Annotated in this window: 109 protein-coding genes and 2 pseudogenes (2 of these 111 cut by a window edge); 53 read left to right on the plus strand and 58 right to left on the minus strand. The window is 71.8% G+C overall.

What is annotated here, in order from left to right; genetic code table 11:
* The 3 genes from ABZY12_RS00930 to ilvA form a co-directional block, all read right to left on the minus strand.
* Positions 1-535 carry the 5' portion of an ABC transporter permease gene (locus tag ABZY12_RS00930; protein WP_356885724.1) on the minus strand. 323 nt of this gene lie to the left of the window's left edge, so only the first 535 of its 858 coding nucleotides appear in the window; it begins with the start codon at positions 533-535; the stop codon falls past the left edge of the window.
* Positions 532-1,563, minus strand: coding sequence for an ATP-binding cassette domain-containing protein (locus ABZY12_RS00935; protein WP_356885726.1), 1,032 nt, complete (start codon positions 1,561-1,563; stop codon positions 532-534). The genes ABZY12_RS00930 and ABZY12_RS00935 overlap by 4 nt, the downstream gene beginning before the upstream one ends.
* A 429-nt stretch (positions 1,564-1,992) precedes the next feature.
* Entirely contained in the window at positions 1,993-3,222 is a 1,230-nt protein-coding gene (ilvA, locus tag ABZY12_RS00940) for a threonine ammonia-lyase (protein ID WP_356885728.1), read from the minus strand.
* Between the two features lie 147 nt (positions 3,223-3,369).
* On the opposite strand from ilvA, the gene ABZY12_RS00945 reads away from it, so the two are divergent.
* From ABZY12_RS00945 to ABZY12_RS00960, 4 genes are all read left to right on the plus strand, one after another.
* Complete coding sequence (locus ABZY12_RS00945; RefSeq protein WP_356885730.1) at positions 3,370-3,885, plus strand: MarR family transcriptional regulator; 516 nt, start codon at positions 3,370-3,372, stop codon at positions 3,883-3,885.
* Between the two features lie 31 nt (positions 3,886-3,916).
* A complete protein-coding gene (locus tag ABZY12_RS00950) occupies positions 3,917-4,396 on the plus strand; it encodes a sigma factor-like helix-turn-helix DNA-binding protein (RefSeq protein ID WP_356885732.1) in 480 nt (159 codons plus the stop codon).
* Positions 4,393-4,644: a hypothetical protein gene (locus ABZY12_RS00955; RefSeq protein WP_356885734.1), complete on the plus strand. Its 252-nt coding sequence runs from the start codon at positions 4,393-4,395 to the stop codon at positions 4,642-4,644. Before ABZY12_RS00950 ends, ABZY12_RS00955 begins: the two co-directional genes overlap by 4 nt.
* Before the next feature lie 61 nt (positions 4,645-4,705).
* The gene (locus tag ABZY12_RS00960; protein ID WP_356885736.1) at positions 4,706-4,897 is read left to right on the plus strand and encodes a DUF1059 domain-containing protein; all 192 of its coding nucleotides are present in this window, start codon (positions 4,706-4,708) and stop codon (positions 4,895-4,897) included.
* Positions 4,898-4,972: 75 nt separating this feature from the next.
* On the opposite strand, the gene ABZY12_RS00965 is transcribed toward ABZY12_RS00960, so the two are convergent.
* Complete coding sequence (locus ABZY12_RS00965) at positions 4,973-6,127, minus strand: cystathionine gamma-synthase (RefSeq protein ID WP_356885738.1); 1,155 nt, start codon at positions 6,125-6,127, stop codon at positions 4,973-4,975.
* A gap of 84 nt (positions 6,128-6,211) precedes the next feature.
* Between ABZY12_RS00965 and ABZY12_RS00970 the strand changes: the two genes are divergently transcribed.
* The 3 genes from ABZY12_RS00970 to ABZY12_RS00980 all read left to right on the plus strand — a co-directional run bounded on the left by ABZY12_RS00970 (position 6,212) and on the right by ABZY12_RS00980 (position 10,229).
* A complete protein-coding gene (locus ABZY12_RS00970; protein ID WP_356885740.1) occupies positions 6,212-7,321 on the plus strand; it encodes a hypothetical protein in 1,110 nt (369 codons plus the stop codon).
* A 110-nt stretch (positions 7,322-7,431) separates the two neighbouring features.
* Positions 7,432-8,091 carry a peptide-methionine (S)-S-oxide reductase MsrA gene (gene msrA, locus ABZY12_RS00975; RefSeq protein WP_356885742.1) on the plus strand — a complete coding sequence of 220 codons (660 nt, stop codon included), beginning with the start codon at positions 7,432-7,434 and terminating at the stop codon, positions 8,089-8,091.
* Between the two features lie 287 nt (positions 8,092-8,378).
* Positions 8,379-10,229 (plus strand): ABC-F family ATP-binding cassette domain-containing protein, encoded by a 1,851-nt coding sequence (locus tag ABZY12_RS00980; protein ID WP_356885744.1) that lies wholly within the window; start codon positions 8,379-8,381, stop codon positions 10,227-10,229.
* Here ABZY12_RS00980 and ABZY12_RS00985 read toward each other — a convergent pair.
* Both ABZY12_RS00985 and ABZY12_RS00990 read right to left on the minus strand, forming a co-directional pair.
* Positions 10,212-10,580: a DUF1330 domain-containing protein gene (locus ABZY12_RS00985; RefSeq protein WP_356885746.1), complete on the minus strand. Its 369-nt coding sequence runs from the start codon at positions 10,578-10,580 to the stop codon at positions 10,212-10,214. The genes ABZY12_RS00980 and ABZY12_RS00985 overlap by 18 nt on opposite strands.
* A gap of 79 nt (positions 10,581-10,659) precedes the next feature.
* Positions 10,660-11,703: an NAD(P)-dependent alcohol dehydrogenase gene (locus ABZY12_RS00990; RefSeq protein WP_356885748.1), complete on the minus strand. Its 1,044-nt coding sequence runs from the start codon at positions 11,701-11,703 to the stop codon at positions 10,660-10,662.
* 130 nt (positions 11,704-11,833) lie between these two features.
* On the opposite strand from ABZY12_RS00990, the gene ABZY12_RS00995 reads away from it, so the two are divergent.
* Entirely contained in the window at positions 11,834-12,697 is an 864-nt protein-coding gene (locus ABZY12_RS00995) for a helix-turn-helix transcriptional regulator (protein WP_356885750.1), read from the plus strand.
* A 109-nt stretch (positions 12,698-12,806) separates the two neighbouring features.
* On the opposite strand, the gene ABZY12_RS01000 is transcribed toward ABZY12_RS00995, so the two are convergent.
* Positions 12,807-14,075, minus strand: a complete 1,269-nt coding sequence (locus tag ABZY12_RS01000; RefSeq protein WP_356885751.1) for an Ig-like domain-containing protein — start codon at positions 14,073-14,075, stop codon at positions 12,807-12,809.
* 196 nt (positions 14,076-14,271) lie between these two features.
* Entirely contained in the window at positions 14,272-14,640 is a 369-nt protein-coding gene (locus ABZY12_RS01005) for a hypothetical protein (RefSeq protein ID WP_356885753.1), read from the minus strand.
* 108 nt (positions 14,641-14,748) lie between these two features.
* On the opposite strand from ABZY12_RS01005, the gene ABZY12_RS01010 reads away from it, so the two are divergent.
* The gene (locus ABZY12_RS01010) at positions 14,749-15,036 is read left to right on the plus strand and encodes an LAETG motif-containing sortase-dependent surface protein (RefSeq protein WP_356885755.1); all 288 of its coding nucleotides are present in this window, start codon (positions 14,749-14,751) and stop codon (positions 15,034-15,036) included.
* Positions 15,037-15,127: 91 nt separating this feature from the next.
* Here ABZY12_RS01010 and hutH read toward each other — a convergent pair whose 3' ends face one another.
* The 5 genes from hutH to ABZY12_RS01035 form a co-directional block, all read right to left on the minus strand.
* Positions 15,128-16,669, minus strand: a complete 1,542-nt coding sequence (gene hutH, locus ABZY12_RS01015) for a histidine ammonia-lyase (protein WP_356886252.1) — start codon at positions 16,667-16,669, stop codon at positions 15,128-15,130.
* A gap of 98 nt (positions 16,670-16,767) precedes the next feature.
* A complete protein-coding gene (locus ABZY12_RS01020) occupies positions 16,768-17,883 on the minus strand; it encodes a GGDEF domain-containing protein (protein WP_356885757.1) in 1,116 nt (371 codons plus the stop codon).
* A gap of 109 nt (positions 17,884-17,992) precedes the next feature.
* On the minus strand, positions 17,993-18,790 hold the full coding sequence (locus tag ABZY12_RS01025) for an enoyl-CoA hydratase-related protein (RefSeq protein WP_356885759.1): 798 nt from the start codon (positions 18,788-18,790) through the stop codon (positions 17,993-17,995).
* 76 nt (positions 18,791-18,866) lie between these two features.
* On the minus strand, positions 18,867-20,003 hold the full coding sequence (locus tag ABZY12_RS01030) for an adenylate/guanylate cyclase domain-containing protein (protein WP_356885761.1): 1,137 nt from the start codon (positions 20,001-20,003) through the stop codon (positions 18,867-18,869).
* Between the two features lie 201 nt (positions 20,004-20,204).
* The gene (locus tag ABZY12_RS01035) at positions 20,205-21,056 is read right to left on the minus strand and encodes a biotin--[acetyl-CoA-carboxylase] ligase (protein WP_356885763.1); all 852 of its coding nucleotides are present in this window, start codon (positions 21,054-21,056) and stop codon (positions 20,205-20,207) included.
* A 133-nt stretch (positions 21,057-21,189) separates the two neighbouring features.
* Here ABZY12_RS01035 and ABZY12_RS01040 point away from each other — a divergent pair, with 133 nt between their 5' ends.
* Positions 21,190-22,782 (plus strand): acyl-CoA carboxylase subunit beta, encoded by a 1,593-nt coding sequence (locus ABZY12_RS01040; RefSeq protein WP_356885765.1) that lies wholly within the window; start codon positions 21,190-21,192, stop codon positions 22,780-22,782.
* Positions 22,783-22,799: 17 nt separating this feature from the next.
* Positions 22,800-23,012 (plus strand): acyl-CoA carboxylase subunit epsilon, encoded by a 213-nt coding sequence (locus tag ABZY12_RS01045; protein WP_356885767.1) that lies wholly within the window; start codon positions 22,800-22,802, stop codon positions 23,010-23,012.
* Positions 23,013-23,087: 75 nt separating this feature from the next.
* Here ABZY12_RS01045 and ABZY12_RS01050 read toward each other — a convergent pair whose 3' ends face one another.
* Complete coding sequence (locus tag ABZY12_RS01050; protein ID WP_356885769.1) at positions 23,088-24,344, minus strand: SGNH/GDSL hydrolase family protein; 1,257 nt, start codon at positions 24,342-24,344, stop codon at positions 23,088-23,090.
* Between the two features lie 77 nt (positions 24,345-24,421).
* On the opposite strand from ABZY12_RS01050, the gene ABZY12_RS01055 reads away from it, so the two are divergent.
* From ABZY12_RS01055 to ABZY12_RS01065, 3 genes are all read left to right on the plus strand, one after another.
* A complete protein-coding gene (locus ABZY12_RS01055) occupies positions 24,422-25,060 on the plus strand; it encodes a TetR/AcrR family transcriptional regulator (protein ID WP_356885771.1) in 639 nt (212 codons plus the stop codon).
* Between the two features lie 75 nt (positions 25,061-25,135).
* Positions 25,136-25,264 (plus strand): hypothetical protein, encoded by a 129-nt coding sequence (locus ABZY12_RS01060; RefSeq protein ID WP_356885773.1) that lies wholly within the window; start codon positions 25,136-25,138, stop codon positions 25,262-25,264.
* 41 nt (positions 25,265-25,305) lie between these two features.
* A complete protein-coding gene (locus ABZY12_RS01065) occupies positions 25,306-25,911 on the plus strand; it encodes a nucleoside triphosphate pyrophosphatase (protein WP_356885775.1) in 606 nt (201 codons plus the stop codon).
* Between the two features lie 25 nt (positions 25,912-25,936).
* Here ABZY12_RS01065 and ABZY12_RS01070 read toward each other — a convergent pair whose 3' ends face one another.
* The gene (locus tag ABZY12_RS01070) at positions 25,937-26,362 is read right to left on the minus strand and encodes a hypothetical protein (RefSeq protein WP_356885777.1); all 426 of its coding nucleotides are present in this window, start codon (positions 26,360-26,362) and stop codon (positions 25,937-25,939) included.
* Positions 26,363-26,723: 361 nt separating this feature from the next.
* On the opposite strand from ABZY12_RS01070, the gene ABZY12_RS01075 reads away from it, so the two are divergent.
* Positions 26,724-28,478 (plus strand): biotin carboxylase N-terminal domain-containing protein, encoded by a 1,755-nt coding sequence (locus ABZY12_RS01075; RefSeq protein ID WP_356885779.1) that lies wholly within the window; start codon positions 26,724-26,726, stop codon positions 28,476-28,478.
* A gap of 119 nt (positions 28,479-28,597) precedes the next feature.
* Positions 28,598-29,143 (plus strand): helix-turn-helix domain-containing protein, encoded by a 546-nt coding sequence (locus tag ABZY12_RS01080; protein ID WP_356885781.1) that lies wholly within the window; start codon positions 28,598-28,600, stop codon positions 29,141-29,143.
* A 97-nt stretch (positions 29,144-29,240) separates the two neighbouring features.
* Here ABZY12_RS01080 and ABZY12_RS01085 read toward each other — a convergent pair whose 3' ends face one another.
* Together ABZY12_RS01085 and ABZY12_RS01090 are read right to left on the minus strand one after the other, a co-directional pair.
* Positions 29,241-30,209 carry a DeoR/GlpR family DNA-binding transcription regulator gene (locus ABZY12_RS01085; protein WP_356885783.1) on the minus strand — a complete coding sequence of 323 codons (969 nt, stop codon included), beginning with the start codon at positions 30,207-30,209 and terminating at the stop codon, positions 29,241-29,243.
* Between the two features lie 165 nt (positions 30,210-30,374).
* Positions 30,375-31,814, minus strand: coding sequence for an NAD(P)H-quinone dehydrogenase (locus ABZY12_RS01090; protein ID WP_356885785.1), 1,440 nt, complete (start codon positions 31,812-31,814; stop codon positions 30,375-30,377).
* A gap of 263 nt (positions 31,815-32,077) precedes the next feature.
* On the opposite strand from ABZY12_RS01090, the gene ABZY12_RS01095 reads away from it, so the two are divergent.
* The 4 genes from ABZY12_RS01095 to ABZY12_RS01110 all read left to right on the plus strand — a co-directional run bounded on the left by ABZY12_RS01095 (position 32,078) and on the right by ABZY12_RS01110 (position 36,729).
* On the plus strand, positions 32,078-32,515 hold the full coding sequence (locus ABZY12_RS01095; protein ID WP_356885787.1) for a gamma-glutamylcyclotransferase: 438 nt from the start codon (positions 32,078-32,080) through the stop codon (positions 32,513-32,515).
* A gap of 230 nt (positions 32,516-32,745) precedes the next feature.
* The gene (locus tag ABZY12_RS01100) at positions 32,746-33,549 is read left to right on the plus strand and encodes a purine-nucleoside phosphorylase (RefSeq protein WP_356885789.1); all 804 of its coding nucleotides are present in this window, start codon (positions 32,746-32,748) and stop codon (positions 33,547-33,549) included.
* A gap of 153 nt (positions 33,550-33,702) precedes the next feature.
* The gene (locus tag ABZY12_RS01105; RefSeq protein ID WP_356885791.1) at positions 33,703-35,352 is read left to right on the plus strand and encodes a phospho-sugar mutase; all 1,650 of its coding nucleotides are present in this window, start codon (positions 33,703-33,705) and stop codon (positions 35,350-35,352) included.
* A 276-nt stretch (positions 35,353-35,628) separates the two neighbouring features.
* A complete protein-coding gene (locus tag ABZY12_RS01110) occupies positions 35,629-36,729 on the plus strand; it encodes a hypothetical protein (protein ID WP_356886254.1) in 1,101 nt (366 codons plus the stop codon).
* 348 nt (positions 36,730-37,077) lie between these two features.
* Here ABZY12_RS01110 and ABZY12_RS01115 read toward each other — a convergent pair whose 3' ends face one another.
* Positions 37,078-37,707 carry a PH domain-containing protein gene (locus tag ABZY12_RS01115; protein ID WP_356885793.1) on the minus strand — a complete coding sequence of 210 codons (630 nt, stop codon included), beginning with the start codon at positions 37,705-37,707 and terminating at the stop codon, positions 37,078-37,080.
* Positions 37,708-37,879: 172 nt separating this feature from the next.
* Between ABZY12_RS01115 and deoC the strand changes: the two genes are divergently transcribed.
* From deoC to ABZY12_RS01130, 3 genes are read left to right on the plus strand one after another with little or no spacing between them, the layout of a single operon-like run.
* The gene (deoC, locus tag ABZY12_RS01120) at positions 37,880-38,839 is read left to right on the plus strand and encodes a deoxyribose-phosphate aldolase (protein WP_356885795.1); all 960 of its coding nucleotides are present in this window, start codon (positions 37,880-37,882) and stop codon (positions 38,837-38,839) included.
* Positions 38,840-38,845: 6 nt separating this feature from the next.
* A complete protein-coding gene (locus ABZY12_RS01125) occupies positions 38,846-40,282 on the plus strand; it encodes an aldehyde dehydrogenase family protein (protein WP_356885797.1) in 1,437 nt (478 codons plus the stop codon).
* On the plus strand, positions 40,275-41,159 hold the full coding sequence (locus ABZY12_RS01130; RefSeq protein WP_356885799.1) for an aldehyde dehydrogenase family protein: 885 nt from the start codon (positions 40,275-40,277) through the stop codon (positions 41,157-41,159). The genes ABZY12_RS01125 and ABZY12_RS01130 overlap by 8 nt, the downstream gene beginning before the upstream one ends.
* 145 nt (positions 41,160-41,304) lie before the next feature.
* On the opposite strand, the gene ABZY12_RS01135 is transcribed toward ABZY12_RS01130, so the two are convergent.
* Positions 41,305-42,033 (minus strand): TetR/AcrR family transcriptional regulator, encoded by a 729-nt coding sequence (locus ABZY12_RS01135; protein ID WP_356885801.1) that lies wholly within the window; start codon positions 42,031-42,033, stop codon positions 41,305-41,307.
* A gap of 112 nt (positions 42,034-42,145) precedes the next feature.
* Here ABZY12_RS01135 and ABZY12_RS01140 point away from each other — a divergent pair, with 112 nt between their 5' ends.
* Positions 42,146-42,733, plus strand: a complete 588-nt coding sequence (locus ABZY12_RS01140) for an NAD(P)H-dependent oxidoreductase (protein ID WP_356885803.1) — start codon at positions 42,146-42,148, stop codon at positions 42,731-42,733.
* A gap of 3 nt (positions 42,734-42,736) precedes the next feature.
* Entirely contained in the window at positions 42,737-44,266 is a 1,530-nt protein-coding gene (locus ABZY12_RS01145; RefSeq protein ID WP_356885805.1) for an MDR family MFS transporter, read from the plus strand.
* Here ABZY12_RS01145 and ABZY12_RS01150 read toward each other — a convergent pair.
* The gene (locus ABZY12_RS01150; protein WP_356885807.1) at positions 44,193-44,579 is read right to left on the minus strand and encodes a hypothetical protein; all 387 of its coding nucleotides are present in this window, start codon (positions 44,577-44,579) and stop codon (positions 44,193-44,195) included. The genes ABZY12_RS01145 and ABZY12_RS01150 overlap by 74 nt on opposite strands.
* Before the next feature lie 119 nt (positions 44,580-44,698).
* Between ABZY12_RS01150 and ABZY12_RS01155 the strand changes: the two genes are divergently transcribed.
* Entirely contained in the window at positions 44,699-45,328 is a 630-nt protein-coding gene (locus ABZY12_RS01155) for an ATP-binding protein (RefSeq protein WP_356885809.1), read from the plus strand.
* A 104-nt stretch (positions 45,329-45,432) separates the two neighbouring features.
* Here the strand turns inward: ABZY12_RS01155 and ABZY12_RS01160 are convergent, their stop codons facing one another.
* The gene (locus ABZY12_RS01160; RefSeq protein WP_356885811.1) at positions 45,433-46,155 is read right to left on the minus strand and encodes a SigE family RNA polymerase sigma factor; all 723 of its coding nucleotides are present in this window, start codon (positions 46,153-46,155) and stop codon (positions 45,433-45,435) included.
* Between the two features lie 159 nt (positions 46,156-46,314).
* Here ABZY12_RS01160 and afsQ1 point away from each other — a divergent pair, with 159 nt between their 5' ends.
* The 5 genes from afsQ1 to ABZY12_RS01185 all read left to right on the plus strand — a co-directional run bounded on the left by afsQ1 (position 46,315) and on the right by ABZY12_RS01185 (position 50,103).
* Positions 46,315-46,992: a two-component system response regulator AfsQ1 gene (gene afsQ1 / locus ABZY12_RS01165; protein WP_175439295.1), complete on the plus strand. Its 678-nt coding sequence runs from the start codon at positions 46,315-46,317 to the stop codon at positions 46,990-46,992.
* Between the two features lie 8 nt (positions 46,993-47,000).
* Positions 47,001-48,473 (plus strand): HAMP domain-containing sensor histidine kinase, encoded by a 1,473-nt coding sequence (locus tag ABZY12_RS01170; protein WP_356886256.1) that lies wholly within the window; start codon positions 47,001-47,003, stop codon positions 48,471-48,473.
* A 20-nt stretch (positions 48,474-48,493) separates the two neighbouring features.
* A complete protein-coding gene (locus ABZY12_RS01175; protein WP_356885813.1) occupies positions 48,494-49,111 on the plus strand; it encodes a hypothetical protein in 618 nt (205 codons plus the stop codon).
* Positions 49,112-49,305: 194 nt separating this feature from the next.
* Positions 49,306-49,809, plus strand: coding sequence for a VanZ family protein (locus ABZY12_RS01180; RefSeq protein ID WP_356886258.1), 504 nt, complete (start codon positions 49,306-49,308; stop codon positions 49,807-49,809).
* A 93-nt stretch (positions 49,810-49,902) separates the two neighbouring features.
* Positions 49,903-50,103, plus strand: a complete 201-nt coding sequence (locus tag ABZY12_RS01185) for a PspC domain-containing protein (RefSeq protein WP_356885815.1) — start codon at positions 49,903-49,905, stop codon at positions 50,101-50,103.
* A gap of 78 nt (positions 50,104-50,181) precedes the next feature.
* Here the strand turns inward: ABZY12_RS01185 and ABZY12_RS01190 are convergent, their stop codons facing one another.
* Positions 50,182-50,556 carry a hypothetical protein gene (locus ABZY12_RS01190; RefSeq protein ID WP_356885817.1) on the minus strand — a complete coding sequence of 125 codons (375 nt, stop codon included), beginning with the start codon at positions 50,554-50,556 and terminating at the stop codon, positions 50,182-50,184.
* 161 nt (positions 50,557-50,717) lie between these two features.
* Complete coding sequence (locus ABZY12_RS01195; protein WP_356885819.1) at positions 50,718-51,872, minus strand: adenosine deaminase; 1,155 nt, start codon at positions 51,870-51,872, stop codon at positions 50,718-50,720.
* Positions 51,873-51,987: 115 nt separating this feature from the next.
* Between ABZY12_RS01195 and ABZY12_RS01200 the strand changes: the two genes are divergently transcribed.
* Complete coding sequence (locus tag ABZY12_RS01200) at positions 51,988-52,764, plus strand: alpha/beta hydrolase (protein ID WP_356885821.1); 777 nt, start codon at positions 51,988-51,990, stop codon at positions 52,762-52,764.
* Between the two features lie 4 nt (positions 52,765-52,768).
* On the opposite strand, the gene ABZY12_RS01205 is transcribed toward ABZY12_RS01200, so the two are convergent.
* Positions 52,769-53,722 carry a LysR family transcriptional regulator gene (locus tag ABZY12_RS01205; protein WP_356885823.1) on the minus strand — a complete coding sequence of 318 codons (954 nt, stop codon included), beginning with the start codon at positions 53,720-53,722 and terminating at the stop codon, positions 52,769-52,771.
* 62 nt (positions 53,723-53,784) lie between these two features.
* On the opposite strand from ABZY12_RS01205, the gene ABZY12_RS01210 reads away from it, so the two are divergent.
* From ABZY12_RS01210 to ABZY12_RS01220, 3 genes are all read left to right on the plus strand, one after another.
* Positions 53,785-55,059: an MFS transporter gene (locus ABZY12_RS01210; protein WP_356885825.1), complete on the plus strand. Its 1,275-nt coding sequence runs from the start codon at positions 53,785-53,787 to the stop codon at positions 55,057-55,059.
* A 125-nt stretch (positions 55,060-55,184) separates the two neighbouring features.
* Positions 55,185-55,835, plus strand: a complete 651-nt coding sequence (locus ABZY12_RS01215) for a L,D-transpeptidase (RefSeq protein ID WP_356886260.1) — start codon at positions 55,185-55,187, stop codon at positions 55,833-55,835.
* A gap of 81 nt (positions 55,836-55,916) precedes the next feature.
* Positions 55,917-56,894 (plus strand): sigma-70 family RNA polymerase sigma factor, encoded by a 978-nt coding sequence (locus ABZY12_RS01220; protein WP_356885827.1) that lies wholly within the window; start codon positions 55,917-55,919, stop codon positions 56,892-56,894.
* A 28-nt stretch (positions 56,895-56,922) separates the two neighbouring features.
* Here ABZY12_RS01220 and ABZY12_RS01225 read toward each other — a convergent pair whose 3' ends face one another.
* On the minus strand, positions 56,923-57,192 hold the full coding sequence (locus ABZY12_RS01225; protein ID WP_356885829.1) for an STAS domain-containing protein: 270 nt from the start codon (positions 57,190-57,192) through the stop codon (positions 56,923-56,925).
* Between the two features lie 55 nt (positions 57,193-57,247).
* Between ABZY12_RS01225 and ABZY12_RS01230 the strand changes: the two genes are divergently transcribed.
* Positions 57,248-57,907: an HAD family hydrolase gene (locus tag ABZY12_RS01230; protein ID WP_356885831.1), complete on the plus strand. Its 660-nt coding sequence runs from the start codon at positions 57,248-57,250 to the stop codon at positions 57,905-57,907.
* Positions 57,908-57,918: 11 nt separating this feature from the next.
* Here the strand turns inward: ABZY12_RS01230 and ABZY12_RS01235 are convergent, their stop codons facing one another.
* From ABZY12_RS01235 to ABZY12_RS01290, 12 genes are all read right to left on the minus strand, one after another.
* Positions 57,919-58,506 carry a Uma2 family endonuclease gene (locus ABZY12_RS01235; protein ID WP_356885833.1) on the minus strand — a complete coding sequence of 196 codons (588 nt, stop codon included), beginning with the start codon at positions 58,504-58,506 and terminating at the stop codon, positions 57,919-57,921.
* A gap of 115 nt (positions 58,507-58,621) precedes the next feature.
* On the minus strand, positions 58,622-59,899 hold the full coding sequence (locus ABZY12_RS01240; protein WP_356885835.1) for a thymidine phosphorylase: 1,278 nt from the start codon (positions 59,897-59,899) through the stop codon (positions 58,622-58,624).
* 80 nt (positions 59,900-59,979) lie between these two features.
* Complete coding sequence (locus ABZY12_RS01245; RefSeq protein WP_356885837.1) at positions 59,980-60,384, minus strand: cytidine deaminase; 405 nt, start codon at positions 60,382-60,384, stop codon at positions 59,980-59,982.
* Complete coding sequence (locus ABZY12_RS01250; protein WP_356885839.1) at positions 60,381-61,673, minus strand: ABC transporter permease; 1,293 nt, start codon at positions 61,671-61,673, stop codon at positions 60,381-60,383. Before ABZY12_RS01250 ends, ABZY12_RS01245 begins: the two co-directional genes overlap by 4 nt.
* The gene (locus tag ABZY12_RS01255; RefSeq protein WP_356885841.1) at positions 61,670-62,782 is read right to left on the minus strand and encodes an ABC transporter permease; all 1,113 of its coding nucleotides are present in this window, start codon (positions 62,780-62,782) and stop codon (positions 61,670-61,672) included. Before ABZY12_RS01255 ends, ABZY12_RS01250 begins: the two co-directional genes overlap by 4 nt.
* Positions 62,779-64,389: an ABC transporter ATP-binding protein gene (locus ABZY12_RS01260; RefSeq protein ID WP_356886262.1), complete on the minus strand. Its 1,611-nt coding sequence runs from the start codon at positions 64,387-64,389 to the stop codon at positions 62,779-62,781. Before ABZY12_RS01260 ends, ABZY12_RS01255 begins: the two co-directional genes overlap by 4 nt.
* Before the next feature lie 194 nt (positions 64,390-64,583).
* Complete coding sequence (locus tag ABZY12_RS01265) at positions 64,584-65,624, minus strand: BMP family ABC transporter substrate-binding protein (protein ID WP_356885843.1); 1,041 nt, start codon at positions 65,622-65,624, stop codon at positions 64,584-64,586.
* A 309-nt stretch (positions 65,625-65,933) separates the two neighbouring features.
* Entirely contained in the window at positions 65,934-67,154 is a 1,221-nt protein-coding gene (locus ABZY12_RS01270) for an amidohydrolase (RefSeq protein ID WP_356885845.1), read from the minus strand.
* A gap of 116 nt (positions 67,155-67,270) precedes the next feature.
* Positions 67,271-68,212 carry a hypothetical protein gene (locus tag ABZY12_RS01275; RefSeq protein WP_356886264.1) on the minus strand — a complete coding sequence of 314 codons (942 nt, stop codon included), beginning with the start codon at positions 68,210-68,212 and terminating at the stop codon, positions 67,271-67,273.
* Between the two features lie 614 nt (positions 68,213-68,826).
* Positions 68,827-69,726: an N-acetylneuraminate synthase family protein gene (locus ABZY12_RS01280; RefSeq protein WP_356885847.1), complete on the minus strand. Its 900-nt coding sequence runs from the start codon at positions 69,724-69,726 to the stop codon at positions 68,827-68,829.
* A gap of 14 nt (positions 69,727-69,740) precedes the next feature.
* Positions 69,741-71,183 (minus strand): HAD hydrolase family protein, encoded by a 1,443-nt coding sequence (locus ABZY12_RS01285; protein ID WP_356885849.1) that lies wholly within the window; start codon positions 71,181-71,183, stop codon positions 69,741-69,743.
* Positions 71,183-72,472 (minus strand): DUF6716 putative glycosyltransferase, encoded by a 1,290-nt coding sequence (locus ABZY12_RS01290; RefSeq protein WP_356885851.1) that lies wholly within the window; start codon positions 72,470-72,472, stop codon positions 71,183-71,185. Before ABZY12_RS01290 ends, ABZY12_RS01285 begins: the two co-directional genes overlap by 1 nt.
* Before the next feature lie 220 nt (positions 72,473-72,692).
* On the opposite strand from ABZY12_RS01290, the gene ABZY12_RS01295 reads away from it, so the two are divergent.
* Positions 72,693-73,697: a glycosyltransferase family 2 protein gene (locus ABZY12_RS01295; RefSeq protein ID WP_356886266.1), complete on the plus strand. Its 1,005-nt coding sequence runs from the start codon at positions 72,693-72,695 to the stop codon at positions 73,695-73,697.
* Positions 73,694-75,055 (plus strand): alpha-2,8-polysialyltransferase family protein, encoded by a 1,362-nt coding sequence (locus ABZY12_RS01300; protein WP_356885853.1) that lies wholly within the window; start codon positions 73,694-73,696, stop codon positions 75,053-75,055. The genes ABZY12_RS01295 and ABZY12_RS01300 overlap by 4 nt, the downstream gene beginning before the upstream one ends.
* Before the next feature lie 56 nt (positions 75,056-75,111).
* On the opposite strand, the gene ABZY12_RS01305 is transcribed toward ABZY12_RS01300, so the two are convergent.
* From ABZY12_RS01305 to ABZY12_RS01315, 3 genes are all read right to left on the minus strand, one after another.
* Positions 75,112-75,933 carry a MerR family transcriptional regulator gene (locus ABZY12_RS01305; RefSeq protein ID WP_356885855.1) on the minus strand — a complete coding sequence of 274 codons (822 nt, stop codon included), beginning with the start codon at positions 75,931-75,933 and terminating at the stop codon, positions 75,112-75,114.
* 37 nt (positions 75,934-75,970) lie between these two features.
* On the minus strand, positions 75,971-76,624 hold the full coding sequence (leuE, locus tag ABZY12_RS01310) for a leucine efflux protein LeuE (protein ID WP_356885857.1): 654 nt from the start codon (positions 76,622-76,624) through the stop codon (positions 75,971-75,973).
* A gap of 81 nt (positions 76,625-76,705) precedes the next feature.
* The gene (locus ABZY12_RS01315; RefSeq protein ID WP_356885859.1) at positions 76,706-78,286 is read right to left on the minus strand and encodes a methylmalonyl-CoA mutase family protein; all 1,581 of its coding nucleotides are present in this window, start codon (positions 78,284-78,286) and stop codon (positions 76,706-76,708) included.
* 218 nt (positions 78,287-78,504) lie between these two features.
* On the opposite strand from ABZY12_RS01315, the gene ABZY12_RS01320 reads away from it, so the two are divergent.
* Positions 78,505-79,362 (plus strand): L,D-transpeptidase family protein, encoded by an 858-nt coding sequence (locus tag ABZY12_RS01320; RefSeq protein WP_356885861.1) that lies wholly within the window; start codon positions 78,505-78,507, stop codon positions 79,360-79,362.
* 164 nt (positions 79,363-79,526) lie between these two features.
* Here ABZY12_RS01320 and ABZY12_RS01325 read toward each other — a convergent pair whose 3' ends face one another.
* Together ABZY12_RS01325 and ABZY12_RS01330 are read right to left on the minus strand one after the other, a co-directional pair.
* A complete protein-coding gene (locus ABZY12_RS01325) occupies positions 79,527-80,738 on the minus strand; it encodes a hypothetical protein (RefSeq protein WP_356885863.1) in 1,212 nt (403 codons plus the stop codon).
* A complete protein-coding gene (locus tag ABZY12_RS01330; RefSeq protein ID WP_356886268.1) occupies positions 80,738-81,406 on the minus strand; it encodes an RNA polymerase sigma factor in 669 nt (222 codons plus the stop codon). The genes ABZY12_RS01325 and ABZY12_RS01330 overlap by 1 nt, the downstream gene beginning before the upstream one ends.
* A gap of 478 nt (positions 81,407-81,884) precedes the next feature.
* On the opposite strand from ABZY12_RS01330, the gene ABZY12_RS01335 reads away from it, so the two are divergent.
* Positions 81,885-82,466 carry a Uma2 family endonuclease gene (locus ABZY12_RS01335; protein ID WP_356885865.1) on the plus strand — a complete coding sequence of 194 codons (582 nt, stop codon included), beginning with the start codon at positions 81,885-81,887 and terminating at the stop codon, positions 82,464-82,466.
* 158 nt (positions 82,467-82,624) lie between these two features.
* Here ABZY12_RS01335 and ABZY12_RS01340 read toward each other — a convergent pair whose 3' ends face one another.
* A complete protein-coding gene (locus tag ABZY12_RS01340) occupies positions 82,625-83,278 on the minus strand; it encodes a hypothetical protein (RefSeq protein WP_356885867.1) in 654 nt (217 codons plus the stop codon).
* A gap of 75 nt (positions 83,279-83,353) precedes the next feature.
* On the opposite strand from ABZY12_RS01340, the gene ABZY12_RS01345 reads away from it, so the two are divergent.
* Complete coding sequence (locus tag ABZY12_RS01345) at positions 83,354-84,091, plus strand: Clp protease N-terminal domain-containing protein (protein WP_356885869.1); 738 nt, start codon at positions 83,354-83,356, stop codon at positions 84,089-84,091.
* Between the two features lie 184 nt (positions 84,092-84,275).
* Here the strand turns inward: ABZY12_RS01345 and ABZY12_RS01350 are convergent, their stop codons facing one another.
* From ABZY12_RS01350 to ABZY12_RS01360, 3 genes are all read right to left on the minus strand, one after another.
* Positions 84,276-84,824, minus strand: a complete 549-nt coding sequence (locus tag ABZY12_RS01350) for a hypothetical protein (RefSeq protein WP_356885871.1) — start codon at positions 84,822-84,824, stop codon at positions 84,276-84,278.
* 58 nt (positions 84,825-84,882) lie between these two features.
* Positions 84,883-85,533 (minus strand): DUF4328 domain-containing protein, encoded by a 651-nt coding sequence (locus tag ABZY12_RS01355; RefSeq protein ID WP_356885873.1) that lies wholly within the window; start codon positions 85,531-85,533, stop codon positions 84,883-84,885.
* A gap of 94 nt (positions 85,534-85,627) precedes the next feature.
* Positions 85,628-87,271: a glycoside hydrolase family 20 protein gene (locus ABZY12_RS01360; protein ID WP_356885875.1), complete on the minus strand. Its 1,644-nt coding sequence runs from the start codon at positions 87,269-87,271 to the stop codon at positions 85,628-85,630.
* Positions 87,272-87,488: 217 nt separating this feature from the next.
* Between ABZY12_RS01360 and ABZY12_RS01365 the strand changes: the two genes are divergently transcribed.
* The 6 genes from ABZY12_RS01365 to ABZY12_RS01390 all read left to right on the plus strand — a co-directional run bounded on the left by ABZY12_RS01365 (position 87,489) and on the right by ABZY12_RS01390 (position 92,210).
* Complete coding sequence (locus ABZY12_RS01365; protein WP_356886270.1) at positions 87,489-87,998, plus strand: 2-oxo-4-hydroxy-4-carboxy-5-ureidoimidazoline decarboxylase; 510 nt, start codon at positions 87,489-87,491, stop codon at positions 87,996-87,998.
* Between the two features lie 196 nt (positions 87,999-88,194).
* Positions 88,195-88,575, plus strand: a complete 381-nt coding sequence (gene sdhC, locus ABZY12_RS01370; protein ID WP_356885877.1) for a succinate dehydrogenase, cytochrome b556 subunit — start codon at positions 88,195-88,197, stop codon at positions 88,573-88,575.
* Positions 88,576-88,583: 8 nt separating this feature from the next.
* A complete protein-coding gene (locus ABZY12_RS01375) occupies positions 88,584-89,060 on the plus strand; it encodes a succinate dehydrogenase hydrophobic membrane anchor subunit (RefSeq protein ID WP_356885879.1) in 477 nt (158 codons plus the stop codon).
* A gap of 24 nt (positions 89,061-89,084) precedes the next feature.
* Positions 89,085-90,839 carry a succinate dehydrogenase flavoprotein subunit gene (gene sdhA / locus ABZY12_RS01380; RefSeq protein WP_356885881.1) on the plus strand — a complete coding sequence of 585 codons (1,755 nt, stop codon included), beginning with the start codon at positions 89,085-89,087 and terminating at the stop codon, positions 90,837-90,839.
* The gene (locus tag ABZY12_RS01385) at positions 90,839-91,597 is read left to right on the plus strand and encodes a succinate dehydrogenase iron-sulfur subunit (protein WP_356885883.1); all 759 of its coding nucleotides are present in this window, start codon (positions 90,839-90,841) and stop codon (positions 91,595-91,597) included. The genes sdhA and ABZY12_RS01385 overlap by 1 nt, the downstream gene beginning before the upstream one ends.
* Before the next feature lie 103 nt (positions 91,598-91,700).
* Positions 91,701-92,210 (plus strand): hypothetical protein, encoded by a 510-nt coding sequence (locus ABZY12_RS01390; RefSeq protein ID WP_356885885.1) that lies wholly within the window; start codon positions 91,701-91,703, stop codon positions 92,208-92,210.
* A 37-nt stretch (positions 92,211-92,247) separates the two neighbouring features.
* On the opposite strand, the gene ABZY12_RS01395 is transcribed toward ABZY12_RS01390, so the two are convergent.
* Positions 92,248-92,733, minus strand: a complete 486-nt coding sequence (locus tag ABZY12_RS01395; protein ID WP_356886272.1) for a MarR family transcriptional regulator — start codon at positions 92,731-92,733, stop codon at positions 92,248-92,250.
* Positions 92,734-92,983: 250 nt separating this feature from the next.
* On the opposite strand from ABZY12_RS01395, the gene ABZY12_RS01400 reads away from it, so the two are divergent.
* On the plus strand, positions 92,984-94,225 hold the full coding sequence (locus ABZY12_RS01400; RefSeq protein WP_356885887.1) for an MFS transporter: 1,242 nt from the start codon (positions 92,984-92,986) through the stop codon (positions 94,223-94,225).
* A gap of 10 nt (positions 94,226-94,235) precedes the next feature.
* On the opposite strand, the gene ABZY12_RS01405 is transcribed toward ABZY12_RS01400, so the two are convergent.
* Positions 94,236-94,997, minus strand: coding sequence for an alpha/beta hydrolase (locus tag ABZY12_RS01405; RefSeq protein ID WP_356885889.1), 762 nt, complete (start codon positions 94,995-94,997; stop codon positions 94,236-94,238).
* A gap of 96 nt (positions 94,998-95,093) precedes the next feature.
* Between ABZY12_RS01405 and ABZY12_RS01410 the strand changes: the two genes are divergently transcribed.
* Positions 95,094-96,035 (plus strand): TetR family transcriptional regulator, encoded by a 942-nt coding sequence (locus tag ABZY12_RS01410; protein WP_356885891.1) that lies wholly within the window; start codon positions 95,094-95,096, stop codon positions 96,033-96,035.
* 78 nt (positions 96,036-96,113) lie between these two features.
* Here the strand turns inward: ABZY12_RS01410 and ABZY12_RS01415 are convergent, their stop codons facing one another.
* The 3 genes from ABZY12_RS01415 to ABZY12_RS01425 all read right to left on the minus strand — a co-directional run bounded on the left by ABZY12_RS01415 (position 96,114) and on the right by ABZY12_RS01425 (position 99,592).
* The gene (locus ABZY12_RS01415; RefSeq protein WP_356885893.1) at positions 96,114-97,673 is read right to left on the minus strand and encodes an ABC transporter substrate-binding protein; all 1,560 of its coding nucleotides are present in this window, start codon (positions 97,671-97,673) and stop codon (positions 96,114-96,116) included.
* 173 nt (positions 97,674-97,846) lie between these two features.
* Entirely contained in the window at positions 97,847-99,334 is a 1,488-nt protein-coding gene (locus tag ABZY12_RS01420) for a metallophosphoesterase (RefSeq protein WP_356885895.1), read from the minus strand.
* Between the two features lie 12 nt (positions 99,335-99,346).
* Complete coding sequence (locus ABZY12_RS01425; RefSeq protein WP_356885897.1) at positions 99,347-99,592, minus strand: hypothetical protein; 246 nt, start codon at positions 99,590-99,592, stop codon at positions 99,347-99,349.
* Between the two features lie 124 nt (positions 99,593-99,716).
* On the opposite strand from ABZY12_RS01425, the gene ABZY12_RS01430 reads away from it, so the two are divergent.
* Positions 99,717-100,997: a D-alanyl-D-alanine carboxypeptidase gene (locus ABZY12_RS01430; RefSeq protein ID WP_356886274.1), complete on the plus strand. Its 1,281-nt coding sequence runs from the start codon at positions 99,717-99,719 to the stop codon at positions 100,995-100,997.
* Here the strand turns inward: ABZY12_RS01430 and ABZY12_RS01435 are convergent.
* The 4 genes and pseudogenes from ABZY12_RS01435 to ABZY12_RS01450 form a co-directional block, all read right to left on the minus strand.
* Positions 100,927-101,832 (minus strand): YihY/virulence factor BrkB family protein, encoded by a 906-nt coding sequence (locus tag ABZY12_RS01435; RefSeq protein WP_356885899.1) that lies wholly within the window; start codon positions 101,830-101,832, stop codon positions 100,927-100,929. The genes ABZY12_RS01430 and ABZY12_RS01435 overlap by 71 nt on opposite strands.
* Positions 101,820-102,245: a GtrA family protein gene (locus ABZY12_RS01440; protein ID WP_356885901.1), complete on the minus strand. Its 426-nt coding sequence runs from the start codon at positions 102,243-102,245 to the stop codon at positions 101,820-101,822. Before ABZY12_RS01440 ends, ABZY12_RS01435 begins: the two co-directional genes overlap by 13 nt.
* A 79-nt stretch (positions 102,246-102,324) precedes the next feature.
* Complete coding sequence (locus ABZY12_RS01445) at positions 102,325-103,293, minus strand: decaprenyl-phosphate phosphoribosyltransferase (RefSeq protein ID WP_356885903.1); 969 nt, start codon at positions 103,291-103,293, stop codon at positions 102,325-102,327.
* A 482-nt stretch (positions 103,294-103,775) separates the two neighbouring features.
* A pseudogene (locus ABZY12_RS01450) lies at positions 103,776-104,300 on the minus strand (phosphatase PAP2 family protein); the annotation flags it as partial.
* Positions 104,301-104,480: 180 nt separating this feature from the next.
* Here ABZY12_RS01450 and ABZY12_RS01455 point away from each other — a divergent pair.
* Together ABZY12_RS01455 and ABZY12_RS01460 are read left to right on the plus strand one after the other, a co-directional pair.
* Entirely contained in the window at positions 104,481-105,878 is a 1,398-nt protein-coding gene (locus tag ABZY12_RS01455; protein WP_356885905.1) for an FAD-binding oxidoreductase, read from the plus strand.
* A gap of 103 nt (positions 105,879-105,981) precedes the next feature.
* Positions 105,982-106,737, plus strand: a complete 756-nt coding sequence (locus ABZY12_RS01460; RefSeq protein ID WP_356885907.1) for a decaprenylphospho-beta-D-erythro-pentofuranosid-2-ulose 2-reductase — start codon at positions 105,982-105,984, stop codon at positions 106,735-106,737.
* Positions 106,738-107,125: 388 nt separating this feature from the next.
* On the opposite strand, the gene ABZY12_RS01465 is transcribed toward ABZY12_RS01460, so the two are convergent.
* A complete protein-coding gene (locus ABZY12_RS01465) occupies positions 107,126-107,716 on the minus strand; it encodes a 2'-5' RNA ligase family protein (protein WP_356885909.1) in 591 nt (196 codons plus the stop codon).
* Positions 107,717-107,810: 94 nt separating this feature from the next.
* A complete protein-coding gene (trpS, locus tag ABZY12_RS01470; protein WP_356885911.1) occupies positions 107,811-108,824 on the minus strand; it encodes a tryptophan--tRNA ligase in 1,014 nt (337 codons plus the stop codon).
* Between the two features lie 83 nt (positions 108,825-108,907).
* Between trpS and ABZY12_RS01475 the strand changes: the two are divergent.
* Positions 108,908-109,298, plus strand: a pseudogene (locus tag ABZY12_RS01475) (sigma factor); the annotation flags it as partial.
* Between the two features lie 239 nt (positions 109,299-109,537).
* Here ABZY12_RS01475 and glyA read toward each other — a convergent pair.
* A protein-coding gene (gene glyA / locus ABZY12_RS01480) for a serine hydroxymethyltransferase (protein ID WP_356885913.1) crosses the window boundary here: on the minus strand, positions 109,538-110,660 show its 3' portion. The gene runs 146 nt beyond the window's last position; only the last 1,123 of its 1,269 coding nucleotides appear in the window; its start codon lies off the right edge, out of view; the stop codon is at positions 109,538-109,540.

Below are 110,660 nucleotides of genomic sequence, written 5' to 3' on the forward strand. Positions count from 1 at the left end.
CGCCGATCCACGAGAAGGCGTAGCCGAGGAGGAGCAGGAGGGCGAAACCTCCCAGGACCTTGCCGATGTTCTCGTGCGTGCGCCAGCCGACCAGGAGCGCGACGATCGCGAGGACCACGACCGTGAGGGCGGTCTGCACCAGGTCGGCCAGGGTACGGCCGGTCAGGACCGCGCCGCGTGCCATCGGCAGGGACCGGAAGCGGTCGATGAGGCCCTTGTGCATGTCGTCGGCGATGCCCGCGCCCGCGCCGGCCGTGGCGAAGGTGACCGTCTGGGCGAAGATGCCCGCCATCAGGAACTCGCGGTAGGCGGCGGGCGAGGTGCTGCCGCCGACGCTGATCGAGCCGCCGAAGACGTAGCTGAACAGCACCACGAACATGATCGGCTGGATCAGCCCGAAAATGATCATCTCGGGGATCCGGGTCATCCGGATGAGGTTGCGCTGGGCGACGACCAGGGAGTCGCTGATCGACTGGGCGATTCCGCCGCGCGGCCTGGGGCCCTTGAGCTGCGGGGCATCCGTCACTGCGGTCACTTGGCCGCCTCCTTCCGGCTCTTCGCGCGGCCCTTGGCGTCCTGCGCCGCCTCGCCGTTCTCCTCGTCCGCCAGTTCGGCCGCGTGGCCGGTCAACGAGATGAAGACGTCGTCGAGCGTGGGCCGCCGCAGTCCGATGTCGTCGATCTCGACGCCCCGGGTGTCGAGATCGCGGATGACCTCGGCGAGCAGCTTGGCGCCGCCGGTGACGGGGACGGTCAGCTTGCGGGTGTGTTCCTCGACCGCGACCTCGCCGTGGCCGATGCCGGCCAGGCCGTAGCGGGCGAGCACGTCGCGGGCCGGGTCGATCATCTCGCGCTCGTGGACGACGACCTCGACGCGCTCGCCGCCCGTCTGGGCCTTGAGCTGGTCCGAGGTGCCGCGCGCGATGACCTTGCCGTGGTCGACGACGCAGATGTCGTGGGCGAGGTGGTCTGCCTCCTCCAGATACTGGGTCGTCAGGAGCAGGGTCGTACCGCCCGCGACCAGCTCCTGGATGACCTCCCACAGCGCCTGCCGGTTGCGGGGGTCGAGGCCGGTGGTCGGCTCGTCCATGAACATCACGGGCGGTGAGACGACGAGGGCGGCGGCGAGGTCGAGGCGGCGGCGCATACCGCCGGAGTACGTCTTGGCGGGGCGGTCGGCCGCGTCGGCGAGGTTGAACCGCTCCAGGAGTTCGCCCGCCCGGGCCTTCGCCCGCTTGGCGTTCATCTGGTAGAGCCGGCCGACCATCTGGAGGTTCTCACGCCCCGTCAGATATTCGTCCACGGCGGCGAACTGGCCGGAGAGACCTATCGAGCGGCGGACCTCGTTGGGGTGCTTGAGGACGTCGATTCCGGCGACGACCGCCTTGCCGCTGTCCGGCTGGAGCAGTGTCGTCAGGACGCGGACGGTGGTCGTCTTCCCCGCGCCGTTCGGGCCGAGCAGGCCCAGGACCGTGCCCTCGGGTACGTCGAGGTCCACGCCGTCCAGAGCTCGTACGTCGCCGAAGGTCTTCACCAGACCTTCGGCGTAGATCGCGCCTGGCATGTGGTTTCTCCCAGGGATTTGGGCGTTTTCCACGCGAGTTTAAGTTCGAAGGGCGGGCACCGCCCACTGAATTTGTGACCGCCACCACACGCTAACGCGATACATCGCGATACGCAACGCCGGTGCGCACGCAAAGGGCGCGGGGGACCTCTCCGGTCCCCCGCGCCCTGGCCTTCTCCGAGTGGCGGCAGGCCCTTGGGCCTGTCCGGCGGATCAGGCCCCAGGGAGTGTCCGCAAAGCATCGCCGTCCGCCCGAAGGGCGGGGTTCGCGGCGTCCGGTGCGTGCGATCGCAAGGCGCCGGGATGCCCTCGTAGCGGAGCTGCTCGGGCATTTCGGCAACGCGGCATGGGGGCACCTCCCGTGCCCGAAGGGCTACGGGGGAGGGCGTGCCAGGCGTCGCGGGCCGGGCGAGACTTCGCGGACACGACCTAGCCGATCACCGTGTAGCCCGCCTCCCGCAGCGCCGTCGCGACCTCCTCGCAGTGCTCCGGGCCCTTCGTCTCCAGGTGCAGCTCGACCTCCGCCTCCGTAAGTCCCAGCCGCGGATCGGTCCGCACATGGCTCACGTCCAGCACGTTGGCGTCGACCACCGTCAGCACGGCGAGCAGTGTCGCCAGCGCTCCCGGCCGGTCCGTGACCCGCAGCCGCAGGCTCAGATAGCGACCGCCGGCCGCCATGCCGTGCCGCAGGATCCGCTGCATCAGGAGCGGATCCACGTTCCCGCCGGACAGCACGGCCACCACCGGTCCCTGGAACGCCTTCGGGTCGCTCAGCAGCGCCGCCACCGGGCTCGCGCCCGCAGGTTCGACCACCAGCTTCGCCCGCTCCAGACAGAGCAGCAGCGCCGTGGAGAGCGCGTCCTCCGAGACCGTACGGATCTCGTCGACGCACTCCTGGATGATCGCGAACGGTACGTCGCCGGGCCGCCCCACCTTGATCCCGTCCGCCATCGTCACCGGCGACTCGATCGCGACCGGGTGCCCCGCGGCCAGCGAGGGCGGGTAGGCGGCCGCGCCCTCCGCCTGGACGCCGATGACCTTCACATCGGGGCGCACCGACTTCACCGCGAGCCCGATGCCGGCCACCAGGCCCCCACCGCCGACGCCGACCAGGATCGTGCGGACCTCCGGGCACTGCTCCAGGATCTCCAGGCCGACCGTGCCCTGACCGGCGATGATGTCCGGGTGGTCGAAGGGGTGGATGAAGACCGCGCCGGTCTCCGCCGCGTACTGTTCCGCCGCCGCCAGCGACTCGTCCACGACATGGCCGTGCAGCCGCACCTCGGCGCCGTAGTCCCGGGTCGCGGCGACCTTCGGCAGCGGGGCCCCGACCGGCATGAAGACCGTCGCGTGGACACCGAGGAGGGCGGAGGCGAGCGCGACGCCCTGCGCGTGGTTGCCCGCCGAGGCGGCGACCACCCCGGCCGCCCGCTGCTCGGGCCGCAGCCCCGCGATCCGTACGTACGCCCCGCGCAGCTTGAACGAACCCGTTCGTTGAAGGTTCTCGCACTTGAAGTGAACAGGCGCTCCCACCAGGGAGGACAGATAGCGGCTGCCCTCCATCGCGGTCACTCTGGCCACACCGGACAGCATCTTCTGCGCCCCGCGGACATCGTCGAGGATCAGGGGATGCAAGGGGTGCGGCGTACGGAAGCTCATGACAGCAAGTCTCGCAGTTCACCGGCCTCGTGGCCGCCCGGGGAGCGGGGCCGCATCGGGTTTGCGCAGCGCCGGTACGGACTCACGCCGCTCCGCGTACTCTGTCCCCCACCAACCGACCACCGCACGAGAGAGCCCCCCACAGCCATGCCCACATCTCAGGACATGACGACTGAGCTTGACCCCGGTCTCCTCGATGCCCTCCAGCACCAGGTGGCCGTCTTCGCCCGCCGGGCCGAACAGACCCGCCTCGGCGGCACCGGCCAGCTCCGCAACTCCATGGACCGCGCCGCGTACCTGCTCCTCAACCGGCTGGACCAGGAGGGTCCGATGGGCGTCAAGGCGCTCGCGGCGGGCATGGGCATCGACTCGTCCACCGTCACCCGCCAGGTCGCCCCGCTCGTCGACACGGGCCTGGTCAAGCGCACCTCGCACCCGGAGGACGGGCGGGCGGTCGTACTCCAGCTCTCCCCGCGCGGGCTGACCCGCCTGGAGGAGGTCCGCTCCTCGCGCCGGCAGCTGATGGCCGAGGTGACGGAAGGCTGGACCCCGGCCGAGCGCGAGTCGTTCTGCACCCTGCTCACCCGTTTCAACTCGGCCCTGTCCGCGCGCCAGACGGGCCTTCCCGCGAACCCGGAAGCGGAGTCCTCCCCGACCTCTTGACCCGGGCCCCGCCCTGTCCTCATATGAGGACGTGCGAGATCGGCAGGACGGTCCGGGCGGTGAACAGCGCCGCCGCACCCGGCAGTTCGAGGCGTTCGTGGCGGGCGCGGCGGGGCGGCTGCTGCATGCCGCGACGCTGCTCACGGCCGAGACCCGGGCCCGCAACCCGCGCGCCCAGGCGCTGTTGACCGCCTCCCTCGCCCACACCTACGCCCACTGGGACCGGCTGCGCGGGGAGGATCCGTACGACCTCACCCGTGCCGACCTCGCCACCCGCTTCGCGCGCGCCGCCTGGCGGCACCATCGCGTCCGGGGCGGCGGCCTCCTCGCCGCGCTCACTCCGCAGGAGCGTCTCGTCGTGGTGCTGCGGCTGTACGAGGGGGTGGCCGAGGAACAGACCGCGGCACTCCTCGGACTGCCCGAGGAACGGGTCCGGGCGATCTGCGCCCGCGCCGTCTCCGCCCTGAGCGACAGACGGGCCGGCGCGCCGTCGAGGAGGGCGGCCTCATGACCCGGCCCGAACGGCCGGAGGACCAGGTCCGGCGCATGCTCGAATCCCCGCATCCGCAGGTCCCCGGCGACCTGGCGGCGCGGGCGGTCGAGCGCGGCACCCGTCTGCTGCACCGGGGCCGGGTGGTGCGCCGGGTCCTGTGGGTGCTGCTGGCGGCGGCCGTGATCGCGTTCGCGGTGTGGGCGTCCGTGGTGGAGCCGTGGGAGGTCCCGCCGGCTGGGACCACGCCGCCTCTCGAAGGCTGGTGAGGAGGACTAGCGTGGAAGGAGCAGCACACGGTCCGACACCTCCGACCCCGAGGAGACCGTCATGACCAGGAAAGTCGCCGACTGCCGCAAGACGCCCAGCGTCATGAACTGCACGCTCACCATCATCGGTGAGGAAGAGGAAGTCGTACGGGCCGCGGCCGAGCACGCCGTCTCGGTGCACGGTCACACGGACAGCCTCGAGCTGCGCGCGATGGTCCGCGAATCGCTGGAGGACGAGAAGGTCCCCGCCTGAACCGATGACCGGGCGCCCCCCGCGGGAGCGCCCGGCCCGACAACGTACCGAGGTACCGGCGTATCGGCGTATCGGCTAGCCGAGCGCCTGGCGCAGGTCGGCGAGCAGGTCGTCGGCGTTCTCGATGCCCACGGAGAGGCGGACCAGGTCCGCCGGGACCTCCAGGGCCGACCCGGCGACGCTGGCGTGCGTCATCCGGCCCGGGTGCTCGATCAGCGACTCGACGCCGCCCAGGGACTCGCCGAGCGTGAACAGCTTCGCCCGGTTGCAGACCTCGACGGCCGCCTCCTCGCCGCCCACCACCTGGAACGAGATCATTCCGCCGAACGCACGCATCTGCTTCGCGGCGATCTCGTGGCCCGGGTGCTCCGGCAGACCCGGGTAGAGCACCTTGGTGACCTTCGGGTGCTGGGTGAGCATCTCGGCGATCTTGCCGGCGTTCTCGCTGTGCCGGTCCATCCGGACGGCGAGCGTCTTGATGCCGCGCAGCACGATCCACGAGTCGAACGGACCGGCGACCGCGCCCATCGCGTTCTGGTGGTACGCCAGCTCCTCGCCGAGCGCCTCGTCGGCCGTCACCAGCGCACCGCCGACGACGTCCGAGTGGCCGCCCATGTACTTGGTGAGCGAGTGCACCACGATGTCCGCGCCCAGGGCCAGCGGCTGCTGCAGGTACGGGGAGGCGAAGGTGTTGTCGACGACCAGCTTCGCGCCGGCCGTGCGGGCCACGTCGGCGACCGCCGCGATGTCGGTGATGCCGAGCAGCGGGTTCGACGGGGTCTCGACCCAGATCACCTTCGTACGGTCGTTGACCGCGCCCCGCACAGAGGCGAGGTCGGAGGTGTCGGCGACCGAGAAGTCGACGCCCCAGCGCTGGACGACCTTGGCGAAGAGCCGGAAAGTGCCGCCGTAGGCGTCGTTGGGGATGACCACGTGGTCGCCGGGGGCCAGCAGCGTGCGCAGCAGGCAGTCCTCGGCGGCGAGCCCGGAGGCGAAGGCGAGGCCGCGGCGGCCCCCCTCCAGAGCCGCGAGGTTCTCCTCGAGGGCGGTACGGGTGGGGTTGGCGCTGCGGCTGTACTCGTAACCGCCGCGGAGCCCACCCACGCCGTCCTGCTTGTAGGTGGACACCTGGTAGATGGGCGGGACGACCGCGCCGGTCAGCGGGTCGGCGGTGTTGCCCGCGTGGATCGCGCGGGTCTCGAAGCTCTGGTGGGAGTGCTGGTCGCTCATGAGGCAGGAGCGTAGTCCTGACAGCGGTCCACCGCCGCCCACCGTCTCAGCCGGTGTCTCACGGGCGTACGGGACAATGGACGCATGGAGATTCTCTGGTTCCTGCTCGCGATGGGCCTGCTGTTCGCGGTCGTCGCTCCGTACGTCCGCCACCGACGGGGCGGTGTCGGCATCCAGCAGGTGGCGCCCGGTTCGCCCGACGCCGCCGATCCGGAGGCGTACGGCTTCCTGCGTCAGGAGGAGCAGGACGTACGGATGCCGGGACCCGACCGCGACCTGGTCGACGTCCTCGACGTGGTGCAGGCGACCCAGGACTGGCGGGCGGCCTCGCAGCTGCTCGCCGGCACGGAGAAGGAGGGCGAGGTCCGCTGGCAGCGCGTCCAGGCGTTCGCGGGCGCGGCCTCCCTGGAGCTGCAGCAGCGGCCGGGGGTGGGCGGGGCGTGGCTGCGCGCCTGGCGCGCGGAGTCGCCCAAGGACGCGGGCGGCGCGGCGGTGCACGCCGAGTTCCTGGTGCAGCAGGCGTGGCGTTCCTCGGCGGCCGGCACGGACGACTTCCGGATCATCCTCGAAGAGGCCCGCAAGATGACCGAGGAGGCGGCGCTGCTGGCTCCCGGCGACCCCGTTCCGTACATCACGCAGCTCGCCGTCGCGCGTGGACTGGGCTACAGCCACGAGGAGTTCGACCAGGTCTGGGCGAAGATCATCGACCGGGCGCCGCAGCACATGGGCGCGCATCTGGCCGCCCTGCACTACTGGTGCGAGAAGTGGCACGGCTCGCGCGAGGACGCCGACCGCTTCGCGACGGCGGCCGCGGCCCGCGCTCCGCAGGGCTCGCTGCTCGCCGCCCTGCCGCTGTTCGCGGTGTACGAGCATCTGCCCGAGGTCGCGATGGTCCGGGACTTCTACGGCTCCGCCGTGGTGAGCAGGGCGATGGAGGGTGCGCTGTACGCGGTCCACTCGGCCCGCCCCGACGACCCGATGCTCGCCCACGTCCGCCACCTCCTCGTCCTGTTCCTGGTCCGCGCGGAGCGCTGGTCCGAGGCGATGCACCAGCTGGTGCACGTGGACGGTCATGTCGGCGCCCTGCCGTGGACGATGAACGGCGACCCGGCGGCGGAGTACACCGTCTACCGCAACCTGGCGGTGGCGGGCTACGAGGCGAACGGCGGCAGCCCGGCGACGCTGCCCCACTAGAGCCGGTTCCGGCCGTTCAGGGCCGGACAGGACGCGGCGCCGGGGCCCGGGGGGAATCCCTCCCGGGCCCCGGGCGTTGTGGGTAACGCCCACCGTCGAGGAGATGCCGCATGTTCCTGTCACGCACCCCCGTCCTCCCCACCCCCGAGCAGGCGCTCAAGGGGCGCCCGGAGCCCGAGTTCGCCGTGCCGGAGCGCCACACGGTCCTCGGCAACCCGCTGCTCGGGCCGTACCCCGCCGGGCTTGAGGTCGCGGACTTCGGGCTCGGCTGCTTCTGGGGCGCCGAGCGCAAGTTCTGGCAGACCGAGGGCGTCTGGACGACCCTCGTCGGCTACCAGGGCGGTCTGACCCCGAACCCGGTCTACGAAGAGGTCTGCTCGGGCCTCACCGGCCACACCGAGGCCGTCCGGGTCGTCTTCGACCCGAAGACCGTCTCGTACGAGCGGCTGCTCAAGCTCTTCTGGGAGTCCCACGACCCGACCCAGGGCTTCCGCCAGGGCAACGACGTCGGCACCCAGTACCGCTCCGCCGTCTACACCCACTCCCCCGCCCAGGCCGCGGCGGCCGAGTCCTCCCGCGCCGCGTACCAGAGGGTCCTGACCGGCTCCGGCTACGGCACGATCACCACCGAGATCCTCCCCGCCGAAGGCCGCGCCTTCTACCCGGCGGAGGGGTACCACCAGCAGTACCTGGACAAGAACCCGGCCGGCTACTGCGGCATCGGCGGTACGGGCGTCTCCTGCCCGATCGGCGTGGCGCGGGCCGAGTAGCCCGCCGCCCGCCCGAACGGCGTGATCCCGGCCTCGGTGACGTCCACGAGGCCGGGATCCCGGGCCCGTGCACCCGTCCAGGCGGGCGGGCGGCACGGACGTTATCGGCTTGCCTCGTCGCCGGGTCGCCCGTCTACACTCGAGCGCATGGGTTCGTACTACTTCTTTCTCTGATTCCGGCCGCGGACACGGCCTGACCCGCTGATCCCGTCTCACGCGCGGCAGTGGCGGTCGCCGGTGTCCCTTCCCGACCGGCCCGAAGGAACCCAGATCTCAGGGAAAGACCCATGCGCGACCGCGCCCAACTCACGCTCAGTCATGTCTCCAAGTCGTACGGGGACCGCTCCGTCCTCGACCAGGTCTCCTTCACCGTCCGCCCCGGCGAGAAGGCCGCCGTCATCGGTGAGAACGGCTCCGGCAAGTCCACGCTGCTCCGGTTGATCGCCGGGGCGGAGACCCCCGACACCGGGCAGCTCACGGTCCGGTTCCCCGGCGGCACCGCCCGTCTCGCCCAGACGCTCGCCGAGACCTTCGGCGTCGGTCCCGACCAGACCGTGCGGGACACCGTCGACGCGGCGCTCGCCGACCTCCGCGCCATGGAGCGGGAGCTGCGCGCCGCCGAGGAGCTGCTCGGCTCCGCGACCCCCGAGCAACTCGCCGCCTACGGCGAGCTGTCGACCCGGTACGAGGAGCGCGGCGGCTACCAGGCCGACGCCCGCGTCGACGCCGCCCTGCACGGGCTCGGCCTCGGCCACGTGCCGTACGAGCGCCGGATCGGCACCCTCTCCGGAGGAGAGCAGTCGAGGCTCGCCCTCGCCTGTGTCCTCGCCTCGGGCGCCGAGCTGCTGCTGCTCGACGAACCGACGAACCATCTCGACCGGGCCGCCGCCCACTGGTTGGAGGAGCGGCTGCGGTCCCACCGGGGCACGGTGGTGGCGGTCACCCACGACCGGGCGTTCCTGGAGAGGATGGCGACGGCGATCCTGGAGGTCGACCGCGACACCCGCGCGGTGACCCGGTACGGCGACGGCTGGTCCGGCTACCGCGCGGCGAAGGCCGCGGCCCGCCGCCGCCGGGCGCAGGAGTACGAGGAGTGGCGGGAGGAGCTGGCCCGCACGGAGGAGCTGGTGGCCACGGCCGGGCAGCGGCTGGCGGTCGCCGGCAAGGACCCCCGGCAGGGCTTCGGCAAGCACCGCCGCTCGCACGAGAACAAGCTGTCGGGCCAGGTCAGAGCGGCCCGCCGGCGACTGGAGCAGCTGCGCAGGGAGCCGGTGACGCCGCCACCGGAGCCCTTGCGGTTCACGGCGAGGCTCGCCACGGCGCGGCCCGCCCGCGCGGTGACGGCCGGCGCGGGGCCGGGTACGGCCGGACCGGGCGCGACCGGCGCCGGTACGGCGGGGCCCGAGGCGGCCGCCGGAACCGGCACGAGCGACACCGACACCGGCACCGGAACCGGAACCGGAACCGGCACGAGCGACACCGACACCGGCACCGGAACCGGAACCGGAACCGGCACGAGCGGCACCGGAACCGGCACCTCCGACACGGGCACCGCCGCCGCGCACGGGGTTCTCGCCGAGTTGACCGACATCGTCGTCGGCGACCGGCTGCGTCTCGACGGACTGCGGATCGGGGCGACGGACCGGCTTCTGGTCTCCGGGCCCAACGGAGCCGGGAAGACGACCCTGTTGCGCGTCCTCGCCGGCGACCTGGTGCCCGACAGCGGGACGGTCGTCCGGCCGGCCCGCGTCGGCTATCTGCCCCAGGAACTGCCCGCCGTACCGTCCCGCGAGCCGCTGCTCACGGCGTACGCGGCGGGCCGCCCCGGCCGGCCCGAGGAGCACGCGGACGAACTGCTCGCCCTCGGGCTTTTCCGTGAGGAGGATCTGCGCGTACCGGTGGCCGCGCTCTCGGTGGGCCAGCAACGGCGCCTCGAACTGGCCCGGCTGGTGACCCGGCCGGCCGATCTGCTCGTCCTGGACGAGCCGACCAACCATGTGGCGCTCAGCCTGGTGGAGGACCTGGAAGCGGCGCTCGCCGTGTTCGAGGGCGCGGTGGTCGCGGTCTCCCACGACCGCCGCTTCCGCGCCGGCTTCCGCGGCGGGCGGCTCGACCTGCGCTCAGGCCGCGCCTCCTGAAGCGTCCGCCTGCGCGGCCCGCATCAGCGCCGCCGTCGCCGCCGGGTCGTAGTCGGGTCCGACGCCGTCGATCAGGAGGATGTCGCCGTCCATGTGCCGGGTCCGCAGCGGTATCAGCTCCTGGTAGGCGGCGGAGTCGTACCAGTCGCGGGCCCGGTCGAACGACGGGAAGCCGATGATCACGAGCCCGCTCGGCCACGCACCCTCGCGGACCTCGCGCCTCGGCGCGCCGTGTACGAGGAAGCGGCCGCCGAAGGGGTCCAGCGTGGCCTGGATGCGCTCGATGTAGGTGAAGACCTCGTCGTCGAGGACGGGCTTCGGGCGCAGGTTTCCGATGGCGTAAGCGGTCATGACGCAAGAGTGCCGGGGCATGCCGTACGGGGTCGATTACCCCGGAGGTCATGCCCCGGCGCTCAGGCGCTCACCGGGTTCAGATCGTCGACGCGTCGATCACGAAGCGGTAGCGCACGTCGCTGGCGAGCACCCGCTCGTACGCCTCGTTGATCTGGTCGGCGCGGATCACCTCGATCTCCGCGCCGAGGCCGTGCGCCGCGCAGAAGTCGAGCATCTCCTGGGTCTCGGCGATGCCGCCGATCATCGAGCCGGCCAGCGTCTTGCGGCCGCCGATGAGGGAGAAGAGGTTGAGGGCGATCGGCTCCTCGGGGGCGCCGACGTTGACGAGGGCACCGTCCGTCTTGAGCAGGCTCAGATAGGCGCCGAAGTCCAGCGGGGCCGAGACGGTCGAGAGGATCAGGTCGAAGGTGCCGGCCAGCTTCTCGAAGGTCTCCGGGTCGCTGGTGGCGTAGTAGTGGTCGGCGCCCAGCTTCAGGCCGTCCTCCTGCTTCTTCAGCGACTGGCTGAGCACGGTCACCTCGGCGCCGAGCGCGTGGGCGATCTTGACGCCCATGTGGCCGAGGCCGCCGAGGCCGACGATCGCGACGTTCTTGCCGGGGCCGGCGTTCCAATGGGCGAGCGGCGAGTAGAGGGTGATGCCGGCGCACAGCAGCGGGGCGGCGACGTCGAGGGAGAGGCCGTCCGGGATCCGCAGGACGTAGTTCTCGTCGACGACGATGTGGGTGGAGTAGCCGCCGTAGGTCGGCTCGCCGTTCTTGTCGAGGGCGTTGTACGTGCCGGTGCTGCCCTTGACGCAGTACTGCTCCAGGCCCTGACGGCAGTACTCGCACTCCCGGCAGGAGTCGACGAAGCAGCCGACCCCCACCCGGTCGCCGACGGCGTACGTGCTCACCCCGGCGCCGACCTCGGTGACGATTCCGGCGATCTCGTGGCCCGGCACCATCGGGAAGATGCCCTCGCCCCAGCCGTCGCGGGCCTGGTGGATGTCGGAGTGGCAGATACCGGCGTACTTGATCTCGATGAGGACGTCGTGCTCGCCGACCGGGCGGCGCGGCACGGTGGTGCGCTCCAGCGGGGCGTTGGCGGCGGGTGCGGCGTAAGCGGAAACGTTCGTGGTCATGGCGCCCAAGCCTGCCCGAACCGGCGAAACGTACCCAGGGCCCTGTTCTGCCTACGTCCAGCGTGCCTACCACTGGCAGGGACAGGAACGGCTTTTCCCCACCGCCGTACGACCCGGATACTTGGGTCGTATGGATCTCAGTGCCGAACTCAGTGAATTCCTGCGCTCCCGGCGGGCGCGGCTGAAGCCGGCGGACGTGGGTCTGCCCGAGTTCGGGCGCCACCGGCGTGTTCCCGGGCTGCGCCGGGAGGAGCTGGCACAGCTGGCCGGGGTGTCCGTGGCGTACTACACCCGGCTCGAACAGGGCAACGGCCGCAATGTGTCCATGGAGGTCCTGGACTCGATCGCGCGGGCGCTGCGGCTGAGCGACACCGAGCGGGCGCATCTGACGCATCTGGCCAAGCCGACCGTGAAGAAGAAGCAGCGGGCGGCGATCACGAGGCCGCAGCAGGTGCGGCCGGGGCTGCGGCATCTGCTGGAGTCGCTGGACGGGATCCCGGCGTTCGTGCTCGGCCGCCGGCTGGACATCCTGGCCTGGAACCGGATGGCGCGGGCGCTGCTCGGCGACTTCGCGGCGATGGAGCCGGAGGAGCGGAACATGGCGCGGCTGGTGTTCCTCGGGCCCCACGCGCGCGACCTCTATCTCGACTGGGAGTGCAAGGCGACCGAGGTGGTGAGCGTGCTGCGGCTGTACGCGGGCTGCTACCCGGACGATCCGGCGCTGCTCGCCCTGGTCGGCGAGCTGTCGGTGAAGAGCGAGGAGTTCCGCTCGCTGTGGGCGGCGCACACGGTCGCGGACAAGGGGCACGGGACGAAGCGGCTGCGCCATCCGCTGGTGGGCGAGATGACGCTGGGCTACGAGACGTTGAAGGTGTCCGGCGGGGACCCCGACCTGGTGCTCGTGACGTACCAGGCGGAGCCGGGGTCGGCGTCGGCGGACGCGCTGCGGCTGCTCGCCACCTGGGGCGCGGACGAGCCCGTCGACGTACGGTGACGAGAACGGCGGCCCCCTCGGAGCGAGGGAGCCGCCGTTCTCGTGCACGTACGGGCGGGTCGGCTTCGCGTACGTACGGGCCGATCAGCCGCGCGTACGTACGGGCGGGTCAGAGCGCCGAGCCGGCCTTCCACTGCGACCAGCTCATGTTCCAGCCGTTGAGGCCGTTGTCGGGCGCGATCGTCTTGTCCTTGGAGTTCTTGACGATGATGACGTCGCCGACGATCGAGTGGTCGTAGAGCCAGGCGGCCATCTGCTTCGGGTCGCCCGCGCCCTTCACGTCGTTCAGGCCCACGCAGCCGTGGCTGGTGTTGGAGTTGCCGAAGATCGAGTCCGGACCCCAGTAGTTGCCGTGGATGAACGTGCCGGACGTGGAGAGCCGCATGGCGTGCGGGACGTCCTTGATGTCGTACTCGCCCTTGCCGTCGTCGTCGGTGAAGCCGACGGTGGCGCCGTTCATCCGGGTCTCCTTGAACTTCTCGGAGATCACCATCTGACCGTTGTAGGTCGGGTTCTCCGGGGAGCCGGCGGAGATCGGGATGGTCTTGACCGTCTTGCCGTCCTGCTTGACCGTCATGGTCTTGGTCGCGACGTCGACGGTGGAGACCTGGTTACGGCCGATCTTGAAGGTGACCGTCTTCTGCTGGACGCCGTAGACACCCTCGGCGCCCTCGACGCCGTCGAGCTCCAGCTTCATCGTGACGGTCGAGCCCTCGGCCCAGTAGTTCTCCGGGCGGAAGTCCAGGCGCTGGGAGTTGAACCAGTGCCCGACGACCTCCTGGCCGCTGCTGGAGGTGACCTTGATGCCGCTCTGGACGGCCTTCTTGTCGGTGATCGCCTTGTTGAAGTTGATCGAGACCGGCATGCCCACGCCGACGGTCGAGCCGCTGTCGGGGGTGAAGTTGCCGATGAAGCTGTTGGCCTGCGAGACGGTGGTGAAGGAGGAGTTCTCGTGCGCCTCCAGGCCGTCCGCGTCCTTCGCCGTGGCTGCGATCTTGTAGACGGTGGCCCGCTTCAGCTGTTCGGAGGGCTTCCAGCTCTTGCCGTCGGCGGATATCTCGCCCTTGACGCTCGCGCCCTCGGCCGTGGTCATGGTGACCTCGGTGAGCGTGCCGTCGGTCACGGTGACCTTGGCGTCATTGTTGATCGACGCGTTGGCGGCGCCGTTCTCCGGCGCGATGGATATCTGCGCCTTCGACGTCTTCTGCGCCGCGGCTTCGTCGACCTGGGCCTGTGAGTTCGGGGTCGGGGAGCCGGCGCTTCCGCCCTTGTCCCCGTCGCTGCACGCCGAGAGCACCAATACGCCACCGAGCACCGCGGCCGTCGCCGCCAGGCTCTTGCGGCGGCGCTTGCTGTCCGTCATCACACGCTTCTCCATCGTCGCCGATTCCCTGCCACTACCGCTGAGAACTTCCATGACACCCCGTCCGGTTCCGTAACCGGACGGTTTGTGGGGAACACCACTGACCGACACGCAGACGCGGGGCGCCTGGTTCCCGTACACGGAGAAGCCCCGGCGGGCGCCGCGACGAGCGACGCCGCTCCGGGGCTCCGAGCGGGGGCCGATGCCGCCGCTACACCCGTTGCTCGTCGTCGTCCACGTCCACGTCGTCGTCCTCGTCCGTGTCCGGACCATCTTCCTCGTCGAGGTCCCACTCCTGTGCATCGGGGTCGTAGTCGATCTCCTCGCTGCTCCAGGAGGCCTGCACCAGCTCGATCCCGGGCACCGTGCTGACCAGGTCGAAGGGCTCGACGAGATAGGCGAGGGCCTCGGCGCTGTCCTCCTGGACGGCGGAGCGGGCGTGGACGCGCTCGTCGTCGGGCATGAACTCGTCGGTGTCGATCCGGCCGACGGCCGCCTCGGTCAGCTCCTCGGGGCCGTCGATCTCCAGGACGACCTCCACTCGAAGCCGTACATAGCGTGAAGTCTCGGAAGTGCTCATACGAGGGAGCGTAGGCCGCCCGGGCTCCCGGCTTTCCCGCGACCCGCTGTGTTCATTAGCATCGGCGGACACACCAATTCGCGGTTTCCGCAAGGGGGATCGAAATCTGTGTCCGTCGCACGCCGCCCGCTGCTGACCGCCACCGCTGCCGGGACACTGCTGTGCGCGCTGTGGTTCGTTCCGTCCGCGAACGCCACCGATGAGGAACGCCCGCCCGGCGGCGTGCGGACGACGGTGAGGCAGGACGGCGGCGAGGGCGGTGAGGCCGGCGGGGCGCGCCTGGCCGAGACCGGTAGTCCGGACACGACGCCGTATCTGATCGGCGGTACGGGCTTTCTCGCGGTGGGAGCGGGTTTCGTGGCGCTGGCGATGCGACGCGGCGGCCGGGCTTCGTAAGCGGCGCCCAGGACTCCACGGCATGCCGGAAGGGCCGCCTCCACACCTGGGGGCGGCCCTCCGTGATCTTCGCGGTCCTGGTAAGCGGTGGTTACGCGAGCGGCCCGGTGACCGGCTCCACGGCCGCGACGAGCTTCCCTTCCCGTACGAAGACGTCGGCGGCCTCCAGGTCGGGGGCGAGGAAGCGGTCGGGGCCGGGGCCCTGGACGCCGGCGGCGCGCAGGGCGTCGATGGCGGCCCGCGAGGCGGGCGCCGGGGTCAGACCGTGGCGGAGCTCGATCCCGCGGGTGGCGGCGTAGAGCTCGACGGCGATGATCCGGTTGAGGTTGCCGATCGCGGTGCGCAGCTTGCGGGCGGCCGACCAGCCCATGGAGACGTGGTCCTCCTGCATGGCGGAGGACGGGATGGAGTCGGCGGACGCCGGGACGGCCAGCCGCTTCATCTCGCTGACCAGGGCGGCCTGGGTGTACTGGGCGATCATCAGGCCCGAGTCGACGCCGGCGTCGTCGGCCAGGAAGGGCGGCAGCCCGTGGGACCGGTTCTTGTCGAGGAGCCGGTCGGTGCGGCGCTCGGCGATGGAGCCGAGGTCGGCGGCGGCGATGGCGAGGAAGTCGAGGACGTACGCGACGGGGGCGCCGTGGAAGTTGCCGTTGGAGCGGACCTGACCGTCCTGGAGCACGACCGGGTTGTCGACGGCGGAGGCGAGCTCGCGCTCGGCGACCAGGCGGGCGTGCGCCAGGGTGTCGCGGCCGGCGCCCGCGACCTGCGGGGCGCAGCGCACCGAGTACGCGTCCTGGACCCGGGGGGCCTCGTCGGCCTGGAAGTGGCCGGTGAGGCCGGAGCCCTTGAGCACGGCGAGCATGTTGGCGGCGGAGGCGCCCTGGCCCGGGTGCGGGCGGATGGCGTGCAGCTCGGGCTCGAGGACCTTCTCGGTGCCGAGGAGGGCTTCGAGGGAGAGGGCCGCGGTGATGTCGGCGGACTTGTAGAGGGTGTCGAGGTCGGCGAGGGCCATGATCAGCATGCCGAGCATGCCGTCCGTGCCGTTGAGGAGGGCGAGCCCCTCCTTCTCCCGGAGCTCGACGGGCTGGATGCCGGCGGCGGCGAGCAGTTCGCCGGCGGGCCTCACGGTGCCGTCGGGGCCTTCCGCGTCGCCCTCGCCCATCAACGTCAGCGCGCAGTGGGAGAGCGGGGCGAGGTCTCCGGAGCAGCCGAGGGAGCCGTACTCGTGCACGACGGGGGTGATGCCGGCGTTGAGCACGTCGGCCATGGTCCGGGCGACCTCGGGGCGGACGCCGGTGTGGCCGGAGGCGACGGTCTTCAGCCGCAGGAACATCAGCGCGCGCACCACCTCGCGCTCGACGCGCGGACCCATGCCGGCGGCGTGCGAGCGGACGATGTTGCGCTGCAGCTGGGCGCGGAGCTCATGGCTGATGTGCCGGGTGGCCAGCGCGCCGAAACCGGTGGAGACGCCGTACACGGGCTCGGGCTTCGCGGCGAGCGCGTCGACGACGGCCCGGGACGCGGCGAGCGCCTCCACGGCTTCGGCCGACAGCTCGACGCGGGCGTCGTGACGGGCGACGTCGATGACGTCCTGCGCGGTGGTGCCGGAAGGACCGAGGACGACAGAGTGCATATCCATATTCAGCAGCCTACGGACTGAATCCCAACGTGTCACTAGTCATCTCGGTGACGGCCCCTTACCGGCTGCGGCGGCCACCCGGGCGCGGCGCCTCACACCGGTGGGGCGTCGCGGAAGCGGCGGCGGTCGCGGCCGCCGGGCGGGGCGTCGGCGAGGGCGATGACCGTACCGTCCCGACCGGCCACCACCGGCTTCGAGGAGCGCGCGGCCTTCGCCTGGTACTGCGCCGCGTCCGCCAGACGGAAGAGCCGGCGCGCCGACTTCAGCGGGCCGATCGGGTCTCCGGTGGAGGCGACCCCGCACGCCACCCCCTCACCCAGCTCCAGCTCCCCGGCCCGTACGCACAGCTCGTCCGCGACCGCCACCACCTCGTCGGCCGTCGGACCCACCGACAGGAGGCAGAACTCGTCGCCGCCCAGACGCGCCGACAGCGCCCCAGGCAGCATCGCCCCGCACCGCGAGAGCACCGAGCCGAAGCGTTCCAGCAGCCGGTCGCCGACCGCGTGCCCATGGGTGTCGTTCACCCGCTTCAGGCCGTTCAGGTCACACACCACCAGGCTCACCACGGAGCCGTCCGCGCGGTAGCGCTCGACCGCCTCGTCGAGCCGGGTGTCGACCGCGCGCCGGTTCGCCAGGCCGGTCAGCGGGTCGGTGAAGGCCAGCTTCCGCACCTCCTCCAGGCGCTCCGCCTGCGCGATCCCCGCCGCCACCACGGCGGCGAGGACCGCCGCGAAGTCGGCGTCGTCGCGATCGAAGGGCGGCGCCCCGGCCGGCCGCGCCACGTACAGCTCGCCCCAGGCCCGCCCGTGCAGGATCACCGGCGCGACCACGCAGCAGCCGCGGCCGCGCCTGCGCAGCCCGGCGACCCGGCCGGTCACGACGTGGTCGTCCGCCGTCTCCACCCAGGCGTCCGGCTCGCCGCCGCCCGCCCACCGCGCGTGCAGGAACTCGGTGATCTCGGGGAACTGATGGACGGGGTACGTCTCGGCGTCCGGGAACTCCTCCTCGCCGAGCGCCGACTCCCCGGCGTTCACCAGCACCTTCAGCCGGCCGTGGTCACGCTCCCAGACGGACAGCGCGGCGAAACTGCCGCCGAGCGCGTCGCGGGCGCCCAGCGCGGCCGCCCGCCAGAACTCGCGCGGGGTGTGCGCCGCCGCCATCGCCTGCGCCAGCGCCACCACGGCCCGCAGCCGCACGTCCTCTCCCATTTCTACAGCTTAGGGACGTTCGGCCTGTTTTCACTGGTGGAGCGTCACGGAAAGTCACATGACGGACCATCGGCGAGATCTTCTCGCGCCTGCCCGGCGCCGGCGGGTCTCACTCACCGGGCCACTGCGGCTTCCGCTTCTCGTTGAAGGCGGCCACGCCCTCCGCCCGGTCGCCCGAGAACGCCACGGACCGCCACGCCGCGTCCTCGACCTCCAGGCCGGCCCGCAGATCGAGCCCCTGTCCGAGCCGCATCGCCCGCTTGGCGGCCCGCAGCCCGACCGGGGAGTTCTCCGCGATCCGCCCGGCGAGTTCCAGCGCCGCCGTACGGGCGTCGTCCTCCAGGAGATCGACGAGGCCCAGCTCACGAGCCTCGGCCGCCTCCACCCGGCGCGCCGTGAAGACCAGCTCGGCGGCGCGGGCCGCGCCCACCCGGCGCGGGAGCAGCTGCGTACCGCCGCCGCCGGGGATGACGCCCACGGAGACCTCGGGCAGACCGACGACGGCCGTCGCGTCGGCCACGATCACGTCGCAGGCCAGAGCCAGCTCGAACCCGCCGCCGAGGGCGAAGCCGTGCACGGCCGCGACGGTCGGCATCGGCAGTTCGAGGACCCCGGTGTAGGCGCCGCGCGCGGTGGGCCGCTGACGGACGAGCTCGGCGTCCGTGAAGGAGTTGCGCTCCTTCAGGTCGGCGCCGACGCAGAAGGCCCGGTCGTTGGAGGAGGTCAGCACCGTCACCCGCACCGCGGCATCGGCGCCGAGCGCGTCGCAGGCCGCGCCGATGGAGCGGGCCATCTCGGAGGAGACGGCGTTCATCGCCTTGGGCCGGTCGAGGACGAGCTCGGCGACATGCCCCACCTTCCGGACCACGACGAACTCACCAAAGCGCTGCTCGGACTGGACCGACATGACCGCACACCCTCCCGGTTAACGACTGTTCACCGGGATCTTAGGGGCCGGTCCGGCGGATCGGGGCCGGGTGGGCCTAAGTCGGGCGGCGGCTCAGCTGCCAGGGCTCGACGACGCCCAGACCGCGCACCGGGCGCTGCCACATCGGCTGGAGCGCGAAGCGGTACGCCGGGGGCTCCTCGCCCTCCTTCTCCGCGCGAGCCGCCTCCTCCGCCGCCTGGGTCTCCGAGACGGGCGCGTCCCCGGTCCTGGTGAGCTCCTCGGCGAGCGCCCCGTCCACCAGGACGGTGTCCTTGGGCGCTATCGAGGTGAGCCGGCTCGCCAGGTTCACGGTCGTGCCGAAGACATCGCCCATCCGGGTCGTGACCGTGCCGAAGGCGATACCGACGCGCAGGGCGGGCATCGTCTCGTCGTGGCTGAGGGTCTCGATCAGCCGCAGCGCGATCTCGGCGGCGGTGCCGGCGTCGTCCGCCGCGTACAGGACCTCGTCACCGAGGGTCTTGATCAGCCGCCCGCCGTGCGCGGCGACCAGGTCGGCGCAGGTCGTCTCGAAGGCCTCGACCAGCTCGCCGAGCTCCTCCTCCTCCAGGCGCCGGGTGAGCCGGGTGAAGCCGACGAGGTCCGCGAAGCCGACGGCGAGCCGCCGGTCGACCATCTCCTCGTCGTCGCCGGCCTGGACGACCCGGCCGGTGGCGGCGGCGAGCTGGCGGCGCCAGACGTAGATCAGGAACTCCTCCAGCTCGGGCAGGAGCAGCTCGACCAGGGGGTACGTGACCTCGGTGCGGGTCATCCCTGGTTCGGGCGGCTCGGTGAGGCCCTCCAGGAACGAGTCGATCTGCCACTCGGCGAGCCGGGCGGTGGTCTGCCCGGTGGAGCGGGCGACCTGCACGGCCATCGGCTCGCTCAGCAGTCCCGCCTCGACGAGACCGGCCAGGCGCCGCAGCGCGAGCACGTCGGCCTCGGTGAGGGCCTTGGCCTGCCCGATGTCGGCGAAGCCCATGGCGCGCCAGAAGCGCGAGGCGAGCTCCATGGAGACGCCGGCGGTGCGGGCGGCCTGGAAGGGGGTGTAGCGGCGCTCGGCACCGAGGATGAGCTGTTCGAGGCGGATGGCGAGGGGGTTGTCGGTCGGCTCCGCCGTGTGATCGACGACATGGTGGGGGGTGGGATACGTGGCCGGCTCGTCCCCGCCCGCGTTCTCGTCGTCGACGGTCACCGGCCGCCTCCTGCCCGTTCCCTGCCCACTGCCCTGCCGATCTGTCGCCTGGATCGCGCTCCACGATACGACAGGTGTGTGCCAGCTCACGCCGTAACGGTGCCCGCGATCTCCTTCGGGGGTGTGGGCAGCCGCTCCTCCCCCGGGTTCGATCCCGAGGAGAAACGCCTGCCCAGACCCTGACGGACGGGGTGCGGTCCGTCAGTCGTCCGCACGCACGTGGACGATGTCGCCCGCCGAGACCGCCTCCGTGCCGCCGCCCTCCGTCGCCACCACCAGACGGCCGTCGCCGTCCAGTGCCACCGCCTCGCCCTCCAGCATCCGCTCACCGGGAAGCTCGGCCCGCACCCGGCGGCCCAGCGTCGCGCAGCCCGCCGCGTACGCCGCCTGGAGACCCGACACCTCGGGGTCGCCGTCCGCTCGCACCCAGTCGCCGTACCACTGCTCCACGGAGCGCAGGACCGACCTCAGCAGCGTGTCGCGGTCCGTCGAGACGGCGTTCGCGAGGAGCAGGGAGCCGGCCCCGGGGACCGGCAGCTCGTCCTCACGCAGGGTGACATTGATGCCGAGGCCGACGACGACACCGTCCTCGCCCGACCGCTCGGCGAGGATGCCGCCGGTCTTGCGCTCCTCTCCGCCGACCGAAACCAGCAGGTCGTTGGGCCACTTGAGGGACATGTCCACGCCGCCGGCCTTGGCGAGGCCGGTCGCCGCGGCGACGCCGGTCAGCAGCGGCAGCCAACCCCAGCGGTGCACCGGCACGGCGGGCTTGAACAGGACGGACAGGAAGAGCCCGGACCGGGCCGGCGCCACCCAGCTGCGGTCGAGGCGGCCGCGCCCCGCGGTCTGCTCCTCGGCGATCAGGACCGCTCCCTCCGGCAGGTCGCCGGCGCGGGCGGCCAGGTCGGAGTTGGTGGAGCCGGTCGTGGCGACCACGTCGAGCGAGGTCCAGAGGCCGTCGGGGTGCAGGAGCGCGCGGCGCAGCGCGGGTGCGTTGAGCGGGGGCCGGTCCAGGTCGGACCAGGGGCCTCCTGAGTCATGTGAAGACGTCATGCAAGGCAGCGTAGGTGTGGCAAACACCGCAGTGCCGAACCGTATCGGCGTCGATACGCTACGGATCAGTAGCCCAGCAGTAGCCCATTCGTAGTCATCGAACCCCCGTGACCAGGCAGGGAGCCGCATCCCGATGTCCGAGCCGGTAGAGCCGCAAGAGATCGACATTCACACGACCGCAGGCAAGATCGCGGATCTGCAGCGCCGGATTGACGAGGCCACCCATGCCGGCTCCGCGCGCGCCGTGGAGAAGCAGCACGCGAAGGGGAAGCTGACCGCGCGCGAGCGGATCGAGCTGTTGCTCGACGAGGGCTCGTTCGTGGAGCTGGACGAGCTGGCCCGGCACCGCTCGACCAATTTCGGTCTGGAGAAGAACCGCCCGTACGGCGACGGTGTCGTCACCGGTTACGGTACGGTCGACGGCCGTCCCGTCGCCGTCTTCTCGCAGGACTTCACGGTCTTCGGCGGCGCGCTCGGCGAGACCTTCGGCCAGAAGATCATCAAGGTGATGGACTTCGCGCTGAAGACCGGCTGCCCGGTCGTCGGCATCAACGACTCCGGCGGCGCCCGTATCCAGGAGGGCGTCAGCGCGCTCGGCATGTACGGCGAGATCTTCCGCCGCAACACCCACGCCTCGGGTGTGATCCCGCAGATCTCCCTGGTCGTCGGCCCGTGCGCCGGCGGCGCGGTCTACTCCCCCGCGATCACCGACTTCACGGTGATGGTCGACCAGACCTCGCACATGTTCATCACCGGACCCGACGTCATCAAGACCGTGACGGGCGAGGACGTCGGTTTCGAGGAGCTGGGCGGCGCACGCACCCACAACACCACCTCCGGCGTCGCGCACCACATGGCGGGCGACGAGAAGGACGCGATCGAGTACGTCAAGTCCCTGCTGTCGTACCTGCCCTCGAACAATCTCTCGGAGCCGCCGGCCTTCCCCGAGGTCGCCGAGACCGAGGTGAACGACGAGGACCGCGAGCTGGACGTCCTGATCCCGGACTCCGCGAACCAGCCGTACGACATGCACCGGGTCATCGAGCACGTCCTGGACGACGGCGAGTTCCTGGAGACGCAGCCGCTGTTCGCACCGAACATCCTCACCGGCTTCGGCCGGGTGGAGGGCTTCCCGGTCGGCATCGTCGCCAACCAGCCGATGCAGTTCGCCGGTTGCCTGGACATCAACGCGAGCGAGAAGGCCGCGCGGTTCGTCCGTACCTGCGACGCCTTCAACGTCCCGGTCATCACCTTCGTCGACGTGCCGGGCTTCCTGCCGGGCGTCGACCAGGAGTACGGCGGCATCATCCGCCGCGGCGCCAAGCTGATCTACGCCTACGCCGAGGCGACCGTCCCGCTGATCACCGTCATCACGCGCAAGGCGTTCGGCGGCGCGTACGACGTCATGGGCTCCAAGCACCTTGGCGCGGACCTCAACCTGGCCTGGCCGACCGCTCAGATCGCGGTCATGGGCGCGCAGGGCGCGGTGAACATCCTGCACCGGCGCACCATCGCCGCCGCCGAGGATCAGGAGGCGGAGCGGGCGCGGCTGATCCAGGAGTACGAGGACACCCTGCTCAACCCGTACACGGCGGCCGAGCGCGGCTACATCGACGGCGTGATCATGCCGTCGGACACCCGTCCGCAGATCGTGAAGGGCCTGCGTCAGCTGCGCACGAAGCGGGAATCCCTGCCTCCGAAGAAGCACGGCAACATCCCCCTCTAGACCTTCAAGGAGCCGCTGTGATCAAGGTCGTTCGAGGTAATCCGACCCCGGAGGAGCTGGCCGCCGCACTTGCGGTGGTCCAGGCGCGGGCCGCGGCGACGGCGGCGGCGTCCGCCGCCGAGGGCGGCCCGGCGGTTCCGGAGGGCTGGTCGGACCCGTCGCGGATCGCCCGCGGGGTACGGCACCGGCCGGGGCCGCGCTCGTGGGCGCGCTCCTACTGGCCCGTCTGACCTCAGACGTACGCGAAGAAGGCCGGACCTCTTGTGCGGGAGGTCCGGCCTTCGCGCGTCGCTTCGGCGTCGGGTTCAGACGAGGGGCGCGACCGCCTCGGCCATCAGGCGGTAGCCGGCGTCGTTGGGGTGCAGCCGGTCCGCGTACGCGTAGGCGGGGTGCAGTGCCTTCGGGTCCTCGGGGTCGGCGAGGAGCCGCGCGAAGTCGACGACCGCGTCGAACGCGCCGGAGGTACGGATCCAGTGGTTGACCTCGGCGCTGGTCCGCTCGGCGGTCGGGCCCCAGTGGCCGGTTCCCTTGAAGGGCAGCAGCGTCGAGCCGACGATTCGTATCCCGCGGTCGTGCGCGGCGCCGATCAACTCGCGGTAGGCGGCGATGATCTCGGCGGAGGAGACGACGGGCGAGGGCTTGTAGGTGGGCTGCGGGTCGGGCTTGAGAGCCGCCTCGCTGTAGCCGATGTCGTTGAGCCCCTGCAGCAGGACGACGGTCGAGACGCCGGGCTGGTCGAGGGCGTCGCGGCGGAAGCGGGCGGTGGAGCGCTCGCCGTACCAGGCCGAGTCGTTGAGGACCAGGTTGCCGCCGATGCCCGCGTTCACGACGGGCCGGTCGACGCGTTCGGCGAGGGCGTCGGAGTAGCGGCGGTCGGCGTTCGGGGTGGAGCCGAAGCTGTCGGTGATGGAGTCGCCGAACAGCACCACGCCGCCCTTGCGGGCCTGACGCGGCAGTGTCCCGCCGCTCACCTCGACCCCGCTGAGGTAGTACCAGGACTGGGTGCGGGCGGTGAACGCCCGGCCGTCGACGTCGGCGCGGTGGTCGCCCTCGGCCCGGTAGGTGTCGGCCCAGGCCTGGGAGTGGAAGGTGGCGGGTCCGGTCGTTCCGGCGAGATAGAGCGTGACGGTGACCGACTCCAGGCGCCGCAGGCCGAGGGCGGCGGGATCGCTGCGCAGTTCGCCGTGGGCGGGGACGGTCGCGGACCGCTTCCCGCCGAAGGTGAGGTGGCGGACGGAGCCCGGTTCGACCGCCGCGCCGGTGTCCGTACGGGCGAGGGTGGCGCCCGTGACGATCAGCGGCGAGGTCCCGTACGCGTTGGAGAGCCGGATACGGGCGTGGTCACCGTCCTCGGTGAGACGGACGACCTGGCGGACGGTCTGGCGCGAGAAGCCCTCCTGGGACCAGTTGGGCGTGAACCCGGTGGCGGGGAGCTGCGGGGCGGCGCCCCACGCGGCATGCCACGACGGGGCGTGGGGGCCGGGGCCGGCGCCGGACGGGGTGGCGGAGAGGAGGGTGAGGCCGAGCGCGGTGGCCAGCAGCGGTGCGACGAGCTTCTTCATGACACGACCCTTCCAAGGGTTAACGGGAACGTCGTTCCGTTAAGATGCTCAGGACCGTAGCAGACTCGGAGGCGCTAATGGAACAACAGACCCGTTTGGGCGGGGGCGAAGGGGACGGTACGCCGGGTTCAGTCCGCCCGGGGGGCCGTACGGCCAAGGTCCGCGCGGCCGTCCTCGAAGCGACCGAGGACGCGCTCGCGAGCACCGGCTTCCACACCCTGAACATGGACCGGATCGCCGCGAGCGCGGGCGTCGGCAAGACGACCGTCTACCGCCGCTGGGGCTCCCCCGTCGGCCTCGTCGCCGACCTCCTGCGCGACATGGCCGACCGGTCCCTGCCCGCCGCCGACACCGGCACCCTCGCCGGCGACCTGCGCGCCAACGCCGAACTCGTACGCGGGACCCTCACCGATCCCCGGATGGGCGCCGTCTTCCGCGCGGTCATCGCCGCCGCGGCCTGTGACGAGGAGTGCGCCGCCGCCCTGAACGGCTTCTACCGGGCCCGCCTGGAGGAGTGGGCCCCGGTGGTGGACCGGGCCGCGGCGCGCGGAGAGGTCCCGGCCGCCACGGACGGCCTCGAACTGCTCCGCGCGGTCTCGGCCCCGCTCTACTACCGCTTCGTGGTCACGCGCGAGCCGCTGAGGCCGCAGGACGCGGAGCGCGCGGTGGAGGCGGCCCTGACGGCGGCCGGTGGCGGAGTGTTCATCCCCCGGTAAGTAGTCCGTTGGCACCGGGGCGCTTGAGTACGCGTACTCAGGCGCCCCGGCCGCCCCGCCCGCAGGATCGGAGGCATGCTCTGGTCCGACCCGAAGAACGAGCCGCCGAAGGAGATGCGCGACATGCAGGCCATGCTGCGTCGCGCGTCCATCCTGCTGGCCCTGGCGATGCTGGTGGCGATGTTCGCGGCCGGCCTGCACTGAGACGCGCGGCCTGACGGCCCGGTACTGGCTACGCTGCCCCCATGACTGCTGATCGCCGCCGTGTCGTGCTCGCCTCCGCCTCGCCCGCCCGTCTCGGACTGCTGCGCCAGGCCGGACTCGCTCCCGAGGTCATCGTGAGCGGCGTCGACGAGGACAAGGTGCACGCCCCGACCCCCGCCGAACTCGCCCTCGCGCTCGCCGAGGCGAAGGCCGCCCATGTCGCCGCCCGCCCCGAGGCGTTCGGCGCCCTGGTCATCGGCTGCGACTCGGTCCTGGAGCTCGACAAGCAGGCGCTGGGCAAGCCGGCCGACGCCGAGGAGGCCACGGCCCGCTGGAAGGCCATGCGGGGCCGCGTCGGCATCCTCCAGACGGGCCACTGCGTCTACGACACCACTGCCAAGCGCTACGAGTCCGCGACCGCCTCCACCATCGTCCGCTTCGGCGAGCCGACGGACGACGAGATCGCCGCGTACGTCGCGAGCGGCGAACCCCTCCATGTGGCGGGCGCGTTCACCCTGGACGGCCGCTCGGCACCGTTCATCGACGGCATCGACGGCGACCCGGGCAACGTGATCGGCCTCTCCTTGCCTCTGCTGCGCACGCTGCTCGGCAAGCTGGGGGTCTCCATCACCGACCTGTGGACCTGACGGCGGCTCGCGGGCGGCGGCGTCCTCACGCGGGCGCCGGCGCCTCCCGGGCCTCCCGGGCGGTCTCCCCGTACGCCACCAGCGTGAGCACGACGAGGCCCACCACGACCATCATGAACGCGAAGGCGCCCCACCCGATCAGCCCGATCGTCACCGCGCCGAGCACCGCGTGCACCACCGCGCAGCCGATGAGCAGGGCCCGGCCCGCGCGGCCGGGGCTGCGGTCGCGGATGCCGGTCAGGGCGGCCACCAGGGCACACGCGGCGAGGAGGAGACCCGAGACGATGCCGAGGGCCCAGGTGCCGGTCACCATCGCGTCCGGGTCGAGGCCGTCCAGGGACATCGACTGGATCTCCACGAACCTCGCCATCACGGCGTTGAGGGCGACGATGCCCGGCGCCTCCAGGAGGAGCACCGCCGCCGTCACGAGCGCTATCGGTCTGCGGGCCACCTGGGCCACCCCCTGAGTACGGCTGTTACCTGCAGTACGGACGATGGCGCGAAGGCTACTGACTGGTAAACCTCTCGACAAGGGTCCGCGCGCCCGGGGCCGGCGGCAAAGAATCATTGAGCCATTCGTAGGGACTCCACAAAGAAACCCGCTCGGCGACTGGTCGCCGGAACAGAGACCTGCGCCACACCTCGGAGCTACTGTGCCGTAAAGGAACCCTGCGTACCGTGGTACGACAAGGGATTTCTCGACCCCGAACGCCTCGTATCACGCTCCGTGTGGGCAAGCTCACCACTGGGGACGGGTCGAAAGGCCGTGTCGGCAGTCCCTAAACTCAGCTTGTTTCAAGGAGGGAGCCATCGTGCGCAAGGTGCTCATCGCCAACCGTGGCGAAATCGCTGTCCGCGTCGCCCGGGCGTGCCGGGACGCCGGGATCGCGAGCGTAGCCGTCTACGCCGATCCGGACCGGGACGCTCTGCATGTCCGCGCGGCCGACGAGGCGTTCGCTCTGGGCGGTGACACCCCGGCCGCCAGCTATCTGGACATGGCCAAGGTGCTGCAGGCGGCCAAGGACTCGGGGGCGGACGCCATCCACCCCGGCTACGGCTTCCTCTCCGAGAACGCGGAGTTCGCCCAGGCCGTGATCGACGCCGGTCTGACCTGGATCGGCCCGCCGCCGCAGGCCATCCGCGACCTGGGTGACAAGGTGGCGGCCCGTCACATCGCCCAGCGCGCGGGCGCCCCGCTCGTCGCGGGCACCCCCGACCCGGTCTCGGGCGCGGACGAGGTCGTCGCCTTCGCCGAGGAGCACGGCCTGCCGATCGCGATCAAGGCCGCCTTCGGCGGTGGCGGTCGCGGCCTGAAGGTCGCCCGCACCCTCGAAGAGGTGCCGGAGCTGTACGACTCCGCCGTCCGCGAGGCGGTCGCCGCCTTCGGCCGCGGCGAGTGCTTCGTCGAGCGCTACCTCGACAAGCCCCGGCACGTCGAGACCCAGTGCCTGGCCGACCAGCACGGCAACGTGGTCGTCGTCTCCACCCGTGACTGCTCGCTCCAGCGCCGCCACCAGAAGCTGGTCGAGGAAGCCCCCGCGCCGTTCCTGTCGGACGAGCAGAACGCCCAGCTGTACGCGGCGTCCAAGGCGATCCTGAAGGAAGCCGGCTACGTCGGCGCCGGCACGGTGGAGTTCCTCGTCGGCGTCGACGGCACGATCTCCTTCCTGGAGGTCAACACCCGCCTCCAGGTCGAGCACCCGGTCACCGAAGAGGTCACCGGCATCGACCTGGTCCGCGAGATGTTCCGTATCGCCGACGGCGAGGAGCTCGGCTACGGCGACCCGGCGGTGCGCGGTCACTCCTTCGAGTTCCGTATCAACGGCGAGGACCCGGGCCGTAACTTCCTGCCCGCCCCCGGCACCGTCACCGCCTTCCAGGCGCCCAGCGGCCCCGGCGTCCGCCTCGACGCCGGTGTCGAGTCCGGCTCCGTCATCGGCCCCGCCTGGGACTCGCTGCTCGCCAAGCTGATCGTCACCGGCGCCACCCGCGAGCAGGCGCTCCAGCGCGCCGCCCGCGCGCTCGCGGAGTTCAAGGTCGAGGGCATGGCCACCGCCATCCCGTTCCACCAGGCCGTCGTGGCCGACCCGGCGTTCACCGCGGACCCGTTCCGGATCCACACCCGGTGGATCGAGACCGAGTTCGTCAACGAGATCAAGCCGTTCGCCCCGGCCGGTGCCGAGACCGACGAGGACGAGAGCGGTCGCGAGACCATCGTCGTCGAGGTCGGCGGCAAGCGCCTGGAGGTCTCCCTGCCGTCCTCCCTCGGCATGAGCCTGGCCCGCACCGGCCTGGCCGCGGGCGCCAAGCCCAAGCGCCGGGCGGCGAAGAAGTCCGGCCCGACCGCCTCCGGTGACACCCTCGCCTCCCCGATGCAGGGCACCATCGTGAAGGTGGCCGTCGAGGAGGGCCAGGAGGTCAAGGAGGGCGACCTGATCGTCGTCCTGGAGGCCATGAAGATGGAGCAGCCCCTCAACGCGCACCGCTCCGGTACCGTCAAGGGCCTGTCCGCCGAGGTCGGCGCGTCCGTCACCTCCGGCGCCCCGATCTGCGAGATCAAGGACTGATCCGCCCACAGGTACGGTACGAAGGGCCCGCAGGCGCACCGCCTGCGGGCCCTTCGTCGACAGTGACGCGGCCACGGTCACGGACACACCGGGACACAGGAACGGGAGACAGGGGACTCATGCGTGCCGACGCGCGCCGCAACCACGAACGGCTGCTCGCCGAGGCCCGCGCCGCGTTCGCGGAGCACGGCACGGACGCCTCCCTGGAGGACGTCGCCCGGCGCGCGGGCGTCGGCATCGGCACCCTCTACCGGCACTTCCCGAGCCGCGACGCCCTGATGAACGCGGTCTTCCAGGAGGCGCTGGCCGCACTCCTCCAGCGCTCCCGCGAGCTCGCCGGGGCCGAGGAACCGTGCCGGGCGCTCGTGGAGTGGCTGCGCGCCCTGGTCACCCACGCGGGTGAGTACCGGGGCCTCGCGCGTGCGCTCATGTCGGCTTCGTACGACGAGACTTCGGCACTCTCGCAGTGCAGCGTCCCGCTGCGCGCCGCCGGCGAGCGTCTGCTCGACCGGGCCCGGGAGGCCGGAACGGTCCGCGACGACGTGTCGATCGGCGATCTGATGCAGCTCACCAACGCGATCGCGCTCGCCGCCGAACAGTCCCCGGAGGACGAGAACTTGGCGGACCGCCTGCTCACCCTGACCCTGCGGGGCCTCAAGCGCTGAGGGCCCGGAGCCCGGCGATGCCAGAGGCCCGCCAGGCGCTTGAGGGCCCGGACCCGACGGGTCGTCACAGCCCGCCTCAAGCGCTGAGGCCCGGCGTTCAGCGGCGCCGCATGTCCGCGACGCGCGCGGTTCTTTCCGGTGCGAGCGGCTCGGCGGCCATCGCGGCGGTCACTCCGCGGAACTGACCGGCCGGGTGTCTGCCGCCGCGCTGACCGGGGAGGGGCACGTCACGGCGCGGGCGGCCGCCCGGGGGGACCGGGTCACCGCCCGTGCCCGCACCCGCGCCCGTACCGGCCACGGCGATCTGGACGCCCTGGTCGGCCAGCGCCTGGAGCTCCGTCGCGGCCCGGTCGTCGTGCACCGGCGGCTCGTCGGTGACGAGCCGTGTGATCACGTCCGTCGGCACCGTCTGGAACATCGTGTCGGTGCCCAGCTTGGTGTGGTCGGCGAGGACCACGACCTCCGCCGCCGCCTGCACCAGCGCCCGGTCCACGCTCGCCGAGAGCATGTTGGACGTGGACAGACCGCGCTCGGCGGTCAGACCGCTGCCCGAGAGAAAGGCGCGGGAGACCCGGAGCCCCTGGAGGGACTGCTCGGCCCCGCTGCCCACCAGCGCGTAGTTCGAGCCGCGCAGCGTGCCGCCGGTCATGACGACCTCGACCCGGTTGGCGTGGGCGAGCGCCTGGGCGACGAGCAGGGAGTTGGTGACCACGGTCAGACCGGGCACGCGGGCGAGCCGGCGGGCCAGCTCCTGCGTGGTCGTCCCGGCGCCGACGACGATGGCCTCGCCCTCCTCCACGAGGCTCGCGGCGACGTCGGCGATCGCCGTCTTCTCCGCGGTCGCGAGATGGGACTTTTGCGGGAAGCCGGACTCTCGCGTGAACCCGCCCGGCAGTACCGCACCGCCGTGCCGGCGGTCGAGGAGTCCTTCTGCCTCCAGCGCCCGCACGTCTCGCCGTACGGTCACTTCTGAGGTCTGGACGACGCGGGCGAGCTCACGGAGCGACACGGCCCCGTTGGCGCGCACCATTTCGAGGATCAACTGACGACGTTCTGCAGCGAACACGAAACTGACAGTAACCTGAGCGCCCGATACTTTTCAGCACTATGCGCCGAATTGCAGAAGTTGCACACAGACGGGGCCTCCAAGTGATAAGGGAGGCCCCGTCGTTGTGTGCTCCATGCCCCTGCTTGCCGGGGTTGTCCGGATCTCCCCGGCCGGGAGGGCGGGCTAGCTCTCGCCGCCGGTCTTTCGGGTGTGCAACTGCCGTGCCACTTCGGCGATCGAGCCCGACAGGGAGGGGTACACGGTGAACGCGTTCGCGATCTGTTCGACCGTCAGATTGTTGTCGACCGCGATCGAGATCGGGTGGATCAGCTCGCTCGCCTTCGGGGCGACGACACAGCCGCCGACCACGATCCCCGTGCCGGGGCGGCAGAAGATCTTCACGAAACCGTCCCGGATGCCCTGCATCTTCGCGCGGGGGTTGCGCAGCAGCGGCAGCTTGACGACCCGGGCGTCGATCTTGCCCGCGTCCACGTCCGCCTGGGTGTAGCCGACGGTCGCGATCTCCGGGTCGGTGAAGACGTTCGAGGAGACCGTCTTCAGGTTCAGCGGGGCCACCGCGTCACCGAGGAAGTGGTACATCGCGATCCGGCCCTGCATCGCCGCCACCGAGGCCAGCGCGAAGACGCCGGTGACGTCACCGGCGGCGTAGACGCCCGGGGCGGAGGTACGGGAGACCTTGTCGGTCCAGATGTGCCCCGAGTCCTTCAGGCGGACCCCGGCCTCCTCCAGACCCATGCCGGCCGAGTTCGGGATCGCGCCGACCGCCATCAGGCAGTGCGTGCCGGAGATGACCCGGCCGTCGGCCAGGGTGACCTCGACGCGGTCGCCCACCCGCTTGACGGACTCGGCGCGCGAGCGGGCCATGACGTTCATGCCGCGGCGGCGGAAGACGTCCTCGAGGACGGCGGCGGCGTCCGGGTCCTCGCCGGGCAGCACGCGGTCGCGGGAGGAGACGAGGGTGACCCGGGAGCCGAGGGCCTGGTAGGCGCCGGCGAACTCGGCACCCGTCACACCGGAGCCGACCACGATGAGCTCCTCGGGGAGCTCCTTGAGGTCGTAGACCTGGGTCCAGTTCAGGATCCGCTCGCCGTCGGGCTGCGCGTCGGGCAGCTCGCGCGGGTGGCCGCCGGTCGCGATCAGGACGGCGTCGGCGGTCAGCGACTCCTCGGAGCCGTCGGCGGCGGTCACGATCACCTGGCGCGAGCCGTCCATGGCCTGCCGGCCCGACAGCCGGCCCCGGCCGCGCAGCACCCGGGCGCCGGCCCGGGTGACGGAGGCCGTGATGTCGTGGGACTGGGCGAGCGCGAGGCGCTTCACACGCCGGTTCACCTTGCCGAGGTCGACGCCGACGACGCGGGCGGCCTGCTCCACGTGCGGGGTGTCGTCGGCCACGATGATGCCCAGCTCCTCGTACGAGGAGTCGAAGGTGGTCATCACCTCGGCCGTCGCGATGAGGGTCTTCGAGGGAACGCAGTCGGTCAGGACGGACGCGCCGCCGAGACCGTCGGTGTCGACGACGGTCACCTCCGCGCCGAGTTGGGCGCCCACGAGGGCCGCCTCGTATCCGCCGGGTCCGCCGCCGATGATCACGATCCGGGTCACTGGGATCTACGCCTCGCGCTCTCGTTCTGCCGGGGGGTCCCCCGCTGGGCTGCAGTGCGTACGCCATTGTCCCGCACGCTTCAAGTGCGTACCCCATTGTCCCGTACGCCGGGGCCTGCCTCTCGCCGGGGCCACCGAACGGCCCCGGACGGGCGCCGGTCGCGCGCCGGGCCGGACCGGGTCCGGACCCGGACCCGCCCTCCGCACCTGCCCCACCTCGGGACTTCCGCGCACACCCTCTCCCCTCCCGTACCCTCGATCCCATGTCGCTCTACGCCGCGTACGCCGGCAACCTCGACGCGCGGCTCATGACCCGCCGCGCCCCGCACTCCCCGCTGCGCGGCACCGGCTGGCTCAACGGCTGGCGGCTGACCTTCGGCGGTGAGCAGATGGGCTGGGAGGGGGCGCTGGCCACGATCGTGGAGGCACCGCGTTCCCAGGTGTTCGTCGCGCTGTACGACATCGCGCCGATGGACGAGGACTCGATGGACCGCTGGGAGGGTGTCGGCCTCGACATCTACCGCCGGATGCGGGTACGGGTGCACACCCTGGACGGCGAGGAGCCGGCGTGGGTGTACGTCCTCAACGCGTACGAGGGCGGTCTGCCGTCCGCCCGGTACCTCGGCGAGATCGCGGACGCGGCCGAGTCGGCGGGCGCGCCGCACGACTACGTGATGGAGCTGCGCAAGCGCCCGTGCTGACGCCCGCCCGCCGCGGGTCGCCGGGGCCCGTACCGCCGCGTGGCCGGATCGGCTCGGCGGAACGTCTTGCGCGCCGCCCGCTGGGCCATTCGTCGGAAACGACAAGACAACGATCGCATGTCCGTCAGCATCGTCATCTACGCGCGTAGGGATTCTCGGGCTACGCTTCTGCGCGTATGAAATCCGTCCGGGGCCTTCCTCGGACCCCCCTCCCCGAGGCGAGAGAGTCAGTGAACGCAACTGCCACCCCGTACGAGGCCGCCGAGGCCGCTGCCGCGCGTCTTCGCGAGCTGACCGGCACCGAGAACCACGACGTCGCCCTGGTGATGGGTTCCGGCTGGGCGCCGGCCGTCGACGCGCTCGGTGCCCCGGAGGCCGAGTTCCCGGTCACCGAGCTGCCCGGCTTCCCGCCCCCGGCCGTCGAGGGCCACGGCGGCAAGATCCGCTCGTACAAGATCGGCGAGAAGCGCGTGCTGGTCTTCCTGGGCCGCACCCACTTCTACGAGGGCCGGGGCGTCGCCTCCGTCGCCCACGGAGTGCGCACCGCCGTCGCCGCCGGCTGCAAGACCGTCGTGCTGACCAACGGCTGCGGCGGTCTGCGTGAGGGCATGCGCCCCGGCCAGCCGGTCCTGATCAGCGACCACATCAACCTGACGAGTGCCTCCCCGATCGTCGGCGCGAACTTCGTGGACCTCACCGACCTGTACTCGCCGCGGCTCCGCGCGCTCTGCCAGGAGGTCGACGAGACCCTCGAAGAGGGCGTCTACGTGCAGTTCCCCGGGCCGCACTACGAGACCCCGGCCGAGATCAACATGGTCCGCGTCCTGGGCGGCGACCTGGTCGGCATGTCCACCGTCCTGGAGGCCATCGCGGCCCGCGAGGCCGGCGCCGAGGTTCTCGGCATCTCCCTGGTGACCAACCTGGCGGCGGGCCTCTCGGGCGAGCCGCTGAACCACGAGGAGGTCCTCCAGGCGGGCCGTGACTCGGCCGCGCGCATGGGCGAGCTGCTCACCCGGGTGCTCGACCGGATCTGACGGCCGCCTTTCGGCGCCACCGGGGTACGGGTACGAGGCGAGCCGAGGGGCCCGCGACCGGCGAACGGTCGCCGGGAGCGCCCGGAGGCGAGCCGGCAGCGCGGGGGTACCCGTACCCCGCACGTGTACGACAGCAGCAGAGAGGCACACACCGTGACGCAGGACCTCATCGCCCGGGCCCAGGCGTGGCTCGCCGAGGACCCCGACAGCGAGACCCGCGAGGAGCTCGCCCAGCTCATCGAGGCCGGTGAGAGCGAGGAGCTCGCCGCCCGGTTCAGCGGCACGCTGCAGTTCGGGACCGCCGGGCTGCGCGGCGAGCTGGGCGCCGGGCCCATGCGGATGAACCGTTCCGTCGTCATCCGGGCCGCCGCCGGTCTCGCCGCGTACCTCAAGGCCGAGGGACAGGCCGGCGGACTGGTCGTCATCGGCTACGACGCCCGCTACAAGTCGGCCGACTTCGCCCGGGACACCGCCGCGGTGATGACCGGCGCCGGACTGCGCGCCGCCCTGCTCCCCCGCCCGCTGCCGACGCCCGTCCTCGCCTACGCCATAAGGCACCTGGGCGCCGTCGCCGGTGTCGAGGTGACCGCGAGCCACAACCCGCCGCGCGACAACGGCTACAAGGTCTACCTCGGCGACGGCTCGCAGATCGTGCCGCCGGCCGACGCGGAGATCGCCGCCGAGATCGACGCGGTGCGCTCGCTGAACGACGTGCCCCGCCCGTCGCAGGGCTGGGAGACCCTCGGCGACGAGGTCCTGGACGCCTATCTGGCCCGTACCGACGCCGTCCTGACCCCGGGCTCGCCCCGGACCGTGCGGACCGTCTACACCGCCATGCACGGCGTCGGCAAGGAGGTCCTGACGGCCGCCTTCGCCCGCGCCGGCTTCCCGCCGCCGGCGCTCGTCGCCGAGCAGGCCGAGCCGGACCCGGCGTTCCCGACGGTCGCGTTCCCGAACCCGGAGGAGCCGGGCGCGATGGACCTCGCCTTCGAGGCGGCCCGCGCCGTGGAGCCCGACATCGTCATCGCCAACGACCCGGACGCCGACCGCTGCGCGGTGGCGGTGCCGGACGGCACCGTCGAGGGCGGCTGGCGGATGCTGCGCGGTGACGAGGTGGGCGCGCTGCTCGCGGCGCACCTGGTCCACAAGGGCGCCCGGGGCGTCTTCGCCGAGTCGATCGTGTCGTCCTCGCTGCTCGGCCGGATCGCCGAGGCCGCCGGGGTCGGCCACGAGGAGACCCTGACCGGCTTCAAGTGGATCGCCCGCGTCGAGGGCCTGCGGTACGGCTACGAGGAGGCGCTGGGCTACTGCGTCGACCCCGAGGGCGTCCGCGACAAGGACGGCATCACGGCCGCGCTGGCGGTCGCCGAGCTGGCCTCGGAGCTGAAGGAGAAGGACCGTACGCTGACGGACCTCCTCGACGACCTGGCGGTGGCCCACGGGCTGCACGCGACGGACCAGCTGTCGGTGCGGGTCGAGGACCTGAGCGTCATCGCGAACGCGATGAGCGCGCTGCGCGAGCGGCCGCCCGTCTCGCTGGCCGGGCTGACGGTCACGGAGGCCGAGGACCTGACGAAGGGCACGGAGTCGCTGCCGCCGACGGACGGTCTGCGCTACTACCTGGACGGCGCGTACAAGGCCCGGGTCATCGTCCGCCCGAGCGGCACCGAGCCCAAGCTCAAGTGCTACCTGGAGGTCGTGGTTCCGGTCGGCGGCGCGAGCGAGCTGTCCTCGGCCCGCGCGAAGGGCGCCGAGATCCTCGCGGCGATCAAGCGCGACCTGGCGGACGCCGCCGGTCTCTGAGCGTCCTCGGAAGACGCCTGCCCCCGAGGGGCCTGTACGGAATCGTCGTTTCCGTACAGGCCCCTCGGCGCGTTCCGGCGGTCCCGTACGGGTGAATTCGGTACGGCAACGGACCCAACGCGCGTCCCGCGATCAGGTGGTCCGGGCCAGGGTGACCCGGTGTCCCGCCACCCACCGCCTGGAGCCGCCGCAGTGCCCCCGGTCCTGACCGTCCGACCGACCGTTCCCGCCTCCCGGCGGCCCCCGCCCCCGCCCGGCGACCGCCTGCCGGAACGGGTGCGCGGCACTCTGCGGCACGCGGCCCCGGCGCTGCTGGGCTATCTGGCCGTACGGCTCGTGGGACTCGCCGTGCTGGCCCGCTGGACGCACCTGAAGGGCCACGGCATCTGGCCGGAGCTCGCCGCGAGCTGGGACTCCCGCTGGTACCTCGGGATCGCGGAGCACGGGTACGAGCCGGTGGACGGCGCTCCGGGCGACCCGAGGAGCCTGGCGTTCTTCCCGCTCTACCCGGCCCTGGTGAAGGCCGTCGCGGCCGTCACGCCCGGTTCGCGGGCCTCCGTCGGCCTGGTGATCGCGGTGATCTGCTCATTCGTCGCCGCCTGGGGGATCTTCGCGGTCGGCGACCGGCTCCATGGCCGCCGGGTGGGGACGGTCCTCGCGGTGCTGTGGGGCTCGCTACCGGTCGCCGTCGTCCAGTGGATGGGGTACACGGAGTCGCTCTTCACCGCGCTCGCCGCCTGGGGGCTGTACGCGGCCCTCGACGGCCGCTGGGCGTGGGCGGCCGGGCTCTCCGTCGCGGCGGGGCTGACCCGGCCGACCGGGGTAGCCGTCGCGGCCGCGGTGATCGTCGCCGGGCTGCTCGCCGCCCGGCGCGGCAGCCGTCCGGCGCTCGCCGCCGCGCTCGTCGCGCCGCTGGGCTGGCTGGGCTACGTCGGATGGGTGGGCTGGCGCCTCGGCCGCTGGGACGGCTACTTCGCGGTGCAGAAGCTGTGGGGCAACGAGTGGGACGGGGGCGAGGTCACCCGGCTCGCGCTGCGCACGCACCTCGTCTACAACAAGGACCCGCAGTTCTTCCTGGCGGTCGTGTCGGTGGTCCTGGTGGTGTCCACGGGCCTGTACCTGCTCTGTCTCGCCGACCGTCAGCCGCTGCCGCTGCTGGTCTTCGCGGGGGTGCTGCTGCTGGTGGTCCTGGGCAGCGGGGGCGTGTACTTCCCGCGCGCCCGCTTCCTGCTGCCGGGCTTCCCGCTGCTGCTTCCCCTGGCGCTCGCGATCACCCGTGCCCGGCGCCATGTGGCCGCCCTGGTGCTGACGGGGGCGTCCCTGTCCTCGGCGTGGCTGGGCGGGCACATGCTCCTCGTCTGGTACGGCCCGCCGTGATGCCGCCGCCACCCGCCCGGCGGTGGCCGGCGGCAGACGCGGCAGCGGCCTCCCGCCCCCGGGGCTCGGCGGTCGGCGCGCCCGGTGGCCGGCGGGGCGCGTGCTCACCCGGCGACGTGGTCGGCGGTCGGCGCGCCCCACGAGGCGCGTCCCCACCCATCCGGCGGTGGCCCACGGCAGCCGCGTCCGACGAGGCGCGCGCCCACCCGGCGGCATGGTCGGCGGTCGGCGCGCCCCACGAGGCGCGTCCCCACCCATCCGGCGGTGGCCGACGGCCCCCGCGTCCGACGAGGCGCGCGCCCACCCGGCGGCAGGCGCGGCAGCAGCCGCCTTCGGCGCTTCGCGCGGTCAGCGGGTGGCGAGCAGCACCACAAGCAGGAGCAAGCCCGCCACCGCCGGCGCGATGATCTCGTACGCCCAGCGCACCTCCGGCTCGCCCTGGGCGCCGGGGCGGCCTGCGCAGCGCTCCGCGAGGTCGCGGAGGTCGGCGATCGTCTGGTCGGCCGGTGCCCGCCGGCCCGCGTCGTCCCCGCCGGCGGCCGTGCGGCCCTGCGGGGCGCCCTGCGCGGCGTCGCGCGCCTGGCGGATGGCCGCGCTCTTGCGCCGGCGCAGGGAGACGGGGATGGACCAGAGCTGGTACTTGTTCCCCTCCTGCGTGAAGACCTCGCTGGAGTAGCCGGCCCGGACGTCGGCGACGGCGGCCCACGGCAGCGTGATGTCGCGGAACGGGTTGCGGACCCGGAGCCGGTCCTCGTTGGCGAACACGGCGGGCCGGATCGTGAAGGCCGCGATGAGCGGCACCACGAAGAGCAGCGCCGCCAGCGCCAGCCACGGCGTCCGGCCCTCGCCGCGCACGATCGCGTCGCCGCAGAACCAGGCGGTGAGCCCGATCATCAGGACACCTCCCGCGATCCCGAAGGGCGAGCGGAAGACTCGGTCGGCGTAGGCGGGCTCGGCGGGCGGCTGGGGGCTCGTCATGGGGCCGATTCTGCCTCAGCGCGTCCGCGCGGGGTTCAGGCGGCTCGGCCGGGCCCGCCCCCGCCCTGTGACAGCCGTCACGGCGACACGTGTCGACCAGGGCGTTCGTCCCCGTAACAGACCCCGGGCCTGTACAGGTCGCTACGCGCGTAGATATGCTCGACTGGTGACCATGCCCACCACTGCATCCGCAGCACACGCATTCGCCGACGTGACCGCGTCCGACAGTGCGCTGCGCCGCTTCCTCCACGGGCTGCCCGGCGTCGACGCCGTCGGCCTGGAGGCGCGCGCCGCGTCCCTCGGCACCCGCTCGATCAAGACCACGGCCAAGGCGTACGCCATCGACCTGGCCATCTCCATGATCGACCTGACGACGCTCGAAGGCGCGGACACCCCGGGCAAGGTCCGGGCGCTCGCCGCCAAGGCCGTCAACCCCGATCCGACCGACCGCACGACCCCGACGACCGCCGCCGTCTGCGTCTACCCCGACATGGTGGCCACCGCCAAAGCCGCCCTCGCGGGCTCCGACGTCAAGGTCGCCTCCGTCGCCACCGCCTTCCCGGCCGGGCGCGCCGCGCTCCCCGTGAAGCTCGCGGACACCGCCGACGCGATCGCCGCCGGCGCCGACGAGATCGACATGGTCATCGACCGTGGCGCCTTCCTCGCCGGCCGCTATCTGGAGGTCTTCGAGCAGATCTCCGCCATCAAGGCCGCGTGCGGCGACAGGGCCCGCCTCAAGGTCATCTTCGAGACCGGCGAGCTCTCCACGTACGACAACATCCGCCGCGCCTCCTGGCTCGGGATGATGGCGGGCGCCGACTTCATCAAGACCTCGACGGGCAAGGTCGCGGTCAACGCCACCCCGGCCAACACGCTGCTGATGCTGGAGGCCGTGCGCGACTTCCGCGCCCAGACCGGCGTCCAGATCGGCGTGAAGCCGGCCGGCGGCATCCGCAACACCAAGGAAGCCATCAAGTTCCTGGTGCTGGTCAACGAGACCGCGGGACCGGACTGGCTGGACAACCACTGGTTCCGCTTCGGCGCCTCCAGCCTGCTCAACGACCTGCTCATGCAGCGTCAGAAGCTGGCGACCGGCCGCTACTCCGGCCCCGACTACGTCACGGTGGACTGATCGATCATGGCATCTGTATTCGAGTACGCACCGGCGCCCGAGTCGCGCTCGGTCGTGGACATCGCTCCGTCGTACGGCCTGTTCATCGACGGCGAGTTCGTCGAGGCGGCCGACGGCAAGGTCTTCAAGACCGTCTCGCCCTCCTCCGAGGAGGTTCTCTCCGAGGTCGCCCGGGCGGGCGCCGAGGACGTGGACCGCGCGGTGAAGGCGGCCCGCGCGGCGTTCGGGAAGTGGTCGGCGCTGCCCGGCTCCGAGCGCGCCAAGTACCTCTTCCGTATCGCCCGGATCATCCAGGAGCGCAGCCGTGAGCTGGCCGTCCTGGAGACCCTGGACAACGGCAAGCCGATCAAGGAGACCCGCGACGCGGACCTCCCGCTGGTCGCCGCGCACTTCTTCTACTACGCCGGCTGGGCGGACAAGCTCGACCACGCCGGCTACGGCGCGAACCCGCGCCCGCTCGGCGTGGCCGGGCAGGTCATCCCGTGGAACTTCCCGCTGCTGATGCTGGCGTGGAAGATCGCCCCGGCGCTCGCGACGGGCAACACGGTCGTCCTGAAGCCCGCCGAGACCACCCCGCTGTCCGCCCTCTTCTTCGCGGACATCTGCCGCCAGGCCGGACTGCCCAAGGGTGTCGTCAACATCCTGCCCGGGTACGGCGACGCCGGCGCCGCGCTGGTCGAGCACCCGGACGTGAACAAGGTCGCCTTCACCGGCTCCACCGCCGTCGGCAAGTCCATCGCGCGCTCGGTCGCCGGCACGCACAAGAAGCTGACCCTCGAACTGGGCGGCAAGGGCGCGAACATCGTCTTCGACGACGCGCCGATCGACCAGGCCGTCGAGGGCATCGTCAACGGCATCTTCTTCAACCAGGGCCAGGTCTGCTGCGCGGGCTCGCGCCTGCTGGTCCAGGAGTCGATCCAGGACGAGCTGCTGGACAGCCTGAAGCGGCGGCTCTCGACCCTCCGCCTCGGCGACCCGCTCGACAAGAACACCGACATCGGCGCCATCAACTCGGCCGAGCAGCTGTCCCGTATCACCTCGCTGGTGGAGAAGGGCGAGGCGGAGGGCGCCGAGCGCTGGTCCCCGGCCTGCGAACTGCCCACCTCGGGTTACTGGTTCGCCCCGACGCTCTTCACGAACGTCACGCAGGCGCACACCATCGCCCGCGACGAGATCTTCGGCCCGGTCCTTTCGGTGCTGACCTTCCGTACGCCGGACGAGGCGGTCGCCAAGGCCAACAACAGTCAGTACGGCCTGTCGGCCGGCATCTGGACGGAGAAGGGCTCGCGGATCCTGGCCGTGGCCAACAAGCTCCGGGCCGGTGTCGTCTGGGCCAACACGTTCAACAAGTTCGACCCGACCTCGCCCTTCGGCGGTTACAAGGAGTCGGGCTACGGCCGCGAGGGCGGTCGCCACGGCCTGGAGGCGTACCTCGATGTCTGACCGTTTGAGCGTCCTCAAGACCTACAAGCTGTACGTCGGGGGCAAGTTCCCCCGCTCCGAAAGCGGCCGGGTGTACGAAGTGACCGACTCCAAGGGCAAGTGGCTGGCCAACGCGCCGCTCTCCTCGCGCAAGGACGCCCGCGACGCGGTCGTCGCGGCGCGCAAGGCGTTCGGCGGCTGGTCGGGGGCGACGGCGTACAACCGGGGCCAGATCCTCTACCGCGTCGCCGAGATGCTGGAGGGCCGCAAGAGCCAGTTCGTGCACGAGGTGGCGCACGCGGAGGGCCTGTCGAAGTCCAAGGCGGCGGAGGTCGTCGAGGCGGCGATCGACCGCTGGGTCTGGTACGCGGGCTGGACGGACAAGATCGGTCAGATCGCGGGCGGGGCGAACCCGGTGGCGGGCCCGTTCTTCAACCTGTCGACGCCCGAGCCGACGGGCGTGGTGGCGGTCGTCGCCCCGCAGGAGTCCTCCTTCCTCGGCCTGGTGTCGGTGATCGCCCCGGTGATCGCGACGGGCAACACGGCCGTGGTGATCGCTTCGGAGAAGTCCCCGCTGCCGGCGCTGTCGCTGGGCGAGGTGCTCGCCACCTCCGACCTGCCGGGCGGTGTGGTGAACATCCTCTCCGGCAAGGCCGCGGAGATGGGTCCGCACCTGGCGGCCCACCAGGACGTCAACGCGATCGACCTGACGGGCGCGGACGCGGAGCTCGCGCGCGATCTGGAGATCGCGGCGGCGGACAACCTCAAGCGCGTCCTGCGCCCGCGTGCGGCGGACTTCACGACCGACCCGGGTACGGACCGCCTGACGGCCTTCCTGGAGACGAAGACGGTCTGGCACCCGACGGGCAGCCTGGGAGCCTCCGGCTCCGCGTACTGATTCAACGCCCCGGGTGTGGTGGGCATCTGTTCCGCTGGGGCGGAACGGGTGCGGCCCGCACCCGGGGCACACCGCGCTCTCGGGGCCGTTCACACCAGGGCCCTGAGGCCCCGGGGGAACCCCCACAGCGGTGGTCACCCGACGGTCACCCCCGCTCGATCAGCCCCGCCACCCCGTCCAGGACGCACTCGAGGCCCGTCTCGAACTGCCAGCCCGCGTCGTCCTTCCGCGCCGCCCCCTGCGTGTACCGCCGGTACGTCGGGTAGCGGCCCGTCTCCATCAGGTACGACATCTGCGGCGCGAGCCCCCGCCGCGTCTCGTCGGCGCTCTCCCAGCCCTGTTCCCTCATGTACTGCGCCAGGGCCACCTCCGCCTGCGTCGCCCCGTGCACATACGCGCTGACCGTTCGGAACGCGGCCATCATCGTGTCGACGTCGAGCCCGAGCCCGTCCAGAGACGCCAGCTGACGCTCCGCCGCCGCCATCCGCCTCGGCGTGAGCGCGAACAACGGGGTCGGCATCTGGGCCAGCCAGGGATGGCGCACCATCATCGCGCGGGTCTGGACGGCGTACGCGCGCAGGGTCTCGCGCCAGCCCGTCACGTCCTCCTCCGGCTCCAGCTCGGCCGAGACCTGGTCGACCATGAGCGCCCACAGGTCGTCCTTGCCGGAGACGTGCCGGTAGGCGGCCATCGGCGCGACCCCCAGCTCCGTCGCGATCCGGCGCATGGTGACCGCCGCGAACCCCTCGCCGTCGGCCAGGCCGATCGCGACCTCCGCGATCCGCTGCGGCGTCAGGGACGCGCGCTGTGCGGGAGCGGGCCGTTCGAGCCGCTCCCACAGCGAGCCGTCCTTCGCTTCGTCCTTCTTCGGCACGGCGACCTCCCTCTCTCGCGTACAGCGTATGCCTAGTAGACGGCGTACACATCCATGTGTACGTTGTACACGCATTGGATACGACGTACACACACGCACCGTTGGGGGACCCGTGAATCCGCTCCGCCTCGCCGTCGTCCAGGGCTCCACCCGCGACGGCCGCCTCGGTCCCGTCGTCGCCGACTGGGTGGTCTCGCACGCCGGCGCCCGCTCCGACATGACGACGGACCTGATCGACCTCGCCGAAACCCCGCTGCCCACCGTCTTCCCGCAGCTCGGCCAGGCTCCCGCCGCCGAGGAGGACCGCCGCCTGCTCGGCGCCGTCTCGCCCCGCCTCGCCGCCGCCGACGCCTTCGTCGTCGTCACCCCCGAGTACAACCGCAGCTACCCCGCCTCCCTGAAGAACGCCATCGACTGGCACAACAAGGAGTGGCACGCCAAGCCGGTCGCCTTCGTCGCGTACGGCGGCTTCTCCGCCGGCCTCCGCGCGGTCGAGCACCTGCGCGGGGTCTTCGCCGAACTGCACGCCGTCACCATCCGCGAGGCGGTCGGTCTCCAGGGCGTCTGGGGCCAGTTCGGCCCCGACGGGCGGGCCACCGACCCGGCGGCCGACACCGCCGTGAAGTCGATGCTCGACCAACTCGCCTGGTGGGGCGAGGCGCTGCGGGACGCCCGCGCGAAGAAGCCCTACGGAGCCTGAGCCATGACGAACCTCCAGACGGCTCCACGCATCCCCTACCTCGGGATCTCCGGGCTCATGCTCGGCATCGTCCTCGCCACCCTCGACGGCACCATCGTCGGCACCGCGCTGCCCACCATCGTCGGCGAGCTCGGCGGCCTCGATCACCTCTCCTGGGTGGTCACCTCCTACCTCCTCACCACCGCCGTCACCACACCCCTCTGGGGCAAGATCGGCGACCTGTACGGACGCAAGGGCAGCTACCTCGCCTCGGTCGCCGTCTTCCTCGCCGGCTCGGTCCTCTCCGGGCTCGCCCAGACCATGGGCCAGCTCATCGCCTACCGCGCCCTCCAGGGCATCGGCGCCGGCGGCCTCATGGTCGGCGCGTTCGCGCTCATCGGAGTCCTCGTGCCGCCGCGCGACAGCGCCAAGGTGCAGTCGATCAGCGCGGCGATGCTGCCGGTCGCGTTCGTCGGCGGCCCGCTGCTCGGCGGCTTCCTCACCGATCATCTGAGCTGGCGCTGGGCCTTCTACGTCAATGTGCCCGTCGGCCTCGCCGCCCTGCTGATCGTCGGGTTCGGCATCCGGGTGCGCACGGAACGGATCCGCGCCCGCGTCGACCGGTCCGGAGCGCTGCTGCTCACGCTCGGCATCCTCACCCTGACCCTGCTCGCGAGCTGGGCGGGCACCACGTACGCCTGGACCTCGCCGCAGATCCTCGCCCTCGGTGCGGTCTCGGCCGCCTCCCTCGCCCTGTTCGTACGCGCCGAGCGGCGGGCCGAGGAGCCGATCATCCCGCCCCGGCTCTTCCACAGTCGTAACTTCGCCCTTGCCCAGATCCTCAGCTTCCTGGTCGGCGCGGGCATGCTCGCGGCGATGAACTACCTGCCGCAGTACCTGCAGTTCGCCCGCGGCCAGTCGTCCACGGCGAGCGGGCTGCTGCTCCTGCCGCTGATGCTCGGCATGCTCGTCGTCCAGCTGTCGACCGGCCGGATCATCAGCCGCACCGGCCGCTACCGGATCTACCCGATCCTCGGCGGCGGCGTCATGACCGCCGGCGCGCTCGCGCTGCTCATCCTCGACGTCGACACCCCGACCGCCGTCGCCTCCGCGCTCACCCTCGTCATCGGCGCGGGCATGGGCTTCCTCATGCAGTCGACGCTGCTGATCACCATGAACAGCGCGGAGCCGCGCGACATGGGAGCGGCGAGCGGCACCGTCACCCTCGTCCGGACGGTCGGCGGCTCACTCGGCGTCGCCCTGCTCGGCGCCGTCTTCACGACGCGCCTCGGGTCCGTCGACCCGCGGCTGACCCCCGCGCAGGTCGGGGAGCTTCCCGAACCGGCACGGGAGGGGTTCCGGGCGGCGGTGACGAGCGGGCTGCACGGAGTGCTCCTGGGCACCGCCGTACTGGCGGCGGTCGCCTTCGCCCTCGCCTGGTTCGTACGAGAGGTCCCGCTGCGGTCCGCACCCGGCGGTGCTACCGGGGCGGAAGGAACTCCCGCGCCACCGGGCCGGCCACGGGCAGACCGGCCGGCGCCCCGCCCTTCGTGACGTTGTCCGACACCAGGGTCGTGGCCGCCGGCTCGAAGTCGGCGGCCCGCGCGCCGACTCCGTTGCCGAGCGGGTGGGGCCGGAGCCGCGTCAACGGGCCCACGCCGTGACCGACGCCGCCGACCAGCCCCTGGCCGAGCTGGGTCGCGTCGCTGCCGAGGAGCGTGCTCACGGGCGTCGGCGTGGAGACGACCGGGGCCGCCTGGGCGGCTGCGGCCAGGCCGAGCGCCGCCGCCCCCGCGGCCGTCACGGTCGGCCCGGCCTTCGGCAGCGCGCCGCGGCGCGAGGTCCTGGGGTATGCGTGACGCGCCATGACAGTCCTTCGACGTCGAGTGATCAGGGAGCCACAGAGCGTAGTTGAGATGTGACGCTCAATACCACCGCCTCCCTCGGGGGTCCCCTGCCCGGGGGAATGCCTCACACTGGTGTCCCGTGAGTTCCCAACCGATCCCGACTCGTGTCGTCCTGCTCGCGGGCCCCTCCGGCTCCGGCAAGTCGTCCCTCGCCGCCGTCACCGGCCTCCCGGTCCTGCGCCTCGACGACTTCTACAAGGAAGCCGACGACCCGACGCTCCCGCTGGTGGCCGGAAGCGCCGACATCGACTGGGACTCCCCGCTCTCCTGGGACGCGGACGCCGCCGTCTCGGCGATCGTGGAGCTCTGCCGCACCGGCCGGACGGACGTCCCCGTGTACGACATCGCCACCAGCGCGCGCGTGGACCGCGAACGGCTGGACATCGAGCGGAAGCCGCTCTTCGTGGCGGAGGGCATCTTCGCGGCGGAGATCGTGGCACGCTGCCGTGAACTCGGCGTCCTGGCCGACGCGCTGTGCCTGCGGGGCCGTCCGTCGACGACCTTCCGCCGCCGGCTGCTGCGCGATCTGAAGGAGGGCCGCAAGTCGGTCCCGTTCCTGCTGCGCCGCGGCTGGCGCCTGATGCGCGCCGAACGCGCCATCGTCGCCCGCCAGGCCTCCCTGGGCGCCCACCCCTGCGCGAAGCCGGAGGCCCTGGGCCGCCTCGCCGCGGCTGCCGCCGGCCGCCACCGCACGCCCGCCGCGCGCTGACGCACCACGCACGAAACGCGGGTCGTACAAGCCCCCCCGGCTTGTCCGACCCGCGTCTCTTTCCCCCGTACCCCCGTACGCCCCCGTTGTCCCCCCGTGCGCCCTCAGGCCACCAGCTCGCCGAAGGACTCCTCCTCGTCACGGCCGAAGCTGAGGACCTCGTCCTCGCGCAGCCGGCGCAGGGAGCGCCAGATGCTCGACTTCACCGTGCCGACACTGATGTCCAGGATCTCCGCGATCTCCGGATCCGTACGGCCCTCGTAGTAGCGGAGCACCAGCATCGTGCGCTGGAGCTCGGGCAGCCGGGCCAGCGCCTGCCAGAGGACCGCGCGCAGTTCGGTGCCCCGCATCGCGTCCGTGTCGCCCGCCGTCTCCGGCAGCTCCTCGGTCGGGTACTCGTTGAGCTTGCGCCGGCGCCACGCGCTGATGTGCAGGTTCGTCATGGTGCGGCGCAGATAGCCGCCCACCGCCGCCTTGTCGCTGATCCGGTCCCAGGCGCGGTACGTCGAGAACAGCGCGCTCTGGAGCAGGTCCTCGGCCTCGAAGCGGTCACCGGTGAGGTGGTAGGCGGTGGCGTACAGGGAGGCGCGGCGCTCCTGGACGTAGGCGGTGAATTCCGCTTCCGACCGGTTCGTGCGCTCCCCCGTGACCTCCCCGTACGCCGCTCCCCCGTCAGCCACGGCCACCATGTACGGCGCCTTGCGCTGACGCCCGACGCTGCGAACGCACCCCCGCCCGTTCGCCACGCCGGACTTCTCGGCGCTCCGTACGACATCGTGGAGACGCGTGACAACTGCGCTTGAGGTGGTGCTGTGCAGTGCGTTCATCTCGCGCCCCCCGTCGGTTGGAGTCTGCTTCGGTCCGTATGCCAAAAAGCTTGCCCGGCCGACTTCATCGCGCTGTCCGCCGACTGTCACAGCCGTGTCACAGGCCGAGGTGACGCCGCACAGTCGAACTCGGGCGGCCGCATGGGACAGAATGGCGCCGTGCCTTTCCTGTTGCTGATCGAGGACGACGACGCCATCCGCACGGCCCTCGAGCTCTCCCTGTCACGCCAGGGCCACCGAGTGGCCACCGCGGCGACGGGCGAGGACGGCCTGAAGCTGCTGCGCGAGCAGCGGCCGGACCTGGTCGTGCTGGACGTGATGCTGCCCGGGATCGACGGCTTCGAGGTGTGCCGGCGCATCCGGCGCACCGACCAGCTGCCGATCATTCTGCTGACCGCGCGCAGCGACGACATCGACGTGGTCGTCGGCCTGGAGTCCGGGGCGGACGACTATGTCGTCAAGCCGGTCCAGGGGCGGGTCCTCGACGCCCGGATCCGAGCCGTGCTGCGGCGCGGCGAACGGGAGTCCACCGACTCGGCGACGTTCGGTTCGCTCGTCATCGACCGTTCGGCGATGACGGTGACGAAGAACGGGGAGGATCTCCAGCTCACGCCGACCGAGCTGCGGCTGCTCCTGGAACTGAGCCGGCGGCCCGGGCAGGCGCTGTCGCGCCAGCAGCTGCTGCGTCTCGTCTGGGAGCACGACTACCTGGGCGACTCGCGTCTGGTCGACGCCTGTGTCCAGCGCCTGCGCGCCAAGGTGGAGGACGTGCCGTCCTCCCCGACCCTGATCCGTACCGTCCGGGGCGTCGGCTACCGACTGGACGTCCCTGCGTGAGAAAAGGGATGTTCGCCGGGCTGCGCTTCACCAGCCTGCGACTGCGTCTGGTCGTCGTCTTCGCCCTGGTCGCGCTCACCGCCGCGGTGTCCGCCTCCGGCATCGCGTACTGGCTGAACCGCGAAGCGGTCCTCACCCGTACCCAGGACGGGGCGCTGAACGACTTCCGGCAGGAGATGCAGAACCGGGCCGCGACGCTGCCGCTGCATCCCACCGAGGAGGAACTGCGGCGCACCGCCGAGCAGATGGCGAGCGGCAGCGCCGGGTACAGCGTGCTGCTGCTCGGGGAGCGGGACGAGGGGAAGCCGATCATCGGCGCCTCGAACCCGGACACGTTCACGCTGACGGACGTGCCGCCCGAGCTGCGGAAGCAGGTGGAGACGGCGCGGCCCGTCACGGACGCCAACGCCTACCCGTACCACCTGTTCTGGCAGCGCACCGAGCGCGGCAGGACTCCGTACCTGGTGGGCGGGGCGACGGTCGAGGGCGGCGGCCCGACGGGGTACATGTTCAAGTCGCTGGAGGCCGAGCGGGCGGATCTGAACTCGCTCGCCTGGTCGTTGGGGATCGCGACCACGCTCGCCCTGATCGGCTCCGCGCTGCTGGCGCAGGCCGCCGCCACGACCGTGCTGCGGCCGGTGCACCGGCTCGGAGAGGCGGCCCGGCGGCTGGGCGAGGGGAAGCTCGACACCCGGCTGCGGGTGTCGGGGACGGACGAACTGGCCGAGCTGTCGCGGACGTTCAACAGCGCGGCCGAGTCCTTGCAGAAGCGGGTCGCGGACATGAGTGCGCGGGAGGAGTCCAGCCGGCGTTTCGTCGCCGACATGTCGCACGAGCTGCGCACGCCGCTGACCGCGCTGACCGCGGTGACCGAGGTCCTGGAGGACGAGCAGGACTCCCTGGACCCGATGATCGCGCCGGCGGTGGCCCTGGTGGTGAGCGAGACGCGCCGCCTCAACGACCTGGTGGAGAACCTGATGGAGGTGACCCGCTTCGACGCGGGCACCGCCCGGCTCGTCCTGGACGACGTCGACGTCGCCGACCAGGTCACCGCCTGCATCGACGCGCGGGCGTGGCTGGACGCGGTGGAGCTGGACGCCGAGCGCGGCATCATGGCGCGGCTCGACCCGCGCCGCCTCGACGTGATCCTGGCGAATCTGATCGGCAACGCGCTCAAACACGGCGGATCGCCGGTGCGGGTGGCGATCCGTACGGAGGACGGGGAGCTGGTCATCGAGGTGCGGGACCACGGTCCGGGCATCCCGGAGGAGGTCCTGCCGCATGTCTTCGACCGGTTCTACAAGGCGAGCGCGTCCCGGCCGCGTTCGGACGGAAGCGGTCTGGGCCTGTCGATCGCCATGGAGAACGCGCTGATCCACGGCGGTTCGATCACGGCGGCGAACTCACCGGACGGCGACGGCGCGGTGTTCGTGCTGCGGCTGCCGAGCCAGGGGGAGCCAGGAGAGGGTGGGGAGCGTTGATACGACGTCGCCGTGCGGGTGTGGGGCGCCGTACCGGGGTGGGCGCCGCGACGACGGCCGTCGCCGCGCTGTCGGTGCTGCTCTCGGGCTGTGGGATCAGGACCACGTCCGTGCCCGTGGACGCGGGTCCGGCCCCCTCGCGGGTGCCGTGCAGCGTCTCGGGCGAGGACGTCACCACGCAGTCGGCGGGGATTCCGGTCCGGGTCTTCCTGGTGTGCGGTTCGCAGTTGACGGCGGTGGACCGCCGCGCACCGCTGCCGGAGGAGAAGGCGAGCGGGGATCCGGTGCGGACCGCGTCGGCGCTGCTCGAGCAGTTGCGGAGCGAGCCGTCGGAGAGCGAGCGGCAGGCCGGGTTCTCCACGGCCGTGAAGGGGCCGCTGTCCGTCACCGGCGGGCGCAGGGGCGATCCGGCGGACACACTGCGGCTGAGCCGGCAGCCGGAGGACCTGACGGCGACCGCGCTGTCGCAGATCGTCTGCACCTTCGCGCAGAGCTCGGCGGGAGCGGGCGCGGACACGGTCGTGCTCGGCGGTCCGGGCGCCTACGCGCCGCGCCGCTACCAGTGCACGACCGAACTGCGGGAGCGCCCGGAGTCGGTGGCGCCGACGGTGGCCGTGCCGTCGCCGTCGGCCTCCTGAACCGGGGCCGGGGCCGGGGCGCCCTCCCGGAGCCGTCTCGGCGGAACGTTCCCTCGCGACGAGGTGCTCCGCGTGGCGGCGGAACCGATTCCGGCACGGTGCGCGTCTAGGGGGGCGTGCAGCGTCAAGGTTCGAGCGGCAGTGCCGCCGTGGTCGTACGCGTGGCGGGGTTCGTCCTTCTCCTCGCGCATCTGATGCTCGTCGCCTGGGTGACGCTCCGCCCACTCGACGTGGCCTGGGTGACGGCGCCGAACCTGACCCCACTGGCCGGGATCAAGGCCGATCTGGCGCTCGGCCCGGCCGAGGCGGCCCGCCGCTTCGGCGAGGGCCTGTTGCTGCTCGCCCCGCTCGGCGTCCTGCTGCCGATGGCGGACGGACGGCTGTACGTGTCGCCGTGGGCGTCCCTGGCCCGTACGGTCGCGGCCGGGGCGCTGGTGTCCCTGGCCGTGGAGCTGCTGCAGACCGCCGTGCCGGGGCAGGTCGTGGACGTGGACTCGCTGCTGCTGAACAGCGCCGGGGTCGCGTTGGCCCATCTGCTCGTGGTGCCCGCCGGGCGGGCGCGCCTGCGCCGCCGGAAGGACGCGGGGGAGGGCCGGTCCTCCTCGGGGACCGGTGCGGGCCGGGGTTCGGCCCTGCTGCGGGACGAGGGTTCTCAGGGGGCTACCCCGACGATTCCCAGGGTCGGGATCGCCCCGTAGACCGACGCTTTGTCCCCCCGTCCGGGGCGACCATGGAGTCATCGGGAGCCCGACGGAGCGGCTCCCGGGGACACGCTTTCGAAGGAGCCCACCATGGCCGCACTGACCCGCCCCCGTGACGGACGCATGATCGGCGGAGTGTGCGCAGCGCTGGCACGGCGCTTCGGCACCTCGGCCACCACCATGCGGGTCATCTTCCTCGCCTCGTGCCTGCTGCCCGGTCCGCAGTTCCTGCTGTACCTGGCGCTGTGGATACTGCTGCCGCAGGAGAAGTCGGCGAGCACGGCCTGGTAGCGGGCCCCGCGAGGCGCACATACGCCGATGGGGCGCCCACCCGGTCCGGGTGGGCGCCCCATCGGCGTGTACGAGGGGTCAGCCGAGCGGAATGCCGTTCAGGGGCAGGCCGCCGAGGAGGCCGGCGACCTGGCCGAGCGGGGTGATGTCGAGCACCTCGCCCACCCTGTCGGTCGAGAGCGTCTCCAGGGTCTGGTCGGGCGCGTGGGGGATGGCCTTGACGCCCTGGTCGAGACCCGTGCCGAGCGCACCCTGCCCGCTGCCGAGGGACTCCGCGGCGCCGGCGGGGAGCTCGGTGAGACCGTCACCCAGCGGCACCGTCTGGGTCACCAGGCCCAGGGCGTCGGGGGTGGCGGGCGCGACCGGCGCCGCGGCGGCCGTACCGGCGGCGGCAGCGGCGAATGCGGCACCGAGGGCGGCGACACCGAGCGTCTTGGCGGCAGAGTGCTTCATCAGAAAATCATCCTTGGGGATCTTGGAGCTTCAGGGAAAGCGGAATCCGGGGAATGCGGAGCGGCTTTGAAACCTAGCCAGCAAAAGAAGCCGCCGCAAACACCGAAAAGCGGCCGGGATCGTGTCACCCGACCGCTTCGGTCCTCTTCCCGAGTGCGGTATCAGCCGTCCCGACGGACAGACTCGCTGGTCGTGGCGGTCTGCTGGAACAGCCATTCGGACTTCAGCTCGGCATATCCCGGCTTGATCACGTCGTTGATCATGGCGAGGCGTTCATCGAAAGGAATGAAAGCTGATTTCATTGCATTGACCGTGAACCACGCCATGTCATCGAGCGTGTAATCGAATGCCTCGGTCAGCAGCTCGAATTCCCGGCTCATGCTCGTACCGCTCATCAGCCGGTTGTCCGTGTTGACGGTGGTCCGGAAGTGCAGCCTGCGGAGCAGTCCGATGGGGTGCTCGGCGATGGAGGCGGCCGCGCCGGTCTGGAGGTTGGAGGTCGGGCACATCTCCAGCGGGATGCGCTTGTCCCGTACGTACGCGGCGAGCCGGCCGAGCTTCACCGTGCCGTCGTCGGACACCTCGATGTCGTCGATGATGCGGACGCCGTGGCCGAGCCGGTCGGCGCCGCACCACTGCAGGGCCTGCCAGATGGACGGCAGCCCGAAGGCCTCGCCGGCGTGGATGGTGAAGTGGTTGTTCTCCCGCTTGAGGTACTCGAAGGCGTCGAGGTGGCGGGTGGGCGGGAAGCCGGCCTCGGCGCCGGCGATGTCGAAGCCGACGACCCCGGAGTCGCGGTAGTGGTTGGCCAGTTCGGCGATCTCCAAGGCCCGGGCGGCGTGCCGCATGGCGGTCAGCAGGGCGCCGATCCGGATGCGGTGGCCGTTCGCCCTGGCCTGGCGCTCGCCCTGCCGGAAGCCCTCGTTGACGGCCTCGACGACCTCTTCGAGGGTAAGTCCGGCCTCCAGGTGCTGCTCGGGGGCGTACCGCACCTCGGCGTAGACGACACCGTCCTCGGCGAGGTCCACCGCGCACTCGGCGGCGACGCGTACGAGCGCCTCGCGGGTCTGCATGACGGCGCAGGTGTGCGCGAAGGTCTCCAGATAGCGCTCCAGCGAACCCGAGTCGGCGGCTTCGCGGAACCAGATGCCGAGCTTGTCGGGCTCGGTCTCGGGGAGGTTGTCATAGCCCTGGGCGGCGGCGAGGTCGATGATCGTGCCGGGGCGCAGACCGCCGTCGAGGTGGTCGTGGAGGAGCACCTTCGGGGCGCGGCGGATCTGGTCCGCGGTGGGGACGTTCGGGATCTGGCTCGTCATTGCGGCACTCTAGCCCCTACGCGCGTAGAGCGCCCCCTCTCCACTCGCCTGTCGATACGTAACAGTGACCGCGCGTACGGATGGCGTACACCTCGGCTTCTGAGACTGTTCTGCCATGGCGCACTCCGCACTCGTAGGGACTGCCGACAGCCGGACACCCCGGCTCGGACGGCCCGTCGGCGCATCGCACCCGGTCACGTCGGTGGGCGGTGTGGTCCTGCTCCTTCCCGACGGCGAGGTGGCGTCCGCGCGGCGCGCCTCCGGCCGTGCCCACCTGGCCCTGCTGCCGCTGGCTCGGCGGCTGGTCGGAGCCGGACGGGCGGACGGTCTCGTGGCGCACGTGGTGCGCTACCGGGGCCGCGGCTGGAACGGCACGGACGCGCGGCTGGCCTCGGACGCGAGCTGGGCGGTGGCGGAGGCGGTACGGCGCTACGGCGACGTGCCGGTCTGTCTCGCCGGCCACGGGATGGGCGCGCGGGCGGCGCTGCGGGCGGCCGGGCACGAGGCGGTCGACGCGGTGCTCGCGCTGGCGCCCTGGCTGCCGGAGGAAGACGTGGCGGCGGAGCCGGAGCCCGTACGGCAGCTGGTCGGGCGCCGGGTGCTGATCGTGCACGGCACGAACGACGCGCGAACGGATCCGGAGCTGTCGTACCGGCTCGCGGAGCGGGCGAAGAAGTCGAACCGCGACACCTGCCGCTTCGAGGTCCACTCGGATGGTCACGCGCTGCGCCAGTACCACGCCGAAGTCCGCGCGCTGGCCACTGACTTCGTGCTCGGTTCGCTCTTCTCCCGCCCGTACGTCCGCCCGCTCGCCGACGCGCTGGCGGCCCCGCCGCCGCTGGGTCTGCGGATGCCCCTGGCGGCGGGGTTCGGCCGCTCGCTCCGGCCGTGAGCCGTCACTCCGGGAGGAGATGACCCCGCTTGCTCAGGAGGAACTTCTTGAAGGCGGCCACCGGGGCGGTGTCCGGGTGGCCGTCGAGCCAGGCGACGCCGATCTCGCGGACGGCGCGCGGGGCCGTGACGTTGAGTTCGACGACGCCGGGGCGCGGGACGGCCGGCGGGGGCAGCAGGGCCACACCGAGGCCCGCCGCGACCAGGCCGCGCAGGGTCTCGGCCTCCTCGCCCTCGAAGGCGACGCGGGGCTTGAACCCGGCCTCGGCGCACAGGTCGTCGGTGATGCGGCGCAGCCCGTAGCCGGGCTCCAGGGTCACGAAGGTCTCCTCGGCCGCCTCCGCGAGGCGGACCCGCTTGCGGGTCGCGAGGCGGTGGTCGTCGGGCACCACCAGGCGGAGGCGCTGTTCGTCGATGCGCCGCGCGACCAGGTCGGGCGCGTCCGGGACCGGAGAGGTCAGACACAGGTCGAGGTCCCCGGCCCGGAGGCGTTCGATCATCGCCTCGCCGTAGTTCTGGACCAGGGTGAACCGGACCCGGGGGTGGTCGACCCGGAAGGCCCGGATCAGCCCCGGCACGGTCTCCGAGCCCATCGTGTGCAGGAACCCGAAGGCGACCCGCCCCGCCGTCGGGTCCGCGTCCGCCCGTACGGAGTCCGCCGCCCGCTCCACCTCCGCGAGCGCCCGCTCGGCCGAGGCGAGGAACGTCCGGCCGGCCGGCGTCAGGGAGACCGTGCGGCCCTTGCGGGCGAACAGGGCGACTCCGAGGTCCTGTTCGAGCCGGACCATCGCCCGTGAGAGCGTCGACTGCGGGACGCCCATCTCGGCCGCCGCCCTGGTCACATGTTCGTGCCGCGCCACCGCCGCGAAGTACGCGAGCCGGGGCGCGAGCAGCAGCCCCATGTCTTCTTCGTAACTACCCGGTGACAGCCGACCCTGTGACCTGTACTCATGCACCATGGGAACGATTACAGCAGTTCCATGCATTGGACGCATGAAATGATTCGGCCTACGTTCGATTCATGCCTTCCGCCAGTACCAAGGCGGCCGCCACCAGCACGGTCGCCGACACCCGCCTCTCCCCCGGTGCCCCCGGCTACCGCCGTATGAGCTTCGCTCTCTTCGCCGCCGGACTCGCCACCTTCGCTCTGCTCTACTCCACCCAGGCCCTCCTCCCCGCGATCTCGGCGGAGTTCGGCGCCAGCGCCTCCGCCGCCTCCTGGACGGTGTCCGCCGCGACCGGCGCCCTCGCCCTCCTGGTCCTGCCGATGAGCGCCCTGTCCGAGCGCTTCGGGCGGCGCACGCTGATGACCGCCTCCCTCGCCGTCGCGGTCGTCGTCGGCCTGCTCGTGCCGTTCGCCCCGAGCCTGGAGTGGCTGGTCGCCCTGCGCGCGGTCCAGGGCGCGGCGCTCGCCGGTCTGCCGGCCTCGGCGATGGCGTTCCTGGCCGAGGAGGTGCGGCCGAAGGCACTGATCGCCGCGATCGGCCTGTTCGTCGCGGGCAACTCCATCGGCGGCATGAGCGGCCGGATCGTCACCGGCTGGGCGGCCCAGCTGTGGGGCTGGCGCGCGGGTCTCCTCGCGGTCGGCCTGATGGCCGTGGCCTGCGCGGTCGTCTTCCGGCTGCTGATCCCCAAGGCCCGGCACTTCACACCCGGTTCGCTGAACCCCCGCGAGCTGGCCAGGACCGTCCGCACCCACCTGTCCGACCCGCTGCTGATGCGTCTGTACGCGATCGGCGCCTTGTTCATGACGGTGTTCGGCGCCGTGTACACCGTGATCGGCTACCGCCTGGTCGAGGCCCCGTTCTCGCTCCCGCAGGGCGTGGTCGGCTCGATCTTCCTGGTGTACCTCGTCGGTACGGTCTCCTCCGCCGCGGCCGGGAAGCTGGTGGCCCGCCTCGGCCGGCGCGGTGCGCTCTACCTGGCCGTCGGCACGACCGCGGCGGGACTGCTGCTGTCGCTCGCCGACACCCTGACCGCCGTCCTGCTCGGCCTGGTCCTGATCACCGCCGGGTTCTTCGCCGGGCACGCGGTCGCCTCCTCCTCGGTGAGCCGTACGGCGAAGACCGGCCGCGCCCAGGCGTCGGCGCTCTACCAGTCGGCGTACTACGTCGGCAGCAGCGTGGGCGGCACGCTCGGCGCGATCGCCTTCCACGCCGGCGGCTGGGCCGGCACGGTCCTGCTCGGCCTGGTAGCGGTCCTCGGCGTCGTGTCGATCACCCTGTACGGCAGCCACAGCGCGCGCGTGGCGGCGCGGGCCGAGGCCCGCCGCTTCCAGGTGCGCACGGCGGCCTGAATCCTTACGGAGAACGTACAACCGCACCGGCTCCTCGTTCGTCCTACGTCGTAGGACCCTAGGGGGAGTTGGTGATCATGGGAGCCATACGCAAGCGGACCGGGATCGTCCTCGGCATCACCTCGATGGTGGTGCCGCTGACGGTCGCCCTCGGCGCCGCGCCGGCCCAGGCGGCCTCGTCGTGCAACGTGACGACGGGGCCGTACCAGAAGCAGGTGGAGAAGTTCCTCGGCCGGCCGGTGGACGGCCGGCAGTCGCGGGCGGACTGTCTGGCCATCCAGACGTTCCAGCGCAAGCACGGCATCACCCCGACCCAGGGGTACGCGGGGCCGCTGACCTGGCGGACGATGAACACGATGCTGGCGCAGAAGGCGGCCGGCACCAACCCGAACAAGGCGGGGGCGTGCCCGACCAACCGGGGCCGGATCGCCTGCGTCGACCTGACCCGCCAGCTGAGCTGGATCCAGGACGGCGCACGGCTGAAGTACGGCCCGGTTCCGGTGCGTACGGGCAAGAACGGCACCGAGACCCGTACCGGCTCCAAGAAGATCTACTGGCGCAACATCAACCACTGGTCGACGCTCTACCACGTCTCCATGCCGTACGCGCAGTTCTTCGACGGCGGTCAGGCCTTCCACTCCACGACCAAGTCGATGTGGAACCCGCCCGGATCGGGCGGCTGCGTCAATATGCGGCCGGCCGACGCGAAGGCGTACTGGAACCTGCTCAGGAACGGCGACGACGTCTACGTCTACGGGCGCAAGCCGGGAACCTGACCCGCGCTGTCGGTGGGCTGCGGTAACTTCCCCTCATCGGCACCGCGTCGGTGCCGATGAGGGGCGAGTGGGGTGGACCCGATGAGCGATCTGGCAACGACCGGCGATCTGGATTCGCAGCTGGAGAAGTACCGCACCGAGCTGACCGGCTACTGCTACCGGATGCTCGGCTCGGCCTTCGAGGCCGAGGACGCCGTCCAGGACACGATGGTCCGCGCCTGGCGGTCCATCGACTCCTTCGAGGGGCGTTCGTCGCTGCGCTCCTGGCTCTACCGCATCGCGACCAACGTCTGCCTGGACTCGCTCAACGCGGGCAACAGGCGGGCCAGACCGATGGACCTGACGGCCGCCACCCCCGTCGCCCAGGCGCAGTTGAACGCCCGGCCGGAGATCACCTGGCTGGAGCCGGTGCCCGACGGGCGGGTGTTGCCGTCGGTCGCCGACCCGGCGGAGACGGCGGTGTCCCGCGAGACCGTGCGGCTGGCGTTCGTGGCCGCGCTGCAGCACCTGCCGCCCAAGCAGCGGGCGGTGTTGATCCTGCGCGAGGTGCTGGCCTGGAAGGCGAGCGAGGTGGCCGAGCTGTTGTCGACCACGGTCGCGTCGGTCAACAGCGCGCTCCAGCGGGCGCGTGCCACGCTCGCCGAACACGAGCCGGCCGCCTCGGACCCGGCGAACCCGCTGGACGAGGAGCAGAAGGAGCTCCTTGAGCGCTATGTCGCCGCCTTCGAGGGATACGACATGAAGGCGCTGACCGCGCTCCTCCACGAGGACGCGACGATGTCCATGCCGCCGTACGACCTGTGGCTGCGGGGCCACGACGACATCGTGGGCTGGATGCTGGGCGTCGGCGAGGTCTGCTCGGGCTCCAAGCTGGTGCCGACCGTGGCGAACGGCGCGCCGGCGTTCGCGCAGTACCACCCGGCCCCGGAGGGCGGGTACAGCCCGTGGGCGCTGATCGTCCTCGACATCCGCGAGGGCAAGGTCGCGGGGATGGACTTCTTCCTGGACACCAAGCGGTGGTTCCCGCTCTTCGACATGCCGGAGCGGCTGGGGGCGTAGTCAGCGGTCCTGGAGGCGGAGTCAGCAGTCATACGAGGTCGGCGAGGCCGACGAGGTCGAGGAGGAGCCGCAGCTCGGTCCCGGCGCCCCGGAACGTGATCCGGTGCCCGAGGCGCCCGGCGGCCAGTCTCAGCCGGGCGAGGGTGTCGACGGTGGTGAGATCGGCGTGCGTGAGCGCGCCGATCTCACAGATCACGTCGCCGGGCCCGGCGTCGGCGAGCTCGGCGCACAGGCGGGGCACGTCGGCCGGGGTCACCCGGCCGACGAGGGTGAGAACGATCGGTTGACTGGTGTCCACACCAAAGAGACCCCCGTCACGGCCGGAACTCATCGCACCCGCCTAGGCTGCGCCCATGAATCAAGATCCTGTCGAGCTGGTGATCTTCGACTGTGACGGCGTTCTGGTGGACAGCGAGCGGATCTACTGCCGCGTCGACCGCGAGGTCTGCGCGTCACTCGGTGCGGAGTTCACCGAGACGGAGATCGTCGACCATTTCGTGGGCTCGTCCCACGAGGTGCTCACCGCGATCGTGGAGGAGCGGCTCGGCCGGCCCCTGGACCCCGACTGGCACCACGTGTACCGGCCGCTCTACGACCGGGCGCTGGACGCGGAGTTGACGGCGGTCGAGGGCGTCACGGACGCGCTCGACGCGCTGCACGTCCCCTTCTGTCTGGCGTCGAACGGCAGCCACGCCGCGATCCGCCGGAACCTGACGCGGGTGGGTCTGCTGGACCGCTTCGAGGGCCGCATGTTCAGCGCCCGCGACGTCGCACGGGGCAAGCCGGCCCCGGACCTGTTCCTCCACGCGGCGGCGACGATGGGCGTGCCGCCGGAGCGCTGCGCGGTGGTGGAGGACAGCCCGTACGGCGTCGCGGCGGCGCGGGCGGCGGGCATGCGGGCGTTCGGCTACTGCGGCGGGCTGACACGGGCCGACCGGCTGATGGGGCCGCGGACGCTGGTCTTCGACGACATGCGGGAGCTGCCGAAGCTGCTCGGGGAGCCGCTGGTGTGAACGGGGCGGAGTCAGCCGAAGGGGAAGGCGCTGGTGTCGAGGGTGAGGTTGAAGGGAGCGGGGATGTGGATGTCTTCCCCGAACTGCACCGCCCGCAGCACGCGGTAGACCTCGCCCTTCGGCTCGCCGTAGAGCGTGACAGTGGGACCGCCGGGAGCGAAGGAGTCGATGAGGAGATACAGGGGCACACCCGCCTGGGCGTATCCCGCCGCCTTCATGATGCGGTCGTGGCTCGCATTCGACTTGGAGGTGACCTCCACGATCAGCTCCGCGTCTGCGGCCGCGACGAAGTTACCCGGTTCACTGAGCACCCCCTCCGGCAAGACGGCCAGATCGGGGATGAAGATGCCGTCCCGCGAAGGAATCGAAGTCCCCAGCGTTTGGTAGACCCCCCAGTCCTGCGGGATCACGCTGTAGAGGCGGCGTTGGACCTTCTCGGCGATCAGGTTGTGGATGTTGGATGGAGGCGGTGACACGGTGATGATCCCCTCAATGATCTCCACCTTGCAGCCCTCAGGTGCGTCCGTCTCCCCCCAGATCCGGACCAGGTCGTCCCACTCGTGCCCATGAGACGAGTGGTCGACGGTGAGTGCGCTCATGGCGGTCTCCAATCAGTGCGTCACCGACCCCAGCATGCCGAACGGGACCGGAGGAGGTCCACCGGTCCCGTTCACCTGAAAGAGCCACTGGCACATGCCAGAGGCGATCAAGACGTCACGCGATGCGGTCCAGGACGATCGGGTTGGGGGTGAACGCCGTGCCCTGCGGTGCGATGTCCCACGCGGCGTCCAGGGACTTCAGCGCGTAGTCGAACTTCTCCGGGGTGTCCGTGTGCAGGGTCAGCAGCGGCTGGCCCGCCGTCACCGTGTCACCCGGCTTGGCGTGGAGCTCGACGCCCGCGCCGGCCTGCACCGGGTCCTCCTTGCGGGCGCGGCCCGCGCCGAGGCGCCAGGCGGCGATGCCGATGTCGTACGCGTCGAGGCGGGTCAGGACGCCCGAGGACGGGGCCGTGACGACGTGCTGCTCGCGGGCGACCGGGAGGGTCGCGTCCGGGTCGCCGCCCTGGGCGGCGATCATGCGGCGCCAGACGTCCATCGCCGAGCCGTCCGCGAGCGCCTTCGCCGGGTCCGCGTCCTTGATGCCGGCCGCGTCGAGCATCTCGCGGGCCAGCGCGATCGTCAGCTCGACGACGTCCGCCGGGCCGCCGCCCGCCAGGACCTCGACGGACTCGCGGACCTCGAGGGCGTTGCCGGCCGTGAGGCCGAGCGGGGTCGACATGTCGGTGAGCAGCGCGACCGTCTTCACACCGCTGTCCGTGCCGAGTCCCACCATCGTGTGGGCCAGCTCCTGCGCGTCCGCGAGGTTCTTCATGAAGGCGCCGGTGCCGACCTTCACGTCCAGGACCAGCGAGCCCGTCCCCTCGGCGATCTTCTTCGACATGATGGAGCTGGCGATCAGCGGGATGGCCTCGACCGTGCCCGTGACGTCCCGGAGGGCGTACAGCTTCTTGTCGGCGGGGGCGAGTCCGTCGCCGGCCGCGCAGATCACCGCGCCGGTCGTGTCGAGGACGTTCAGCATCTCCTCGTTGGAGAGCAGGGCGCGCCAGCCCGGGATCGACTCCAGCTTGTCCAGCGTGCCGCCGGTGTGGCCGAGACCCCGGCCCGACAGCTGCGGCACGGCCGCGCCGCAGGCGGCCACGAGCGGCGCGAGCGGGAGCGTGATCTTGTCGCCGACGCCGCCGGTGGAGTGCTTGTCGGCGGTGGGGCGCGAGAGGGACGAGAAGTCCATGCGCTCGCCGCTCGCGATCATCGCGGCCGTCCAGCGGGCGATCTCACCGCGGTTCATCCCGTTGAGCAGGATGGCCATGGCGAGGGCCGACATCTGCTCGTCGGCGACCTCGCCGCGGGTGTACGCGTCGATGACCCAGTCGATCTGCTCGGGGCTCAGCTCACCCTTGTCCCGCTTGGTCCGGATGACGGAGATGACGTCCATGTGGTGCCTCTTTCTACGCGCATAGAGGGGAAAAGGGAGAGCGGCCCTTCCCATCGTGCCGGAAGGGCCGCTCCGAGGTGTTACGGGGCGAGGTGGTCCGGGCCGAATGCCTGCGGAAGCATCTCCGCGAGCGTCACCCGCCCGGCCGGGGTCTCCAGTACCAGCTCGGGGCCGCCGAACTCGTACAGCAGCTGCCGGCACCGGCCGCACGGCACCAGCGGCTCGCCGCGGCCGTCGACGCACACGAAGTGCGTCAGCCGGCCGCCTCCGGTCGCCTGGAGCTGGGAGACGAGCCCGCACTCGGCGCACAGGCCGATGCCGTACGAGGCGTTCTCCACGTTGCAGCCGGAGACCACCCGCCCGTCGTCGACGAGCGCGGCGGCGCCGACGGGGAAGCGGGAGTACGGCGCGTACGCTCGGGACATGGCCTCGCGCGCCGCCGTGCGCAGGGCCTCCCAGTCGGCCTCCGAGACGCCGGGCGTCACTTGCCCTGGCCCTTGCGGTACCGCATGCCGTCCGCCTTGGGCATCCGCAGGCGCTGCGCGGAGAGCGAGAGCACCAGCAGGGTGACGACGTACGGCGTGGCGCTGACGAACTCGGTCGGGACCGTGTCCGTACCGAGGTACCAGATCAGCACGCCGACGGCGATGACGGCGCTGATCGCGGCCGTGATCCAGCGCTTCTTGTACGCCTTCCAGGCCGCCAGGACCACGAGGATCGCGAAGAGCAGCAGGAGCAGGGCGTGCACGGACTGGCCGCCGCTGCGCAGCTGGAGCGCGTCGGCGAAGCCGAACAGGCCCGCGCCCATGGCGAGTCCGCCGGGCCGCCAGTTGCCGAAGATCATCGCGGCGAGGCCGATGTAGCCGCGGCCGCCGGTCTGGCCCTCGTTGTAGATGTGCGAGGTGACCAGCGACAGGAACGCGCCACCGAGTCCGGCGAGTCCGCCGGAGACGATCACGGCGATGTACTTGTACTTGTAGACGTTGACGCCGAGGGACTCGGCGGCGATCGGGTTCTCGCCGCAGGAGCGCAGGCGCAGGCCGAACGGCGTCTTCCACAGCAGGAAGAACGAGCCGATCAGCAGCAGCACGGCGACGACCGTCAGCAGCGAGAGGTTGGTGACCAGGCCGCCGAGGATGCCGGCGACGTCCGAGACCAGGAACCAGTGGTGCCTCTCGACGTCGGCGAGCCAGTCGGAGACCCCCGGCACGGTGATCGAGGTGATGTCCTCGGCCGGCGGGGACTGCTTGGGGCTGCCGCCCTTGGCCGCGGCCTCCCCGGAGTTGAACCACAGCTTGGCGAAGTAGGTGGTGACACCGAGCGCCAGGATGTTGATCGCGATGCCGGAGATGATGTGGTCGACGCCGAAGGTGACGGTGGCGACGGCGTGCAGCAGGCCTCCGAGCATGCCGCCCACGACGCCGGCGAGGACGCCGAGCCAGGGGTCCGTCTGCCAGCCGGCCCAGGCGCCGAAGAAGGTGCCGAGGATCATCATGCCTTCGAGGCCGATGTTGACCACGCCCGCGCGCTCGGCCCACAGACCGCCGAGTCCGGCGAGACCGATCGGCACGGCGAGGGAGAGCGCGGCGCTGATCTGGCCCGCGGAGGTGAGGTCCTGCGCCCCGGTGATCGCCCGCACGGCCGAGAGCGCGAGGAGGGCGCCCGCGACGATCAGCAGGATCACCGGGAGCGAGAGGCGGCGGGTGCGGCCGCCCTTGCCGCCGGCCGCCTTGGGGGCCGCGGGCGGCGGGGTGGAAGTCGCCGTGGCGCTCACGCCGACACCTCCGTCTTGTCGTTGGAACGGGCCTGGGCCGCGAGCTTCTCGCCGACCTGACGCTGCTGGCGCTTGAGGCCGTAGCGGCGGACGACTTCGTAGGCGATGACGACGCAGAGGACGATGACGCCCTGCATGACGCCGACGATCTCCCTGTCGTAGTCCTGGAACTCCAGCTGCTGGCCGCCGCGCTCCAGGAAGGCCCAGAGGATCGCGCCGAGGGCGATGCCGACCGGGTGGTTGCGGCCCAGCAGGGCGATGGCGATGCCGGTGAAGCCGATGCCGAGGGGGAAGCCTCCGCCGTACTCGTACGACTCGTTGAGCAGGGTCGGCATACCGATCAGACCGGCCATGGCACCGGAGATCAGCATGGAGGTGACGACCATCTTCTTGACGTTGACGCCGCTGGCCGCGGCGGCCGTCTCGGACTGGCCGACGGTGCGCAGGTCGAAGCCGAAGCGGGTGCGGGAGAGCGCGAACCAGTACGCGACGCCCGCGAGGACCGCGATCACCACGAAGCCGATGACCGGGGTCGGGGTGGTCGGGAACTCGAAGAAGTGCGAGGACTCCGGCAGCGGGGTCGTGGCGACCTCCGTGCCGGCCTCGTCCAGGTGGCCGAGGCGGCCCGGCTGGAGGAGGTAGCCGATGATCGCGGTGGCGATCATGTTCAGCATGATCGTGGAGACGACCTCGCTGACGCCCCGGGTGGTCTTCAGGACACCGGCGATGCCGGCCCACATGGCGCCGACGATCATCGCGGTGATGATGATCAGCGGGATCTGCACGATGCCGGGCAGCGTCAGCGCGCCGCCGACGGCGGCGGCGAAGAACGCGGCGAGGCGGTACTGGCCGTCGACGCCGATGTTGAACAGGTTCATGCGGAAGCCGATGGCCACCGCGAGACCCGCCAGGTAGTACGTCGTCGCCTTGTTGATGATGTAGACCTGGCTGTCCGACTTCACGCCGTAGTCGAACATGATGCCGAAGGCGCTGAACGGCTCCTTGCCGGTCGCGGCAAGCACCAGGGCGGTGATCAGGAAGGCGGCGACGACCGCGAGGAGCGGTGCCGCGATGCCCAGGAGCAGCCGCTCCTTGTCGATCTTCTTCATCGGGCCTCGTCCTCCGGGCCGTCGGTGCGCTCCGGGCCCGCGGGGCCCTCGGCGCTCTCTTCGTGCTCAAGGTGGCCGGTGGCGGCACCGGTCATGGCCGAGCCCAGCTCCTCCGGCGTGATCGTGGCCGGGTCGGCGTCGGCGACCAGACGGCCGCGGTACATCACGCGCAGCGTGTCGGAGAGGCCGATGAGCTCGTCCAGGTCGGCGGAGATCAGCAGCACCGCGAGGCCTTCGCGGCGGGCCTCGCGGATCTGGTCCCAGATCTGCGCCTGCGCGCCGACGTCCACGCCCCGAGTGGGGTGCGCGGCGATCAGCAGCTTGGGGGCGTGGCTCATCTCGCGGCCGACGATCAGCTTCTGCTGGTTGCCGCCGGAGAGCGAGGCCGCGGTGACGTCGATACCGGGGGTACGGACGTCGTACTCGCGGACGATCCGCTCGGTGTCCCGGCGGGCCGCCTTCAGATCGAGGATGGCGCCCTTGGAGTTGGGCTTCTCGGTGACGTGACCGAGGATGCGGTTCTCCCAGAGAGGGGCCTCCAGGAGCAGACCGTGCCGGTGGCGGTCCTCGGGGATGCAGCCGATGCCGTCCTCGCGCCGCTTGCGGGTCGGCGCGGTGGAGATGTCGGCGCCGTCCAGGGTCAGCACACCGCGGTCGGGGTGGCGCATGCCCATGATCGCGTCGACGAGCTCGGACTGACCGTTGCCCTCGACACCGGCGATGCCCAGGACCTCGCCCTTGTGGATGGTGAACGTGATGCCGTCCAGGACCGCGCGGACCACGCCGTCCGGGTCGACGGCGCTGAGCGACAGGTCCTCGACCGTCAGCATCGGGACGTCCGTCACCGTCGACTCGCGGGTCTCCGGGGAGGGCAGCTCCGTGCCGACCATCAGCTCCGCGAGCTGCTTGGGCGTGGTGGAGGCCGGGTCGGCGGTACCGACCGTCGTGCCGCGCCGGATGACGGTGATGTCGTCCGCGACCGACAGGACCTCGCCCAGCTTGTGCGAGATGAAGATGACGGTCAGGCCCTCGGCCTTGAGCTCGCGCAGGTTGTCGAAGAGCGCGTCGACCTCCTGCGGGACCAGGACGGCGGTCGGCTCGTCGAGGATCAGCGTCCGGGCGCCGCGGTAGAGGACCTTGAGGATCTCCACGCGCTGACGGTCGGCCACGCCCAGGTCCTCCACGAGGACGTCGGGGCGGATGCCGAGGCCGTACGCGTCGGAGATCTCCTTGATCTTGGCGCGTGCCTTGTCGCCGATGCCGTGGAGCTTCTCGGAACCGAGGACGACGTTCTCGAGGACGGTGAGGTTGTCCGCGAGCATGAAGTGCTGGTGCACCATGCCGACACCGCGGGCGATGGCGTCACCGGGGTTGTTGAACGACACCTGCTCGCCGTCGACCGCGATGGTGCCCTCGTCCGGCTTCTGCATGCCGTAGAGGATCTTCATCAGGGTCGACTTGCCCGCTCCGTTCTCGCCCACGAGGGCGTGCACGGTGCCGCGGCGCACGGTGATGTCGATGTCGTGGTTGGCCACGACCCCGGGGAAACGCTTGGTGATGCCGCGGAGTTCTACGGCGTGGGGACTACTGGAGCTGGAGGCTTTGATGGCGCACTCTCCTAGGCAGGGAGCGTGAGGAGGATGAGGCAGGACGCAGGCGCTGTCGGTGGCGAAAAATACCGTGCGGGCCGGGAGCTACGCGCGTAGCGTTCGCGAAATTGTTCAACTGCCCGTGGGCATACGTGTGAAGGGGGCCCGGAGTGTCGGCCGAAGCCGCTCTCCGGGCCCCCCTCCGACGAACGTCAGAGGGTCGTGGCGACCTTGATCTGACCGTCGACGATCTTCTTCTTGGCCTCGTCCAGCTTGGCCTGGATGTCCTTGAGGTGGTCACCCGTGGTGGTCAGGGAGACGCCGTTCTGGGCCAGCGCGTAGGTCTGCGTACCGCTCAACGGCTTGCCGTCCTTGACGGACTTGATCAGGTCGAAGACGCCGGTGTCGACGTTCTTGACGACCGAGGTCATGATCGAGCCGGCGTACTTGGACAGGGCCGGGTCCTTGGCCTGGTCCGAGTCGACGCCGATCGCCCAGGTGCCCGGCTTGGCGGCGACGGCCTCGATGGCGCCGGCGCCCGAGCCGCCCGCGGCGGCGAAGACGACGTCGATGCCCTTGTCGAGCATGCCCTTGGCGGCGGCCTTGCCCTTGTCCGGGGCACCGAAGCCGGAGAGGTCCGTACCGGTGGACAGGTACTGGATCTGGACGTTGGCGCCCGGCTTGGTGTCCTTGACACCCTGCTGGAAGCCGGCGGCGAACTTCTTGATCAGCGGGAGGTCGACACCACCGATGAAGCCGATCTTGCCGTCCTTGGACTTCAGCGCGGCGGCGACACCGGCGAGGTAGGAGCCCTGCTCCTCGGTGAAGACGATCGAGCTGACGTTCTTCTTGTCCGAGACCGAGTCGATCAGACCGAAGGTGGTGTTCGGGAACTTGCCGGCGACCTTGTCGATCGCGTCCTTGTACGCGAAGCCGACACCGATGACCGGGTTGAAGCCGCCCTCGGCCAGCGAGGCGAGGCGCTGCTCACGGTCGGCCGGCGTCTCGCCGTTCTTGGCCGTGAGCTCCTTGGTCTCGACACCGAGGTCGGCCTTGGCCTTGTCCAGGCCGCGCGCGGCGGAGTCGTTGAAGGAGTTGTCGCCACGGCCGCCGACGTCGTAGGCCATGCCGACCTTGATGGTGCCCTTGTCGGAGCCCGTGTCCTCGGTGGAGGACTCCCCGCAGGCGGTGGCAGTGAGAGCGAGAGCCGCAGTGACAGCACACGCGGCGGTGATCTTGGATACCCGGCGCACGAGGAGGTCCCTTCAAGACTGACCGAAAGCGCCTCTTGCGGCGCTGGCTTTTCGGCGATCGTAACGCGCGTAGATGTCAGTTAAAGACCCGTTCACGAGTCGTTACCGGATCGACGCCCACGCGTCGTAGCAGACCGTCATGCAGGCGTGTTGGGGCAACACGCGGGCCATCCGGGCGAGGGGCGCCCCGGCCGGCCGGACCGGCCCGGACGGACCGGCCGGGCGTTGGCCGGATCACGTCGGAGCCGGAGGCCGGATCACGTCGGAGCCGGGGGGCGGAGTGACGTCAGAGCCGGAGGCCGGAGTACGTCAGAGCCTCGGCGCCGCGTCCAGCAGGGCCGCCGCCGTGAAGAGCTCCACGCCGACCTGGATGGCGCGTTCGTCCACGTCGAAATCGCCGGAGTGCAGGTCACGGTGGGTCGGGTCGCCGGGGACGCGGACGCCGAGGCGGGCCATCGCGCCCGGGACGTGCTCCAGGTACCAGGAGAAGTCCTCGCCCCCGAGGCTCTGCTCGGTGTCCTCGATCGCATACGTTCCGCGGCGGGCGGCCATCGCGTCGTACAGGAGATCGGCCACGACCGGGTCGTTGACGACCGGCGGGACGCCGCGGACGTAGTTGATCGTCGACTTGGCGCGGTGGAGGGTCGCGAGCTCGTCGACCGCCGCGTGCACCAGGTCGGGCGCCTCGCGCCAGGTGCGCAGGTCGAGGCAGCGGACGGTGCCGGAGAGTTCGGCGTGCTGCGGGATGACGTTGCAGGCGTGGCCGGACGCGATCCGGCCCCAGGTGACCGAGAGTCCGGCGCGGGCGTCCACCCGGCGGGCCAGCACGGCGGGCACGTCGACGGCGATGCGGGCGGCCGCGGTGACCAGGTCCGTGGTGAGGTGCGGACGGGCGGTGTGACCGCCGGCGCCGTCGAGGGTGACTTCGAGCCGGTCGCAGGCGGAGGTGATGGCGCCGTGGCGCAGTCCGATCCGGCCCGCGTCGACCTTCGGGTCGCAGTGCACGGCGATGATCCGGCCGACCCCGTCCAGGACGCCCGCGGCGATGGCGTCGGCGGCGCCGCCGGGCAGCACCTCCTCGGCGGGCTGGAAGATCAGCCGCACCGCGTTCGGCAGCAGGCCCTGCCGGTCCAGGTCGGCGAGGACGAGCCCGGCGCCCAGGACCGTGGTGGTGTGCACGTCGTGGCCGCAGGCGTGCGCGCGGTTGGGCACGGTGGAGCGGTACGCGACGGTCTTGACGTCCGGGATGGGCAGCGCGTCGATGTCGGCGCGGATCGCCAGCACGGGCCGTACCCCGTCCCAGGTGCCGATGTCGCACACGAGCCCGGTGCCCGCCGCGAGGACCTTCGGCGCGAGGCCGGCCGCCTCCAGACGGGCCTTCAGGGCCGCGGTGGTACGGAACTCCTGGTTGCCGAGCTCGGGGTGCATGTGCAGGTCGCGGCGGAAGTCGATCAGTTCTGCGCGCAGCGAGTCGGACAGCGTTCCGGGCAGAGCGAGGGAGTCGGGCTCACGGGACTTCAACTGGTTCACCTTTTGAAGGGTAGGCCCCCGAAGAGATCAACTGCCCGTTGATCAGAAAAAGTTCAGCCCGATAGGGGAAAGAAACCCGTTTGACGAGGCGTGACGACCATCCCTTGTGGGTAAGCTCACCCGAATTCGAGCCGTTCGACGGCCGGGGTGGCGCGGGTGGTGAGCCGGTCGACCTCGAGGGCCGCGGTGCCGGCGACGCCCGCGAGGAAGCCCCGCGCCCGGGGAGAGACGTTCTCCCGCAGCCACTCGGGGGCGATCTCGCAGACGGCGACCTTGACTCCGGTGCCCTCCAGGGCCAGCGGCAGGGTGTGCACGACCGTGGACGGGAAGCTGACCACCGTACGGCCGATCGGGCCGCGCCGGGCGATCACCTCCAGCGGCAGCTCGGGGCGGACGATCTCCAGGCCGGTCTCCACCGCGATCCGGTGCAGTTTCTCGGTGGACTCGCGGCGGTGGGCGAAGTAGCGGGTCGCTCCGTGGGCGTGGGCGAGATCGGCGACGGCCTTCGTGTACCGGTCGGCGTCGACCACGCCCGTCTCGACGAGTGAGGTCCCGACGAGGTCGGCGCCCCGGGTGAGGCGGGGCGGGCCGAAGCGGGCGCGGGTCCAGGCGAAGGTGTGCGGGGTGACGGTGGTGCCCGGGGGCGGCTCGACCGGCAGCGAGGTGAAGATCTCGACGCTGCGGCGGCGGGTGGGGGCGAGCCGGCGGCGGGCGAGGGCGGAGACGGGAGCGAGGACGAGCTCGCGCGGACCGCGGCTGCCCCGGCGGTGCCAGCGCACCAGGCGCTCGCCACGGGCCAGTTGGGCGGCGAACTCCATCGTGGCGGTGCCGTCGTCGACGACGGTGAGCCGGCGGGGACCGAACAGGGTGAGCAGCAGCTGTACGTAGCGGGAGAACGGGTCCCCGACGATCACCCGGTCCGCGGCCCGCAGCAGCGGGGCCAGCTCCCGCAGCGTACGGACGAGGGCGCCGCGGCCGCCGCGGGCCTCCTGCCAGCGGACGTGGAACCCCTCGTCGCGGGCCAGCTGGGCCATCCGGCGCAGCTGGCCGCGCGACATGGGGTCGGTCGGCGAGAGCACGACGATCGTGAGGCCGGGGGTGGGGCGGGTCTCTTCCCCGGCTCCCGAGGCTCCCGCGGCGAAGGCACCCGGCGGTTCGGCCAGGACGGCCGCCTGACCGCCGGGCGGTTCCGCCGGGGCCCCACCCACCCGTTCGGCCGGGACTCCGGCCTGACCACCCGACGGTTCCGGCGGGGCTCCCGCCTGCCGGTGGCGCTGGGCCGGGAGGGCGGGAAGGCCCGGGAGGCCGGCTTCGGCGGCGAAGACCGTGGCGGCCGGGAGGCCCGCACCGGTGGCGGCCGGGAGGCCGGCCCCGGTGGCGTCGGACGTGGCGGCCGGGAGGCCCACGCCGGTGGCGTCGGACGTGGCGGCCGGGAGGCCCGCGCCGGTGGCGTCGGACGTGGCGGCCGGGAGGCCCGTACCGGGCGTGAACGCCCGGCTCCGGCCGGGGGGCTCGGCGGCGGTCCCCGGAACATGCCCGGCACCCGGCTCCGGCGCGGCCGCGGGCCCCGTGGACGTGTCCGGGGCCGTCGCCGTGCCGCAGGCGCGTGCGTGGGACCACTCCAGGACGTTCAGGAGCTGGACCGGGCTCTCGACGAACGCCAGCTGGCCGGTCATGCGGCGACGAGCCCCTGGACCCGGCGGAGCTTCTTCATCGGGCCGAGCTCCGACTCGTACACCTTCTTGACGCCGTCGCCGAGCGCTGTCTCGATGGTGCGGATGTCGCGGACCAGGCGCTGGAGGCCCTGCGGCTCGACGGACGCGGCCTGGTCGGAGCCCCACATCGCGCGGTCCAGCGTGATGTGGCGCTCGACGAACGTGGCGCCGAGGGCGACGGCGGCCAGCGTGGTCTGGAGGCCGGTCTCGTGGCCGGAGTAGCCGATCGGGACGTTCGGGTACTCCTCCTTGAGGGTGTCGATCACCCGGAGGTTGAGCTCCTCCGCCTTGGCCGGATACGTCGAGGTGGCGTGGCAGAGCAGGATGTTGTCGCTGCCGAGGACCTCGACGGCGTGCCGGATCTGCTTCGGGGTGGACATGCCGGTCGAGAGGATGACCGTACGGCCGGTGGCGCGCAGGGCGCGGAGCAGCTCGTCGTCCGTGAGGGAGGCGGAGGCGACCTTGTGGGCCGGGACGTCGAACTTCTCCAGGAAGGCGACGGCCTCGGTGTCCCACGGCGAGGCGAACCAGTCGATGCCGCGCTTCTCGCAGTGCTCGTCGATGGCGCGGTACTCGTCCTCGCCGAACTCCACGCGGTGGCGGTAGTCGATGTACGTCATCCGGCCCCAGGGGGTGTCGCGCTCGATGTCCCACTGGTCGCGCGGGGTGCAGATCTCGGGCGTGCGCTTCTGGAACTTCACGGCGTCGCAGCCGGCGTCGGCGGCCGCGTCGATGAGCGCGAAGGCGTTGTTCAGGTCGCCGTTGTGGTTGATGCCGATCTCGCCCGTGATGTAGACGGGGTGGCCGGGGCCGGCGAGCTTGCTGCCGAACGTACGGATGCGGGAGTTGGTGCTCATGGTTCGTGTGTTCCTTACGCGTCGGGGGTGTGGAGCTCGGGTCCGAGGAGCCAGGCGGCGATCTCGCGGATGGCTCCGGAGCCACCGGGGGTGACGGTGACCGCACGGGCGGCGGCCCGTACGGAGTCGTGGGCGCTGCTCACCGCGACGGGCCAGCCGACGAGGTGGAAGCAGGGCAGGTCGTTGACGTCGTTGCCGGCGTAGAGCACGCGCTGGGGGTCGATCCCCTGCTCCTCGCACCACTGCTTGAGGGCGAGGTCCTTGCGGTCGATGCCGTGCAGGACGGGGATCTTGAGCTTGCGGGCGCGGGCGGCGACGACGGGGTTCTGTTCGGTGGAGAGGATCAGGAGCGGGACGCCGGCGCGGCGCAGGGCGGCGATGCCGAGGCCGTCGCCGCGGTGGACGGAGACGAACTCGCGTCCCTCGGCGTCGATGTGGACCCGGTCGTCGGTCTGTGTGCCGTCGAAGTCGAGGACGATCGCGTCGACGTCCTCGATCCCGGGGGTGGTGGGGGTGTCGAGCAGTGGGGCGAGCGCGCGGGCGCGGGCGAGGTCGTGCGGATCGTCGATCTCCAGGACCCGGGAGGGGTCGGTGACGACGAGCGCGGTGCGGCCGAAGAAGCGGTGGCGGTGGGTACGGAAGCCCTCGGCGTCCATGGCGTAGACGGCGCCGGTCTCCAGGTACTCGGGCTCGCGGTCCTGGCGCCGGGGGCGGTGCGCCTTGTCGTGGTTGATGCCGTGGGCACCGGGCGCGGGGGCGACCGCGCCGCCGGTGGGTGCCGGGCCGGTGGCCGCTGCGACGGCGCTGCCGGTGGCGGACGCCAAGCCGGTGGCCGCTCCCACCGCGTCGTCGCGGGACGTCGCCGGGCCGGTGTCGGTGCTGACCGTGCTGCCGGAGGCGGACGCCGGGCCGGTGGCCGCTGCGACCACGTCATCGTTGGACGCCGGGCCGGTGTGCGGACCGACCGCGCCGCCGGTGGATGCCGGGCCGTCCGTGGTCGGTGCCGCCGGGCCCTCGCGCCAGAGGAAGCCGTGGGTCGGGGCCACCGTCAGCGCCGTGTCGGCCGTGCCCGAGGTGATCCGGTCGGCCGCCTCGCTCACCTCCTGCGAGGTGAGGAAGGGGCTCGTGCACTGGACGAGGAGGACCACGTCGGCGCGGCGGCCGTGGGTGGCCTCGAAGGCGTCCATCGCGTGGAGGACCGCCGACTCGCTGGTCGCCGTGTCGCCCGCGATCGACGCCGGGCGGTGGATCGCCTCCGCGCCGGCCGCGCGGGCCTCCGCCGCGATCGCCGCGTCGTCCGTGGAGACGACGACGTCGGTGACCGCACGGGCACGGAGGCAGGCGCGGACCGCGCGGGAGACCAGCGGGACGCCCGCCACCGGGGCGAGGTTCTTGGCGGGGACGCCCTTGGACCCGCCCCTCGCGGGGATCACGGCGAGCACGGTGGGGGTCGGCATCAGAGTTCTCCAAGGCGGCGGATGACGGGGGCCACGCGCTGGACGCCGTGGCGGTACGCGCCCCGCGCCGCCTCCCGGACCACACGGCGCAGCCCGCTGTCGCGGGGCTCCGGGGCGGTCACGTCGAGGCGATGGCGGGCGAGGATGCCGGGGAGGTAGCCGGGGGCCGTCTCCGCCGTGTAGTACGGGGCGACCGGGGGCAGTTCGGGCCGGGACAGCAGCTCGCGGACGCGCGCCCGCGCGGCGTCGAAGGAGTTCGCGTACGAACGGTCCGAGGCGACGCCCTGCCGCGCCAGCCACTCCTCGTCCGGCACCGGCCGTACGTCCGCGTCGAGGCGGTCGAAGGAGGTCAGCAGGCCCGAGCCGATGAAGTGGTGGTTGCCGAGCACCTCGCGGACACCCAGATCGGTGAGGATCGCCGTGGGGATGCGCCGGTGCAGCGCTTCGAGCGCGGCCGTCGAGGAGACGGTGACCAGCAGATCGGTCCGGTCGAGCACGTCGCCCATGTGCCCGTACACCAGGCGGAAGTTGGGCGGTACGGCGAGTTCGCGCACCAGCCTCTGGTACGGGAGTTCCTCCAGGTGCGTCGTGTGTTCGCCGGGCTTGGAGCGGAGCTTGAGGAGGACCTCACGCTCCGGATGCGTCCGGGCGTGACCGACGAGCCTGCGCAGCAGGTACGTGCGTTCGGCGCGGGTGGCAGGGACGGACGGCTGGGCGGCGAAGACGAGCGTGTCGCGGCCGGCTTCGGGGGCGTAGGGCGCGCCGCCCAGGAAGGGCAGCGCGGCCTCCACGACCGAGGAGGCGTCGGCGCCCACTCCCTCGTACACCGCGCGGAAACGCTCCGCGTCGTGGCGGGAGTTGGCGAGGACGACGTCCGCGCCGTGACGCAGCAGGAGCCCGTCGGCGAGCTTCTCGTAGACCACTCCGACATAGCCGGTGACGATCACCGGCCGCCGCGGGAGGGAGAGCTCGGCCAGGCCATGCAGTACGGCGCGCACGGTGCCGCCGACGAGGGCGAGGACGACGACGTCGTACCCCTCGTCGCGCGCCGCCGCGTCCCGTACCGCTCGCAGGAACTCCGCGCCCGTCACCTCACGCGGGGGCGTCGTGGACACCCCCGTCTCGATGAGCTGGCGCGCGGTGGGGGTGGCCCGGCCGCGCAGGAGGAAGCCGGTGGGTTCGACGGCCTCGGCCGTGATTCTGCGCGCGGTGAGCGCGCCCCATTTCCACCGGGTGTCGGAGTCTGCGAGTACGGCGACGCGTACCGCTTCTTTGGTACTTGCTGGCACGTCGAGGACGTTAGAGAGGCATTCCGGTTCCCGGCCCAACTGAGCCACAACAAACGGTGAACAGCGCCACTACGCCTTCTGAAAACGCACGGGAAGGGGGTGTCGAAGAAGGGCGGGAGGTGTTTCGCTCAGGGCGGTTAAGGGCCCCGCCGCTTTGTGTTCATCCGGCATCTCTCTGTCGGTCAGGACGAATGCCGGGGTGGCGCATAGCGTCGACGCCGTGGTCAAGCTCTCCGTCGTCGTGCCGTTCTACAACGTGCAGACATACGCCCCGGACACCCTCAGAAGCCTGCGCGCCAACGCCCGTGAGGACTTCGAGTTCCTTCTCGTCGACGACTGCTCGACGGACGGGACCACGGAGCTCCTCGAACGGGCCGTCCGCGAGATTCCGGGTGCCGTCCTGATCCGGCACGAACGCAACGAGGGCCTTGCCACCGCGCGCAACACCGGCCTGGACGCGGCTCGCGGCCGTTACCTCGCCTTCCTCGACGGGGACGACTGGCTCGCACCCGGCTACTACGACCAACTGCTCGTCAGCATCGAGGAGTTGGGGTGCGACTTCCTGCGCACCGACCATGTCCGGGTGACCGGGCGGACCCGTGCGGTGCGCCGGTCTCCGGTCGGGCGGCGGGGCGAGGTGCTGCGGCCCCGGGACGTGATCCTGCCGGCCGGACGGACCACCTCGGTGGACTACCCGTACGCCTGGGCCGGGCTCTACGACCGGCGGCTCCTCGACCGCGGGCTGCTGCGCTTCACCCCCGGGCTGCGGACGGCGGAGGACCGGCCGTGGATCTGGAAGCTGCACCGGGAGGCGGATTCCTTCGCCGCGGTGAGCACGCTGGGAATCTTCTACCGGCGCGGAGTCTCCACATCGCTCACACAGATCGGCGATATCCGACAGCTGGATTTCATTCGCGCTTTCGATCAGGTGATCGACGAAACCGCTAATGATCACGATGCCGACCGCCTTCTCCCGAAGGCCGTACGGACCTATTGCGCGCTCATTTCGCATCACGTCGGAAGCATGGAGCGGTACGAGCCGATGGTGGCGAGGAAATTGCGTGCGATGAGCGCGGCCGCGCTGCGGCGCATGCCGCAGGACGTGCTCGGCGAGGCGCTGGGGTCGATGGACGAGCAGCGGGCGGCCGTGCTGCGCAAGCTGCGCCGAAGCCGGGTGAACGCGAGCGCCTTCCCCCGCGCCCGGAGCACGGAGGCCGCCGCATGAGCACCACCGGGACCACCAGGGTCACGCAGACCACCAGAACCACGCAGATCTTCTACGCCTCCACGCTGTACGGCGCCGTCACCCTGGCCGCCGCCCTGGACAGCGGTTGCTTCGGCCCCGCCGACCGGCGGCTGCTGCTGGTCGCGAACAACGCCGCGGTGCCGGAGACGACCCCCTCACTGGACGAGATGCCCGGCTTCGAGAGGCTGCGCGGCCGGTTCGACGCCGTCCTGTCCTGGAACGAGGCGATCTCCCCGCTCCACCCCGCCGGCTGGACCCCGCGAGCGGACGACCTGCCGCTCCTGGAGCGCCATCTGCGGCTGCTGTGGGGGCTCGGCGACGACCGGTTGGAGATCGCCGTGGAGTCCGTGCAGGTGACCCCCGCGCTGACGATCGCCCGGCTGTTCCCGGACGCGACGCTCGATGTGTACGCGGACGGGTTGATGAGCTACGGCCCGACCCGCAACAAGATCGATCCGCTCGTCGGGCAGCGGGCACGGCGGCTGCTCCACCTCGACCTGGTGCCCGGACTCGAACCCCTGCTGCTCGGGGAGTTCGGGCCGATGGCGACGGTGGTGCCGACGGAGGCGTTCACCAAGGTGGTCGCCGAGCTCGCGGACGGCGCCGCCGCCGGGGACGAGGAGGGCCCCGCGCTGCTGCTCGGCCAGTATCTGGCGGCGCTGGACCTCCTCACGCCCGCCGAGGAGGAGGAGCTGCATGTACGGATGGTCCGTGGCGCGATCGCGCGCGGCCACCGGCGGCTCGTCTTCAAGCCGCATCCGACGGCGCCGGACGCCTGGACGAGGAGCCTGGCCCTGGAGGCGGAGCGCCTCGGGGCCGAACTGACCGTCCTGGACCGGCCCGTGCTCGCCGAGGTGCTGTACCGGGAGCTGCGGCCGGCGCTGGTGGTCGGCTGCTTCTCGACGGCTTTGATGACGGCGCGCGCGTTCTACGGGATCCCGGTCGCCCGGGTCGGCACCGAAAAGCTCCTGACCCGGCTCACCCCGTACCAGAACAGCAACCGCGTGCCGGTCACCCTCGTCGACGTGCTCGTCCCCGATCTGGAGGAGGGCGGCACCGGCGCCCCGGCGGACCCACCGGACCCACCGGACCCGGAGGGGCTGGCCGGTCTGGTCGCGGCGGTCGGTTTCGCGATGCAGCCGAAGATCCGCCCGGACCTGCGCGAGGCCGCCGTACGGCACCTCTCCGGCCCGCTCGCCGAACGCACCCGGCACCACTTCACGCGCCGCCGCCTCACCGTCCTCGGCCTCCCGGGCGGCCTCCCGGTCCCCCGCCACCCCAGGGTCCGCCGGCTGGCGCGCCGTGCGCTGAAGCTGAAGCGGGCGCTGATCCGATAGACGACGGCGTGGAGACGGCGTCGGGGGCCCGCCCGGGCCCCCGCACGCCGCATGCCCTACGCCCGGCTGACCGGTTCCTGGAGCTCCGTCACCCACTGGGAGCGGTCGTCCGGGCACTCCAGATACAGCTCGCGGGCGTACCCCGCCGACCGGTAGCCGTGGGCGTCGATCCAGGTGGCCAGGGTCTGGGCGGTCGGCAGGATGTCGTCCATCGGACCCCGGTGGACGACCGTCGCCGCCTGCTCCAGGCCGGGCAGGACGAGGAAGTCGACCCCCTCCGCCGCGGCCCCGGCCGGGACCGTCATGCCGGCGTGCACGACGACCGAGCCGTCGCCCCGGCCGGCGTCCTCGTAGTACGCGATCCCCGGCCCGAAACCGGTGACGCCCGCGGCGTCGAGCCGGGCGCACAGCTCGTCGTACAGCGGCTGGACGACCGGGCCGATGTCGCCGGGGCCGAAACTCGCGGCCACCCCGCTCAGCTCGGCGACGCGCACCGGGGAAACCTTCTTGATCACGACGTCCTGCGTGGACATGTGTCCCTCGCTCTCGATGGCCCGGAGCCTCGCGCCGACCTGTGCGAGCCGTCCCGCCGCCTCCGCCAGGGCCGTTTGCAGCTCGGCCTGGCGCAGCCGCAGCATCCCGCGCAGCTCCTCCGCGCCGACCTGCTCGTCGAGGATCGACCCCACCTGATCGAGGGTGAGGCCGAGCTCCTTGAGCGCGATGACACGGTTGAGCCGGGCGAGCTGCCCCGCCTCGTAGAAGCGGTAGCCGCTGTGCGGGTCGACATGGGCCGGGCGCAGCAGTCCGATGGCGTCGTAGTGGCGCAGCATGCGGACCGACACCCGCCCGTGCCGGGCGAAGTCTCCGATGGTGAACATGACGCCCCCTACGCAACGGCCTCACACGGTGTCAGGGTCAAGCGCCCGCCAGCGAGAGCTTGGCGGCGAAGCCGAGGAAGAGGGCTCCGGCGGCCGTCGTCGCCCCCGCCGCGAGCCGCCGGCGGCTGCGGAACGCGGCCGCGAGCCGCGTCCCGCCGAATATCAGGGTCGTGAGGTAGAGGAAGCTGCCGAGCTGGAGCAGCGTGCCGAGGACCAGGAAGGACAGGGCCGGATAGGCGTATCCGGGGTCCACGAACTGCACGAAGAACGAGATCAGGAAGAGGATCGCCTTCGGATTGAACAGGCTGATGATCAGCGCGCGGCGGTACGGATTCTCGCCCGGGGCCGCCGCTTCCGGCGCGGGTTCACCGGCGGGGACCTCGCCCCGGGAGCGCCACATGGACCAGGCCGCCCGCAGCATGCCGTACGCCATCCAGGCCAGATAGCCCGCGCCCGCGTACTTCACGATCATGAAGAGCAGGGGCGTGGTCTGCAGGAGCGAGGCCGCGCCGAGCGCGGCCAGCGTCATCAGGACCGCGTCGCCGGTGAAGACGCCGGCGGCGGCTTTGTATCCGGTCCGGGTGCCCTTGCGGGCGGCGACGGACAGCACGTACAGCGAGTTCGGCCCCGGCAGAAGGATGATGAGGACGAGGCCCGCGAGATAGGTCGGCAGATCGGTGACACCCAGCATGAGAGGGAGTGTCGCACGCGAGTACGACACTCCCTCTCGGTGTTCCGTATGCCGGAAGATCCGAAGAACGGAAGATCAGGATCAGAAGGCGTCGGTCGGGACGTAGGTGCCCCAGACCTCGCGCAGCGCGTTGCAGACCTCGCCGACCGTCGCGCGCGCCTTGAGGGCGTCCTTCATCGGGTAGAGCACGTTGTCCGTGCCCTCGGCCGCCTTCTTCAGCTCCGCGAGCGCCGCGTCGACGGCCGCCTGGTCCCGCTCGGCGCGCAGCTTGGCCAGCCGCTCGGCCTGCTGGGCCTCGATCGCCGGGTCCACCCGCAGCGGCTCGTACGGCTCCTCGACGTCGACCGTGTAGCGGTTGACGCCGACGACGACCCGCTCGCCGCTGTCGGTCTCCTGCGCGATGCGGTAGGCGGAACGCTCGATCTCGCTCTTCTGGAAGCCGCGTTCGATCGCGTTGACCGCGCCGCCCAGCTCCTCGACCTTCTCCATCAGCGCGAGCGCCGCGGCTTCCACGTCGTCGGTCATCTTCTCGACGACGTACGAACCGGCGAAGGGGTCGACGGTGGCGGTGACGTCCGTCTCGTAGGCGAGGACCTGCTGCGTCCGCAGCGCCAGCCGGGCGCTCTTGTCGGTCGGCAGGGCGATGGCCTCGTCGAAGGAGTTCGTGTGCAGCGACTGCGTACCGCCGAGGACGGCCGCGAGACCCTGGACGGCGACGCGCACCAGGTTGACCTCGGGCTGCTGGGCGGTGAGCTGCACCCCCGCGGTCTGGGTGTGGAAGCGGAGCATCAGCGACTTGGGATTCTTCGCGCCGAACTCCTCCTTCATCACCCGCGCCCAGATCCGGCGGGCGGCCCGGAACTTCGCGACCTCCTCGAGGATGGTGGTGCGGGCCACGAAGAAGAAGGAGAGCCGGGGCGCGAAGTCGTCCACGTCCATGCCGGCGGCGACGGCGGTACGGACGTACTCGATGCCGTCGGCGAGGGTGAACGCGATCTCCTGCGCGGGCGAGGCACCGGCCTCGGCCATGTGGTAGCCGGAGATCGAGATGGTGTTCCACTTCGGGATCTCGGCCTTGCAGTACTTGAAGATGTCCGCGATCAGCCGCAGCGACGGCTTGGGCGGGAAGATGTACGTGCCGCGGGCGATGTACTCCTTCAGCACGTCGTTCTGGATCGTGCCGGTCAGCTGGTCGGCGGGGACGCCCTGCTCCTCGCCCACGAGTTGGTAGAGCAGGAGCAGGAGGGAGGCGGGGGCGTTGATGGTCATCGAGGTGGAGACCTTGTCCAGCGGGATCCCGCCGAACAGCACGCGCATGTCGTCGATCGAGTCGATGGCCACACCGACCTTGCCGACCTCGCCGTGCGCGATCGGAGCGTCCGAGTCGTGGCCCATCTGGGTCGGCAGGTCGAAGGCGACGGACAGGCCCATCGTGCCGTTGTCGATCAGCTGCTTGTAGCGGGCGTTGGACTCGACGGCGGTGCCGAAGCCCGCGTACTGCCGCATGGTCCACGGCCGGCCGGTGTACATCGACGGGTACACGCCGCGCGTGAAGGGGTACGAGCCCGGCTCGCCCAGCTTCTCGGCGGGATCCCACCCGTCCAGGGCGTCCGGTCCGTAGACCGGCTCAATGGGCAGTCCCGACTCCGACTCGCGCGCCATCTGTTGTGCCTCCCGATAGACCTACTGAGTGGTACCGACCCTCGCGACGGACTGTAGCGGCGGCCGTGCGGCCGGTGGAGGGCCGCACGCTGGGACCTTCCTCACAACATGCTCCGTTCTTCATGCTCCGTACTTCATGCTCCGCGTTTCGGACGGGTGCGCAACCAACGGGGCGCGGGAAGCATCCCTAGGTACACACACTCGTCCGGGGGGCACCGATGCAGCGTTCGTCCGTCATACGCAGAGCACTTCTCGCCGCGGCAGCCGTGGCACTGGCCACCGGCTGTACGGCGCAGGCGGCCGGTACGGGAGGGACGGCGAGCCCGTCATCCTCCGCTCCGTCCGCTTCCTCCTCGGCTCCGGCGCCCAGTCCCTCGTCCCCGACGGCGTCGGCCACGGCGGACGACAAGCCGTCGTCCTCGTCCACGCCGGACAAGCCGGCGGGCAAGGTCCTGATGGACGACGGCGACGAGAGCGCGCAGGTGCGCGAGCTGCAGGCGCGGCTGCGTCAGATCGGATACTTCGACCGGGCGCCCACCGGGTTCTACGGCACGATGACCGCGGGGGCGGTCAAGGGCTTCCAGAAGAAGCGGGAGCTGCCGCTGACCGGTTCCGTGGACGAGACCACCTGGCAGCGGCTGCTCGCGATGACCCGGGAGCCGACGGCCGACGAGCTGAAGCCGTCCACGACGAACAAGCTGGACAAGCCGGACGCCCGCTGCATGACGGGCCGGGTGCTGTGCATCAGCAAGGAGAGCCGGACGCTGGCCTGGATGATCGACGGCAAGGTCGTGTCGTCGATGGACGTGCGCTTCGGCTCCGAGAACACCCCCACCCGCGAGGGCACGTTCAGCGTCGGCTGGAAGGCCAAGGACTGGAAGTCGACGATCTACCACACGCCGATGCCGTACGCGATGTTCTTCAGCGGCGGTCAGGCCGTGCACTACTCGTCGGACTTCGCGGCCCGTGGCTACAACGGGGCCTCGCACGGCTGTGTCAACGTCCGTGACCGGGGGAAGATCGCGGCGCTCTTCGACCAGGTGAAGGTCGGCGACAAGGTCGTCGTCCACTGGTGAGCGTCGGGTGAGCGGCCGGTGAGAAAGGGGGCGCGGGTGGGACCGGGGGAACGTGTCCCACCCGCGCCAGTGCGCAGAGCCGAAGGTACGGGGGGAACCCCGGCTCCATGCGCGGCCGATGACCAGTCGGCTCACTCAGTACTGCGTCGGCGAGCCGAAAAGTGTCACACCTCGTATGTCACGGGCTCTTCGGCGGCCGGTTCGGGCGTCTCCACGGGGGCGGCGAGGGTCTTCCGGGCGTGGTGGGGGCCCTTGCCCTGGTCACCGGCGCGGCTCTTGGCCGGGTCGCTTCCCCGGGCACCGCGCGCACCGCTGTTCCCGTGACCCGTGCCCTTGCCGCCGGAAGCGGAAGATCCGGTGCTGCCCGTGCCGGGACCGGAAGATCCGGCGGGGCCGCCCGCGGAACCGGCTCGATCGCCCTCTCCGTCGGCGGAGCCGTCGTCGTCCTTGCCGGCGGAGGAGTCGCCCCCGGACGTGCGGCCGGTCGCGCCGGTCACGCCGGTCACGCCGCCCGTGGCGGCGGAGTCGCTCGCTCCGGCCGAGCCGCCGGCCAGGACGCGGTCGCAGAAGCCCGAGACGCTCTCGCCCTTCTTGGCCGCGCCGGCGAGCCGCTGCCGGTCGCTGTCGTCCAGGCGTCCGGCGCGGTAGTCCTTACACCACTTGACGGTCTTGGCGCGCAGGTCCGCGGCGTCCTTCGTGGAACCGTCCGCGCTCCTCCCGGGCGTCGGGTCACCGTCGCCCTGCCCTTCCGTGCCGCCGGCGGTGGCGGGGGGCGCGCTCGACGAGGGCGACGGGCCGGGGGAACGGCCGTCACCGGTCCCCGGAGGCGCCGACGGCGTACCCGTACCGCCGCCGTCGTCCGGGGAGTCGGACGTGAAGGGCTCCGGCGTGTCGGCCACCGTGACGGACGCGGCGGGCTCGGGGGCGTCGTCGAACGGCCGGGGCAGCAGCCCCGTGCCGGCGGCGACGGCGACCCCGCCGACGGCGACGGCCGCGACCGCGGCGGCCAGGCCGTACCGCAGCGAGCGGCCCCACCGGCGGGCGGTGGGCAGCGGAGCCGCGACCCGTACGCGGTCGAGTTCGGCGACGGGCGCGGGCGCACCGGCGGGCGAGGAGACGAAGGAGGGGGCCGGGGACGAGGCGGCGAGAGACGCCCGCTCGGCCGTGGCCTTGCGGAAGGCGGCCAGCGCGGCCGCCTCGCCGGGAAGTTCGGCCTCCGCCGCGAGGACGGGCGGCACGGGACGCGCCGACGCGAGGGCCTGCGCGAGGCGTTCGGCCTGTTCGCGGGCGTGATCGTCGACGGGGTCGACCGGCTCGCCGCGCAGCAACCGCTCCGCGGCCTCCTGGTCGAGCCACTGGTACCGCTCGTCGGCCATCACATGTCCTTCTGCGTACACGCGCGCGATTGCGTCACACCACCGGGGGCCGGGGCGCCCGGTCTGCGGCCACGTTGCGGCGGTACGCCCCCGAGCGGGGCCGTGCCGGCGTCGGCGCCGTCGGCACCGAGAAGTTCGGCGAGCCGCTTGAGGCCGCGGTGCGCCGCGGTCCGTACGGCTCCGGGGCGTTTGCCGAGGGTGTCGGCGGCGCTCTTGGCGTCCAGGCCGACGACGACCCGCAGGACCACGGCCTCGGCCTGGTCCTGGGGGAGCTGTGCGATCAGATTCATCGTGTGGCCGGTGGCCAGTGCTTCCATGGCCTCGTCCGCCGTGTCGGAGTCGGCGGGCTTGTCGGTGAGTTCGGTCTCGTCTCCGCCCACGGCGGGGCGTCTGCCGCGCATCCGGATGTGGTCGAGCGCCCGGTTGCGGGCGATACGGGCCGCCCAGCCACGGAACCGGTCGGCGTCGCCGCTGAAGCGGTCGAGATCGCGGGCGATCTGGAGCCAGGCCTCGGAGGCGACATCCTCGGCGTCGGCGTCGCCGACGAGCGTCCTCATGTAACCGAGCAGCCGGGGATGCACGGCGCGGTACACAGTACGGAAGGCGCCCTCGTCCCCGTCCTGCGCAGCGAGCACCGCGGCCGTCAGCTCCGCGTCGTCCCCCAGCACTCCCCACAACCTGTTCGTCATCGCGGCTGGTCACCACCGCCACCACGCCGCCTGGCGCAGAGCAGCACGCTACGTCCTTTCCCGTGGCGGCGTCCATGTTCGTCCGGTCTTTGCACAAACTGCAACCTTCCACCGACGGGCTGCGGTGTGACACAAAACGCATGCGCGGCGCTGAGAGAAGTACGGGGCCGTGCTGCGGCCCCGGCGGACGGCGACCGGGGCCTCTCCTGTGGGGGGTGGCGGCCCCGGTCGTCCTCCTTTCCCCCGCCCTGATCAGGCCATGCCCAGGGCGCGAGGCTTCCGCATGACCAACTGTGACCAACGCGTCCGGGTGTCCGCCTGATCCGCCCCAGGCCGCGAGCGCCATCCCGGGCGGAGGGCCGGTTCGGCCCGGATGACGCCCACGCACGTCTCGGGCCCGCCACCAGCACCCGGCGCAACGCCCCCTCTCGAGGGCCGCGATCGCTAGGGATGGCTCATGACCGCCCTGCCCGACTGGATGCGCCCGCCGCGCGCGGAAGGCTGGTTCGCGGAGGATCTCGACCGCCTCCCCGAGGCGCCCCGCCACACCGAGCTGATCGACGGAGCACTCGTCTTCATGATGTCGCCGCAGAGGCGGTGGCACGGCCACCTCGTCACCATGCTCGCGGTCGCCCTCATGGAGCAGGCGCCCGCCGACACAAGAGTCGGCCGCGAGATGACCATCAAGCTCGACCAGCGCAACCGGACCGAACCGGACCTGCTGCTGACGACGGCCGACTTCGACGGCGACCGGACCTGGTTCGCCCCGGAGGAAGTTCGTCTCGCCGTCGAGGTCGTCTCCCCGGAATCCGCCCACCGGGACCGCACGGTCAAGCTCCGCAAATACGCCGAGGCCGGCATCCCGCACTACTGGTGCATCGAGGATGAGGACGGGGCACCAGTCGTCCACGTCTACGAACTCGACGAACCCACGGGCGCCTACGCGCCCGCCGGCATCTTCCGCGGCTCCCTGCGGCGCCCGGTGCCCTTCGAGATCAACCTCGACCTGGACAAGCTCACGCCACCCCGAAGCAACTGAGAGTCAGCACGGGAACGCGGAAGGGGCCGGGCGGCTCGAGTCCGCGCCCTCTGACCCGCACATTGGCCCGTCATAACTCCGTCAGGCCAGGGGCGCCCCCGGTCGTCCTCCTTTTCCCGCCTCTTACGGGCCCCCTCCGCCGGGCCTCGCGCGAGCCTTCACGCTCCGGGGACCTCGGCGTACCAGCGCCATGACGTGAGCCGCTCCCGCCCGGGAAGTTCGCCTCGGCCGGTGGCCCACAGCAGGGTCGGCCAGCGTTCCGTGTCCGTCGGGGCGTCCGGGAAGAGCCGGACGAGGACCCGGTCGCACGGACCGGCCGGGGGGTTCCACGGAACGCCCAGGCCACGGGCGATGTCATGGGTGTGGACGAGCACTTCGACGATGCCCATGGCCGCGAAGCCGACCGCGTCGGATATCCCGAAACAGTGGTACGAGCGCCGGTCGGCCGGAGCCGTACGCACCAGTGCGGTCAGCATCGCACCGCAGGACTCCACGACCTGCAACAGGCCGGTGACACCGCCGGCGGGGTCGGCGTAGGTGACGTTGGCGGGGCCGCCCTCCCGCCGCCGCTCCCAGAGGAAGGGCACCTCCCTGTCGGGCGGCGGTGTCTCCAGGCCGATCTGCGCCGCGTAGGCGAAGAGATCGTCGGCGAGGTGCTCGGCGGTCTCCCAGCAGCTCCAGGTGAGAGTCCCGGCGGGCCGCTGCCAGTCGGCGGCGGTGGTGCCGGCCGAGGCGCCGCGCAGGGCGGTGAGGGCGAGACGGACGGCGTGCTGGAGGTCGTCGGCGGCCATGGCGTGCTCGGGCGTCGTCATGGCGATCATCATGACGACTGTCGAACTGTCAACTGACGGTTGACAGCACCGGACTGTCAACCTAGGGTTGCACTCATGACGAAACCAGTCGGCATGACCCATCCCGTCCGGCTCGACGACCTCATCGAAGCGATCAAGAAGGTCCATACGGACGCGCTCGACCAGCTCTCCGACGCGGTCATCGCGGCGGACCACCTCGGCGACGTGGCGGACCACCTCATCGGCCACTTCGTCGACCAGGCCCGGCGTTCGGGCGCCTCCTGGACCGACATCGGCAGGAGCATGGGCGTCACCAGGCAGGCGGCCCAGAAGCGCTTCGTCCCCAAGGACCCCGACGCGGCGGCGCTCGACCCCGGTGAGGGCTTCGGCCGGTTCACCCCCCGGGCGAAGAACGTCGTCATGGCCGCCCACAACGAGGCCGCGGCCGCGCGCAACGCCGAGACGCTCCCCGGCCATCTGGCCCTCGGCCTGCTCGCCGAACCCGAGGGAATCGCCGTCCACTGGATCACCTCGCGGGGGGTGACCCCGGAGCAGGTGCGCGAGGCCGTCACGGCGACGCTGCCCCCGGCGGTCGAGGACGTGCCGTCGCTCATCCCGTACGACGCGGGGGCGAAGAAGGTGCTGGAGCTGACGTTCCGGGAGGCCCTGCGCCTCGGCCACAACTACATCGGCACCGAGCACATCCTGCTGGCGCTGCTGGAGTTCGAGGACGGCCAGGGGGCCCTGGCGGGCCTGGGCCTCGACAAGGCGAGGGCGGAGCGGGACATCGCGGAGCTGATCGCGTCGGTCTCGCTGCCGGGACAGGAAGCCTGACCGTCGGCCGGGCGCCCATGGGGGCGCCCGGCCACCACGCCTTCGCGCGCGGGTGCGGGACGCCACGCCCGGCCGCGCAGGTTCAGGACACCGCGCCTGGCCGCGCGGGGTTCTGGACCCCACTCCTTCGCGCGCGGGTGCGGGAACGCCACGCCCGGCCGCGCCGCGCCGCCGCGGGGCCGCGTCAGGACGTGCGCGCCCTGCGGGAGACGACGGCTCGGAGCACCCGGCCGCCCTCCGTGGAGAGTTCGCGGGCCCGGCGCAGTCCGGTCGGCCCATGGGCGACCGATTCGAGGACGGTCTCCTGCCGGCGCAGCTCACCGGCGAGGAGCGGGCCCGCTCCGGCCCCGTCCCCGGCCCGGCAGCGCGCGATCGACTCGTCGGTGACCTCGCCCGCGTCGTACCGGCCGTGCAGGGCCAGCGCGGTGACGGAACATCCGGAGGCCCACTCCCGCAACGGCCCCTCGGACCACTCGCCGGGCGCGGCGTCCAGCATCTCGCGTACGAGCCCGGCCGCGTCGTCGTCCCCGGCGCCGCCGTCCAGCTCGACCCGGGCCTTGGCCAGCGCCTCGCCCCAGGCCCCGCCGTCGCCGCGCGCCACCGCCGCCCAGACGGGCCGCAGCACCTCTCCGCCCTGGGGGGCGAGCAGCGGCAGACACCGGTCCAGGCAGGCGAGCCCGGCAGCCGCCAGACTCCGTTCGTCGGCCCGGTCGATCAGTTCCAGCAGGCTCATGGAGGCCTCCCGTTGCGGACGCAGTACTCCCCTTACTGCGCCGCCTGGCGCGATTACGTCACTGCGCGGCCGGAATCATGCCAGTGGCCTTCGCGTGCTGCATAGAGGTGAGACGCCGCACGAAGAGAATCGCGAAGAGAGCGGCGACGATGTCGAACACGGCAGCGCCCATGAGGCACGCGGCCCCGGCCGCGAACTCCTCGACCGTGTCCGCGTCGTCGTACACCGCGGTCGCGAAGAGGCTCCCGGCGTCCGTCACGATCCAGAAGATCCACCACAGATTGAGCACGGCGAACGACTCCCCCGCCTCCTTGCCGTCGCCGTACGGGTCCCGGCGGCTGGCCCGCCAGGTGCCGACCGCCACGCTCCGCGGCCACCAGAGATTGGCGATCGGCACGAACCAGGCGCCGATGGCCCAGCCCGGACCGCCCCGGTGCAGATCCGGCGCGAAGACCCCGGCGTTCTTGCGGACCCGGTAGAACCAGATGATGAAGACGACGCCGAGCGCGAGCTGGATCAGCAGCTGGAACACCGCCACGACGTCGACGCCCAGGTGCGCGAAGCCGGCCGGATCGGGGTGGTCGTTCAGGTCGCCGGCCATCAGCAGCCGTACGTCGAAGGCCGCGACGAAGAGAGCGGCATCCGCCACGGCGAGCGCCGCGAGCAGGGACACGACCGCGTACGACAGGCCGTTCGGATTGCGGAGCATGGTCGAGCGGAACCCCCACGGGTGAATGGCGCCCCTCCCCGAGGCGCCAGGCGGGCCGGTCGGCCGCCGCGGTGGGGAGCGTACCCGGCCGGCGTCAGCGCACTTCGGCCGCCAAAGCCCGGAACCGCTCCCACGTCATCGCGGGCTTCCGCTCGTCCCACAGCTTCTGCGCCGTCGCCGCCAGCGGCATCCGTATACCGTCCGCCACCTGCGCCTGCGTCTGCGCGCCCGACAGGTCGCACCAGACCGCGAACCGGCCGCCCAGGATCTGGGGCCCGTACCGCGCCGGCACGGGCGTCGTCCCGCGCAGCACCAGCGGCGTCCACTGCTCATATATGCGGCGGCCCGTGGGGTAGGTGAACTGGTTCGGCTCGCCGAGGACGTAGTACAGGAACTCGTCGTTGAGGTTCACGACCTTGCGGCCCTCGGCCAGGTACTCGGCCGGCGGCCGGGCGCCGATCTCCTTGCCGGTCCAGTACTCGACCTCGATGCCCTGGTGGGCGTGGACGACCCCGCCCCGGAAGAAGCCGTCGTTCCAGGCCTTGGCCGTCTTGCCCGCCGCGCGCACGACGGCGGCGCGGTCGTTGAGCCAGCCCTCCGCCAGGTCCTGGACCCCTGCCTCCGCGCCGTACTTCTCCCGCGCGGCCCGCGCGAGCTGCGGGTACGAGGCGGCCGGGTCGCGCACGGTCAGCGCCTGGTACTCGTCGGCGCCGAGGTGCATCCAGCCGCCGGGGAACAGCCGCGCGTACTCGCGCAGCAGATCGTCCACGATCCGCGCCGACTCGGGCTTGGAGATGTCGATCGCGCCCTGCCTCGCGGTCCCCTGGACATTGCGCAGCTGGAGGTCCGGGTGGGCCCGCAGGACCGCGCCGAGGTGTCCCGGCGAGTCGATCTCCGGTACGACCGTGATGTGCAGGCTCTGGGCGAGCGCGATGATCCGGCGCACCTCGGCCTTGGTGAGGTGCTGGGCGGAGACGATCTCGGGGTGGCTGTCGGATGCGATCCGGAAACCCTGGTCGTCGGCGAAGTGCAGCTCGAACTGGTTGAGCTTGAGGTCCGCCATCTCCCGCAGCCGGTCCTCGATCCAGCCCGCGGTGAAGTGCTTGCGCGCGGTGTCGATCTGGAGGCCGCGCTGCGGTTTGGCGGGCCGGTCCCGCACCACGCCCTCCGGCATGGCGCCGGATCCCCTCACCGACTGCTTGAGGGTGCGGGTGCCGTAGAAGACCCCGGCCTGGTCGGGGCCGGTGATACGGACCCGGTTGTCGCGGGTGGTCAGGGTGTACGACTCGGCGGCGCCGTTCCCGCCGAGCGCCAGCTCGACATCGCCGGCGCGAGCGGCGACGGCCCCGCGGTACTGGATCTTGAGCTCTCCGGCGAGCAGCCGTCCCTCGTCGGCGAGGCCCTCGCTGCCCCGGGCGACGACGACGCCGGCCCCGGGCGCGGGCCGCCAGCCGGGGCCGCGGGCGGCCTCGTGGGAGCGGACGGAGGGCACGGTGAGCGGTGCCGTCGAGAGCGGATACGTCCGGGTGGGGGTCGGGGTGGGCGTGGGGCTCGGCGCCGGCGTCGTACCGGCGGCGGTGGTCGGCGCGCCGACCGCGGAGGACGCCGTGCGCGGTCCGGAGACGGTGCCGCCCGAACCCTCCGGCGACCCGCCGGCACAGGCCGCCACGGTGACCCACGCCACCGCGGCCGCCAGCAGAGCGGGGCCCCTGTGGGACCCACGTATGGAGTACCGCATCACTCGGAATCCTCCCTCAGGGAACGGAACGCGGCCATTCGGAGCACCGGGCCCCGGGGCACGTACGTCCACTGCCGTATCCCAAACTCTCCCTTCCGGGTGAAATTCGCGCATCCGTCGGACAGTTCCCTCTTACCGTCGATAACGTTGCTCCACATCCACCCCACCCTTCCCGGAGCCCACGCTGACCAGCGACACCCATGCCCCCTCCCGGAACCTGGGCTCCCCCGCCATATCTGCCCAGCAGAGCGGTCACCGGCACCCCACCGGACTCGCGCGTTTCAACGCCCTCGCGCCCGGTGTCGCCGCGGAACTGCTCCTCGGTTGCTGCGCCAGCCACCGTTGGGCCGAACGGGTGGCCGCGCACCGTCCGTATCCGACGCTCGACACGCTGCTCGCCGCGGCCGACGAGGCCGGTTACGACCTGTCCGCCGCCGACCTCGACGAGGCGCTGGCCCAGGAGTCCCCGGCCGCCTCCGCCGCGCTGCACCCGCACGCCCCGGCGGCCGCGCTCACCGCCCTGCGGGCCGCCCACGCCGCGTACGAGAACCGATTCGGACACGCGTTCGTGATCAGCCTCGACGGGGTGAGGCCGGGCGAGCGACTGGACCAGGTCCTCGCCGCCCTCCGCTCCCGGCTCGGCAACGAACCCGACGAGGAGCGGGCGATCACCGCCGACGAGCTGCGCCGACTCGCCCGCGCGCGCCTCGTCCATCTGGCGTCCTGACGGAATCTGTCCGGAATGCGGTGATTCGGGCTTGTGTGATAGCCCGTCCGTGCCTGTTTGATCACACCTATGGACCCCGCGCGAGCGAACCGACAACTCGTCGCTACGATGACCAGGGCCGGTGGACCGTACCCGGCCGGGTCAGACCGACACTGAAGCCGGCCGACCCTGATCCCCGCTCCCGGAGGGTTTTTCCGTGCCGGCTGGAACGCTGTACCGCGGCCGGGAAGGAATGTGGTCCTGGGTGGCTCATCGAGTCACCGGCGTCCTCATCTTCTTCTTCCTGTTCGTACACGTGCTGGACACCGCTCTCGTCCGCGTCTCCCCCGAGGCCTATGACGAAGTCGTCGCCACGTACAAGACGCCGCTCGTCGCACTCCTTGAGTACGGCCTCGTGGCCGCCATCCTCTTCCACGCGCTCAACGGCCTTCGCGTGATCGCCGTGGACTTCTGGTCCAAGGGCCCGCGCTACCAGAAGCAGATGCTCTGGACCGTCGTGGGCATCTGGGTCGTGCTGATGGCGGGCTCCCTGTACCCCATCCTCGGCCACGCCGCACGTGAACTGTTCGGGAGCTGACGCCAGACATGTCTGCTGACACCACTTCCGCGATCGGCCCCGTCGAGGGCGGCGCCCACTACGACGTGGACAACCCCGCGCCGTACATCGAGGCCCCCCGCAAGCGCACGGGCAAGACCCCGCGGGCGACCCGCGGCAACTTCGAGATGGCCGCATGGCTCTTCATGCGCCTGTCCGGCGTCGTCCTCGTCGTCCTCGTCCTCGGCCACCTGCTGATCCAGCTCTTCCTGGACGGCGGCGTCTCCAAGATCGGCTTCGCCTTCGTGGCCGGCCGCTGGGCGTCCCCGTTCTGGCAGGTCTGGGACCTGCTGATGCTGTGGCTGGCCATGCTCCACGGCGCCAACGGCCTCCGTACGGTCATCAACGACTACGCGGAGCGTGCCAACACGCGCCTGTGGCTCAAGGGCCTGCTGTACACCGCCACGGTGTTCACCATCCTTCTGGGCACGCTGGTGATCTTCACCTTCGACCCGAACATCCGCTAGGCACGGGGCTGAGGTAATCCACTCATGAAGATCCACAAGTACGACACCGTCATCGTCGGCGCCGGTGGCGCCGGCATGCGCGCCGCCATCGAGGCGACGAAGCGCAGCCGCACCGCCGTGCTCACGAAGCTCTACCCGACCCGCTCCCACACGGGCGCCGCGCAGGGCGGCATGGCCGCCGCGCTCGCCAACGTGGAGGAGGACAACTGGGAGTGGCACACCTTCGACACGGTCAAGGGCGGTGACTACCTGGTCGACCAGGACGCCGCCGAGATCCTGGCGAAGGAGGCCATCGACGCCGTCCTCGACCTGGAGAAGATGGGCCTGCCGTTCAACCGGACCCCGGGCGGCACCATCGACCAGCGCCGCTTCGGCGGTCACTCCCGCAACCACGGCGAGGCCCCGGTCCGCCGGTCCTGCTACGCCGCGGACCGCACCGGCCACATGATCCTCCAGACGCTGTACCAGAACTGCGTCAAGGAGGGCGTGGAGTTCTTCAACGAGTTCTACGTCCTGGACCAGCTGATCACCGAGGTCGACGGCGTCAAGAAGTCGGCCGGTGTGGTCGCCTACGAGCTGGCCACCGGCGAGATCCACATCTTCCAGGCGAAGGCCGTCATCTACGCCTCCGGCGGCACCGGCAAGTTCTTCAAGGTGACGTCGAACGCCCACACCCTGACCGGTGACGGCCAGGCCGCCTGCTACCGCCGCGGTCTGCCCCTGGAGGACATGGAGTTCTTCCAGTTCCACCCGACGGGCATCTGGCGCATGGGCATCCTGCTGACGGAGGGCGCCCGTGGTGAGGGCGGCATCCTCCGCAACAAGGACGGCGAGCGCTTCATGGAGAAGTACGCGCCGGTCATGAAGGACCTCGCGTCCCGTGACGTCGTCTCGCGCTCCATCTACACGGAGATCCGCGAGGGCCGCGGCTGTGGTCCCGAGGGCGACCACGTCTACCTCGACCTGACGCACCTTCCGCCGGAGCAGCTCGACGCCAAGCTCCCGGACATCACCGAGTTCGCGCGGACGTACCTCGGCATCGAGCCCTACACGGACCCGATCCCGATCCAGCCGACCGCGCACTACGCCATGGGCGGCATCCCGACCAACGTCCAGGGTGAGGTCCTCAGCGACAACACCACCGTCGTCCCGGGTCTGTACGCGGCGGGCGAGGTCGCCTGTGTCTCCGTGCACGGCGCCAACCGCCTGGGCACCAACTCGCTCCTGGACATCAACGTCTTCGGCAAGCGCGCCGGCATCGCCGCCGCCGAGTACTCCGCGAAGTCCGACTTCGTCGAGCTTCCCGAGAACCCGGCGGAGTTCGTCGCCGAGCAGGTCGAGCGGCTGCGCAACTCCACGGGTACGGAGCGGGTCTCCGTCCTCCGCAAGGAGCTGCAGGAGACGATGGACGCCAACGTGATGGTGTTCCGTACCGAGCAGACCATCAAGACGGCGGTCGAGAAGATCGCCGAGCTGCGTGAGCGCTACCTGAACGTGTCCATCCAGGACAAGGGCAAGCGCTTCAACACGGACCTCCTGGAGGCCATCGAGCTGGGCAACCTGCTCGACCTGGCCGAGGTCATGGCCGTCTCGGCCCTGGCGCGCAAGGAGTCCCGCGGCGGTCACTACCGCGAGGACTACCCCAACCGCGATGACGTCAACTTCATGCGCCACACCATGGCGTACCGCGAGGTCGGCGCCGACGGCTCCGAGACCGTGCGTCTCGACTACAAGCCCGTCGTCCAGACCCGCTACCAGCCGATGGAGCGTAAGTACTGATGGCTACCCCCGTGCTCGACAAGGTGGAGAAGGACTCCGCCGCCTCGCCGTACATCACGGTCACCCTCCGGATCCGCCGCTTCAACCCCGAGATCTCGGACGCGGCGGTCTGGGAGGACTTCCAGATCGAGATCGACCCCAAGGAGCGCGTGCTCGACGCCCTCCACAAGATCAAGTGGGATGTCGACGGCTCGCTCACCTTCCGTCGCTCCTGCGCGCACGGCATCTGCGGCTCCGACGCGATGCGGATCAACGGCAAGAACAGGCTCGCCTGCAAGACGCTGATCAAGGACATCAACCCGGAGAAGCCGATCACGGTCGAGGCCATCAAGGGCCTCACGGTCCTCAAGGACCTCGTGGTCGACATGGAGCCGTTCTTCCAGGCGTACCGGGACGTCATGCCGTTCCTGGTCACCAAGGGCAACGAGCCGACGCGCGAGCGTCTGCAGTCGGCCGAGGACCGCGAGCGGTTCGACGACACCACCAAGTGCATCCTGTGCGCCGCGTGCACGTCGTCCTGCCCGGTCTTCTGGAACGACGGCCAGTACTTCGGTCCGGCCGCGATCGTCAACGCGCACCGCTTCATCTTCGACTCGCGTGACGAGGCGGGCGAGCAGCGCCTGGAGATCCTGAACGACAAGGACGGCGTGTGGCGTTGCCGCACGACCTTCAACTGCACCGACGCGTGCCCGCGTGGCATCGAGGTCACCAAGGCGATCCAGGAAGTCAAGCGCGCGCTGATCACGCGCCGTTTCTGACCGGTCGCACGGCCGAAGGCCCGTTTCTGTACGCTGCGGCGTGCGGGAACGGGCCTTCGGGCTTTTCCAGTTGTCCGGATCATTTCGGGGAGAGCGGGGATTGATGAGCGAGCCGAACCCTTACGCGGACGGTGACTACACATGGGGGCCCGAACAGCAGGCGGGCGCGCCCGGTTACGGATATCCGCAGGCGGGGTCGGGACCCGCGTACCAGCCGACACTGCCGGGCGTGCCGGTGCCGCCGCAGTATCCGCCCATGGCGCAGGGCGGGGCACCGCTGCTGAGCCTCGGTGACATCACCGTCGTCGGCGACCAGATCATCACGCCCGCGGGAGCGATGCCGCTCAAGGGCGCGGTGTGGAACGCGATGGACATGTCACGGACGGAGGAGAAGGTCCCGACCGCCGCGATCGTGCTGGCCATCATCTTCTTCATCTTCTGTCTGCTGGGTCTGCTCTTCCTGCTGATGAAGGAGAAGCAGACGACCGGCTTCATCCAGGTCACCGTGACCAGCGGCGGCCGGCACCATTCCACGATGATCCCGGCGACCGGCCCCGACACCATCCACTGGGTGATGGGCCAGCTCAACTACGCGCGCTCGCTGAGCATGTGAGTCGCTAGGGCACGGGCACGCGGGCGTGGGGCACGGCTCAGCCGTGCCAGGCCTCCGTGCCGCCCGGCTCCTCGGCCACCACCATGATCCGCCGGAGCATGTCGTTGAGCCGGACGCGCTCGCCCTCGTCGAGGACGCCGAGCAGCCGGTACTCCTCGTGGCCGAGGACGTCCATCGCGCCGAGCCATGTCTCGCGGCCGGAGGCGGTGAGTTCGACGACGACGCGGCGGCGGTCGGTCGTGGACTGCGTACGGCGGATGAATCCGCGCCGCTCCAGGGCGTCGAGGCGGCCGGTGACCGAGGCGGGGGCGAGGTCGAGATCCCTGGCGAGCTCGGAAGGTGCGGCGCTGCCGCCGCGGCCTGCGAGCTTGTGCAGGGTGTCGAACTCGTGGCGTTCCAGGTCGAAGTCGATGAGGGACTGTTCCCGCACCCGGCGCAGATGGACGGAGAGCTTCTTCATCCGGGTGACCGCGCCTTCGACGACGGGGTCGAGACCGGGCAGGACGGGCTGCCAGCGGGCCACGTGCTCGTCGGTCCAGTCGCGCCGCGCCGGCTCGACGGGCTGGGCGGGCTGCGTCGGCCCGGCGGGGCGCGGGGGCTCGGAGTGCTGCGTCGGCCCGGCGGGGCGCGGGGGCTCGGAGTGCTGCGTCGGCCCGGTGGGCTGCGGGGGCTCGGTCGGCTCCATGGGTCGATCGTACGTCGAGGCGCTCGGGTCCCTTCGTTGCCGAATATTTCGTTGCCTAATTATTAGGTACCGAAATACATTGGCCCGCATGCCTGCCGCACCCTCCGACGCGGAGCACCTCTCCACGCCCGCACCCGTCCCCCACCCGCTGCGCAGCCGCTCCTTCAGGCTGCTCCTCACCGGGCGCGCCCTCTCCCTCCTCGGCGACGCCGCCATCCCCGCCGCCCTGGCCGTCGCCGTCTGGGAGGCGACCGGGTCGACCTCGGCGCTCGCCCTCGTGCTGGCCTGCGCCATGGTCCCCAAGCTGCTCCTGCTCCCCCTGGGCGGTGTCGTCGGCGACCGCTTCAACGCCCGTACGGTGGCCCTGACCACCGATCTCGTCCGCTGCGTCACCCAACTCCTCGTGGGTGTCCAGCTGCTGGGCGGCGAGCCGACCCTCTGGGTCATCGCCTCCGTCGAGGTGGTCGGCGGCGCGGCCGGCGCCTTCGCCATGCCCACCGGCTCGCCCCTGATCAAGGGGACGGTGGCCCCCGAGGCGCTCCAGCGCGCCAACGCCGCGATGGGAGTCGTCCAGAGCGCCACCCGCATCGGCGGCCCCGCCCTCGCCGGGACCCTGATCATGACCGTCGGACCGGGCTGGGCCTTCGTCCTGGACGCGGCGACCTTCGCGCTCAGCGCGGCCCTGCTCGGCGCCGTACGCGTGAAGCGGGTACCGCTCCCCCGTCGCTCACTGCGGGCCGACCTCACGGAGGGCTGGCAGGAGGTCCGCTCCCGCGACTGGTACTGGACCAGCCTCGTCGCCCACAGCGCCTGGAACGGCGCCGCCGCCGTCCTGATGACGCTCGGCCCTGTCATCGCCCTCACCCGGCTGGGCGGCAGCGCCACCTGGTGGCTGTTCCTCCAGGTCGGCGCGGTGGGCTTCCTCCTCGGCGCGCTGGCCGCCGACCGGGTGCGCCCCAAGCGTCCGGTCCTGACGGCGAACCTCGGCCTCGCCACGTACGCCCTGCCCCTGCTGCTCCTGGCCCTCCCCGCCCCGGCGCCGGTGACCATCGCCGCGTACGGGATCGCCCAGGCCGGTCTCGGCTTCCTCTCTCCCGTCTGGGAGACCGCCGTCCAGCAGGCGATCCCGGCCCACGCCCTGGCCCGGGTCACCTCCTACGACTGGCTGCTCTCCCTGGCGGCCATGCCCGTGGGCTACGCCCTCGCACCGATCGCCGCCTCCGCCTGGGGCCAGGAAGTGCCGCTCGTCGCGGCCGCTTTGATCGTCGGCGGTTGTTGTCTGGGGACGGCGCTCGTGCCCGGGGTGCGACGCTTCGGCACCGACCGCTGACCGCCGCCCCCTAGGGGGCGGCCAGGAAGGCCGTGAGCAGGGCGCTCGTCTCGTCGGGGCGCTCCAGGGCGGGGAGGTGGCCCGCCCACTCCAGTTCGACGTGGCGGGCGGCCGGGAGGACGGTGGCGAGGCGGCGCGCGACCGCACGGAAGTCGGCGACGTCATGGGCGCCGGAGACGACGAGGCACGGCACGTCGATCGCGGCCAGTTCCGGCTCGCGGACCTCCGGGTCGGCCGGATGGAACTCCTCGGGCGCGGCGAGCTGGAGCTCGAAGGCGCGCCGCTGCATCACGCGCACCCGCTCGCGGGCCTCGGGCCCGGCCTCCGGTCCGAGCCAGGTGTCCACGTTGAGCGCGACGGCGCCGTCGAGGTCGCCGGACTCGATCAGTTCGTCCTCCCGCTTGCCCCAGGCCCGTAGTTCCGCGCTCGCCTCCTGGCCGGGCACGCCCGGGCAGAGCAGTGCGAGCGCGGAGACCCGGTCGCCGTGGCGGGCCGCGAACTCCAGGGCGAGCCGGCCGCCGAAGGAGGAGCCGACAAGGGCGGCCCGGTCGATGCCGAGGGTGTCGAGCAGGGCACGCAGGTCCTCGATGTGGGTGTGCGGCCGGTCGATCGGGGACTCGCCGAAGCCGCGGAAGTCGCAGCGCACGACCCGGTGTCCGGCGTCGGCCAGGGCCCTGAACTGCGCGTCCCACATCCGTCGGTCACAGACACCGGAGTGGAGGAGGACGACTGCGGAGGGGCCTTCGCCGGCCAGGTCATGAGAGAGCGTCATTCGCCTGACCCTAGGCCGCCGCCTCCTCGACCGCCTCCTCTTTTCCCGGGGCGAGGCGCTCCGGGGCGGCGGCGGGCCGCCGGGCGCGGACGGCCGGTGCGGGGCGCCCGGCGTCCCCGGCTAGGCTCGGGCACTGTGAAGGACGTGAAGGAAGAGAAGCCCGCGGAGACCGTCGAGCCCGCCGCGGGGACCCAGGTCCCCGCCCCGGCCAAGGCGGCCAAGCCGCCGAAGAGCGAGCAGACCCGCACCCTCATCCTCGAAACGGCCCTCCGGCTCTTCAGGGAACGCGGTTACGACAAGACGACGATGCGGGCCATCGCCCAGGAGGCCGGGGTCTCCGTCGGCAACGCGTACTACTACTTCTCCTCCAAGGAACACCTCGTCCAGGGCTTCTACGACCGGATCGCCGAGGAACACCAGGCGGCGGTCGCGGAAATCCTCGACAGCGACGAGAAGGACCTCACGGCCCGCATCCGCGGGGTCCTCCTCGGGTGGCTCGACATCGCCGAGCCGTACCACGAGTTCGCGGCCCAGTTCTTCAAGAACGCCGCCGACCCGGACAGCCCGCTCAGCCCCTTCTCCCCCGAGTCGGAGGGCCCGCGCGAGGCCGCGATCGAGGTCCACCGCCGGGTCATCTCCGGGGCGTCGGTGAAGATCGACCCCGAACTGGCCGAGCCGCTGCCGCAGTTGCTCTGGCTCCAGCAGATGGGCCTGGTGCTGTTCTGGGTGTACGACCGCTCCGAGGGGGCCGCCAACAGCCGGCGCCTCGTCGAGCGGCTCGCCCCGGTCACCGCCCGCGCGATCTCGCTCTCCCGCTTCCGCCTGCTGCGCCCGCTCGTCCGGGAGACGCACGACCTGCTCGCCGACTTCATGCCGACGGCGGCGGGGATGGCCGCGTCGGGCAGGCCTCAACGGGGCCCGTCGAAGGCGGCGAAGAAGACGTCCGCGAAGAAGACCGCGAAGCCGGCCGAGAAGGCGCCGGACGAGGCGCCGGACAAGACACGGGGCACGAACGGCGGGGAAGACGGCGTCGCGTAGGGCCTGTCCGGCGGATCAACCGCGGCCCCGGCCAAGATCCGCCGGACAGGCCCTACGCGGACGCCGTCCCCGTCCTCGCTAGATCCAGTCGAGTTCCCAGAGCCGCCAGATGCCCGTGCCGTCGGTCAGGTACTGCGAGCCTGCGACGTCGTCCGTCGCCAGCACGTAGTCCTTCTTCTGCCACAGCGGCACCAGGGGGACGTCCTTGGCGACCTCCAGCTGGATGGCCTCGAAGTCGTTGCTGGCGGCGCCCCGGTCGCTGTACTGCTGCGTCGCGGCGATCAGCGAGTCGACCTTCCGGCTCGAGAAGCCGTTGTGCAGCGTGTTGCCGGTGCCGACGAGCGGGGCGGTGAAGCTGTCGGAGTCGGGGAAGTCCGGAAGCCAGCCGACGGTGTAGGCGTCGTACTCGCCCTTCGCGTACGCCTTCTGGAAGTCCTTCCACTCCGCGGCGACGACCTCGACCTCGAAGAGACCGGTCGCCTCCAGCTGGCGCTTCAGCTCGGCGGCCTCGGCGCCGTAGGTGGCGTCCTTGCGGTACCCGAGGGTGAACGTGACCGGGGTCTCGACGTCCGCTTCCCTCAGCAGGCTCTTGGCCTTCTTGGCGGAGGGGTCCGGATAGGCGTCGTAGAACGCGGTGCTGTGCCCGATGAAGCCCTGCGGGATCAGGGAGTAGAGCGGCTCGACCGTGCCCTGGTAGGCGCCGGTGACGATCGCCGGGCGGTCGATGACGGCGGCGACGGCCTGCCGCACCGCCTTCTCCGCCATCGGCGATCCGGAGCGCACATTGAAGTTGAGGTTCCGGATCTCGGGGCTCTCCGCCTCGGTGATCCTGCCGCTGGTCGCCTTGGTGCTGCCCAGGTCGGAGAGGAACTTCGGCGGCATCTGCCGGTGCGTGACGTCGACCTGCTTGTTCCGCCAGGCGGTGGCGAGCCGCTCGGACTCGGTGAAGTACTTGACGAGGACCGGACCGCCGGCCTTGGTGATCGCGCCCTTGTAGTGCGGGTTGGGCTCGAGCCGCGCGCTCTCACCGGGCTTGTACTCCTTGAGGACGTACGGCCCCGATCCGTCGACCGCGTTGCCCACGCGCAGCGCGCCGGCCGGGTACTGGCTGCGGTCGACGATCGAGCCGGCGCCCGTGGCGAGCTTCAGCGGGAAGGTCGCGTCCCGGCCGCTCAGGTTGAAGGTGACCGTCCGGCCCTCGGCCACGACGTTCTTCAGGGTCGGGAAGAGCGGCTGCGGACCGACGTCCGTCTTGATCCTCAGCATCCGCTCGAAGGAGTACTTGACGTCCTCGGCGGTGACCTTGCGGCCGTTGGCGAAGGTGAGGTCGTCCCGGAGTTCGCAGCGGTACGTCGAGAGCTTCGCACCGACGAACTTGCAGCTCTCGGCGGCGTCCGGGACCGGGGTGGTGAAGCCGGTCTTGAACGTCAGCAGCGACTGGAACACGTTGCTGTACAGCGCCCAGGAGCCGGCGTCGTAGGCGCCTGCCGGATCCAGCGACGTGACCTCGTCGGTGGTGCCGACGGTGATGGCGTCGGTCCGGGCTTCGTCGGACGGCAGCAGCTGCCAGCCCCCCAGCCCGGCGGCCACCAGAACTCCACAAGTGATGAGGATCCGCAGACGGACCGTCGACCGCATTGCCGTGCTTCCTTTTGTCGAGCCCACCCCTGCCGCGACGGCGCCCTGCCGTGCCGCGATGGCGTCACCCAATCACACGAAATTCACTGGTGGAAGAGTAAACCTTCACAGCGCAGGCATATGTCCGGGATATCAGCCTTCAGGTGACCGACCAGTACGTATCGGTCACGGCGCTACGCCTGCTTCGACGCCAGCTGTACGAGAGTGATGTCGGAGGGCGCTCCGACGCGGACCGGAGGTCCCCAGGCGCCCGCGCCCCGGGAGACGTAGAGCTGGGTGTCGCCGTACCGCTCGAGCCCCGCGACGGTCGGGTTGGCCAGCTCCGCGAGGTAGTTGCCGGGCCAGAGCTGACCGCCGTGGGTGTGGCCGGAGAGCTGGAGATCGACGCCGTGGCGGACGGCGTCGTGGATGACGATCGGCTGGTGCGCGAGCAGGACGGCGGCCTTCGCGCGGTCGCGGTCGCCGAGAGCGCTGGTGAAGTCGGGGCCCTGGCCCTCGCTCTCGCCGGCGACGTCGTCCACGCCCGCGAGGTCGAAGCCGGCGCCGATCTCGACGCGTTCGTTGCGCAGGGGACGCAGGCCGAGTTCACGGACGTGGTCGACCCAGGCGTCGGCGCCGGAGAAGTACTCGTGGTTGCCGGTCACGAAGAAGGAGCCGTGCCGGGCCCGGAGCCGGGCGAGCGGCTCGGCGGCGTGACCGAGGTTCTCCACGGTGCCGTCGACGAGGTCGCCGACGACGGCGACCAGATCGGGCTGGGTGGCGTTGACGGCGTCGACGATGCGCTGGGTGTGGGCGCGGCCGAGGATGGGCCCGAGGTGGACGTCGGACACGACGGCGATCCGGTACCCGTGCGCGGACCGGGGGATCTTGGCGAGCGGCACGGTGACCCGCTTGACGCGGGGGCCGCGCAGCACGCCGTAGGCGCCGTGGCCGACGGTTCCCAGGGCAGCGGCCGCGGCGGCGCCGCCGACGACCCGGGACACGAACAGCCGCCGGGACACGGCGGGGGTGTCGGTCGGGGCGTCCGGTGTGGATCCGGAGGCGTCTGGGGCGTCGGTGGGCGCGGTTCCGGGGGCCGGGGACTCGGGGGCCCGGGATCCGGGTGCCTCGGCGGCGGCGGGGACGCCTTCGGCGGCGGTCGAGGAGCCGCTCCGCGGCCCCCCGGTCACCGTCACCGTCGTACCGGACAGCTCGTCGGCCGCGCCGGTCAGGACCGCGCCGCTCGGGGCTCCGGCGGCGGCCGGGGCCGCCGGAGTGGGAGTGCCCGGCGCGCCGGTCATGACGGCGTCGGGCGCGGGCGGGAGGGAGACGGGCGCCGTGCCGCCGGGCTCCGGCGCGGCCGCGCGGCGGGTCATCCACCGGTGCAGGAGGGGCCGGACCGCTTCGCCGACCACCAGGGCCAGCGTCACGTACAGCAGCAGCGCCAGCCAGAGGAAGCCCGGCCAGGCCACCACCTGCTGGAACCAGAACGGAGCTCCCACCCGCGCGGAGACCAGGGCGGCGAGCGAGAGGAGCGGGAGGACGAACGCCGCCGCCGTGCCGAGGCGGCGCGCCACGCCGCCCCGGGCCGTCACATCACGGACCAGGCGCCGCCACACGTACCAGTGGACCCCGCCCAGCAGGGCGAGGACCACGACGAGAACCAGCAGGAAGACGACCACGCCCGGAAACCCCTATCCGCGTTCACGCCGCAATGCGCGCACGCCACGCAACCCGATCACACCGACCGCCGTCCCCAAGACAAAGGACGTGATGGCGAGCAAGAGATGAACCCAGAAGTAGGCCGTCGGATCGCCCGCGTCGTCGAAGGCGAGCCCGCTCCCGTCGTTCCACAGGTTCTTGACGAAAGTGATCCAGATGAACCAGCTCCACACACCGAAGGCGAGCAGGAACCAGGAGACGGGCCGGCTGAGCTTCATGACCCCAGTATCACCACCCGTCCCAAGAACCCCGCGTCCGGGTGGACGACCGGGGACGAACCGCCCGGCGGGGTTCGGATCCCTGAGGCGTGCATGTACGTTTCCGACCGTGCCTGCTTCGAAAATGACCGCATGGACGGTCACCGCCGCCGCCACGGCCGCCGCGCTGCTCCCCCTCCTCACCGCCGCGCCCGCGCTCGCGCACCCGCCGGCGGACAAGAAGGAGGACAAACAGCCCAAGCCGCCCGCCGTCATGTCCCACGTCGGCGGAGCGCTGCTCGGCAAGCCCGGCACCCAGGTCCAGCTCGGCCCCGGCGCTCCGGTCCTCCCCAAGGAACTCAGCGCCCGGTCGTGGATCGTCGCGGACGCGGAGACCGGCGACGTGCTCGCCGCGCACAATTCCCACTGGCGCCTCGCCCCCGCTTCCACGCTCAAGATGCTCTTCGCGGACACGCTCCTGCCGAAGTTCCCGAAGACGACCACCCACACCGTCGCCTCGGCCGATCTTGTGGGCATCGGTGCGGGGTCCAGCCTCGTGGGCATCAAGGAGAAGCAGACCTACACCGCGCACGAGCTCTGGCTCGGTGTGTTTCTTCGCTCGGGCAACGACGCCGTCCGCGTCCTGTCCGCGATGAACAACGGCATCCCGCAGACCGTCCGGGAGATGAACGAGCACGCCGCCGAGCTCCAGGCGCTCGACACCCACGTGGTCTCCCCCGACGGTTACGACGCCCCGGGCCAGGTCTCCTCCGCCTACGACCTCACCCTCATCGCCCGCAGCGGCATGCAGAAGCCGGACTTCCGCGAGTACGCGGCGACGGCCCGCGCGAAGTTCCCGGGTGAGCTGAAGCCGGGCAAGAAGCGCGAGACCTTCGAGATCCAGAACACCAACCGGCTGCTGACCGGAGACTTCGGCGTCGCGCCGTACCAGGGCATCGCCGGCGTCAAGAACGGCTCCACCACGCACGCCGGCGCTACCTTCACAGGCGTTGCGGAACGCAACGGAAAAGTGCTGCTCGTGACGGTGATGAACCCGTCCTCCAAGGAGCAGCACGCGGTCTACAAGGAGACCGCCCGGCTGCTCGACTGGGGCTTCGCGGCGTCCGGGAAGGTGACGCCGGTCGGCGAACTGGTTCCGCCGAAGTCCGCCCGCACGGGCACCGACCCCGGGCCCGGCACCGGTACGGACTCCAGCACGGCGCCCGTACCCGGCAAGGACACCCCGGCCTCGGTCGAGAAGGCCGCCGTCGCCCAGCAGAAGTCCGGCGGGATCGGCATCGCCCTCGCGGTGACCGGCGGCGTCCTGGTGGTGCTCGCGGGCGCTGTGTTCCTCGTCAACCGTCGCTGGCCGCTCCCTGAGCTGGTCGGTCGCCGTCAGCCTCGGGACGAGAGCGTGAACCCGTAGCCGTCCATGCCGCGCAGAACAGCAGCAGCTTCGCGGTGAAGTTGATCCACAGCAGCAGGGCGACCGGTACGCCGAACGCCCCGTACATCGACTTCCCCGCGACACCGCTCATATAGCCGCCGAGCAGCAGCTTCAGCAGCTCGAAGCCGACCGCGCCGATCACCGCCGCCACCACCAGGCGGCGGCGCGGCGGCTCGACCCCGGGCAGCAGGGTCAGGACGTACAGCAGGATCAGGAAGTCGGCGAACGCGGCGAACGCGACCGCGGCGGCCTGGAGCAGCACGCCGCCGACCCCGCCGCCGGAGATCCCGAGCTGTCCGGCGCTCCAGCCGACGGCGGTGGAGCCGAGCGAGGACGCGGCGAGCGAGCAGAGCCCCACCCCGCCGAGCCCGAGCAGGACGATGGCGTCCTTGCCCTTGCGCACCACGGGGTTGCCCTCGTCGTCGTCGTCCTTCTTCCACACCGCGCGCAGACAGTCCCGCATCGAGCCGACCCACCCGATGCCGGTGAAGAGCAGTAGCGCGCCGGCGACGATCCCGACCGTGCCGGCGTTGTCGACCAGCCCGTTGATGTCGAGCTGGTCGGAGATGCCCGGGACCTGTTCGGACAACTTCGCCTCGATGCGGTCGAGCTGCTCGTCGGTGAGCAGCGCGGCGCCGATCACCGCGGCGACGGTGATCAGGGGGAAGAGGGCGAGAAAGCTGATGAAGGTGATGGCGGCGGCGAGCCGGGTCCAGTGGGCCTCGTCGAGAGTCTCGTAGGAGCGCCAGGCGTGGGTCCGCATGAGCCGGGCGGCCCAGGGGCCGATGACGGGGAGTTTGGTCAGCCAGTCCATGACGTACGCCTACCCCTTGATCCACCGTCGGGACGGAAGACGAGCGTCCGAGCTCCCCAGAATCTCAGGCAGGTGGCGAGCACCATGCCGACGCCGAGCCCGGCCACCGTGTCGGCGCGGGCGGAGGTGAGGCCGAGGCCGTAGTGGGAGACGCCGAGGCAGAGCAGCTGTACGGCGGCTCCGGCGACGTTCACGGCGAAGAAGACGGCGTACTCGCGCAGCCGGACGGCGCCGCGGCCGTAGGTTCCCAGGGAGTTGCCCAGGTAGGCGACGGCACAGGACCCGAGGAAGGAGAGCACCTTGGCGGCGAGCGGGTCGAGGCCGCCGGGTCCGCGCAGGGCGAGGAAGAGGGCCAGATCGACGGCGTAGGCGGCGAGGCCGACGGCCACGAAACCGGCGAGTTCGCGCTTCACGGGTGTCGCGGGCGTGACGTGGGTCGTGGGCGTCGCGGGGGACGTGGGCGTCGCGGGCGCCGCCGGTTTCACGCGCGTCTCACAGGTCGGTGACCGCCATCCCGTACATCGCCGCCCACGCCAGGCCGATGACGGCGAGCGGCCTGTCGCGCAGCACGACGTCCTCCGGGGCCCCTGCCGTGCCGCGGTCGGCGAAGACGGCGTAGCGCAGCACGGCGAGGATGAAGGCGATCACGGAGAGCTGGCGCCAGGGCAGCAGCGAGCCGTGGGCGACGCCGCCGCTCTCCAGCGCCCAGAGGCAGTAGCCCAGGACGGCGACTCCGGCCGCCAGCTGCCACACGAAGCGCAGATAACCAGTCGTGTACTGGGTGAGCAGGGCCCGGGTCGCCCCGCCCGCGTCCTCCATCTGCACGGCCTCGGAGTACCGCTTCGCGGCGACCATGAAGAGCGCGCCGAATCCCGTGGTGATCAAGAACCAACGGGAGAGGGGGATGCCGAGCGCGACCCCGCCGATCATGGCCCGCATCAGGAAGCCGGTGGTGACGACGGCGAGGTCGACGACGAGGACGTGCTTGAGGCGGAGGCAGTACGCGTACTGCATGACGAGGTACGCGATGAGGAGCGCGGCGGTCATGGGATTGCACAGGACCGCGCCCGCGACGGCGGCCCCGAGGCCGAGGAGGGCCCCGGTGGCGTACGCGAGCGGCACGGGGACGAGCCCGGCGGCCACCGGGCGGCGGCACTTGACCGGGTGGGCGCGGTCGGCGTCGGCGTCACGGGCGTCGTTGACCAGGTAGACGGCGGACGCGGCAGCCGTGAACAGCACGAACACCAGGGCGAGTCGGGCGGCCGTGTGCCAGGAGACGAGCTGGCCGGCGGCGACGGGCGCGGCGACGACGAGGACGTTCTTGACCCACTGCCGGGGCCGCGCGGTGCGCAGGAGCCCGACCGGAACGGCGACCACCGCCCACGGCACCCGGGCGCGCCGCCGCTCCCGTACGACAGCGGGCTTGTCGAGCAGCACGGCCCCACTGGTGCGCTCGGTCACGGCGTCCACCGGGAAAGCGGCGACGCGAGGACCTGGGCGAGGCCGCCCACCGGGACTGCGGATGAGGCGGCCGTGGCGACCACCGCGGCTGCGGATGACGCCGCCGTGGCCCCCAGCGGGGCAGCGGACGACACCGCCGTGGCGACCACCGGGGCAGCGGACGACGCCGACATGGCGACCACCGGGCCGGCGGATCGGTTCGCCCCGGCGACCACCGGGCCGGCGGATCGCTTCTCCCCAGCGCCCACCGGGTCAGTGGATCGCTTCTCCGTAGTCGGCGCGGCGGGACGGCTGCCGACCGCGGCCGCGCGGGGGAGGGGGGAGGCGCCCGCGGGGGCGGCCGCCCCGGTGTCCGGGCGTCGTCGCGTGACCCGAACGGCCGAGACTCCGAGGCGGAGCACCGCCCCCGGTGCCACGCGCGCGTGGCGGAGGCGCGGCGCACGCGCGCGTGGCGCGGCGACGGGGGGCACCGCCCCTCCCAGCCAGCGGTGGCCTGCGGTCGCCGTCACGGCGCCCAGGAAGACGCCCGCCACCACGTCCGTGGGGTAGTGGACGCCGACGACCAGGCGGGACAGGCACATCGCGGCGGCCGCGGGGACGAGCAGGCGCCTGCCCGACGGGTGCAGGGCTCCGAGGGCGACGGCCGCCGCCGCGGCGGAGGTCGCGTGGGAGCTGGGGAAGGAGTGCCGGCCCGCCGTGCGGACCAGGGGCGCGTACCGCTCCACGCCGGGCCGCGGCCGCCGTACCACCCGCTTGACCCCCATGCTCACCAGATGGGCCGCGCCGATCAGGGCCGTGCCGCGCAGCCAGTCCGCCCGGCGCTCCCGGTCCATGGCGGCGCCGGTGAGCCCGGCGGCGAGCCACACCGCGCCGTGCTCACCGGCGAAGGACAGCGCACGGGCGGCCGTCGCCACCGGCGGTCGGCGGCCGCAACCGCGCAGGACGGCCAGGAGCCTCCTCTCGGCTCCGATCGCGGCCCCGGCCCAGTCCCCGTCCGCGTCTCGCATCGACTCGCCTCCCCGCTCCCCGGCGCTCGGCGCCCGGCACTCGGTCAATCAGGGGCGACTCTGGCCCGGCGCGCAGCCGACCGCACGGCAATCTTTCCCGACACTCCTTTAATCACCCATTTCGACGAACCACAGGGCAAACCCGGCATAAGCCATACTCGGGGCGATACGGTCGCCTCCATGGCTGCCGAGACCGACACCGGGCCCGCGACCGTCGCCGACGCGGGGGTGCCCGAAGACGCCGAAGCCCTCACCGGATGGGGCCGCACCGCGCCCACCCTCGCGCGCGTGCACCGGCCTCGCACCTACGAGGAGGCGTCCGCCGCCGTCCGCGCCTGCGGCGCCCGCGGCTCCATCGCCCGTGGTCTCGGCCGCGCCTACGGCGACGCCGCCCAGAACGCCGGCGGCTCCGTCCTCGACATGACCGGGCTCGACCGGATCCGTACCGTCGACGCCGCCGCCGGACTCGTCGTCTGCGACGCCGGGGTCAGCCTGCACCGCCTGATGGAGGTGCTGTTGCCGCTGGGCTGGTTCGTCCCCGTCACCCCCGGGACCCGGTACGTCACCGTCGGCGGTGCGATCGGCGCCGACATCCACGGCAAGAACCACCACGTCTCCGGCTCCTTCGCCCGCCATGTGGTCTCGTTCGAACTCCTCACCGCCGACGGGGAGATCCGTACCGTCGTCCCCGGCACCGACCTGTTCGACGCCACCACCGGCGGCATGGGACTCACCGGAGTGATCCTCTCCGCGACCCTCCGGCTCCTCCCCGTCGAGACCTCGCTCATGTCCGTCGACACCGAACGCGCCACGGATCTCGACGACATGATGGCCCGGCTCACCGCCACCGACCACCGCTACCGGTACTCCGTCGCCTGGATCGACCTGCTCGCGCGCGGCGCCGCGACCGGCCGGTCCGTCCTCACCCGCGGCGACCACGCGCCGTACGACACGCTCTCCCGCCGCGCCCGCCGCGCGCCCCTCGCCTTCCGGCCGGGGCAGCTGCCGTCCGCGCCCGCGCTCGTCCCCGAGGTGCTGCTCGGCCGCACCACCGTCGGCCTCTTCAACGAGCTCTGGTACCGCAGGGCCCCTCGCCGCCGCACCGGCGAGCTCCAGAGGATCTCCACCTTCTTCCATCCTCTGGACGGCGTGCCGCACTGGAACCGGATCTACGGCCGCGGCGGCTTCGTCCAGTACCAGTTCGTCGTCGGGTACGGAGAGGAGGAGACACTGCGCCGGATCGTGAAGCGGATCGCGCGGCGCGGCTGTCCGTCCTTCCTCGCCGTACTGAAACGCTTCGGCGCGGGGGACCCGGGCTGGCTGTCCTTCCCCATGCCCGGATGGACGCTCGCGCTCGACATCCCGGCCCGGCTCTCCGGGCTCGGCGCGTTCCTGGACGAGCTGGACGAGGAGGTCGCGGGGGCGGGCGGCCGGGTCTATCTCGCCAAGGACTCCCGGCTGCGGCCGGACGTGCTGCACACGATGTATCCCCGGCTCGCCGACTTCCAGGCGCTGCGCGCCGCGGTCGATCCGCGCTCGGTCTTCACCTCCGACCTGTCACGCCGCCTGGCCCTGTGAGGGCCGCCCCGCCACGGCCGGGGATCCGGGGGACGACTCCCCCGGGAACGACGCCGTACCCCGGACCTGTCCCATCGTCTCGCCTCTGAGGAGCCCGTTCGCCATGAAGGACGCCTTCGGCACCCCGCAGTCCCTGCTCGTACTCGGCGGCACGTCCGAGATCGGTCTGGCCACCGCACGGCGCCTGATCGCCCGCCGCACCCGTACGGTCTGGCTGGCCGGGCGCCCCTCACCCGCCCTGACGGCCGCCGCCGCCTCGCTGCGCGGGCTGGGCGCGGATGTCCGCACCGTGCCTTTCGACGCGCTCGACACCGAGTCGCACGAGGAGCGGCTCGGGAAGATCTTCACAGAAGGCGATGTCGACATGGTGCTGCTCGCCTTCGGCATCCTCGGCGACCAGGCGCGCGACGAGTCCGACCCGCTCGGCGCCGTCCGGGTCGCCCAGACGAACTACACGGGCGCGGTCTCCGCGAGCCTCGTCTGCGCGCAGGCCCTGCAGGCGCAGGGGCACGGCTCGCTGGTGGTGCTCTCCTCGGTGGCCGGCGAACGTGCGCGGCGCGCCAACTTCATCTACGGCTCGTCCAAGGCCGGTCTCGACGCGTTCGCCCAGGGGCTCGGGGACGCGATGCACGGGACCGGGGTGCACGTGATGGTCGTACGGCCCGGATTCGTCCGCTCGAAGATGACCGCCGGGCTCGACGAGGCACCGCTGGCGACCACTCCGGAGGCGGTCGCCACGGCGATCGAGCTGGGTCTGCGGCGCCGCTCGGAGACGGTGTGGGTGCCGGGAGCGCTGCGCGCCGTGATGTCGGCACTGCGGCACGTGCCGAGGCCGCTGTTCCGCAGACTGCCGGTATGACGGGGGCGCGGCGGACCTGGATCGGACGGGGTCGGGCCGTGGCTGGGCCGCTGGAGTCCTGTGGGCCGTGCGGGCCTGTGGGGTCTGTTGGCGCAGGGCTCCTGCGGGCCGTGCCCGGGCCGGTGCAGGCCGTGCCGGGCCAGTGCAGGCCGTGCAGGGGCTCCTGCGGGCCGCATGGGCTTGCGCGCCTGCGCGCCGTGCCAGGCCACAAGGGGCCCTGCGGGGGCTTCGTGGGCGCTGCGGGCCGCGCCGGGCCAGTGCAGGCCGTGCAGGGGCTCCTGCGGGCCGCATGGGCTTGCGCGCCTGCGCGCCGTGCCAGGCCACAAGGGGCCCTGCGGGGGCTTCATGGGCGCTGCGGGCCGTGCCAGGCCGCGTGGGCCCGGCTGGGTCAGCCCGCCGCCGGGGTCGGGGTGTCGACCGGGGAGCCCTGGGCCGGGACGGCTGAGACGGCGCGGCCGCCGCCGAACTCGTACTCCTTCAGCTTGCGCCACACCCCGTCCGTGCCCTGCTCATAGAGCGCGAAGGACGAGCAGGTCCACGCCGCCTCGAACTCGGCCAGCTCCTCGTACGCCCGGTCCATCGCCTCCTCGGAGATGCCGTGCGCGACCGTCACGTGCGGGTGGTACGGGAACTGCAGCTCCCGCACCAGCGGGCCGGACGTGTCACGGACCCGCTGCTGGAGCCAGGCGCAGGCCGAGACGCCCTCGGCGAGCTGGACGTAGACCACCGGCGACAGCGGGCGGAACGTTCCCGTCCCGCTGAGCCGCATCGGGAAGGGACGGACACCGGCCGCGATCTCGGTGAGGTGCGTCTCGATCGCGGGGAGCCGGGACGCGTCGACCTCGGTCGGCGGAAGCAGGGTGACGTGCGTGGGGATGCCGTGGGCCGCGGGATCCCCGAAGCCCGCGCGCCGCTCCTGGAGCAGGCTGCCGAAGGGCTCCGGGACCGCGATCGAAACGCCGAGCGTTACGGTCCCCACGTCTTCTCTCCTCACTCGTCCGTGCCGGTGGTGCAGCCGCCAGTGTGCGGCCTGCACCACCTCTGTGGCCAGGGTCCTCGGACCGGGTCGTCGGTCAGTGCTTCGCGGGCAGGAAGCCCACCCGCTCGTACGTCTGCGCCAGGGTCTCCGCGGCGACCGCACGGGCCTTCTCCGCGCCCTTGGCCAGGATCGAGTCCAGCGTCTCCGGGTCGTCCAGGTATTCCTGCGTACGGGCCCGGAACGGCGTGACGAAGTCCACCATGACCTCGGCCACGTCGGTCTTCAGCGCGCCGTACATCTTGCCCTCGTACCCCTGTTCCAGCTCGGCGACGGGCGTGCCGGTGAGGGTGGAGAGGATGGTGAGGAGGTTGGAGACGCCGGGCTTGTTCGCCGGGTCGAAGCGGATCACCGTGTCGGTGTCGGTGACCGCGCTCTTGACCTTCTTCGCCGTCGTCTTCGGCTCGTCCAGGAGGTTGATCAGACCCTTGGGCGTGGACGCCGACTTGCTCATCTTGATCGTCGGGTCCTGCAGGTCGTAGATCTTCGCCGTCTCCTTGAGGATGTACGGCGCCGGCATCGTGAAGGTCTCGCCGAAGCGGCCGTTGAACCGCTCGGCGAGGTCGCGCGTGAGCTCGATGTGCTGGCGCTGGTCCTCGCCGACCGGGACCTCGTTGGCCTGGTAGAGCAGGATGTCGGCGACCTGGAGGATCGGGTACGTGAAGAGGCCGACGGTGGCCCGGTCGGCGCCCTGCTTCGCGGACTTGTCCTTGAACTGCGTCATGCGGGACGCCTCGCCGAAGCCGGTGAGGCAGTTCATGACCCAGCCGAGCTGCGCGTGCTCGGGGACATGACTCTGGACGAAGAGCGTGCAGCGCTCGGGGTCGAGGCCGGCGGCCAGCAGCTGGGCGGCGGCGAGCCGGGTGTTGGCGCGCAGCTCGGCGGGGTCCTGCGGGACCGTGATCGCGTGCAGGTCCACCACCATGTAGAAGGCGTCGTGGGACTCCTGCAGCGCGACCCACTGACGCACCGCACCGAGGTAGTTGCCGAGGTGGAACGAGCCTGCGGTGGGCTGGATTCCGGAGAGCACACGGGGACTGTCAGAGGCCATGTCACACATTCTCTCAGGTGTCGGAACCGATCCCGGACTGGGAACCGATCCGGTTCTGCCGGTGTATCGAGGGTGTGAGGACGCTGGCGGGGGGCCCGGGTCGTCGTGGACAGTGCCGAGGCCGCGGTGATCGCACGGGTACGCGCCGGGGAGGCGGCGGCGTACGCGTCGCTGGTCCGCGCGCACACGGCGGTCGCGCTGCGGGCGGCGGTGGCGTGCGGCGCGGGCGCGGAGGCCGAGGACGTGGTGCAGCAGGCCTTCTTCAAGGCGTACCAGTCGTTGGGGCGCTTCAAGGAGGGGGCGGCGTTCCGTCCGTGGCTGCCGCGGATCGTGGTCAGTGAGACGAGGAACACAGTGCGCCCGGCGGGCCGGCAGCGGGCGGTCGCGGGGCGGGAGGCGGAGCTGCTCGCCTCCGAGCCGCTGATACCGGAAGGGGCGGATCCGGCGGTCGCGGCCGAGGAGCGGGAGAGACGCCGTCAGCCGCTCGCGGCGCCGGGCGCCGCGCTGGCTTCGAGCCGCTGACGCCCGGCACGCTCGGCGCCCCGGACGCGGTGTCGGTCACGGGGTCGGCCGAGCGTGGCCGGGCGGTGATCAGCCTGTGCTGGAGCCGGGAGGCCGGACGGTCCGGCTGGACCAGTTCCCGGCCCGGCTGGACCTCGATTTCGGCAAGCGGGTCCCGACGCATCCGGATGGCCGGGACGGCGGCGGGGGTGTCAGACCGGCAGGCCCGGCGCCGGGTAGGCCGACATCAGCTCCGCGACCTCGGCGCGGATCGTGAGGAGGGCGTCCTCGTCGCCGGAGCCCGCCGCCGCGACGCCGCGGTCGATCCAGTCGGCGACCTGCGCCATGTGTTCCGTACCGAGGCCACGGGAGGTGAGGGAAGGGGTGCCGATACGGACGCCGGAGGGGTCGAAGGGCTTGCGGGGGTCGTAGGGGACGGTGTTGTAGTTGACGACGATCCCGGCCCGGTCGAGGGCCTTCGCGGCGGCCTTGCCCGGGACCTCCTTGGGGGTGAGGTCCATCAGGATCAGATGGTTGTCGGTGCCGCCGGAGACGAGGTCGAAGCCGCGGGCGAGCAGCGCTTCGGCGAGGGCCCGGGCGTTGGCGACGACCGCGTGGGCGTAGTCACGGAAGGAGGGCTGGGCCGCCTCGTGCAGGGCGACGGCGATGGCGGCGGTGGTCTGGTTGTGCGGGCCGCCCTGGAGGCCGGGGAAGACGGCCTTGTCGAGGGCCTTGGCGTGCTCCTCGCGGGACATCAGCATGGCGCCGCGCGGTCCGCGCAGCGTCTTGTGGGTGGTCGTGGAGATGACGTCGGCGTGCGGCACCGGGGAGGGGTGGGCGCCACCCGCGATCAGGCCGGCGATGTGGGCGACGTCGGCGACGAGGACGGCGCCGGCCTCACGGGCGATCTCGCCGAAGGCGGCGAAGTCGATCGTGCGGGGCAGCGCGGTGCCGCCGCAGAAGATCACCTTCGGGCGTTCCTTGAGCGCGAGGTCACGGACCTGGTCGAAGTCGATGAGCCCGGTGTCCTGGCGTACGCCGTACTGCACGCCCCGGAACCACTTTCCGGTCGCGGAGACGCCCCAGCCGTGGGTGAGGTGGCCGCCCATGGGCAGGGCCATGCCCATCACCGGGTCGCCGGGCTCGGCGAAGGCGAGGTAGACGGCGAGGTTGGCCGGGGAGCCGGAGTAGGGCTGGACATTGGCGTGGTCGACGCCGAAGACGGCCTTGGCGCGCTCGACGGCGAGGGTCTCGACCTGGTCGATGTTCTGCTGGCCCTCGTAGTAGCGGCGGCCGGGGTAGCCCTCGCTGTACTTGTTCTGCAGGACGGTGCCG

Source organism: Streptomyces sp. NPDC006551, assembly GCF_040611675.1.
Classification (GTDB): domain Bacteria; phylum Actinomycetota; class Actinomycetes; order Streptomycetales; family Streptomycetaceae; genus Streptomyces.

What these genes read in the sequence shown, in the direction of transcription:
- ABZY12_RS00935 (WP_356885726.1), bottom strand. Translation starts at nt 1,563, where the DNA reads ATGCCAGGCGCGATCTACGCCGAAGGTCTGGTGAAGACCTTCGGCGAC.
- ilvA (WP_356885728.1), bottom strand. Translation starts at nt 3,222, where the DNA reads ATGAGCTTCCGTACGCCGCACCCCTTGCATCCCCTGATCCTCGACGAT.
- ABZY12_RS00945 (WP_356885730.1), top strand. Translation starts at nt 3,370, where the DNA reads ATGCCCACATCTCAGGACATGACGACTGAGCTTGACCCCGGTCTCCTC.
- ABZY12_RS00955 (WP_356885734.1), top strand. Translation starts at nt 4,393, where the DNA reads ATGACCCGGCCCGAACGGCCGGAGGACCAGGTCCGGCGCATGCTCGAA.
- ABZY12_RS00960 (WP_356885736.1), top strand. Translation starts at nt 4,706, where the DNA reads ATGACCAGGAAAGTCGCCGACTGCCGCAAGACGCCCAGCGTCATGAAC.
- ABZY12_RS00965 (WP_356885738.1), bottom strand. Translation starts at nt 6,127, where the DNA reads ATGAGCGACCAGCACTCCCACCAGAGCTTCGAGACCCGCGCGATCCAC.
- ABZY12_RS00970 (WP_356885740.1), top strand. Translation starts at nt 6,212, where the DNA reads ATGGAGATTCTCTGGTTCCTGCTCGCGATGGGCCTGCTGTTCGCGGTC.
- msrA (WP_356885742.1), top strand. Translation starts at nt 7,432, where the DNA reads ATGTTCCTGTCACGCACCCCCGTCCTCCCCACCCCCGAGCAGGCGCTC.
- ABZY12_RS00980 (WP_356885744.1), top strand. Translation starts at nt 8,379, where the DNA reads ATGCGCGACCGCGCCCAACTCACGCTCAGTCATGTCTCCAAGTCGTAC.
- ABZY12_RS00985 (WP_356885746.1), bottom strand. Translation starts at nt 10,580, where the DNA reads ATGACCGCTTACGCCATCGGAAACCTGCGCCCGAAGCCCGTCCTCGAC.
- ABZY12_RS00990 (WP_356885748.1), bottom strand. Translation starts at nt 11,703, where the DNA reads ATGACCACGAACGTTTCCGCTTACGCCGCACCCGCCGCCAACGCCCCG.
- ABZY12_RS00995 (WP_356885750.1), top strand. Translation starts at nt 11,834, where the DNA reads ATGGATCTCAGTGCCGAACTCAGTGAATTCCTGCGCTCCCGGCGGGCG.
- ABZY12_RS01000 (WP_356885751.1), bottom strand. Translation starts at nt 14,075, where the DNA reads ATGGAGAAGCGTGTGATGACGGACAGCAAGCGCCGCCGCAAGAGCCTG.
- ABZY12_RS01005 (WP_356885753.1), bottom strand. Translation starts at nt 14,640, where the DNA reads ATGAGCACTTCCGAGACTTCACGCTATGTACGGCTTCGAGTGGAGGTC.
- hutH (WP_356886252.1), bottom strand. Translation starts at nt 16,669, where the DNA reads ATGCACTCTGTCGTCCTCGGTCCTTCCGGCACCACCGCGCAGGACGTC.
- ABZY12_RS01020 (WP_356885757.1), bottom strand. Translation starts at nt 17,883, where the DNA reads ATGGGAGAGGACGTGCGGCTGCGGGCCGTGGTGGCGCTGGCGCAGGCG.
- ABZY12_RS01025 (WP_356885759.1), bottom strand. Translation starts at nt 18,790, where the DNA reads ATGTCGGTCCAGTCCGAGCAGCGCTTTGGTGAGTTCGTCGTGGTCCGG.
- ABZY12_RS01035 (WP_356885763.1), bottom strand. Translation starts at nt 21,056, where the DNA reads ATGACGTCTTCACATGACTCAGGAGGCCCCTGGTCCGACCTGGACCGG.
- ABZY12_RS01040 (WP_356885765.1), top strand. Translation starts at nt 21,190, where the DNA reads ATGTCCGAGCCGGTAGAGCCGCAAGAGATCGACATTCACACGACCGCA.
- ABZY12_RS01050 (WP_356885769.1), bottom strand. Translation starts at nt 24,344, where the DNA reads ATGAAGAAGCTCGTCGCACCGCTGCTGGCCACCGCGCTCGGCCTCACC.
- ABZY12_RS01055 (WP_356885771.1), top strand. Translation starts at nt 24,422, where the DNA reads ATGGAACAACAGACCCGTTTGGGCGGGGGCGAAGGGGACGGTACGCCG.
- ABZY12_RS01060 (WP_356885773.1), top strand. Translation starts at nt 25,136, where the DNA reads ATGCTCTGGTCCGACCCGAAGAACGAGCCGCCGAAGGAGATGCGCGAC.
- ABZY12_RS01065 (WP_356885775.1), top strand. Translation starts at nt 25,306, where the DNA reads ATGACTGCTGATCGCCGCCGTGTCGTGCTCGCCTCCGCCTCGCCCGCC.
- ABZY12_RS01080 (WP_356885781.1), top strand. Translation starts at nt 28,598, where the DNA reads ATGCGTGCCGACGCGCGCCGCAACCACGAACGGCTGCTCGCCGAGGCC.
- ABZY12_RS01095 (WP_356885787.1), top strand. Translation starts at nt 32,078, where the DNA reads ATGTCGCTCTACGCCGCGTACGCCGGCAACCTCGACGCGCGGCTCATG.
- ABZY12_RS01115 (WP_356885793.1), bottom strand. Translation starts at nt 37,707, where the DNA reads ATGACGAGCCCCCAGCCGCCCGCCGAGCCCGCCTACGCCGACCGAGTC.
- deoC (WP_356885795.1), top strand. Translation starts at nt 37,880, where the DNA reads ATGCCCACCACTGCATCCGCAGCACACGCATTCGCCGACGTGACCGCG.
- ABZY12_RS01125 (WP_356885797.1), top strand. Translation starts at nt 38,846, where the DNA reads ATGGCATCTGTATTCGAGTACGCACCGGCGCCCGAGTCGCGCTCGGTC.
- ABZY12_RS01130 (WP_356885799.1), top strand. Translation starts at nt 40,275, where the DNA reads ATGTCTGACCGTTTGAGCGTCCTCAAGACCTACAAGCTGTACGTCGGG.
- ABZY12_RS01145 (WP_356885805.1), top strand. Translation starts at nt 42,737, where the DNA reads ATGACGAACCTCCAGACGGCTCCACGCATCCCCTACCTCGGGATCTCC.
- ABZY12_RS01150 (WP_356885807.1), bottom strand. Translation starts at nt 44,579, where the DNA reads ATGGCGCGTCACGCATACCCCAGGACCTCGCGCCGCGGCGCGCTGCCG.
- ABZY12_RS01160 (WP_356885811.1), bottom strand. Translation starts at nt 46,155, where the DNA reads ATGAACGCACTGCACAGCACCACCTCAAGCGCAGTTGTCACGCGTCTC.
- ABZY12_RS01170 (WP_356886256.1), top strand. Translation starts at nt 47,001, where the DNA reads ATGTTCGCCGGGCTGCGCTTCACCAGCCTGCGACTGCGTCTGGTCGTC.
- ABZY12_RS01180 (WP_356886258.1), top strand. Translation starts at nt 49,306, where the DNA reads ATGCTCGTCGCCTGGGTGACGCTCCGCCCACTCGACGTGGCCTGGGTG.
- ABZY12_RS01185 (WP_356885815.1), top strand. Translation starts at nt 49,903, where the DNA reads ATGGCCGCACTGACCCGCCCCCGTGACGGACGCATGATCGGCGGAGTG.
- ABZY12_RS01190 (WP_356885817.1), bottom strand. Translation starts at nt 50,556, where the DNA reads ATGAAGCACTCTGCCGCCAAGACGCTCGGTGTCGCCGCCCTCGGTGCC.
- ABZY12_RS01195 (WP_356885819.1), bottom strand. Translation starts at nt 51,872, where the DNA reads ATGACGAGCCAGATCCCGAACGTCCCCACCGCGGACCAGATCCGCCGC.
- ABZY12_RS01200 (WP_356885821.1), top strand. Translation starts at nt 51,988, where the DNA reads ATGGCGCACTCCGCACTCGTAGGGACTGCCGACAGCCGGACACCCCGG.
- ABZY12_RS01205 (WP_356885823.1), bottom strand. Translation starts at nt 53,722, where the DNA reads ATGGTGCATGAGTACAGGTCACAGGGTCGGCTGTCACCGGGTAGTTAC.
- ABZY12_RS01210 (WP_356885825.1), top strand. Translation starts at nt 53,785, where the DNA reads ATGCCTTCCGCCAGTACCAAGGCGGCCGCCACCAGCACGGTCGCCGAC.
- ABZY12_RS01215 (WP_356886260.1), top strand. Translation starts at nt 55,185, where the DNA reads ATGGTGGTGCCGCTGACGGTCGCCCTCGGCGCCGCGCCGGCCCAGGCG.
- ABZY12_RS01220 (WP_356885827.1), top strand. Translation starts at nt 55,917, where the DNA reads ATGAGCGATCTGGCAACGACCGGCGATCTGGATTCGCAGCTGGAGAAG.
- ABZY12_RS01230 (WP_356885831.1), top strand. Translation starts at nt 57,248, where the DNA reads ATGAATCAAGATCCTGTCGAGCTGGTGATCTTCGACTGTGACGGCGTT.
- ABZY12_RS01235 (WP_356885833.1), bottom strand. Translation starts at nt 58,506, where the DNA reads ATGAGCGCACTCACCGTCGACCACTCGTCTCATGGGCACGAGTGGGAC.
- ABZY12_RS01240 (WP_356885835.1), bottom strand. Translation starts at nt 59,899, where the DNA reads ATGGACGTCATCTCCGTCATCCGGACCAAGCGGGACAAGGGTGAGCTG.
- ABZY12_RS01255 (WP_356885841.1), bottom strand. Translation starts at nt 62,782, where the DNA reads ATGAAGAAGATCGACAAGGAGCGGCTGCTCCTGGGCATCGCGGCACCG.
- ABZY12_RS01275 (WP_356886264.1), bottom strand. Translation starts at nt 68,212, where the DNA reads ATGTCGCGCGGCCAGCTGCGCCGGATGGCCCAGCTGGCCCGCGACGAG.
- ABZY12_RS01280 (WP_356885847.1), bottom strand. Translation starts at nt 69,726, where the DNA reads ATGAGCACCAACTCCCGCATCCGTACGTTCGGCAGCAAGCTCGCCGGC.
- ABZY12_RS01285 (WP_356885849.1), bottom strand. Translation starts at nt 71,183, where the DNA reads ATGCCGACCCCCACCGTGCTCGCCGTGATCCCCGCGAGGGGCGGGTCC.
- ABZY12_RS01300 (WP_356885853.1), top strand. Translation starts at nt 73,694, where the DNA reads ATGAGCACCACCGGGACCACCAGGGTCACGCAGACCACCAGAACCACG.
- ABZY12_RS01305 (WP_356885855.1), bottom strand. Translation starts at nt 75,933, where the DNA reads ATGTTCACCATCGGAGACTTCGCCCGGCACGGGCGGGTGTCGGTCCGC.
- leuE (WP_356885857.1), bottom strand. Translation starts at nt 76,624, where the DNA reads ATGCTGGGTGTCACCGATCTGCCGACCTATCTCGCGGGCCTCGTCCTC.
- ABZY12_RS01315 (WP_356885859.1), bottom strand. Translation starts at nt 78,286, where the DNA reads ATGGCGCGCGAGTCGGAGTCGGGACTGCCCATTGAGCCGGTCTACGGA.
- ABZY12_RS01320 (WP_356885861.1), top strand. Translation starts at nt 78,505, where the DNA reads ATGCAGCGTTCGTCCGTCATACGCAGAGCACTTCTCGCCGCGGCAGCC.
- ABZY12_RS01325 (WP_356885863.1), bottom strand. Translation starts at nt 80,738, where the DNA reads ATGGCCGACGAGCGGTACCAGTGGCTCGACCAGGAGGCCGCGGAGCGG.
- ABZY12_RS01335 (WP_356885865.1), top strand. Translation starts at nt 81,885, where the DNA reads ATGACCGCCCTGCCCGACTGGATGCGCCCGCCGCGCGCGGAAGGCTGG.
- ABZY12_RS01340 (WP_356885867.1), bottom strand. Translation starts at nt 83,278, where the DNA reads ATGACGACGCCCGAGCACGCCATGGCCGCCGACGACCTCCAGCACGCC.
- ABZY12_RS01345 (WP_356885869.1), top strand. Translation starts at nt 83,354, where the DNA reads ATGACGAAACCAGTCGGCATGACCCATCCCGTCCGGCTCGACGACCTC.
- ABZY12_RS01350 (WP_356885871.1), bottom strand. Translation starts at nt 84,824, where the DNA reads ATGAGCCTGCTGGAACTGATCGACCGGGCCGACGAACGGAGTCTGGCG.
- ABZY12_RS01355 (WP_356885873.1), bottom strand. Translation starts at nt 85,533, where the DNA reads ATGCTCCGCAATCCGAACGGCCTGTCGTACGCGGTCGTGTCCCTGCTC.
- ABZY12_RS01360 (WP_356885875.1), bottom strand. Translation starts at nt 87,271, where the DNA reads ATGCGGTACTCCATACGTGGGTCCCACAGGGGCCCCGCTCTGCTGGCG.
- ABZY12_RS01375 (WP_356885879.1), top strand. Translation starts at nt 88,584, where the DNA reads ATGTCTGCTGACACCACTTCCGCGATCGGCCCCGTCGAGGGCGGCGCC.
- sdhA (WP_356885881.1), top strand. Translation starts at nt 89,085, where the DNA reads ATGAAGATCCACAAGTACGACACCGTCATCGTCGGCGCCGGTGGCGCC.
- ABZY12_RS01385 (WP_356885883.1), top strand. Translation starts at nt 90,839, where the DNA reads ATGGCTACCCCCGTGCTCGACAAGGTGGAGAAGGACTCCGCCGCCTCG.
- ABZY12_RS01390 (WP_356885885.1), top strand. Translation starts at nt 91,701, where the DNA reads ATGAGCGAGCCGAACCCTTACGCGGACGGTGACTACACATGGGGGCCC.
- ABZY12_RS01400 (WP_356885887.1), top strand. Translation starts at nt 92,984, where the DNA reads ATGCCTGCCGCACCCTCCGACGCGGAGCACCTCTCCACGCCCGCACCC.
- ABZY12_RS01405 (WP_356885889.1), bottom strand. Translation starts at nt 94,997, where the DNA reads ATGACGCTCTCTCATGACCTGGCCGGCGAAGGCCCCTCCGCAGTCGTC.
- ABZY12_RS01415 (WP_356885893.1), bottom strand. Translation starts at nt 97,673, where the DNA reads ATGCGGTCGACGGTCCGTCTGCGGATCCTCATCACTTGTGGAGTTCTG.
- ABZY12_RS01425 (WP_356885897.1), bottom strand. Translation starts at nt 99,592, where the DNA reads ATGAAGCTCAGCCGGCCCGTCTCCTGGTTCCTGCTCGCCTTCGGTGTG.
- ABZY12_RS01430 (WP_356886274.1), top strand. Translation starts at nt 99,717, where the DNA reads ATGACCGCATGGACGGTCACCGCCGCCGCCACGGCCGCCGCGCTGCTC.
- ABZY12_RS01435 (WP_356885899.1), bottom strand. Translation starts at nt 101,832, where the DNA reads ATGGACTGGCTGACCAAACTCCCCGTCATCGGCCCCTGGGCCGCCCGG.
- ABZY12_RS01455 (WP_356885905.1), top strand. Translation starts at nt 104,481, where the DNA reads ATGGCTGCCGAGACCGACACCGGGCCCGCGACCGTCGCCGACGCGGGG.
- ABZY12_RS01460 (WP_356885907.1), top strand. Translation starts at nt 105,982, where the DNA reads ATGAAGGACGCCTTCGGCACCCCGCAGTCCCTGCTCGTACTCGGCGGC.
- trpS (WP_356885911.1), bottom strand. Translation starts at nt 108,824, where the DNA reads ATGGCCTCTGACAGTCCCCGTGTGCTCTCCGGAATCCAGCCCACCGCA.